This is a genomic window from Micromonospora sp. NPDC049102, from assembly GCF_043197485.1.
GTDB lineage: Bacteria > Actinomycetota > Actinomycetes > Mycobacteriales > Micromonosporaceae > Micromonospora.
In genome coordinates this window covers 1-115,343 of sequence record NZ_JBICTE010000004.1, presented here as the reverse complement: position 1 = coordinate 115,343, position 115,343 = coordinate 1, and the positions used below count along the sequence as shown (strand labels likewise).

96 protein-coding genes, 5 pseudogenes and 2 riboswitches are annotated in these 115,343 nt (G+C 70.7%); of the genes and pseudogenes, 42 read left to right on the top strand and 59 right to left on the bottom strand.

Translation table 11 applies throughout. The annotated features are described in order from the left end of the window. Positions 1-58 precede the first annotated feature (58 nt). Together ACGFH9_RS06535 and ACGFH9_RS06530 are read left to right on the top strand one after the other, a co-directional pair. On the top strand, positions 59-1,453 hold the full coding sequence (locus ACGFH9_RS06535; RefSeq protein ID WP_393216254.1) for an enolase C-terminal domain-like protein: 1,395 nt from the start codon (positions 59-61) through the stop codon (positions 1,451-1,453). Positions 1,454-1,461: 8 nt separating this feature from the next. Further along, the gene (locus tag ACGFH9_RS06530) at positions 1,462-2,157 is read left to right on the top strand and encodes a FadR/GntR family transcriptional regulator (protein WP_266241432.1); all 696 of its coding nucleotides are present in this window, start codon (positions 1,462-1,464) and stop codon (positions 2,155-2,157) included. Positions 2,158-2,249: 92 nt separating this feature from the next. Here ACGFH9_RS06530 and ACGFH9_RS06525 read toward each other — a convergent pair whose 3' ends face one another. From ACGFH9_RS06525 to ACGFH9_RS06515, 3 genes are read right to left on the bottom strand one after another with little or no spacing between them, the layout of a single operon-like run. Then, a complete protein-coding gene (locus ACGFH9_RS06525; RefSeq protein WP_393216251.1) occupies positions 2,250-3,068 on the bottom strand; it encodes an ATP-binding cassette domain-containing protein in 819 nt (272 codons plus the stop codon). Beyond that, positions 3,068-4,120: an ABC transporter substrate-binding protein gene (locus ACGFH9_RS06520; protein ID WP_393216249.1), complete on the bottom strand. Its 1,053-nt coding sequence runs from the start codon at positions 4,118-4,120 to the stop codon at positions 3,068-3,070. Before ACGFH9_RS06520 ends, ACGFH9_RS06525 begins: the two co-directional genes overlap by 1 nt. 40 nt (positions 4,121-4,160) lie before the next feature. Further along, on the bottom strand, positions 4,161-5,168 hold the full coding sequence (locus ACGFH9_RS06515) for an ABC transporter permease (protein WP_393216246.1): 1,008 nt from the start codon (positions 5,166-5,168) through the stop codon (positions 4,161-4,163). 715 nt (positions 5,169-5,883) lie between these two features. On the opposite strand from ACGFH9_RS06515, the gene ACGFH9_RS06510 reads away from it, so the two are divergent. Together ACGFH9_RS06510 and ACGFH9_RS06505 are read left to right on the top strand one after the other, a co-directional pair. Next, on the top strand, positions 5,884-7,311 hold the full coding sequence (locus ACGFH9_RS06510) for an endo-1,4-beta-xylanase (RefSeq protein ID WP_393216243.1): 1,428 nt from the start codon (positions 5,884-5,886) through the stop codon (positions 7,309-7,311). A 321-nt stretch (positions 7,312-7,632) separates the two neighbouring features. Beyond that, entirely contained in the window at positions 7,633-8,133 is a 501-nt protein-coding gene (locus ACGFH9_RS06505; protein WP_393216240.1) for a hypothetical protein, read from the top strand. A 119-nt stretch (positions 8,134-8,252) separates the two neighbouring features. On the opposite strand, the gene ACGFH9_RS06500 is transcribed toward ACGFH9_RS06505, so the two are convergent. Continuing rightward, positions 8,253-9,932: a glycoside hydrolase family 27 protein gene (locus ACGFH9_RS06500; protein WP_393216237.1), complete on the bottom strand. Its 1,680-nt coding sequence runs from the start codon at positions 9,930-9,932 to the stop codon at positions 8,253-8,255. Between the two features lie 176 nt (positions 9,933-10,108). Between ACGFH9_RS06500 and ACGFH9_RS06495 the strand changes: the two genes are divergently transcribed. Continuing rightward, positions 10,109-10,258, top strand: coding sequence for a hypothetical protein (locus tag ACGFH9_RS06495; RefSeq protein WP_393216234.1), 150 nt, complete (start codon positions 10,109-10,111; stop codon positions 10,256-10,258). 124 nt (positions 10,259-10,382) lie between these two features. Here ACGFH9_RS06495 and ACGFH9_RS06490 read toward each other — a convergent pair whose 3' ends face one another. The 6 genes from ACGFH9_RS06490 to ACGFH9_RS06465 all read right to left on the bottom strand — a co-directional run bounded on the left by ACGFH9_RS06490 (position 10,383) and on the right by ACGFH9_RS06465 (position 18,508). After that, positions 10,383-12,779 carry a ricin-type beta-trefoil lectin domain protein gene (locus ACGFH9_RS06490; RefSeq protein WP_393216232.1) on the bottom strand — a complete coding sequence of 799 codons (2,397 nt, stop codon included), beginning with the start codon at positions 12,777-12,779 and terminating at the stop codon, positions 10,383-10,385. Positions 12,780-12,862: 83 nt separating this feature from the next. Next, positions 12,863-13,714, bottom strand: a complete 852-nt coding sequence (locus ACGFH9_RS06485) for a sugar phosphate isomerase/epimerase family protein (protein WP_393216230.1) — start codon at positions 13,712-13,714, stop codon at positions 12,863-12,865. Between the two features lie 6 nt (positions 13,715-13,720). After that, positions 13,721-14,911, bottom strand: coding sequence for a substrate-binding domain-containing protein (locus ACGFH9_RS06480; protein WP_393216228.1), 1,191 nt, complete (start codon positions 14,909-14,911; stop codon positions 13,721-13,723). Between the two features lie 10 nt (positions 14,912-14,921). Continuing rightward, entirely contained in the window at positions 14,922-15,899 is a 978-nt protein-coding gene (locus ACGFH9_RS06475) for an ABC transporter permease (RefSeq protein WP_393216225.1), read from the bottom strand. A gap of 2 nt (positions 15,900-15,901) precedes the next feature. Next, positions 15,902-16,876 carry an ABC transporter permease gene (locus ACGFH9_RS06470; RefSeq protein WP_393216222.1) on the bottom strand — a complete coding sequence of 325 codons (975 nt, stop codon included), beginning with the start codon at positions 16,874-16,876 and terminating at the stop codon, positions 15,902-15,904. Positions 16,877-16,996: 120 nt separating this feature from the next. Next, entirely contained in the window at positions 16,997-18,508 is a 1,512-nt protein-coding gene (locus tag ACGFH9_RS06465) for a sugar ABC transporter ATP-binding protein (protein WP_393216219.1), read from the bottom strand. A gap of 523 nt (positions 18,509-19,031) precedes the next feature. On the opposite strand from ACGFH9_RS06465, the gene ACGFH9_RS06460 reads away from it, so the two are divergent. Next, positions 19,032-22,580 carry a ThuA domain-containing protein gene (locus ACGFH9_RS06460; RefSeq protein ID WP_393216216.1) on the top strand — a complete coding sequence of 1,183 codons (3,549 nt, stop codon included), beginning with the start codon at positions 19,032-19,034 and terminating at the stop codon, positions 22,578-22,580. A gap of 86 nt (positions 22,581-22,666) precedes the next feature. Here ACGFH9_RS06460 and ACGFH9_RS06455 read toward each other — a convergent pair whose 3' ends face one another. The 8 genes from ACGFH9_RS06455 to ACGFH9_RS06420 form a co-directional block, all read right to left on the bottom strand. Then, positions 22,667-23,638 carry an aldo/keto reductase gene (locus ACGFH9_RS06455; protein WP_393216213.1) on the bottom strand — a complete coding sequence of 324 codons (972 nt, stop codon included), beginning with the start codon at positions 23,636-23,638 and terminating at the stop codon, positions 22,667-22,669. Beyond that, entirely contained in the window at positions 23,635-24,513 is an 879-nt protein-coding gene (locus tag ACGFH9_RS06450) for an amidohydrolase family protein (RefSeq protein ID WP_393216210.1), read from the bottom strand. The genes ACGFH9_RS06455 and ACGFH9_RS06450 overlap by 4 nt, the downstream gene beginning before the upstream one ends. Then, entirely contained in the window at positions 24,510-25,271 is a 762-nt protein-coding gene (locus ACGFH9_RS06445) for an SDR family NAD(P)-dependent oxidoreductase (RefSeq protein WP_393216207.1), read from the bottom strand. The genes ACGFH9_RS06450 and ACGFH9_RS06445 overlap by 4 nt, the downstream gene beginning before the upstream one ends. After that, the gene (locus ACGFH9_RS06440; RefSeq protein ID WP_355241050.1) at positions 25,268-26,296 is read right to left on the bottom strand and encodes an alcohol dehydrogenase catalytic domain-containing protein; all 1,029 of its coding nucleotides are present in this window, start codon (positions 26,294-26,296) and stop codon (positions 25,268-25,270) included. The genes ACGFH9_RS06445 and ACGFH9_RS06440 overlap by 4 nt, the downstream gene beginning before the upstream one ends. 137 nt (positions 26,297-26,433) lie before the next feature. After that, the gene (locus ACGFH9_RS06435; protein ID WP_393216204.1) at positions 26,434-27,669 is read right to left on the bottom strand and encodes a mandelate racemase/muconate lactonizing enzyme family protein; all 1,236 of its coding nucleotides are present in this window, start codon (positions 27,667-27,669) and stop codon (positions 26,434-26,436) included. A 1-nt stretch (position 27,670) separates the two neighbouring features. Continuing rightward, entirely contained in the window at positions 27,671-28,498 is an 828-nt protein-coding gene (locus ACGFH9_RS06430) for a carbohydrate ABC transporter permease (protein ID WP_393216201.1), read from the bottom strand. Beyond that, positions 28,498-29,478, bottom strand: a complete 981-nt coding sequence (locus tag ACGFH9_RS06425) for a carbohydrate ABC transporter permease (protein ID WP_393216198.1) — start codon at positions 29,476-29,478, stop codon at positions 28,498-28,500. The genes ACGFH9_RS06430 and ACGFH9_RS06425 overlap by 1 nt, the downstream gene beginning before the upstream one ends. Before the next feature lie 4 nt (positions 29,479-29,482). Then, positions 29,483-30,751 (bottom strand): ABC transporter substrate-binding protein, encoded by a 1,269-nt coding sequence (locus ACGFH9_RS06420; protein WP_393216195.1) that lies wholly within the window; start codon positions 30,749-30,751, stop codon positions 29,483-29,485. A gap of 150 nt (positions 30,752-30,901) precedes the next feature. Between ACGFH9_RS06420 and ACGFH9_RS06415 the strand changes: the two genes are divergently transcribed. Together ACGFH9_RS06415 and ACGFH9_RS06410 are read left to right on the top strand one after the other, a co-directional pair. Beyond that, positions 30,902-31,672, top strand: a complete 771-nt coding sequence (locus ACGFH9_RS06415) for a FadR/GntR family transcriptional regulator (RefSeq protein WP_393216192.1) — start codon at positions 30,902-30,904, stop codon at positions 31,670-31,672. Between the two features lie 404 nt (positions 31,673-32,076). Further along, positions 32,077-33,867, top strand: coding sequence for a family 43 glycosylhydrolase (locus ACGFH9_RS06410; RefSeq protein WP_393216189.1), 1,791 nt, complete (start codon positions 32,077-32,079; stop codon positions 33,865-33,867). 147 nt (positions 33,868-34,014) lie between these two features. On the opposite strand, the gene ACGFH9_RS06405 is transcribed toward ACGFH9_RS06410, so the two are convergent. Both ACGFH9_RS06405 and ACGFH9_RS06400 read right to left on the bottom strand, forming a co-directional pair. Next, entirely contained in the window at positions 34,015-35,010 is a 996-nt protein-coding gene (locus ACGFH9_RS06405) for a ribonucleotide-diphosphate reductase subunit beta (RefSeq protein WP_393216612.1), read from the bottom strand. Between the two features lie 50 nt (positions 35,011-35,060). Next, positions 35,061-37,379: a ribonucleoside-diphosphate reductase subunit alpha gene (locus ACGFH9_RS06400; protein WP_393216610.1), complete on the bottom strand. Its 2,319-nt coding sequence runs from the start codon at positions 37,377-37,379 to the stop codon at positions 35,061-35,063. A gap of 191 nt (positions 37,380-37,570) precedes the next feature. After that, positions 37,571-37,789: riboswitch (cobalamin riboswitch) on the bottom strand. 154 nt (positions 37,790-37,943) lie between these two features. Next, a riboswitch (cobalamin riboswitch) is annotated at positions 37,944-38,083 on the top strand. Positions 38,084-38,117: 34 nt separating this feature from the next. Here ACGFH9_RS06400 and ACGFH9_RS06395 point away from each other — a divergent pair. Genes ACGFH9_RS06395 through ACGFH9_RS06385 form a run of 3 tightly spaced genes read left to right on the top strand, consistent with a single transcriptional unit; the run spans position 38,118 to position 39,714 of the window. Continuing rightward, positions 38,118-38,321, top strand: a complete 204-nt coding sequence (locus ACGFH9_RS06395; protein WP_355241032.1) for a CbtB domain-containing protein — start codon at positions 38,118-38,120, stop codon at positions 38,319-38,321. Further along, positions 38,312-39,088, top strand: coding sequence for a CbtA family protein (locus ACGFH9_RS06390; RefSeq protein ID WP_393216186.1), 777 nt, complete (start codon positions 38,312-38,314; stop codon positions 39,086-39,088). Before ACGFH9_RS06395 ends, ACGFH9_RS06390 begins: the two co-directional genes overlap by 10 nt. Beyond that, entirely contained in the window at positions 39,085-39,714 is a 630-nt protein-coding gene (locus tag ACGFH9_RS06385) for a histidine phosphatase family protein (RefSeq protein WP_393216183.1), read from the top strand. Before ACGFH9_RS06390 ends, ACGFH9_RS06385 begins: the two co-directional genes overlap by 4 nt. 125 nt (positions 39,715-39,839) lie before the next feature. On the opposite strand, the gene ACGFH9_RS06380 is transcribed toward ACGFH9_RS06385, so the two are convergent. The 3 genes from ACGFH9_RS06380 to ACGFH9_RS06370 form a co-directional block, all read right to left on the bottom strand. Continuing rightward, positions 39,840-41,300: a hypothetical protein gene (locus ACGFH9_RS06380; RefSeq protein ID WP_393216180.1), complete on the bottom strand. Its 1,461-nt coding sequence runs from the start codon at positions 41,298-41,300 to the stop codon at positions 39,840-39,842. Next, positions 41,297-43,150, bottom strand: a complete 1,854-nt coding sequence (locus ACGFH9_RS06375; protein WP_393216177.1) for a dynamin family protein — start codon at positions 43,148-43,150, stop codon at positions 41,297-41,299. The genes ACGFH9_RS06380 and ACGFH9_RS06375 overlap by 4 nt, the downstream gene beginning before the upstream one ends. A 115-nt stretch (positions 43,151-43,265) precedes the next feature. After that, positions 43,266-44,168, bottom strand: a complete 903-nt coding sequence (locus ACGFH9_RS06370) for an IniB N-terminal domain-containing protein (protein ID WP_393216174.1) — start codon at positions 44,166-44,168, stop codon at positions 43,266-43,268. 297 nt (positions 44,169-44,465) lie between these two features. On the opposite strand from ACGFH9_RS06370, the gene ACGFH9_RS06365 reads away from it, so the two are divergent. The 7 genes from ACGFH9_RS06365 to ACGFH9_RS06335 all read left to right on the top strand — a co-directional run bounded on the left by ACGFH9_RS06365 (position 44,466) and on the right by ACGFH9_RS06335 (position 52,493). Then, positions 44,466-45,761 (top strand): Hsp70 family protein, encoded by a 1,296-nt coding sequence (locus ACGFH9_RS06365; protein WP_393216171.1) that lies wholly within the window; start codon positions 44,466-44,468, stop codon positions 45,759-45,761. A gap of 5 nt (positions 45,762-45,766) precedes the next feature. Then, positions 45,767-48,343, top strand: coding sequence for a LuxR C-terminal-related transcriptional regulator (locus tag ACGFH9_RS06360; protein WP_393216168.1), 2,577 nt, complete (start codon positions 45,767-45,769; stop codon positions 48,341-48,343). Between the two features lie 25 nt (positions 48,344-48,368). Next, complete coding sequence (locus ACGFH9_RS06355; protein ID WP_393216165.1) at positions 48,369-50,369, top strand: nitrate- and nitrite sensing domain-containing protein; 2,001 nt, start codon at positions 48,369-48,371, stop codon at positions 50,367-50,369. Then, a complete protein-coding gene (locus ACGFH9_RS06350) occupies positions 50,366-50,815 on the top strand; it encodes a roadblock/LC7 domain-containing protein (RefSeq protein WP_393216162.1) in 450 nt (149 codons plus the stop codon). The genes ACGFH9_RS06355 and ACGFH9_RS06350 overlap by 4 nt, the downstream gene beginning before the upstream one ends. Next, positions 50,793-51,173, top strand: a complete 381-nt coding sequence (locus ACGFH9_RS06345; protein WP_393216160.1) for a DUF742 domain-containing protein — start codon at positions 50,793-50,795, stop codon at positions 51,171-51,173. Before ACGFH9_RS06350 ends, ACGFH9_RS06345 begins: the two co-directional genes overlap by 23 nt. Before the next feature lie 104 nt (positions 51,174-51,277). Further along, positions 51,278-51,979, top strand: coding sequence for a cellulose binding domain-containing protein (locus ACGFH9_RS06340; RefSeq protein WP_393216157.1), 702 nt, complete (start codon positions 51,278-51,280; stop codon positions 51,977-51,979). A 124-nt stretch (positions 51,980-52,103) separates the two neighbouring features. Next, positions 52,104-52,493: a YccF domain-containing protein gene (locus ACGFH9_RS06335; protein WP_393216608.1), complete on the top strand. Its 390-nt coding sequence runs from the start codon at positions 52,104-52,106 to the stop codon at positions 52,491-52,493. 224 nt (positions 52,494-52,717) lie between these two features. On the opposite strand, the gene ACGFH9_RS06330 is transcribed toward ACGFH9_RS06335, so the two are convergent. Both ACGFH9_RS06330 and ACGFH9_RS06325 read right to left on the bottom strand, forming a co-directional pair. Then, positions 52,718-53,284: a GNAT family N-acetyltransferase gene (locus ACGFH9_RS06330; protein ID WP_393216154.1), complete on the bottom strand. Its 567-nt coding sequence runs from the start codon at positions 53,282-53,284 to the stop codon at positions 52,718-52,720. A gap of 162 nt (positions 53,285-53,446) precedes the next feature. Then, positions 53,447-54,280, bottom strand: coding sequence for a DUF2637 domain-containing protein (locus ACGFH9_RS06325; RefSeq protein ID WP_393216151.1), 834 nt, complete (start codon positions 54,278-54,280; stop codon positions 53,447-53,449). A gap of 246 nt (positions 54,281-54,526) precedes the next feature. Here ACGFH9_RS06325 and ACGFH9_RS06320 point away from each other — a divergent pair, with 246 nt between their 5' ends. Further along, on the top strand, positions 54,527-54,994 hold the full coding sequence (locus ACGFH9_RS06320) for an SAM-dependent methyltransferase (protein WP_393216148.1): 468 nt from the start codon (positions 54,527-54,529) through the stop codon (positions 54,992-54,994). Between the two features lie 31 nt (positions 54,995-55,025). Here ACGFH9_RS06320 and ACGFH9_RS06315 read toward each other — a convergent pair whose 3' ends face one another. Continuing rightward, entirely contained in the window at positions 55,026-55,760 is a 735-nt protein-coding gene (locus ACGFH9_RS06315; protein ID WP_393216145.1) for a cellulose binding domain-containing protein, read from the bottom strand. Positions 55,761-56,108: 348 nt separating this feature from the next. On the opposite strand from ACGFH9_RS06315, the gene ACGFH9_RS06310 reads away from it, so the two are divergent. The 3 genes from ACGFH9_RS06310 to ACGFH9_RS06300 all read left to right on the top strand — a co-directional run bounded on the left by ACGFH9_RS06310 (position 56,109) and on the right by ACGFH9_RS06300 (position 58,064). Then, complete coding sequence (locus ACGFH9_RS06310) at positions 56,109-56,909, top strand: hypothetical protein (protein WP_393216142.1); 801 nt, start codon at positions 56,109-56,111, stop codon at positions 56,907-56,909. Continuing rightward, positions 56,899-57,042, top strand: a complete 144-nt coding sequence (locus ACGFH9_RS06305; RefSeq protein ID WP_393216139.1) for a hypothetical protein — start codon at positions 56,899-56,901, stop codon at positions 57,040-57,042. Before ACGFH9_RS06310 ends, ACGFH9_RS06305 begins: the two co-directional genes overlap by 11 nt. Before the next feature lie 95 nt (positions 57,043-57,137). After that, on the top strand, positions 57,138-58,064 hold the full coding sequence (locus ACGFH9_RS06300; RefSeq protein ID WP_393216136.1) for an acetamidase/formamidase family protein: 927 nt from the start codon (positions 57,138-57,140) through the stop codon (positions 58,062-58,064). A 25-nt stretch (positions 58,065-58,089) separates the two neighbouring features. Here ACGFH9_RS06300 and pdxY read toward each other — a convergent pair whose 3' ends face one another. The 3 genes from pdxY to ACGFH9_RS06285 all read right to left on the bottom strand — a co-directional run bounded on the left by pdxY (position 58,090) and on the right by ACGFH9_RS06285 (position 60,144). Next, a complete protein-coding gene (pdxY, locus tag ACGFH9_RS06295; protein WP_355240985.1) occupies positions 58,090-58,941 on the bottom strand; it encodes a pyridoxal kinase PdxY in 852 nt (283 codons plus the stop codon). A 148-nt stretch (positions 58,942-59,089) separates the two neighbouring features. Beyond that, positions 59,090-59,875 (bottom strand): serine protease, encoded by a 786-nt coding sequence (locus ACGFH9_RS06290; RefSeq protein ID WP_355240982.1) that lies wholly within the window; start codon positions 59,873-59,875, stop codon positions 59,090-59,092. Between the two features lie 56 nt (positions 59,876-59,931). After that, entirely contained in the window at positions 59,932-60,144 is a 213-nt protein-coding gene (locus ACGFH9_RS06285) for a hypothetical protein (RefSeq protein WP_393216133.1), read from the bottom strand. Positions 60,145-60,374: 230 nt separating this feature from the next. Here ACGFH9_RS06285 and ACGFH9_RS06280 point away from each other — a divergent pair, with 230 nt between their 5' ends. Beyond that, positions 60,375-61,355, top strand: a complete 981-nt coding sequence (locus tag ACGFH9_RS06280) for an ATP-binding cassette domain-containing protein (protein ID WP_393216130.1) — start codon at positions 60,375-60,377, stop codon at positions 61,353-61,355. Then, positions 61,352-62,179 (top strand): ABC transporter permease, encoded by an 828-nt coding sequence (locus tag ACGFH9_RS06275; RefSeq protein ID WP_393216127.1) that lies wholly within the window; start codon positions 61,352-61,354, stop codon positions 62,177-62,179. Before ACGFH9_RS06280 ends, ACGFH9_RS06275 begins: the two co-directional genes overlap by 4 nt. Before the next feature lie 6 nt (positions 62,180-62,185). Here the strand turns inward: ACGFH9_RS06275 and ACGFH9_RS06270 are convergent, their stop codons facing one another. Further along, a complete protein-coding gene (locus tag ACGFH9_RS06270; protein ID WP_393216124.1) occupies positions 62,186-65,365 on the bottom strand; it encodes a BTAD domain-containing putative transcriptional regulator in 3,180 nt (1,059 codons plus the stop codon). Positions 65,366-65,516: 151 nt separating this feature from the next. On the opposite strand from ACGFH9_RS06270, the gene ACGFH9_RS06265 reads away from it, so the two are divergent. Continuing rightward, on the top strand, positions 65,517-66,962 hold the full coding sequence (locus ACGFH9_RS06265) for an SDR family NAD(P)-dependent oxidoreductase (protein WP_393216121.1): 1,446 nt from the start codon (positions 65,517-65,519) through the stop codon (positions 66,960-66,962). An 18-nt stretch (positions 66,963-66,980) separates the two neighbouring features. Continuing rightward, a complete protein-coding gene (locus ACGFH9_RS06260) occupies positions 66,981-67,457 on the top strand; it encodes a heme-degrading domain-containing protein (protein WP_393216118.1) in 477 nt (158 codons plus the stop codon). Between the two features lie 51 nt (positions 67,458-67,508). On the opposite strand, the gene ACGFH9_RS06255 is transcribed toward ACGFH9_RS06260, so the two are convergent. Continuing rightward, positions 67,509-68,885, bottom strand: a complete 1,377-nt coding sequence (locus tag ACGFH9_RS06255) for an FAD-dependent oxidoreductase (protein WP_393216115.1) — start codon at positions 68,883-68,885, stop codon at positions 67,509-67,511. 227 nt (positions 68,886-69,112) lie between these two features. Here ACGFH9_RS06255 and ACGFH9_RS06250 point away from each other — a divergent pair, with 227 nt between their 5' ends. Next, the gene (locus ACGFH9_RS06250) at positions 69,113-70,498 is read left to right on the top strand and encodes a serine hydrolase domain-containing protein (RefSeq protein WP_393216112.1); all 1,386 of its coding nucleotides are present in this window, start codon (positions 69,113-69,115) and stop codon (positions 70,496-70,498) included. Positions 70,499-70,514: 16 nt separating this feature from the next. Here the strand turns inward: ACGFH9_RS06250 and ACGFH9_RS06245 are convergent, their stop codons facing one another. Next, complete coding sequence (locus ACGFH9_RS06245) at positions 70,515-71,735, bottom strand: MFS transporter (protein ID WP_393216109.1); 1,221 nt, start codon at positions 71,733-71,735, stop codon at positions 70,515-70,517. A gap of 41 nt (positions 71,736-71,776) precedes the next feature. On the opposite strand from ACGFH9_RS06245, the gene ACGFH9_RS06240 reads away from it, so the two are divergent. Continuing rightward, entirely contained in the window at positions 71,777-72,934 is a 1,158-nt protein-coding gene (locus ACGFH9_RS06240; RefSeq protein WP_393216106.1) for an ROK family protein, read from the top strand. Here the strand turns inward: ACGFH9_RS06240 and ACGFH9_RS06235 are convergent. The 4 genes from ACGFH9_RS06235 to glsA form a co-directional block, all read right to left on the bottom strand. Next, positions 72,910-73,287 (bottom strand): MerR family transcriptional regulator, encoded by a 378-nt coding sequence (locus ACGFH9_RS06235; RefSeq protein ID WP_393216103.1) that lies wholly within the window; start codon positions 73,285-73,287, stop codon positions 72,910-72,912. The genes ACGFH9_RS06240 and ACGFH9_RS06235 overlap by 25 nt on opposite strands. Positions 73,288-73,474: 187 nt before the next feature. Further along, positions 73,475-74,794, bottom strand: coding sequence for an ammonium transporter (locus ACGFH9_RS06230; RefSeq protein ID WP_393216100.1), 1,320 nt, complete (start codon positions 74,792-74,794; stop codon positions 73,475-73,477). A gap of 80 nt (positions 74,795-74,874) precedes the next feature. Continuing rightward, on the bottom strand, positions 74,875-75,894 hold the full coding sequence (gene glnII / locus ACGFH9_RS06225; RefSeq protein WP_355240943.1) for a glutamine synthetase: 1,020 nt from the start codon (positions 75,892-75,894) through the stop codon (positions 74,875-74,877). A 62-nt stretch (positions 75,895-75,956) separates the two neighbouring features. Beyond that, on the bottom strand, positions 75,957-77,543 hold the full coding sequence (gene glsA, locus ACGFH9_RS06220) for a glutaminase A (RefSeq protein WP_393216096.1): 1,587 nt from the start codon (positions 77,541-77,543) through the stop codon (positions 75,957-75,959). 371 nt (positions 77,544-77,914) lie between these two features. On the opposite strand from glsA, the gene ACGFH9_RS06215 reads away from it, so the two are divergent. Continuing rightward, positions 77,915-78,595, top strand: a complete 681-nt coding sequence (locus ACGFH9_RS06215; protein WP_393216093.1) for an SDR family NAD(P)-dependent oxidoreductase — start codon at positions 77,915-77,917, stop codon at positions 78,593-78,595. An 80-nt stretch (positions 78,596-78,675) separates the two neighbouring features. On the opposite strand, the gene ACGFH9_RS06210 is transcribed toward ACGFH9_RS06215, so the two are convergent. From ACGFH9_RS06210 to ACGFH9_RS06180, 7 genes are all read right to left on the bottom strand, one after another. Further along, positions 78,676-79,653: a hypothetical protein gene (locus tag ACGFH9_RS06210; RefSeq protein WP_393216090.1), complete on the bottom strand. Its 978-nt coding sequence runs from the start codon at positions 79,651-79,653 to the stop codon at positions 78,676-78,678. A gap of 32 nt (positions 79,654-79,685) precedes the next feature. Further along, positions 79,686-81,215: an OmpL47-type beta-barrel domain-containing protein gene (locus ACGFH9_RS06205; RefSeq protein ID WP_393216087.1), complete on the bottom strand. Its 1,530-nt coding sequence runs from the start codon at positions 81,213-81,215 to the stop codon at positions 79,686-79,688. Positions 81,216-81,223: 8 nt separating this feature from the next. After that, the gene (locus tag ACGFH9_RS06200; RefSeq protein WP_393216084.1) at positions 81,224-85,174 is read right to left on the bottom strand and encodes a ThuA domain-containing protein; all 3,951 of its coding nucleotides are present in this window, start codon (positions 85,172-85,174) and stop codon (positions 81,224-81,226) included. Positions 85,175-85,192: 18 nt separating this feature from the next. After that, positions 85,193-86,197: a multicopper oxidase domain-containing protein gene (locus ACGFH9_RS06195; RefSeq protein WP_393216081.1), complete on the bottom strand. Its 1,005-nt coding sequence runs from the start codon at positions 86,195-86,197 to the stop codon at positions 85,193-85,195. A gap of 232 nt (positions 86,198-86,429) precedes the next feature. Continuing rightward, positions 86,430-87,269 carry an amino acid ABC transporter ATP-binding protein gene (locus ACGFH9_RS06190; protein WP_393216078.1) on the bottom strand — a complete coding sequence of 280 codons (840 nt, stop codon included), beginning with the start codon at positions 87,267-87,269 and terminating at the stop codon, positions 86,430-86,432. Between the two features lie 5 nt (positions 87,270-87,274). Next, positions 87,275-88,069 (bottom strand): amino acid ABC transporter permease, encoded by a 795-nt coding sequence (locus tag ACGFH9_RS06185; protein ID WP_393216075.1) that lies wholly within the window; start codon positions 88,067-88,069, stop codon positions 87,275-87,277. 76 nt (positions 88,070-88,145) lie between these two features. Continuing rightward, complete coding sequence (locus ACGFH9_RS06180; protein ID WP_393216072.1) at positions 88,146-88,964, bottom strand: basic amino acid ABC transporter substrate-binding protein; 819 nt, start codon at positions 88,962-88,964, stop codon at positions 88,146-88,148. Positions 88,965-89,314: 350 nt separating this feature from the next. On the opposite strand from ACGFH9_RS06180, the pseudogene ACGFH9_RS06175 reads away from it, so the two are divergent. Continuing rightward, positions 89,315-89,707 (top strand): annotated as a pseudogene (locus tag ACGFH9_RS06175) (multiprotein-bridging factor 1 family protein); the annotation flags it as partial. Between the two features lie 162 nt (positions 89,708-89,869). Here ACGFH9_RS06175 and ACGFH9_RS06170 read toward each other — a convergent pair. Both ACGFH9_RS06170 and ACGFH9_RS06165 read right to left on the bottom strand, forming a co-directional pair. Next, positions 89,870-90,778, bottom strand: a complete 909-nt coding sequence (locus ACGFH9_RS06170; RefSeq protein ID WP_393216069.1) for a hypothetical protein — start codon at positions 90,776-90,778, stop codon at positions 89,870-89,872. A gap of 51 nt (positions 90,779-90,829) precedes the next feature. After that, positions 90,830-90,955: pseudogene (locus ACGFH9_RS06165) on the bottom strand (DNA-binding response regulator); the annotation flags it as partial. 383 nt (positions 90,956-91,338) lie between these two features. On the opposite strand from ACGFH9_RS06165, the gene ACGFH9_RS06160 reads away from it, so the two are divergent. After that, the gene (locus ACGFH9_RS06160) at positions 91,339-92,727 is read left to right on the top strand and encodes a PLP-dependent aminotransferase family protein (protein ID WP_393216066.1); all 1,389 of its coding nucleotides are present in this window, start codon (positions 91,339-91,341) and stop codon (positions 92,725-92,727) included. Here ACGFH9_RS06160 and ACGFH9_RS06155 read toward each other — a convergent pair. Beyond that, positions 92,687-92,812 carry a hypothetical protein gene (locus ACGFH9_RS06155; protein ID WP_393216063.1) on the bottom strand — a complete coding sequence of 42 codons (126 nt, stop codon included), beginning with the start codon at positions 92,810-92,812 and terminating at the stop codon, positions 92,687-92,689. The two genes, ACGFH9_RS06160 and ACGFH9_RS06155, sit on opposite strands and share 41 nt — an antisense overlap. A gap of 14 nt (positions 92,813-92,826) precedes the next feature. Continuing rightward, positions 92,827-93,534: an alpha/beta fold hydrolase gene (locus tag ACGFH9_RS06150; protein ID WP_393216060.1), complete on the bottom strand. Its 708-nt coding sequence runs from the start codon at positions 93,532-93,534 to the stop codon at positions 92,827-92,829. A gap of 364 nt (positions 93,535-93,898) precedes the next feature. Between ACGFH9_RS06150 and ACGFH9_RS06145 the strand changes: the two genes are divergently transcribed. The 7 genes from ACGFH9_RS06145 (at position 93,899) to ACGFH9_RS06115 (ending at position 100,697) form a co-directional block, all read left to right on the top strand. Beyond that, positions 93,899-95,407 (top strand): family 43 glycosylhydrolase, encoded by a 1,509-nt coding sequence (locus tag ACGFH9_RS06145; RefSeq protein ID WP_393216057.1) that lies wholly within the window; start codon positions 93,899-93,901, stop codon positions 95,405-95,407. A gap of 91 nt (positions 95,408-95,498) precedes the next feature. After that, the gene (locus ACGFH9_RS06140; RefSeq protein WP_393216054.1) at positions 95,499-96,554 is read left to right on the top strand and encodes an SMP-30/gluconolactonase/LRE family protein; all 1,056 of its coding nucleotides are present in this window, start codon (positions 95,499-95,501) and stop codon (positions 96,552-96,554) included. Positions 96,555-96,866: 312 nt separating this feature from the next. Next, a complete protein-coding gene (locus ACGFH9_RS06135; RefSeq protein ID WP_355240846.1) occupies positions 96,867-97,382 on the top strand; it encodes a hypothetical protein in 516 nt (171 codons plus the stop codon). Positions 97,383-97,475: 93 nt separating this feature from the next. Beyond that, complete coding sequence (locus tag ACGFH9_RS06130) at positions 97,476-97,964, top strand: hypothetical protein (protein ID WP_393216606.1); 489 nt, start codon at positions 97,476-97,478, stop codon at positions 97,962-97,964. 7 nt (positions 97,965-97,971) lie between these two features. Continuing rightward, entirely contained in the window at positions 97,972-99,189 is a 1,218-nt protein-coding gene (locus ACGFH9_RS06125; RefSeq protein ID WP_393216051.1) for an MAB_1171c family putative transporter, read from the top strand. After that, on the top strand, positions 99,186-100,052 hold the full coding sequence (locus ACGFH9_RS06120) for an oxygenase MpaB family protein (RefSeq protein WP_393216048.1): 867 nt from the start codon (positions 99,186-99,188) through the stop codon (positions 100,050-100,052). Before ACGFH9_RS06125 ends, ACGFH9_RS06120 begins: the two co-directional genes overlap by 4 nt. A gap of 87 nt (positions 100,053-100,139) precedes the next feature. After that, positions 100,140-100,697, top strand: coding sequence for a hypothetical protein (locus ACGFH9_RS06115; protein WP_393216045.1), 558 nt, complete (start codon positions 100,140-100,142; stop codon positions 100,695-100,697). Between the two features lie 332 nt (positions 100,698-101,029). Here the strand turns inward: ACGFH9_RS06115 and ACGFH9_RS06110 are convergent. Further along, positions 101,030-101,287: pseudogene (locus tag ACGFH9_RS06110) on the bottom strand (low temperature requirement protein A); the annotation flags it as partial. A 191-nt stretch (positions 101,288-101,478) separates the two neighbouring features. Between ACGFH9_RS06110 and ACGFH9_RS06105 the strand changes: the two are divergent. Then, on the top strand, positions 101,479-103,326 hold the full coding sequence (locus tag ACGFH9_RS06105; RefSeq protein WP_393216042.1) for a glycoside hydrolase family 15 protein: 1,848 nt from the start codon (positions 101,479-101,481) through the stop codon (positions 103,324-103,326). Between the two features lie 427 nt (positions 103,327-103,753). Here ACGFH9_RS06105 and ACGFH9_RS06100 read toward each other — a convergent pair. The 5 genes and pseudogenes from ACGFH9_RS06100 to ACGFH9_RS06080 all read right to left on the bottom strand — a co-directional run. After that, positions 103,754-104,287 (bottom strand): annotated as a pseudogene (locus ACGFH9_RS06100) (transposase); the annotation flags it as partial. A 463-nt stretch (positions 104,288-104,750) separates the two neighbouring features. Continuing rightward, on the bottom strand, positions 104,751-105,938 hold the full coding sequence (locus ACGFH9_RS06095; protein WP_393216039.1) for an ice-binding family protein: 1,188 nt from the start codon (positions 105,936-105,938) through the stop codon (positions 104,751-104,753). Between the two features lie 315 nt (positions 105,939-106,253). Then, positions 106,254-106,763, bottom strand: a pseudogene (locus ACGFH9_RS06090) (LysR substrate-binding domain-containing protein); the annotation flags it as partial. A 102-nt stretch (positions 106,764-106,865) separates the two neighbouring features. Then, positions 106,866-107,684, bottom strand: a complete 819-nt coding sequence (locus ACGFH9_RS06085; RefSeq protein WP_393216036.1) for a class I SAM-dependent methyltransferase — start codon at positions 107,682-107,684, stop codon at positions 106,866-106,868. A 26-nt stretch (positions 107,685-107,710) separates the two neighbouring features. After that, on the bottom strand, positions 107,711-107,863 hold the full coding sequence (locus tag ACGFH9_RS06080; protein ID WP_393216033.1) for a VOC family protein: 153 nt from the start codon (positions 107,861-107,863) through the stop codon (positions 107,711-107,713). 99 nt (positions 107,864-107,962) lie between these two features. Here ACGFH9_RS06080 and ACGFH9_RS06075 point away from each other — a divergent pair, with 99 nt between their 5' ends. Continuing rightward, positions 107,963-109,450, top strand: coding sequence for a sulfatase (locus ACGFH9_RS06075; protein WP_393216030.1), 1,488 nt, complete (start codon positions 107,963-107,965; stop codon positions 109,448-109,450). Between the two features lie 79 nt (positions 109,451-109,529). Here the strand turns inward: ACGFH9_RS06075 and ACGFH9_RS06070 are convergent, their stop codons facing one another. Next, positions 109,530-111,173 (bottom strand): lectin, encoded by a 1,644-nt coding sequence (locus tag ACGFH9_RS06070; protein ID WP_393216027.1) that lies wholly within the window; start codon positions 111,171-111,173, stop codon positions 109,530-109,532. 285 nt (positions 111,174-111,458) lie between these two features. Here ACGFH9_RS06070 and ACGFH9_RS06065 point away from each other — a divergent pair, with 285 nt between their 5' ends. Continuing rightward, positions 111,459-111,917: a GNAT family N-acetyltransferase gene (locus tag ACGFH9_RS06065; RefSeq protein WP_393216024.1), complete on the top strand. Its 459-nt coding sequence runs from the start codon at positions 111,459-111,461 to the stop codon at positions 111,915-111,917. Between the two features lie 137 nt (positions 111,918-112,054). On the opposite strand, the gene ACGFH9_RS06060 is transcribed toward ACGFH9_RS06065, so the two are convergent. Beyond that, complete coding sequence (locus ACGFH9_RS06060; RefSeq protein WP_393216021.1) at positions 112,055-112,975, bottom strand: trypsin-like serine peptidase; 921 nt, start codon at positions 112,973-112,975, stop codon at positions 112,055-112,057. Between the two features lie 423 nt (positions 112,976-113,398). Here ACGFH9_RS06060 and ACGFH9_RS06055 point away from each other — a divergent pair, with 423 nt between their 5' ends. Next, a complete protein-coding gene (locus ACGFH9_RS06055; protein ID WP_393216018.1) occupies positions 113,399-114,133 on the top strand; it encodes a hypothetical protein in 735 nt (244 codons plus the stop codon). A gap of 60 nt (positions 114,134-114,193) precedes the next feature. Here ACGFH9_RS06055 and ACGFH9_RS06050 read toward each other — a convergent pair whose 3' ends face one another. The 4 genes from ACGFH9_RS06050 to ACGFH9_RS06035 are packed head-to-tail and all read right to left on the bottom strand — an operon-like array spanning position 114,194 to position 115,276. Further along, positions 114,194-114,469: a DUF2690 domain-containing protein gene (locus tag ACGFH9_RS06050; protein WP_393216604.1), complete on the bottom strand. Its 276-nt coding sequence runs from the start codon at positions 114,467-114,469 to the stop codon at positions 114,194-114,196. Further along, positions 114,360-114,632, bottom strand: a complete 273-nt coding sequence (locus ACGFH9_RS06045) for a hypothetical protein (protein ID WP_393216631.1) — start codon at positions 114,630-114,632, stop codon at positions 114,360-114,362. The genes ACGFH9_RS06050 and ACGFH9_RS06045 overlap by 110 nt, the downstream gene beginning before the upstream one ends. A 14-nt stretch (positions 114,633-114,646) precedes the next feature. Beyond that, positions 114,647-115,078, bottom strand: a complete 432-nt coding sequence (locus tag ACGFH9_RS06040) for a DUF2690 domain-containing protein (protein ID WP_393216015.1) — start codon at positions 115,076-115,078, stop codon at positions 114,647-114,649. A gap of 18 nt (positions 115,079-115,096) precedes the next feature. Then, positions 115,097-115,276 (bottom strand): hypothetical protein, encoded by a 180-nt coding sequence (locus ACGFH9_RS06035; RefSeq protein WP_393216012.1) that lies wholly within the window; start codon positions 115,274-115,276, stop codon positions 115,097-115,099. Positions 115,277-115,343 lie beyond the last annotated feature (67 nt).

Sequence of the window (115,343 nt, the reverse complement as noted above, 5' to 3'; positions counted from 1 at the left end):
CGCTCTCCGTATACTCCAAATGATCATCTGATCTTTAGCCGAGCCGGGCGAGGAGCGCATGCCGCAGATCACTGGCGTCACCGTCGAGGACGTCCGCTTTCCCACCTCGCTGACCGCTGACGGGTCCGACGCCATGAACAAGGACGGCGACTACTCAGCGGCCTACGTCATCCTGCACACCGACGGTGTCGACAGCGCCGGCGTGCCGCTGGCGGGTCACGGCCTCACCTTCACCATCGGTCGGGGCAACGACATCGTCGTGGCGGCGGCCGCCCACCAGGCCCACCGCCTGGTGGGCCTGGACATCGCCACGATGGCCGCCGACATGGGCGCGGTCTACCGCCTGCTCACCTCCGACACCCAGCTGCGCTGGCTCGGCCCGGAGAAGGGCGTCGTCCACCTGTCTCTCGCGGCCGTGCTGAACGCGGCCTGGGATCTGGTCGCGCGCCTGGCCGACAAGCCGCTGTGGCGGCTGCTCACCGACATGACCCCCGAACAACTGGTCGACATCGCGGACCTGCGCTACCTGTCCGACGCGCTGACCCGGGACGAGGCGCTGACGATCCTACGGGCCCAGCAGAGCACGAAGGCCGACCGCCTGGCCGAGCTGGCCCGCACCGGTTACCCGGCCTACACCACCTCGGCGGGCTGGCTCGGGTACGGCGACGACAAGTTGCGCCGACTGTGTCAGGAGGCCGTCGACTCCGGCTACGGCTACGTCAAGCTCAAGGTGGGCGCCGACCTCGACGACGACATCCGCCGCTGCACCATCGCCCGGGAGATCCTCGGCCCGGACCGCAACCTGATGCTCGACGCCAACCAGGTGTGGGACGTCGACCAGGCCATCGAGTGGGTCAACGCGCTGGCCCGGTTCACACCACTGTGGATCGAGGAGCCGACCAGTCCGGACGACATCCTGGGCCACGCGGCCGTGCGCCGCGCCGTCGCTCCCGTCGGCGTCGCCACCGGCGAGCACTGCCACAACCGGGTGATGTTCAAGCAGTTGTTCCAGGCCGAGGCCATCGACTTCTGCCAGTTGGACACCGGCCGGCTGGCCAGCGTCAACGAGATCGTCGCCGTGCTCCTGCTCGCCGCGAAGTTCGGCGTTCCGGTGTGCCCGCACGCCGGCGGCGTCGGGCTCTGCGAGATGGTCCAGCACGTGTCGGTGCTCGACTACGTCGCGGTCTCGGGGGATCTCACCGGCCGCGTCACCGAGTTCGTCGACCACCTGCACGAGCACTTCACCGATCCGTGTGACATCCGGGACACCGGTTGGGGCAGCGGGTACGTCCTGCCCGACGCGCCCGGCTACTCCACCCGCATGCATCCCGAGTCGATCGAACGGTACCGGTTCCCGGACGGCCGTTACTGGGCCTCGACCGAGACGGCTACCGTGTCATCTCCGGAGCCGTACGTGATCGCGGGTGGAGCCCCCACCCCCGCCGGCCGCTAGGAGGTGTCATGTCCCGCACCGACGAAGTGGTGAACGGCATCAAACGGATGATCCTGGAAGGGACGTTCAAGCCCGGGGATCGGCTGCCCATCGAGAAGGACCTCGCCGAGTCCCTCGGCGTCTCGCGGGGTTCGCTGCGCGAGGGGATGTCGGCGCTGTCGATCCTCGGCATCGTCAACATCCGCCAGGGTGACGGCACGTACGTCACGAACCTCGACGCCCCGCAACTGCTGGCCCCGATGGGTTTCGTGGTCGACTTTCAGGGCCAGGGCGACGGTCGGCACATCCACACCGTTCGCCGCCTGCTGGAGTGCGAGGCAGCCCGGTTGGCCGCCACCAGGATCACCGACGAAGCCCTCGCCCAGGCCGGGGAACTGCTCGACGAGGCGGCCCGGATCGCCGGCCGGTCGCCGCAGGACCACGAGCGGATCATGGAAATCGACATCGCCTTCCATCGGATCATCGCCGCACACGCCGACAACCCGGTGCTCATCGGCCTGATCGAGGCGTTCGCCGGGCGTACCCTGCGCGGGCGGCTCTGGCGGAGCCTGCACGAGGAGGGCGCGGACCGTCGTACCCACGACGAGCACGTGGCGATCCTGAAGGCCCTCCGGGCACGCGATCCGGAGCGGGCCCGCACCCGGATGGCCAACCACCTGATCGGTGTGGAGGAGTCGCTCCAGGGGCTGCCCGACGAGGGATGAGACGGCTGGGGGCGGTTGCTCACCCGCCCGCGCCGCGCGTCGGTGGGACCGTTGCCGGTCCACCGCGGGCGGTCACGGGCGGGCGAGCACCGTCACCGCTCGTCCCGCTCCGCGCTCTTGCTGCCGGTCATCGCCGCGACCAGGTCGTCGGTGGTGACCTCGTCGGCACGCAGCCGAGCCGCCCGCCGGCCGAGACGCAGCACCTCCACCCGGTCGGCGATGTCCAGCACCTGCGGCATGTTGTGACTCACCAACACCACCGACATGCCGGCCGCACGAGCCCGCCGGACGACGTCGAGCACCCGTTCGGTCTGCACGACGCCCAGCGCCGCGGTGGGCTCGTCGAGGATGACCACGTTCGTCGCCCAGATGATCGCCCGGGCCACCGCGACGCACTGCCGCTGCCCGCCGGACAGCATGGCGATCGGCGTGGTGACCCGCGGAATCCGTACGCCCAGCTCGTCGAGGGCCGCGGCGGCGCCCTGCCGCATCGCACGCTTGTCGAGCAGCCCCAGCCGACCGAGCGGCCCGGAGCGCAGGATCTCCCGCCCGAGGTAGAGGTTGGCGGCGACGCTGAGATCGTCGGCGACCGCGAGATCCTGGTAGACGGTCTCCACCCCCGCGCGTCGGGCGTCCACCGGGGTCCCGAAGTGGACCTTTCGACCACCGACCCGGATCTCGCCCTCGTCGGGCGCGTGCACACCGGAGAGCGTCTTGACCAGCGTGCTCTTGCCGGCGCCGTTGTCACCGATGAGGGCGACGACCTCGCCCCGGTGGACCGTGAAGTCGGCGCCGCGCAGCGCCTCGACATGGCCGAACCGCTTGACGATGCCACGGGCTTCGAGCACCGGCGGCTCCTCGGGAGACCGCCGCCTGTCGCTGTCGGTCGTCGGCGCGGAGGTCGTCGCCATCACTGCACCGGAGGGTTGGCGCAGCTGGGCTCGAGCACCGCCTTGATCTCCGGCGAGTCGATGTTCTTCTTGGTGACGAAGGTGACCCCGGTGTCCGCCGATGCCAGCGGCGCCTTGTCGCGGAGGTGCTTGACCATCTTGTCGACGCCGAAGTAGCCCATCTTGAAGGGGTTCTGCACGACCAGCGCCGAGATCTGGCCGTTGCGCAGTCCGGCGATCTCGTCCGGGGCGGCGTCCCAACCGATGATGACCACCTTGCCGGACTTGCCCGCCGCCTGAATGGCCTGCGCGGCACCGAGCACGCTCGGCTCGTTGGCGGCGAAGATGCCGGCGAGGTTGGGGTTCGCGGTGAGGATGTTCTCGGTGACCCGCCGCGCCTCGTTGACGTCACTGCGGCTGGGCTGCTGGCCGACCAGCTTGAGGTTGGGGAACTGCGCGAGGCCGGCCTTGAAGCCGTCGACCCGCTCGGTGTTGGTCTGTGAACCGGGTTGGAACTCCACCAGCGCCACGTCGTGGTTGCCGGGGCCCAGCTCGGTGGCGAGCAACTTGGCCGCCTCGACGGCCGACGCCTTGTTGTCGGTCGCGAAGAGCGGCACGCCCGACGGCTGCGGGCTGGTGCCCGAGTCGATCATCGCGACCGGGATGTTCGCACCGAGCGCCTGGTCGGTGGCCGGGGCCAGCGCACGGGAGTCGGTGGCCGCGTAGACGATCCCGTCGACCTTCTTGGTGACGAAGTTCTGGATCAGGTTGACCTGCCCTTCGACGTCGGTCTCGGTGGTCACCCCGTCCCACTGGACCGTGACGTCGCCGGCGCGTTGGGCGGCGCACTCGGCGCCCGCCTTCACCGTGTTCCAGTAGTCGGCCCCGACCGCCTTGGGCACGACGGCGAGCTTCAGCGGCCCGGAGGCCTGCTTGGTCGCGCCGTCGTCTCCGTCGCGGACCTCGACCCCGCCGCAGGCACTCAGGAGAGCGACCGCCGCGGCGGCGCCGAGGATGGCCTGCGCGCGCAGGAGGTGACCTCGTGGACGTCGGCTGGTGGTGGTGTGTGCCATGGTGTGCGTCCTTCCTCTGTCGAGCTGCGGGTACGGCATGTCAGCCCCGTGACTCCAGCCGCCGGCGGCGGTACTGGTCGAAGTAGACGGCAGCCCAGATGATCAGGCCGACGATCACCTGCTGGTAGTGGATGCTGATGTCGAGCAGGACGGCGCCGTTGCGGACCAGGGCGATGAGGAAGGCGCCGATGATGGTCCCGACGATCCGACCCTGCCCGCCGAACAGGCTGGCGCCGCCGATGACCGCGGCGGCGATGACGTCGAGTTCCAGCGAGATGCCGTAGTTCGGCTGGCCGGAGTTGACGCGGGAAGCGGCGATCATGCCGCCCAGACCGACCAGGACGCCCGCCAGGACGTACACGTAGGTCAGGTGACGACCCACCGCGACGCCCGAGCGGCGGGCCGCTTCCAGGTTGGAGCCCATCGCGTAGGTGTACTGCCCGAAGCGGGTCTGCGAGAGCAGGAAGGCAACCCCGACGGCGACCACCGCGGTGATCACGACGGCGAACGGAATGCCGATGATCTCGCCGTTGCCGAGCAGCTGGAACGACTTGGGCAGCCCGTAGACGCCGACCGCGCCGGTGATGATGAAGACCAGGCCCCGCCCGACCGACATCGTCCCCAGCGTCGCGATGAACGGGGGTATCCGGGCGACGGTGACCAGCAGCCCGTTCAGCAGTCCCGCCAGGGCACCGACACCGATCGCGACCGCCGTCGCCGCGAGGAGCGGAAAGCCCAGATCCCGTACGACCATCGCACCCGCCACGCCCGCGAGCGCGGCGACCGAGCCCACCGACAGGTCGATGCCCCTGGTGATGATGACCATCGTCTGCGCGGCGGCGATGATGGCGATGACCGCGGTCTGCGCGCCGATGTTGAACAGGTTGTCCGCCGTGAGGAAGTACGGACTGGCGAAGCTCAGCGCGATGAACAGGACGATGAGCGCGGTCGCGGCGGTGAACTCGGACAACGCGTGGGAGATGCGCTCGCGTAACCAGTCGTTGAGCGCGCCGCCCTGGCTCTGGTCGGTCGCCTCGGCGGCACTCATCGTCCGGCCCGGCTCTCGTCCACTGTGTCCCCGGCTCGGCACGCGCCCCCGCCGGTGATTGACGCTCTCCCTCGCAACCGGACCTCCCCAGGAAGTCACACACGGGGCCACGCCCCGCAGCGCCTGCACGATAGATCGGATGTTTCCTGCGATCAGGCGTTACCTTGCCATGGTCACGCTCATGTTGCCAAGGTCTTACCGCCATGTTGTGGCATCGTTATGCGTGTCTCGGGAACGATACGTCGGACCAAAAAATCGTTGCCTGTGACCGGATGGCGGCGAGCGCCGCGTCCGGACACGCTGTTAGCGGTAACCTCCGACCAGGGCGACGCGGACGTGCTCATCGAAGGGGTTCGCTGCCCGCGCACCACTCGCCTTGAGCATGTTATCGATAACATGCTATGTTCCGCCAAGGAGTCGAGGGCACGTCCCTCCCGTTCGGAATCATCGGCACCTCGAAGGGCATCGGGTCCCCTGACCCGGTCGACGGCCGGTGACCTGTCCGAGCCACACCTGTCCGGCGTGCGCCGTGTTTCCGCGTCCCCGCACGCGGCCGCTTGATCGTGACGTGCGCCCTCAGGCATCGCCGCTGTCGATCCATCGGACCGTCCCGGGCATCGCCGTATCCCGCCCTGAACGGAAGCCACGGTCTGCCCGCCACCGGTGCGGCAGCCCGATCTCGACTCCGCCGCCACCATTGTCGAAAGGCAGGACCATGGACAAGATCCCCGACGAACGCGCACCGCGACCCCGGTTCCGGGGCCGTCGGGTGCTGGTGCCGCTCGCGGCCACCCTCGCGGCGGTCGCCGCGACGGTGGCGGTGACCTCCACCGCCAACGCCGGCACCACCCTGGGCGCCTCGGCGGCCGAGAAGGGCCGCTACTACGGCGCGGCGGTACCCGCCTTCAAGCTGTCCGACAGCCAGTTCGCTGGCATCGTCAACCGGGAGTTCAACCAGCTCACTCCCGAGAACGAGATGAAGTGGGACGCCACCGAGCCCCAGCAGGGCCGGTTCAGCTACAGCGGCGGGGACCAGATCGTCGCCCACGCCCAGTCGCACGGCATGATCGTCCGCGGCCACACGCTGCTGTGGTACCAGCAGCAGCCGGGTTGGGCCCAGAGCATGTCCGGGACCGCGCTGCGGAACGCCGCCATCAACCACGTCACCCAGGTCGCCACCCACTACCGGGGCAAGATCTACGCCTGGGACGTGGTGAACGAGGCGTTCGCCGACGGTGGCAGCGGTGGGCGGCGCGACTCCAACCTGCAGCGCACCGGCAACGACTGGATCGAGGCGGCGTTCCGCGCCGCCCGCGCCGCCGACCCGGGCGCCAAGCTCTGCTACAACGACTACAACACCGACGGCATCAACGCGAAGTCCACCGGCATCTACAACATGGTCCGCGACTTCAAGTCCCGCGGCGTACCGATCGACTGCGTCGGCTTCCAGTCCCACCTGGGCACCTCGGTGCCGGGCGACTACCAGGCCAACCTGCAACGCTTCGCCGACCTGGGCGTCGACGTGCAGATCACCGAGCTGGACATCACCCAGGGCTCCAACCAGGCCAACGCGTACGCCCAGGTGACCCGGGCTTGTATGGCCATCCCCCGCTGCACCGGCATCACGGTGTGGGGCGTACGGGACAGCGACTCGTGGCGCGGTAACGACAACCCGCTGCTGTTCGACCGTTCGGGCAACAAGAAGGCGGCGTACACCTCGGTCCTGAACGCCCTCAACGCGGGCACCGGCACCCCGACCACGCCGCCGCCCACGACGCCGCCGCCGACCACGCCGCCGCCCACGACCCCGCCGCCCACGACGCCGCCGCCGACCACCCCGCCGCCCACCGGTAGCGGTTGCAGCGCCTCGGTGTCGCTGAACTCCTGGAACGGTGGCTTCGTCGCCACTGTCAAGGTCAACGCGGGCTCAACGGCGGTACAGGGTTGGACGGTCCGGATCACCCTGCCCTCGGGCACCGCCGTCACCAACAGCTGGAGCACGCAGGCCAGCGGCACGTCCGGCACCGTGGACTTCCGCAACGTCGACTACAACGGCCAGATCGGCGCGGGCGGTAGCACCGAGTTCGGTTTCCAGGGCACCGGCAACGGTCCGTCCGGCACCCCCACCTGCACCGCGAGCTGACCCGTCCCCTCTCAGCTCACCCCCTGGGCACCCCCGGGGCGTCGCGGACACCGCGCGCTCCGGGGGTGCCCGCCGTTCGGGTCGCCGTCCGATGAGGGCCTACGTCAGCCGTCGAGGCAGGCGCGGACGGCGGCGGTGAGACGGTTGGCGCGCTCGTCGCCCGCGCCGTACATCTGGTTGACGACGTAACCGAACCCCACCTCGTGGTACGCGTCGGCGAAGGCCAGGTTGCCGCCGGCGCCGTCGTGGCCGAAGCTGCGCTCCCCCAGCAGCGGCCGGGCCGGCTCGGAGTGCAGCAGGAAGCCGGTGATCTAGGCGGCGATGGCCACCCGGCGGCTGATGGTGCCGCCGGCCATCCTCGGCGGCCCCGTGGTGCTGCTCAACGCCACCAGCTCCGACGGCCTGCCCTGCGTACTTCCCGACGACGACCGGGCCGGTCGCGCCGTCGCCACCGCCCTGTTGGAGCACGGTCACCGCGACGCCATCGCCCTCATCGGGCGCAACCGCCTCAAGGAGGGCGAGCCGGAGATCTCCCTCGCCGCCCGGGCCCGCCTGCGCGGCATCCAGCAGGCGCTGGGCGACGCGGGCGTCACGCTCCTCACGGAGTCCTTCTGCACCGAGTGGCTGCCCGAGCACGGCTATGCCGCCACCCGGGCGCTCCTGAACAGGCCGCAGCGCCCGAGTCTGGCGACCACGGCGCTGCCGCACGAGCTGATGGGCCGGCGCGCGGTCGAGCTGCTCCTCGACGGTGGCGCCGCCGAACCGTCGTTCGTCGCCATGCCGCTGCGCCGCCGCCGGTCCCTGGCGCCTCCCGCCCGCTGACCCCGCCTCGCCCCCGGCCGTGACGGACGAACGACAGGCCCGGCCCGGGACGGTGTCGCCCCGGACCGGACCTGTCGGTACTGCTGTCAACGCCTACATCAGAGCCCTGACCAGACCGGCTAGCGCTGCGTCCAGCGTTGGTTGGCGGCGCCGGTGCAGGTCCACAGGAGCACCGTCGTGCCGTTGGCGGTTCCGTTGTTGTTCACATCGAGACACAGGCCGGACTGCGCCCCGCTGATCGTGCCGTTCGAGTTGAACGTCCACCGCTGGTTGGCGCCGCCGTTGCAGTCCCAGATCTGGGCCTTGCTGCCGGCTGCGGCGTTGGTGGGAGCGTCCAGGCACTTGCCGAGCGACTGGAGGTTCTGCCCGCTGGACGTCCAGCGCTGGTTGGCCGCCCCGTTGCAGTCCCAGATCACCGGCTGGGTGCCGTTGGTGGTGTTGCTCTGCGGAACGTCCAGGCAGCGTCCGGAGGCCGCGCTGGCCAGCGCGAAGGAGGTCGTCGACGGCGGCGGCGTGGTCGGCGGGGCCGTGGTCGGCGGCGGGGTGCTGGTGTCGCCGCCGCTGACCCGGTACACCACCGTGCCGTGCGCCGGGACGCTGGCGGAGATGGAGCCGGTGCTCGTGCTGGTGCTGTTGCTCCAGGCGTCCACCAGGGTGAAGGAGCTGCCGGACTTGCCGACGGCGGCGGCCGAGGTGGAGATCGTCGTCGTCGAACCGCCCTGGTTGAACAGGGCGACGGCGACGTCGCCGTTGGCCAGCCGCTTGGCCAGCACGCGGCGGGTGCCGTCGAACGACACCTGGCTGGCCTGCAACCCGAGAGCGTCCTGGTTGATGGCGATCAGGTACGGGTTCTTGAGGATCGTCTGTGTCGCGGAGTTCATGTTGCGGACGTCGTTGCCGGCGATCAGCGGCGACGCCATGATCGCCCACATCGCGAAGTGGCTGCGCATCTCGGTGTCGTTCATGCCACCGCGGCCGACCTCCATCATGTCCGGGTCGTTGAACCCACCCGGACGCGCGTACGAGGCCATCGGAACGGTCACGTTGATGATGTTCTGGATGCCCATCGGGTAACCGTTGGTCTGCCCGGTGTCCCACGCGTTGGTGATGTCCTCGGTGGTCCGCCACATGTTCGCCACGTCGCCCCAGTTGCGCTGCGGGCCGGTCTTGGCGTGGATGCTGTTGGAGTTGATGCTGTAGACGATGGGCCGGCCGGTTGCGGCCAGCGCGTCCCGCATCTTCGCGAACGTGGTGACCTGGTCGTTGATGCTGCCGTTCGGCGAGCACCAGTCGTACTTGAGGAAGTCGACACCCCAGGCGGCGAACTGCCGGGCGTCCTGCGCCTCGTGGCCCTGGCTGCCGGTCGCGCCGGGATAGCTGTTGAAGTACTGGGCGCAGGTCTTGTCGACCGGCACCTGGTAGAGGCCGAACTTCAGCCCCCGGGCGTGCAGGTAGTCGCCGAGCGCCTTCATCCCGCTGGGGAAGCGGGTGGGATCGCCCTGGAGGTTGCCGGAGCTGTCACGGTTCGGGTTGAACCAACAGTCGTCGACCACGACGTACTGGTAGCCGAGATCGCGCATTCCGTTGCTGACCATCGCGTCGGCGGTCTGCCGGATCAGCCCCTCGTTGATGTTGCAGCCGAACGAGTTCCAGCTGTTCCACCCCATCGGGGGTGTCCGGGCGACGCCGTTCTCCAGCGCCTGCGCCCCGGGCGCACGTAGACCGACGAGGGCGGCGGCCACGAGCAGCCCGGCCGCCGCTGCCCGCCCCCAGTAGCGGGCTCGGACGTTTCGCTTCATACGGGAGCGTCCTTTCGATAGTGCCGTCCACGGAGGACGGCCGCCCAGATGAGGCGGGCACCGTCTTGCCACTGTTAGCGTTAACAGCAGACGCCGGTCATATTACGGAGCCGTTTCGTCGAATTCAACTACTTCCATGTCTTGACGCACCGCCGCCCGAGGTTTCGCTCTGCGCGGTGCACCCGTTGGTCCGCACGAAGGCGTCCCGCGACGACCGACCCGAGGAGGTGGTGAGCACCGAGGCGCCGATACCGTGCAGGCCGACCTACGCGGCGGGCTGGCTGCCGCCGCTGCACCCGCTGAGCTGGGCGCCGCTGAAGACGTGACTTCTACGGGTTAGCGTTAACACATCCACCGGTGAATGGCCGGCATCGATGGTGGGCCGCGTTCTCGCGGTTGCCGCCACCGGGGAGCCCCGGCCGGGGTGCGGCCGGCCGGGGCGAGCCCATGTCAGCTGCGCAACTGCCACTGCTGGTTGGTGCCGCCGTTGCACGACCACAGGATGAGCTTCGTGCCGTTCGCCGTGCCGGCGCCGTTCGCGTCCAGGCAGAGGCCTGACTGCACGCCGGTGATCGTGCCGTTGGCGTTGACGTTCCACTGCTGGTTGGCCTGGCCGTTGCAGTCCCAGATCACCACGGCGGTGCCGTTGGCGCTGCCCTGGCCGGAGGCGTCCAAACACTTGTTGCCGTACACCATGAGCTGCCTGCTCGCGGTGGCGGTCCACCGCTGGTTGGCGGCCCCGCTGATGCAGTCCCAGAGCTGGGCCTGCGTACCGTTGGTGGTGCTGGAGTTGCCGATCTCGGCGCAGCGACCCGACTGGACGCCGACGAGCTGCACGTTCTGCGGGTTGGTGCTGCCCCCGCTCTGGACACCGGCCGTGGCGATCACGGACTGTGCGCCCGACGGCCAGTTCCCGTTGGAGACCGTGACGTTGCTGTTGACGACGTTGCCGCGGTCCCCGTTGGTCACGTTGGTGCTGCCGTTGGTCGACCAGTTGTTGGTGACCGTGAAGTTGCCCATGTTCTCCGCGTAGTAGTAGTTCGCGGTGGCCCAGGTGCCGGTGGAGGAGAACACGTTGTTGCGCGCGGTGTGGTAGCGCGAGCCCTCGTCGAAGTAGAGCCCGAACCAGCCGTTGGTACGCAGGCAGTAGTTCTGGTTGATGGTCCCGCCCGGGTTCGCCGAGAGCGTGTAGATGCACCCGCCGTCGGTCATCTGCTGCATCACGTCGTGCACGTAGTTGCCGACGACCTGGTTGTTGGCAGCGGTGGTGGCCGTCGAGTAGCGGGGCTGGTAGTTGTAGAGGCCCCGGTTGGCGTAGTGCTGGCTGCCGCCGGCGTCGTTGGCACCCCAGCCGTAACCCACCGACAGGCCGGTGTACGGCATGTTGTAGACCTCGTTGTGCGAGACCAGCGAGGTGTTGACGTAGGTGGTCAGGATCGACACCACGCCCCGGTACTCCACACCCAGGTCGTGCACCCGGTTGTTGCTGATGGTGACGTTCCGGTTGACCATCCGCTGGTCGCCGGGATGGTGGGCGTCGGCGCGCACGCCGCCGACCACGATGCCGCCGGCGGAGTTACGGGCGATCTCGGAGCGGGTGACCGTGATGTTGCTGGTGCCCAGTCCGACACCGCTCGCGTGGGCGTTGGCGTCGTTGCCGATGCCGATGGCCGTCTGACCGAGGTTGACGAACTGGGAGTCAGAGAAGGAAATGGTGTTGGCGGCGGAGACCTGCACGGCGGCCGGCATCTGTGCCCAGCTCGGGCGGGTGGCCTCGAACAGGGGGCAGCCCTCCTGGCAGGAGGTCAACGCGTCGGACGGACGGGCCCAGGTGCCGACGATGTGCGCGCCGGTCTGCTGGTCGGCGAAACCGTTGCTGCTGCTCGGGCCGAGCCAGCTGGTGCCGGTGAAGGTGATGCCGCTGAACGAGATGTGGTGCGCGGGCGCGTCGTACGTGCCACCCACGCTGACCAGCGACTGCACCTGGGGCAGCTCCACGCTCACGCTGCTCATGTTCTGCCCGGAGAGCGGGATGTAGTTGAGCTGGCCGCTGCCGGGGTTGAGGTACCACTCCCCCGGCGAGTCGAGGAACTCGTACGCGTTCTCCAGGTAGAACGGGCCGGCCCGGTGCGGACGGGACAGGGTGTCGAAACCGAACGTGTTGTTGTTCCAGGCCGGCTGCTGCATCGTCAGGAAGTTCCCGCTGATGCTCTGCACGGGCGAGTACCGGTCGGTGAACGAGCCGACGCTCTCCACCTCCACCCGGCTCTGGTTACCGACGTTGTTCAGGTAGCTCAGCGCGCTGTTGCTGAACCGCATGCCGCTCGTGGTGAAGGTGAAGTCGGCGCGGTTGACGGCGGTACGCGCCCGGGTGGCGATGGCGCCGTTGACGTAGAGCTGCCGGCTGTCCAGCCCGGTGGGGACGCTGGCCCGCCAGATGTTCTTCCCGGAGTCGACGAGCGACCACCCGGTGACCGCCCGCGCGCCGCTGATCGTCGGGCGGGCCGAGGCTGCCGCCCGCCAGATCACCTGGTAGCCGTTGGTGCCGGAGTCGGCGGCGGTCAGGCGCAGCGGCGACGTGAGCCGGTAGACGCCGTCGGCCAGCTCCACGACGATGTCGCCCGACATGGAGCTGTTGAGCGTACGTACCGCAGCCTGCGCGCCGCTCAGCGAGCACGGCTGGCTCGATGAGCAGGTGCTACCGCCGCCGGCCGGGGACGCGTAGAGGGTGGTGGTCGCCGCGGCGGCCGGTGTGGCCGAGGCGGTCACGGCGACCAGAGCGGTCAGTGCCGCCGTGGCGGCGCCGGCGAGGAGCCTGCGCGACACGGGGATGGATGAGACGGACACGGGACGGTCTCCTGTGGTGGTAGGGGTGGGGGGACGCGGATCGGTGGGGTTAGCGCTAACACGGTGGGCGTGCCGACGCCGGGTCAGGCGACGACCTTCCGGAGGTGGTGCAGGCCGTCGACGGCGAGGCGGTCCTGGGAGGGGGCCAGGGGCCGCCAGATCGACGCCGCGGTGGCGATTGTCGCGTTGTCGGCAGTGAACGACTCGATGCAGACCGCACCCCGATAGCCGGTGCCCCGCAGGACGGAGAAGAAGCGGGGCCAGTCGAAGTGGTCCGCCCCGGGAGCGCCCCGGTCGGTGCCGCTGACCTGGACGTGCTTGATGTGCGGGCCGGCCAGCGCGAGGGCCGCGTAGGGGTCGGCCTCCTCGATGTTCATGTGATACGTGTCGATCATGATGCCGACGCTCGGGGGCAGGCCGTCGATCAGCTCGATCGTCTGCTCGACGGTGTTGACCACGCTCGTCTCGTAGCGGTTCAGCGCCTCGACGCCGATGCTCACGCCGCACTCACCGGCCCGGTCGGCGACCGGCGCGAGAGCCCGCCGGAAGTCGGCGTAGCAGGCCACCCGGTCCGCCGCCGACATCCGCCAGGTCCGGCCGACCGCCGCGTACACCGGGCCGCCGACGCAGGGCGCGCCGACCGCCGCCGCGCTCGCCACACACCCCATGAGGTACGCGACTGTCGACTCGACGACGGCCGGCGTGGCATCCACCAGGTCCCGCCCGGGCGGGGTGACCGCGCAGACCCCGGCCGCGACGAGGCCGTGCGCGGCCAGCAGGTCCCGCGTGCGGGCCGGGTCCCAGTCGCCGGGCTGCTCGATCGGCAGTTCGACCGCGTCGAACCCGAAGGAGGCGATCCGCGGGATCAGCCGGGCGAGGGCCTCGTCGTCGACCGGCGAGGCCCACACCCAGGGGTTGACGCCGATGGCGTACACCGCAACCTACTTCCAGCGCTGCGGATAGCCGGGCAGGTCGCGGCAGCCGCACATCGCGTAGTGCAACGGCGGCATGCTCGCGTCCAGGTACTGGTCCAGGTTGTCCTGGGTGACCGTGGGCTGCGGCAGCTTCCACGGGTTGGAGACCTGGGTCCCGTCGAGAATGTTCAGCGCGGCGATGATCGGCGTCCGCCACTGGTACGTCGGGTAGGTGGGCGCGATGGCGGTGAGCTTCTTGTCCTTCCACAGCTTCAGGAAGTCGAGCTGGTCCTCACCGTTCATCGGCGGTACCGGCTTACCGGCGTCCTGGAAGGCCTCGACCGCCGCCACGGCGACCGCTCCGGCGTCCATCCAGACACCGTCGATCGTGCCGTACCGCTGGATGTAGTCGTTCACGATCTTCTTGGTCTTGGCGGGGTCGCCGTCGGTGAACTCCACGCCCACGACGTCGACCTTCGCCTTGTCCAGTGCGATCTTCGCGGCGGACCAGCGGGTCTCCAGCACGTCGACGCCGGGCAGGATACGCAGGGCCAGCAGCTTGCCGCCGGGCTTCATCTTCTGGCTGACGAACTCCGCGCCCACGTGGCCGAAGCCGTAACCGCCGACCGGGTTGATGAACGTCACCGGGCAGGTGGTGTTGACGCCGCGGTCGAAGACGACCACCGGCAGGCCGGCCTTGCAGGCGGCCTCGACGGCCGGGGTGAGCGTGGCGGTGGTGTTCGGCGACACGATGAGCGCGTCGCACTTCTTGCCGAGCAGATCGTTGATGTCGGCGATCTGCTTCTGGTCCTTGCCCTCGGCGTCGACGTGCACGAACCCGCTGATGCGGGAACGCTGCGCCTCGACCTCGGCCTGCATGGTCTTGAACCCGACCTGCCGCCACGGGTTGTTCAGCGCCGCGTTGGAGAAGCAGATCTTGTGCGGACCGGCCTTCTTGAACTTCGCGGTGTCCACCATCTTCGGGTTGAGCACCTGCTCCCACGGCTTGCCGGCCGGGCCCGTCGGTGCGGCGTCGAGCAGCGCCAGCTCGTTGTCGTAGTCGGCCTGCACGAAGAACTTGGACTGCTCCCCGGTGCCGGACCCGGCGGCGGCGGACGCGCTGCCGGACGGGGAGGCGGTCGGCTCGTCGGTGGCACACCCGGCCGTGGCCAGCGCCAGCACACCCACCGCGGCCAGGGCGGTCATGGATCGTCTCATCGAATCACCTTTATCTTGAGGAGGAGGAACGCGAAGCCGAGACCGCCACGGCGAGCAGGATGATCACGCCCTGGACGGTCGATCTGAGGGCACCGGAGACGCCGGTGAAGTTCATCAGCGCGAAGAGCGTCTCGAGGGTCAGCGCACCGAGCATCGCCCCGACGACCGAGCCGCGACCGCCGCCGAGGGCGACCCCACCGAGCACGACGGCGGTGATCGCCCCGAACTCCAGGCCGACGCCGGCCTGGAACGACACCCCGCTGTACCCGCCGAGCAGGATCGCCGCGATCGCCGCCGCGACGCCGCTGAGCACGAACGCGATCGTCTTGGTGAGTCCGACGCGTACGCCGCTCAGCTCGGCGGTGCGCGGATTGTCCCCGACCGCGACGAGCGTGCGGCCGAAGTCCGAGCGCGTCAGCACCACGGCGATCACGGCGACCACCACCAGGACGATCAGCGCGTACGGAATCCGGCCCAGCAGTGGCACGTCCTCGATGGCCCGTCGGCCGAACCGGCGGAACTCCTCCGAGAGGCCGCCCTTCGGCGCGCCGTCGGACCACAGGTACACGGCGCCCACGAGGATCAGGAACATGCCAAGGGTGGTGATGAAGGACGGCACCCGCAGCACCGTGGTGACCACGCCGTTGACCAACCCGACGAACGCGCCGCCGACGAGCAGCAGCGCGACCACCGGCCAGGTGCGCGACGGATCACTGTCGATGAGGCGGGCGGCGACGACGACCTGCGCCGTGACCAGGGAACCCACCGAGAGGTCGAACTCCCCGCTGACGATCACGAAGTACTGACCGGCGGCGAGCAGGATGATCGGCGCGGAACGGCCCAGGAACGACATCAGCGACCCGGGGGCGAGGAAGTCGGGTTGGACGAACGCGATGAGGATCAGCAGCACCGCCAGGAGCGCGGCGATCGGCGCGATCCCGTCGGGACGGATCCGCAGGGTGAGCGGACGACGCTCGGCGACCCGCATGGTCAGGACCCCGCCTTTCGCATGACCCGTCGGGCGTAGACGGCGACCGCGGCAATGATGATCACTCCGCGGATCACCTGCTTGAAGAACGCGTCGACCTCGAGCTGGTTGAAGACCGCGTCGATGCTGGCGAGCAGCAGCACGCCGCCGATCGTGCCGAGGACTCCGCCGCGACCGCCCGCGAGGGCGGTGCCGCCGAGGACCACCGCGGCGATCGACTCCAGGTCGTAGAGCCCTTCGGTGCCCACGCGTGGAGCGCCGGAGCCGAGTCGGCTGGCCAGATAGACCCCGGCCAGGCCGGCGCAGAGGGAGCACAGCATGTGGGCCGTGACGAGGACCCGGTCATTGCGGACGCCGGAGAGCCGGGCGACCTCCGGATCGCCGCCGACGGCGACCAGGTGGTGACCGAACCGGGTGCGCGAGAGTGCGAACCAGGCCGCCGCGGTCACCGCGAGCAGCAGCAGGAAGGACACCGGCACCGGACCGATCCGCTGGTATCCCAGGGTCCGCACGAGCGCGGGGGCGCTCTCGCCGGCCGGGCCGTCGTATCCGTCGTCGAGGTAGCCCTTGAGCAGCAGCCCGACGCCGAGGGTCGCGATGAACGCGTTGATCCGCAGCTTGGTGACGAGCAGCCCGTTGAGCAACCCGACGCCGGCGCTGACCGCGAGGGCGAGCCCGATCGCCGGCAGCAGCGCGCCGTCGCTGCCGTTCATCGCCTCGGCCGCCACCAGCGTGCTGAGACTGATCACGAACGCCACGGAGAGGTCGAGAGAACCACCGAGGATGACCAGGGTCTGCCCGACCGCGACGAGCCCGAGGCCGGCGGCGACGTGCAGCAGACTCACCGTCGTCGACTGGTTGAAGAGCTGACCGCCGTCGAGCATGACGATCAGCCAGCCGACGACGAGGGTGAGGGCCAGAGCCACGTACACACCCGGCACCGCGCGGCGGGCCGGACGCAGCGACAGGGCGGTCATGCTGAGCCACCTTTCGTTCGCGACTCCGGGGCTCGCAAAACCGGCTCACTCCTCGCGCTCACGCTGAGCCACCTTTCGTTCGCGACTCCGGGGCTCGCAAAACCGGCTCACTCCTCGCGCTCACAAGACGACCTCTCGGACGGTGCCGACCGCCAGGGCGACAACGTCCTCCTCGGTCGCGCCGGCGGGCAGCTCGCCCGCGATCCGGCCGTCGCGCAGGACGACGATCCGGTCGCTCATGCCGAGCAGCTCCGGCAGTTCGGACGAGATCATCAGGACGGCCGCGCCGTCGCTGGCGAGGCGGCGGACCAGATCGTGGATGGCGGACTTCGCGCCCACGTCGATGCCCCGGGTCGGCTCGTCGAAAATCAGGATCCGTGGCTTCAGCGCGAGCCACCGGGCCAGGACGACCTTCTGCTGGTTGCCCCCGGAGAGGAAGCGGATCTCCTGGTCGTCGCCGGCGGCGCGGACCTCCACGGCGGCGAGCAGCTCGCGTACCCGTGCGGTGCGGGCGGCACGGCCGGACCGTGCCGCGAAGACGGCCCGGCTGGCGAGCAGCGCGTTGTCGAGCACCGACTGCCGCGCCACGATGCCCTCACCCTTGCGGTCCTCGGTGACGTACGCGATGCCGGCCCGCATCGCGGCGCGCGGTGAGCGCAGCCGTACCGGCCTACCGTCGAGCTCGACGTCGCCGGTCGTGAACGGCGCCACGCCGAAGAGCGCACGGGCCAACGCGGACCGTCCAGAGCCCTGCAGGCCGCCCACGCCGAGGACCTCGCCGGCGCGCAGTTCGAGGTTCACGTCGCGCAGCTTGCGGTTGCCGCCGCCGCGCACGGTCAGCCGTACCGGCCCGCGGTCGTCGGGGCCGGCCCGGTCGGGGTAGTAGCTGGACAGCTCACGGCCGACCATGTGCCGCACCAACTCGTCGGCGTTGGTCTGCACGGTGTACACGGTGGTCACGCGACGACCATCCTTGAGCACCGTGATCCGGCTGGACAGGTCGAAGACCTCGGTGAGCCGGTGCGAGACGTAGAGCAGAGCGATGCCGCGCTCCTGGAGCCGGCGTACCAGCCCGTAGAGCAGTTCCACCTCTTGATCCGCCAGTGCCGCGGTCGGCTCGTCCATGATGAGCAGTCGTGCATCCAGGGCGAGCGCCTTGGCGATCTCGACGACCTGTTGCTGGGCGACGCCCAGCCGCCCGACCCGGGCGTCGGCCGGCAACGCGGTCTCGCCGATCGAGGCGAGGAGTTCGCGGGTGCGGTCGAGCATCGCGCGACGGTCGACCAGGCCGCGCCGGACCGGCTCGTGACCCAGGTAGACGTTCTCCGCGACGGTGCGCTCGGGCAGGAGGTTGAACTCCTGGTGGATGATGCCGACGCCGGCCCGCTGTGCGTCGCGGGGGCCGTGGAACGAGCGCGGTTGGCCGGCGAACTCGATGGCACCCTCGTCCGGGGCGTACCCACCGGAGACGATCTTCATGAGCGTCGACTTCCCGGCGCCGTTCTCGCCGACGACGGCGTGCACCTCACCCGGTGCGACGTCGAGGTCGACAGCATCGAGGACGCGGACACCGAGGAAGGACTTGCCGATGCCCCGTAGGGCCAGCAGCGGTGCCGGTGGTGGGTCTGACATCCCGATAGCCCTTACAGATAGTAGTCATCGACGGGAACAGCACAGCGGCCGGTAGGCCGTTCGACGCGCTGATCGACGCACTTTCGCAGGCTGCTGCGGAACTTGCGTTTTTATGGTGCAAACATTTCCTTGACATCGAGGAAACATCACACGTATGAAGATAGATGTTTGGATGCGGGTCCGCAATCCTCCATCTGCGGCGACTGCCAGGCCCGGCACTCGATCGGCGCGAGTGTCGACACGGACGAGTCAGGCCCGAGCACCCCTACCGAGGGGTAACATCCGACGCTCGACGTTTCATTGACACTTGTTGATGAATGGCTCATCCTGACCTCGCAGACCATGGACGAGATCACAGCCCACATCACGCTGTGTGACATCCAGCGGGGCTGACTGCCGTTTCGGCGGACGGCACGACGACCGCGACCAGCACACTCGTGGCTCCCGCGCGCCCAGGCACGACCTGACGCGCTGGCGGCCCGTGCTCGCAATCGGAGTTGCCCGCCCAGACCTAGGAGACGGCATGCGTCGCCCCACAATGATCATCGGACTGATCGTCGGCCTGTTGGTGGCCCTCGGCCTGGCCCCGCCGGCGTCGGCCGCCCCGGCCTTCCGCGCCCTGTTGTTCACGAAGACCGCCGGCTACCGGCACGACTCGATCCCCGCCGGGATCTCGATGATCCAGCAGCAGGCTACCGCCAACAACTTCGAGGTGGTGCAGACCGAGGACGCGAGCGTCTTCACGGCCTCCAACCTCGCCACCTTCGACGTCGTCATCATGCTCCAGACCTCCGGCATGGTCTGGACCTCGGCCTCGCAGCGGCAGGCCATCGAGGGCTACCTCGCCAGCGGCAAGGGCATCGTCGGTGTGCACAACGCCACCGACATGGGCATCGAGTCTGAGTACCCGTGGTGGGACCAGATGATGAACGGCGGAGCCCACATGCCCGAGCACTCCCCCGGAGTGCTCGCCGGCACCGCCATCGTCGCCGACAAGCAGCACCCGTCGACGGTCGGCCTGCCGGACCGCTGGAGCCGCAGCGAGGAGTGGTACAACTTCGACTCCAACCCGCGCGGCAACGTACACGTCCTGGTGACCGCCGACGAGCGCACGTACAACCCGGGTTCGCGGGCGATGGGCCCGGACCACCCGATCTCGTGGTGCCGCAACACCGGCGGAGGACGCGTGTGGGCCACCGCGATGGGCCACGCCAGCGAGTCGTACAGCGAGACCTACTTCCGCAACCACGTCCTGGGAGGCATCAAGTGGGCCGCCGGCAACGTGCCCGGTGACTGCGGCGGCACCGTCTGGGGCAACTTCGAGAAGCGCACGCTGGACGACAACACCGCCGACCCGATGGCGATGGCCGTGCTGCCCGACCGCCGCGTGCTGTACGTCCAGCGCGGCGGCCAGGTCAAGATCTTCAAGCCGAGCACCAACAGCACCGTCACCGCCGCCACGCTGAGCGTCTACACCGGCGGTGAGGACGGCCTGACCGGCGTCGCGATAGACCCGGCGTTCGCCAGCAACGGGTACGTCTACCTGTACCACTCCCCGTCGAGCAGCTCGACCGACGTCAACCGGGTCTCCCGCTACACGCTCTCCGGTGACACGCTCAACCTGTCCACCGAGGCGCGGATCATCGACATCCCGGCGTACCGGGACCGGACCTTCGCGGAGCCCGGCCACACCGGCGGCTACATCGAGTTCGGGCCGGATGGCAACCTCTACATCGGCACCGGCGACGACACGCCACCCAACCTCGACCCCAACTGGCAGGGCTACGCCCCGCTGGACTGGCGGTCCGGCAAGGCCAACCTGGACGCCGCCCGGTCCGCCGGCAACACCAACGACCTGCGCGGCAAGCTGCTGCGCATCACGCCCTCGGCCAGCGGCGGGTACACCATCCCGTCCGGCAACCTCTACCCCCAGGGCACGGCGCAGACCAAGCCCGAGGTGTACGCCATGGGCTTCCGCAACCCCTTCCGCTTCTCGATCGACCCGGCAACGGGCTGGGTCTACCTGGCCGACTACGGCCCCGACCGCAACCCGCCGACGACCAACCGCGGCCCGGAGGGTCTCGTCGAGCTGAACGTGATCAAGGCAGCCGGTAACTACGGCTGGCCGTTCTGCCACGGCAACAACCAGCCGTACGCGCCGTTCAACCCGGACACGGGTGTCGTCGGGTCGAAGTTCAACTGCAACGCGCCGGTCAACAACTCGCCCAACAACACCGGCCTGGTCAACCTCAAGCCGATCGTCTCGCCGAACATCTGGTACGGCTACCCGGCCTCGACGACCTTCCCCGAGCTGGGCTCCGGCGGGTCGGCGCCGATGGGCGGTCCGGTGTACCGGTACGACGCGAACAACCCGTCGGCGACGAAGTTCCCGCCGTACTACGACGGCGTGCACTTCTTCTACGAGTGGGCGCGCAACTATGTCAAGGAGGTCCACTTCGACTCTTCGACGGCGGTCACCCGGACCAACCCGTTCCTGCCCGGCGGCAACTTCAACAAGCCGATGGACATGGAGTTCGGCCCCGACGGCTCGCTGTACCTGCTCGAATGGGGATCGAACTTCGGCGGTGGCAACAACGACTCCGGTCTCTACCGCATCGACTACATCCAGGGCGGCCGGTCACCGATCGCGAAGGCCGTCGGTACGCCGACCAGCGGCAGCGCCCCGCTGACCGTCCAGTTCAGCAGCGCCGGCACGACCGACCCGGACCCTGGCAACACCCTCAGCTACCAGTGGACCTTCGGTGACGGTGGTACGTCCACGGCAGCCAACCCGGCACACACCTACACGGCCAACGGCGACTACACCGCACAGCTGAAGGTCACCGACAACACCGGCAAGACCGGCTTCGCCAACGTACAGATCACCGTCGGCAACACCGCCCCGGTGGTCACCATCAACGTGCCGCCCAACGGCGGCATGCTGAACTTCGGCGACAAGGTCTCGTACACGGTCAGTGTCTCCGACCCCGGCGGCGCGGCCATCGACTGCACGAAGGTGTTGGTCAACCCGGCCCTCGGCCACGACGACCACGCCCACGAGACCACCGAGTACCCGGGCTGTTCGGGGACCATCTCCACCGACCTGCTCGGTGGTCACCCCGAAGGCGCCAACCTGTACTACGTGCTCAACGCCCGCTACACCGACAACGGCGGCTCGGGTGGCGGCTCGCCGCTGACCGGCTACGCGCAGGCGATCCTGCAACCGAAGCACAAGCAGGCCGAGTACTTCAGCAGCCAGTCTGGGGTCCGGGTCGTCGACCAGAGCGCCGCCGAGAGCGGTAAGCGCGTCGGCGACATCTCCAACAACGACTGGGTGGCGTTCAACCCGATGAGCCTGTCGGGCATCAGCACCGTCAGCTACCGGCTGTCGTCGCCCAGCGGCGGCGGTTCCATCGAGCTGCGGGCCGACTCGCCGACCGGCACCCTGCTGGCCACTACGACCGTGCCGAGCACCGGCGGCTGGGACAACTACCAGTCCACGGCGGCGGTGAGTGTCGCGGCCCTGTCCGGAACGCACACGCTCTACATGGTGTTCAAGGGCAGCACGTCCAACTGGTTCGACCTGGACGCGTTCACCTTCGGCGGCGACGGCGTGGGCGTTCCCGGCACCGGCACCGGCGTGGCCGGGAAGACCTGGACCCTGACGGCCCAGCACAGCGGCAAGCTGATGGACGTCAGCGGCGTCTCCACCGCCGACGGCGCACAGGTCGTGCAGTGGGCGGCCACCGGAGGCAACAACCAGAAGTGGCAGGCGGTGGACGCCGGCAACGGCGCCGTCTACCTCAAGGCGGTGCACAGCGGTAAGTGCCTCGACGTCGTCGGAGGCTCGACCGCGCAGGGCGCCTTCCTGCAACACACCACCTGCAACAACTCCAACCAACAGAAGTTCACCGTGACGTCGACCGGCACGACCGGGATCTACACGGTCAAGAGCGCGCTGAGCGGGCTCTGCCTGGACGTCAACGGCGCCTCGACCGCCGACGGGGCCCGACTGCTGCAGTGGGGCTGCCACAGCGCCGCCAACCAGCAGTGGCGGTTCACCCAGGTCTGACCACCGGACCGAAGCGCGGACGAAGCGCCGGCCACCCGCTCCTGACGACGGGTGGCCGGCGCTCCGGCTTGTTCAGCGGCGTGCCGTCACCGGAGCAGTCCGGCGTCGCGCAGCGCCACCCAGAGCTGCTCCGGGACGTCCGCGTCGAAGCGGCGCAGGGTCTCGGTCACCTGGGCCTCGTCGCGCAGGCCGACCACCGTCGAGACCACGACCGGGTGCCGGCGGACGAACGCCAACGCCGCCTGGGGCAGCGTGACGCCGTACTCCTGGCAGACCGTCGCGATCCGCCGGGCCCGCTCGATCACCTCGGGCGGCGCCTGCTGGTAGTTGTAGGTCGCGTCGGCGGGTGGCTGGTCGCGGGCCAGCAGCCCGGAGTTGTAGACGCCGGCGATCACCACGCCCACCCCCGCGGCCTGCGCCGCCGGCAGCAGGTCGTCGGCCGCGCCCTGTTCGAGGAGGGTGTACCGGCCGGCGCACATCACCACGTCGATGTCGGTCTCCTGCACGAACCGGGCCAGCATCGCCGACTGGTTCATGCCGGCCCCGATCGCGCCGACGACCCCCTGGTCGCGCAGCTCGACCAGTGCGGGCACCGCCTCGGTCGCCGCCTGCTCCCAGTGGTCGTCCGGGTCGTGCAGGTACACCACGTCCACACGGTCCAGACCGGTGCGCTCCAGGCTGGCCTCCAACGACCGGAGCACGCCGTCGCGGCTGAAGTCCCAGACGCGCCGGTGGTCGGCCGGCACGTCGAACCCCTCCGGATCGCGCTCCCCCGCGCTCTCCGGCGACGGTACGAGCAACCGCCCGACCTTCGTCGACACCACGTACTCGGCGCGGGGCCGGGACCGCAGCGCGGCTCCCAGCCGCCGCTCGGACCGGCCGAGACCGTAGTGCGGAGCGGTGTCGAAGTAGCGGATACCGGCGTCCCAGGCGGTGTCGACGGCGGCGGCGAACTCGTCGTCCGACGTCGCCCGGTACAGGTTGCCGCCCTGCGCGGCGCCGAAGCCCAGCGTGGTGAGCCGCACCGCCGGACGCCGGGGCAACGCCCGGCCCGTCACGGCTCCCCCAACCCGTACGCGCGGACGGCGGTTTCCCGCCAGATCGCCGCCTGTTCCCCGTCGCCGAGCGGTTCCAGCAGCTCGGCGAGCACGCCGACCCACCGGCTGTACGAGCTGGCGAGCAGACACACCGGCCAGTCGGAGCCGAACATGAGCCGGTGCGGGCCGAACGCGTCGAGCGCGTGGTCGACGGCCGGGCGCAGGTCGGACACCGACCAGGTTGGACCGTCCACTTCGGTCACCAGGCCGGAGAGCTTCGCGGTGACGTTCTCCCCGGCGGCGAGCGCCCGCAGGTTGGCGGGCCAGTCGCCGAGGTCACCCGTGCCGAGCGACGGCTTGGCGAGGTGGTCCAGGACGAACGACACCTCGGGCAGGTCCCGGACGAGGCGGGTGGCCGCCGGGAGCTGGTGGTCGCGGACCAGCAGGTCGTAGGCGAGGCCGGCGGCGCCGACGGCCGCGATGCCCCGCCGGACGTCACGCCGGTCGAGGTACGCCGGGTCGGGCTCGGACTGGACGAGGTGGCGGATGGCGACCAACCGCTCCCCTCCCCGTGCGGCGCGGAGCCGGTCGAGGCGCTCGTCGATGTCGTCGGCGGTGAGGTTGACCCAGCCGACGACTCCGCCGATGAGGGGGTCGTCGGCGGCGATGCCCAGCAGGTGTTCGGTCTCCGCCACGGAGGCGATCGACTGCACGACGACGGTCTCCGTGACGCCGGCGGCCCGCGCCACCGGGGCGAGATCCGCCGGGGTGAAGTCGTTGTCGATCGCCGCCATCGTGTCCGGGTCGATCCAGGGCTGGGGGTGTCGTGCACGGACCCAGAGGTGGTGGTGCGCGTCGACGATGCCGGGACGCCCGTCCGGCGTGGCCCCCGTCATCGGCCCAACCAACCGCCGTCGACGGGCAGGACGGTGCCGTGCACGTAGTCCGAGGCGGCGGCGGCCAGGAACACGGTGGCGCCGGCCAGGTCGTCGGCGCGTCCCCACCGACCGGCGGGGATGCGACCCACGATGGCGTCGTTACGCGCGGGGTCGTCGCGGAGCGCCTGGGTGTTGTCGGTGGCGATGTACCCGGGCGCGATCGCGTTGACGTTCACCCCGCGTGCGGCCCACTCGTTGGACAGGGCGCGGGTCAGCCCGGCGAGGCCCGACTTCGCGGCCGTGTAGCTCGCGACGTTGATGCCGCCCTGGAAGCTCAGCAGCGAGGCGGTGAAAATGATCTTGCCGCGTCCGCGGTCGACCATCCGCCGACCGATCTCCCGGCTCAGCACGAACTGGCTGGACAGATTCACCTGCACCACCCGGTCCCACATCTCGTCGGGATGCTCCACGGCCGGCGCACGAGCGATCGTGCCGCCGTTGTTCACCAGGATGTCCACCGGCGCCACCGACTCGGCCTCCTCGGCCAACCGGTACACCGCAGCCCGGTCGCCCAGGTCCGTCCGGATGCCGGTGAACCGGCGACCGGCCGCCTGGACACGTCGCTGGACCTCACTGCCCTCCGGCTCCAACTGCGCCGAGACCCCGATGACGTCCGCGCCGGCCAACGCCAGGGCCTCGGCCATCGCCAGACCGATCCCCCGCCGGGCGCCGGTCACCAGGGCCGTACGGCCACTCAGGTCGAACAGGGCGCTCATCGCGCCTCCTCCCGCCAGTCGAGCAGCACCTTCATGACACCGCCGCCGGACTCCAGGGCCGTGAACGCATCCGTGACGCCCTCCACCGGCAGCACCCGGGAGATCAGCTCCTGGGCCGGGATGACGCCGGCCGCCACGAGCCGGATCGCCTCGACGACGTCCTCGCGCTGGTACAGCCGGGCGCCCAGCAACTGCAGCTCACGCCAGAAGAAGCGGTGCAGGTTCACCGGACGCGGCTGCGGGTGGATCGCCACCATCACCAGCCGGCCCCGGGTGGTCAGCACGTCCACGGCCGTGCCGACGCCGGCAGCGGAGCCGGACACCTCGAACGCGACGTCCGCGCCCGCGCCGTCGGTCCGCTCGTTGACCAGCGCCACCACATCGGTCGGCCCCGGGTCCACCGCCTCGATCCCGATGCCCGACGCGACCCCGCGCCGGAAGCCGTCCGGCTCGACGAGCAGGACCTGTGCCCCGCGCTCCCGGGCGACGGCCGCGATGAGGACACCCACCGGACCACCGCCGACGACGACCACGTGCTCACCGGATGCCACGTCGGCCCGGCCGACGTCGTGCACGGCCACCGCGACCGGCTCGACGAGCGCGGCCTGGTCCAACGGCAGGTCGTCGGGGAGCGGAAGCACCAGGTCGGCCGGCACCGTCCAGGACGACTGCATGGCGCCGGGCGAGTCGATGCCGAGGAAGTCCATGGCGTGACAGACGTGCGAGTGGCCACGACGGCACGCCGGGCACCGCCCGCAGGCGCGGGTCGGCATCACCGTGACGGCCTGTCCGACACGCAGGTCGGTCACTCCGTCGCCGACAGCGGCGACGTGTCCCGACATCTCGTGCCCGAGGACCGCCGACGCGCCCACGCGGGCGTCCATGTCGCCGTGGAAGATGTGCAGGTCCGTACCGCAGATCCCGGTGTACGCCACCGCGATCCGCACCTGGCCGGGGCCCGGCGGTTCCGCGGCGCGATCCTCGACCCGCAGGTCACGTGCTCCCTGGTAGACAATCGCCTTCACTGCTGCTCCGTCTCGACGTGGGTGGTACGTACGGTGCGTGTGACAGGGGGCCGGAGCCGCGTGCGCGGTGTCGGCGCCACGGACACGGTAATCATCCGACCAATCGTGGTCCAGTGGTGGAGTCGGCCCGTACCGGCTCAGTGCCGCACAGGCGCCACGTCGTTCGGGGCCCGGACCGCGTCGACGAGCAGGGCCTCGACCCCGACCGGTGCGGCGGTGACGGTCGGCTCGGCAACGGCCAGGAGGCGTTTGCCCGCCCGCTCCGGACGGACGTTCGGGCTGTCGGCGGAGGGCCCGTCCGGGCGGTGCCCGACCGCCGCGATCGCCACCTCGTCCACCCGTACACCCAGGCCCGGGCTGTCCCCGAGGACGAACGCGCCGTCCTCGACGTGCAGGTCGAGGCCAATGCCCACCGGAGGTCGCAGATCCTGCAACTCGCTGACCAGGTGGTTCGGTACGGAGGTCGCGGCGTGCAGGAGACCGAGTGGAATGTTGCCGATGGGGCTGACCGGCAGATCGTGGGCGTGGGCCAGTGCCGCCACCCGCAGGAAGTGGGTGACCCCCCAGACGGCGGCCGCCTGGACGATGTCGACCGCGCCCGCCGCGATCAGCGGCCGGTACTGCTCCAGCCCGGTGAGGTTCTCACCGGTGGCGATCGACGCCCGTACGCCCCGACCGACGGCCGCCAGGCCCTCGGCGTCCCAACGGCGGACCGGCTCCTCGATCCAGATGAGATCGAGGGTGCGTTCCAGCTCGGCCACGTGGCGGACGGCCTGCTTGCGTGACCACGCCTCGTTGACGTCGAGCATCAGACCGGGCCGTCGACCGTGACCGGCCTCGGTCAGGACCTCCCGGACCAGGCCGAGCCGGTGCCGGTCCCGCTCGATGTCGAGACCGCCCTTGAGTTTGGCGGCCCGCAGGCCGTACCCGGCGTAGATCTCGTACTCCGCGACCAGCTCGTCGTCGGTCAGTCCGATGTCCAGCCCGGAGGCGTACGCGGGAACGCGGCGGTCCCGCCCGCCGAGCAGCCGCCACAGCGGCTCGCCGGCCAACTGGGCCTTGATGTCCCACAGGGCGGTGTCCAGCGCACCGATCGTCCCGAACACCAGGCCCGCGTGGCCGGCCTTGAACGTCTGTCGCAGCATCCGGTCGTACAGGGTGGACACCGCGCGGGGATCTTCCCCCTCGATGGCCGGAAAGATCTTGTCGATCTCCACGTGCGGCCCCAGGCCGATGCCGTTGATCCCCTCGTCGGTCTCGACGACGGTGATCGGCACCGTGGTGACGCCGTCGGGGAACACGCCGTTGGCGTCGCCGACGGGTCGGCCCCACTCCTGGACCGTCGTCAGGGTTCGATACCCGGTGATGCGCATGTCAGCCTTTCGTGGAACCAGCGGCGACGCCGTCGGCGATCTGGCGCTGAAGGAACAGGTAGACCGCCAGGACGGGGATCGCGGCGATGAGCACCCCGGAGGCGAAGGTGGGAATGTCCTCGGAGTACTGCCCCCGCAGCGAGGTCACCCCGACCATGAGGGTCCGGTGCTCGGCCGACGGCATCAGCAGCAGCGAGATGAGCACGTCGTTCCAGCAGAACAGCGTGTTGAGGATGCCGACCGACAGCAGCGCCGGAGCACCCAGCGGCAGCATGATCCGCCGGTAGACGCCGTACACGCTGTTGCCGTCGATCCGGGCCGCGTCGACGATCTCGACCGGGATGGTCCGGTAGTAGCTGGTCATCAGAAAGACCGTGAAGGGCAGGAACTGCGCGACGTACGCGAGGATCAGCCCCGGGTACGTGTCGACCAGGCCACTGTCCGCCATGACCCGGGCCAGCGGCACCATGATCACCTGGAAGGGGATGAAGAGCGCCGCGAGGCAGCCGATGAACAGCGCCGTCGAGCCCCGGAAGCGCAGTTGGCTCAGCGCGAAGCCGGCCATCGACCCGAACAGCAGCAGCAGGAACACCGCGCAGCCCACCACGAGGATCGAGTTGGCGGCGTACCGGCCCATGCCGACGCTCGTCCACGCCGTGGTGATGTTCTCGATGCGCAGGGAGTCCGCCAGTGAGAAGCGGTCGAGGATGTACTCCCGGCGGGTCTTCATGGCGACGTTCGCCGTGAACAGGAGGGGGTAGATCGTCGCGGCCGCGAGGAGCCCCATCGGGATCACGAGCAGCAATCTGCCCAGTCGGACGCGGGACATCAGTCCTCCCTTCCCGCGCGTCGGAGCAGCTTGAGCTGCAGGAGCCCGACGACGAGCATGATGATGAACAGGACGGTGGACGCGGCCGATGCGAGCGCGGGGCGGTTCATCCGCCCCTGCTGGATCCAGATGTAGTACTCCGGCAGGTAGGTCGAGCCCTCCGGGCCGCCACTGGTCATGACGTAGAGCAGGCCGAACATGGACGTCAGCATCCCGATCATCGTGGTCACGAAGACGAACTGGATGGTGCGGGTCAGGCTCGGGATGATGACGTGCCAGATCACCTGTGCCAGCGACGCTCCGTCCACCCGCGCGGCGTCCAGCAGGGCGGCGTCCAGGGTCGCGAAACCCGCGAGGAAGACGACCAGGGCCATCCCGAAGGTCGCCCACATGTGTACACCGACGACCGCGAACATGGCGACGTCCGGATCACCGAGCCAGTCCACCGGTCCGATGCCCACCGTGGACAGGACAACGTTGACAGGACCGTCAAACGAGAGCAGCAGGTTGAAGATCGCGCCGACGATGACCGGGGACAGCACGGCGGGGAAGAAGTAGACGCTGCGGTAGAACCGGTGCCCCGGTACCCGCAGGTAGATGAATGTGGCGAGCAGGCCCGGGATGGCCACCGCCACCGGCAGGAGCAGCACCAGCAGTCCCACGTTGCGCAGCGCCTGCTGGAACAGCGGATCGCTGAACAGGTCGACGTAGTTGGCGATGCCGACCATCGCCCCGTCGCGGTCGCCGTCGCCGGTGAACGAGAAGTTGACGCCGAGTGCCAGCGGCCACAGCCGCAGCAGCACGAGGATCAGGACGGCCGGGGCGACCAGCACGAAGGGCGCCAGTTGCTCGGCGCGACGGCCGCCGGCGGCGCGCCGGGAGACGGCGCGGTTGCGAGGCGGCGGCACGGAGGGCGGAACCCCGCCGGCCCGCCCGGCCGAAGCCGAGCGGACCGGCGGGAGCGAGTTGCCGATCGTCACGAGATCAGCCCGCCGTGTCCGAGGCGGCCATCTGCTTCACGACCTCGTCCACGCTGATCGAGCCGCTGAGCAACTGCTGCGAGAGGCGGCCCATCAGGTCGAGCGACTTCGAGGAGAGCGCCACGTGCGGCGCCGGCTTGCCGGTCTTGAGCGCGGAGACGATCGTGGTGACGGCCGGCCCGCTCGCCGACACGTCGATGGTCGTGTCCGCGGTGATCGCGCCCGCGTTGGCGTAGAACGCCTTCAGCGCCTCGGTGGAGCTCAGCGAGCGCACCAGGTCGGCGGCCACCTTCGGGTCCTTGGTCCACTTGGCGACCGCGTAACCGATGCCACCGTCGTACGGCAGGCTCGGGGTCGCGCCGCTGGTCACCGCCGGGGCCATCATCACGCCGAGCTTGTCCGGCGTGATGAACTCGTTGAAGTCCTTCCAGTGCCCGATGTCCGACATGAGCCCGATGATGTGCGCGGCCTTGCCGGACTGGAAGACAGCGAACGCGTCGTTGAACATGGCGGTGGAGTTCGCCCCGTCGTTGTTCAGCTTCGCGGTGCCGGTCTCCTTCCACAGCTCGAAGATCCGCTTCACGTTGGGCGAGTTCCAGTCACGCTTGCCGGCGATCCAGTTGTCGTACTCCTGCGGGGTCAGGACACCCGACGCCATCGCCGACAGGAAGAACTGGATGCCGTAGCCCTCCTTGTTGCCGAGGGCGAAACACTTGGCGCCGCTGGCCTTGGTGATGGCAGCGCAGTTGGCGACGAACTCCTGCCACGTCGTGGCGGGCTTCGCCGGGTCGAGACCGGCCTTGTCGTAGAGCGTCTTGTTGTAGTAGATCGGGTGACCCTGGAGCGTCACGGGAGAGGCGTAGGTCTTGCCGCCCTTGGCGAACGCCTCCCAGCCGGCCAGCCGCTGCCGGTCCTCGCCGACGTACTCGTCCAGTGGCTGGAGTGAGTCGACCCGGTCGCGGATCTGGCCGCCACCGTTGAACAGGATGACGTCAGGTCCCTTGCCCGACTGGATGGCCGCGCCGAGCAGCGTGTAGTACTCCTCGAACGGCTGGGCGACGAACTCGACCTCGACGTCCTTGTGCTTCTTGGCGAAGTCGGCCTTCGCCTTCTCCACGTACTGGGCAGAGCTGGCCTCGCCGGACTTCCAGTCCCAGACGACCAGCTTCTTGTCCGAGCCTCCGGACGATGAACCCGAACCTGTCGCACTTCCACAGCCTGCCAGGGCCAGCCCTGCAACGAGGACCGCGGACCACACTGCTCGTTGCTTCATCGTTGCTCACCTTCATATGGGGAGTGGCCTGGGAACGGCCGTCGATGCAAGATTGACGAGAACGTAACTCGTATGACGTCTGACGTCAACGGTTGCCCGTACACTGGGGCGGACTCGTGGGCCCGCTCCCGCGGCTACGCGGAGGTGAACGTGACGACATCGAACCGGCCGGCCGTCAACGGCGCGACGGCGCAGACCTGGACGCGTCGCCCGGCGAATCTGGCGCGGGCGATCACCGCCGAGCTGGTGACCCGAATCGTGCAGGGAGCGCATCCCTCGGGCACTCCGCTACCCCCCGAGCCGGTGCTCTGCGAGACCTTCTCGGTGAGCCGGACCGTCATCCGGGAAGCGGTGAAGATCCTGCAGGAGAAGGGGCTCGTGCAGGTCCGCCAGGGCAGCGGAACGCTTGTCACCCCACCCTCGGCGTGGGACATGCTCGACGAACTCGTCCTCGCGGCGACCATCGCCGAGGACGACTCCCTGGCGATACTGGACGACCTGGTGGTCACCCGGCGGGTGCTGGAGTCCGACATGGCCAACGTGGCCGCCCGACTCGCCGACCCGGTCACGGTCGACCGGCTGCGCGCCCTGGTGGACCGCATGGACGAGCTGGTGGACGACCACGTCACCTACCAGGAGCACGACCGCGCCTTTCACGACACGGTCATGCAGGCGTCCGGGAACCGCATCGCCAGGGGCGTCGTCCGGTCCCTGGAGAGCCAGGTCGTCAACACCGCGCGGTACATGGGCCAGCCCGAGCGCGCCATGTACGTGGCGTCGAACCAGGGCCACCGACGCATCTACGAACGCATCGCCGCCCACGACCCCGAGGGCGCGGCCCAGGCGATGTTCACGCACATCACGGAGGCGTGGCTCGTGCGTCGCAGCGGACCGGGAAGCCCGACCCGCCTGCAACGCTGACCGCCCTGTCGACCACTGCGTACGCCCCTGGGCCGACCCGTCCGTGAGGCCGCGCGAAATCCAGGTCCATCCATCGCTTGAGAATGTTAGCGATAACAGACTACCCTCGGGCCGCAGAGGCGAAGGGCACGCTTCACCGCTCCAACCGATCCGCCGAGATCGATGGGGCAGTGCACGACCAACGCCCGCTGGTGGGTGTCCGGGCCTCCCTCAGGGACGTTGACCACCGCCGTCGACAGCGGCGGGCCGCCGCACGCGGGAGCCACGGCAGACGACCGACTCCCTCCTGCCGTGCCCGCGGCACCGCCGCGGCCGCCCCGATCGACACGCGACGACACACGCGACACGCCACCAGCGCACGCGGCGAGCCGCCCCGCCCGTCGTGACCCACCCTGGAGGTACCGATGCACCCCACACCGCCACCACGGACCAGGACCCGGCTCCGGCGCGGCCTCGCCTGGCTCACGAGCCTGCTGCTCGTCTCGACGCTGATGCCGGCCACGGCCGCCCGCGCGGACAACCCCATCGTCCAGCACATCTACACCGCCGACCCGGCACCCCTGGTCCACAACGGACGGGTCTACCTCTACACCGGCCACGACGAGGACGGCTCCTCGTACTTCACGATGAAGGACTGGCGGGTCTGGTCGTCGGCCGACATGGTCAACTGGACCGACCACGGCTCGCCGCTGAGCCTCGCCACCTTCAGCTGGGCGAGCGCCAACGCCTGGGCCGGCCAGGTCGTCGCCCGCAACGGCAAGTTCTACTGGTACGTGCCGGTCACCGCCCGGGCGACCAACTCGATGGCCATCGGCGTCGCCGTCGCCGACAGTCCCACCGGACCGTTCCGGGACGCCATCGGCCGTCCCCTGGTGGGCAACGGCGAGATCGACCCCACGGTCTTCGTCGACGACGACGGCCAGGCGTACCTGTACTGGGGCAACCCGAACCTGTGGTACGTCCGGCTGAACTCGGACATGATCTCGTACAGCGGCAGCGCCACGAAGATCCCGCTCACCACCGCCGGGTTCGGCACCCGGACGGGCAACGCGAGCCGGCCCACCCTCTACGAGGAGGGTCCCTGGGTCTACAAGCGCAACGGCATCTACTACAACGTGTTCGCGGCGGAGTGCTGCTCCGAGTTCATCGGTTACTCGACCGCGACGGGCCCGACCGGCCCGTGGACCTATCGCGGGACGGTCATGCCCCGCCAGGGCGCGAGCTTCACCAACCACCCCGGGGTCATCGACTTCAACGGCGGATCGTACTTCTTCTATCACAACGGCGCGCTGCCCGGCGGCAGCGGTTACACCCGCTCGGTGGCCGTGGAGAAGTTCACCTACAACACCAACGGCACGATCCCGACGATCAACATGACCACGACGGGCGCGCCCCAGGTCGGCACGCTGAACCCGTACGTGCGGCAGGAGGCCGAGACCATCGCCTGGGGCTCCGGCATCGAGACCGAGCCGGCCAGCGAGGGCGGCATGAACGTCGGGTGGATCGAGAACGGGGACTCCATCAAGGTCAAGGGCGTCGGCTTCGGTACGGGCGCGACGTCGTTCTCCGCGCGGGTCGCCTCGGCCACGTCCGGCGGCACCGTCGAACTGCGCCTCGGTAGCCCCACCGGCACCCGGGTGGGCAGCTGCGCGGTGCCCGGCACCGGCGGTTGGCAGGCGTGGCAGACCGTCTCCTGCCCGATCTCGGGCGCCACCGGCACCCAGGACCTGTACCTGCGGTTCACCGGCGGCAGCGGCACCCTGTTCAACCTCGACTGGTGGCAGTTCCAGGCCAACGGCACCACGCCCACGCCAACCCCCACCCCGACGTCCACCCCGACGCCCACTCCGACCCCGACGCCGACACCGACGCCGACCGGCCCGGGTGGGCCGTCCTGCGGGGTCACCAACACCGTGGTCAACACCTGGCAGGGCGGGTTCGAGGGACGGCTGTCGGTCACCAACTCCGGATCGTCCACGCTCAACGGCTGGCGGGTCACCTGGACGCTGGCCAGTGGACAGACGGTGTCGCAGGTGTGGAACGGCACACTCGCCCAGTCGGGCAGCCAGGTGAGCGTCGCGAACGCCAGTTACAACGGCCAACTCGCGCCGGGCGCGTCGACCACCGCCGGCTACCTCAGCTCCATCACCTCAACCAGTCCCCCGGTCAGCACCCCGACCTGCACCCCCGCCTGACCCACCGTCCCACCCCCAAGAACACCCCCACCCCACCCCCACACCCCGTCCGCCGCCGACGTCGATCATGAAGCTGAGGCCCCCGAACGCCGATAGGGAGCAACAACGTCATGCTCGACGGGGCGGGACGGGGGTGGGGTGGGGGTCCTAGAAGTCGTCGTCGAAGGCGACCGCGCCGCTCACACCGACCTGGTACGCCGACACCCGCCGCTCGAAGAAGTTGGACAGCTCCTGCACGTCCTGCAACTCCATGAAGGCGAACGGATTGGCCGAGCCGTAGTGCGGTGCGATCCCGAGCTGGGCCAGACGGCGGTCGGCGACGTGCTGGAGGTACTCCCGCATGTCCACGAGGGTGAGACCGGGCACCCCCTGACCCACCAGGTCCTCGGCGAACTGCACCTCACACTCGACGGCCTCGACGAGCATCTGCCGCACCTGGTCGGCGAGGTCGTCGTCGAACAGGTCCGGTTCCTCGGCGCGTACGGTGTCGACGACGTCGAACGCGAACGCCATGTGCATGGACTCGTCGCGGAACACCCAGTTGGTCCCGGACGCCAGACCGTGCAGCAGGCCACGCGAGCGCAGGAAGTAGACGTACGCGAACGCGCCGTAGAAGAACAGGCCCTCGATGCAGGCGGCGAAGCAGATCAGGTTGAGCAGGAACGCCCGCCGGTCCTCGCGGGTACGCAGCTCCCGCATCTCCTGCAACGAATCGATCCACCGGAAGCAGAACTCCGCCTTGCGACGGATCGACGGGATGTTCTCGATGGCCGCGAACGCCGCGAACCGCTCGGTCTCGTCCGGCACGTACGTGTCGAGCAGGTTGAGGTAGAACTGGACGTGTACGGCCTCCTCGAACAGTTGTCGCGACAGGTAGAGCCGGCCCTCGGGGCTGTTGACGTGCTGGTACAGGTTGAGCACGAGGTTGTTGGCGACGATCGTGTCGCCGGTGGCGAAGAACGCCACGAGGCGGCTGACCAGGTGCCGCTCGGCCGGCGACAACCGGTCCAGGTCGGCGAGGTCGGCGTGCAGGTCGACCTCCTCCACCGTCCACGTGTTGCGGATGGCGTCCCGGAACCGGTCGAAGAAGTGCGGGTAACGCATCGGGCGGAGAGTCAGGTCCATCCCGGGGTCGAGCAGCATGTGCGTGGTCCTCGCGTCGGCGGTGTTGTCGGTGGTGGGGTCGGCGACGGTCACTGACACGCCTCGCACGACTCGGGGTTCTCCAGCGAGCAGGCCAACGCCTCGGCGTCGCCCGTCGACGGCGTGACCACCGCGACGGTCGCCTGCTGGATACGCGTGGCGGGGCGCGAGCGCAGGTAGTAGGTGGTCTTCAGGCCGGACTTCCAGGCGTACAGGTACATCGAGGAGAGCTTGCCGATGGTGGGCGAGGCCAGGAACAGGTTCAGCGACTGGGACTGGTCGATGAACGGCGCGCGGGCGGCGGCCAGGTCGATCAGCGCCCGCTGCGGCAGCTCCCACGCGGTGCGGAACAGCTCCCGCACGTCGGCCGGCAGCTCCGCGACGGACTGCACCGAGCCATCGGCCCGCTTGATCGCCGACCGGATCTGCTCGGTCCACAGACCACGGACCTTCAACTCGCGCACCAGAGCGGTGTTGACCTGGAGGAACTCCCCCGACAGGGTCTCGCGCTTGAAGAGGTTGGACACCTGCGGCTCGACGCACTCGTAGCAGCCGGCGATCGAGGCGATCGTCGCGGTCGGCGCGACCGCCACCAGCAGCGAGTTGCGCAGCCCGTACTCCTGGACCTCCTGGCGCAGCGCGGCCCAGCGCGAGGTCTGCGTACCCTCGACACCCCACAAATCCGGTTGCAGGCGCCCCCGCGCGGCCCGGGTCTGCGCGAACGCCGGGTGTGCCCCGAACCGGCGGGCCAGGTCGGCGGAGGTCTCCAGCGCGGTGAGGTACAGCTCCTCGCTGATCCGCGTGGACAGCTCCCGCGCGGCCGGCGAGTCGAACGGCAGCCGCAGCGCGAAGAACACGTCCTGCAACCCCATCAACCCGAGCCCGACCGGACGCCAGCGGGGGTTGCTCGCCGCCGCCTGCGGGGTCGGGTAGTAGTTGATGTCGATGACCCGGTCGAGGAACGTCACGGCGGTACGGACCGTGGCGCGCAGCCGTTCCCAGTCGATGCCGTCGTCGCTCAGGTGGGCGGCGACGTTCACCGAGCCGAGGTTGCACACGGCGGTCTCGGCGTCGCTGGACACCTCGATGATCTCGGTGCAGAGGTTGGAGAGGTGCACGACGTTGCCCGGCTCGGCCGTCTGGTTGCACAGCCGGTTGGCCGCGTCCTTGAAGGTCATCCAGCCGTTGCCGGTCTGGGCCAGGGTCCGCATCATCTTCCCGTACAGCTCACGTGCCGGCAGCTGCCGCACGTAGCGGCCCTGCGCCTCGGCCGCCCGGTACGCGGCGTCGAACCGCTTCCCCCACAGGTCCGGCAGTTCCGGCACCTCGTCGGGGTCGAACAGCGACCACATCTCGTCCGCCTCGACCCGGCGCATGAACTCGTCCGGGATCCAGTTGGCCAGGTTGAGGTTGTGGGTACGGCGGGCGTCCTCGCCGGTGTTGTCGCGTAGTTGGAGGAACTCCTCGATGTCCGGGTGCCACGGCTCGAGGTAGACGCAGGCCGCGCCCTTGCGTCGGCCGCCCTGGTTGACCGCCGCGACGCTCGCGTCCAGTGTGCGCAGCCACGGCACGATTCCGTTGGACTGCCCGTTGGTGCCCCGGATCAGCGCGCCGCGGGACCTGACCCGGGAGTACGCGATGCCGATGCCACCGGCGAACTTGGACAGGTTGGCGACCTGGGCGTAGCGCGCGTAGATCGAGTCCAGCTCGTCGCGCGGCGAGTCGACCAGGTAGCACGAGGACATCTGCGTGTGCCGGGTGCCGGAGTTGAACAACGTCGGTGAGCTGGGCAGATAGGCGAGGCTGGACATGAGCCGGTAGAAGTCGACCGCTTCGTCGGGCGTACGCGACAGGCCGCAGGCCACCCGCAGCAGCCAGTACTGCGGGGTCTCCAGCACCAGCCTTGACGTGGGGTGACGCAGCAGGTACCGGTCGTAGACCGTGCGCAGGCCGAAGTACTCGAACCGGCGGTCACCGTCGGCGTCGACGGCGTTGTCGAAGTTCTCGGCGTGCGCGTTGACGAACGCGGCGGTCTCGTCGCCGATCAGGCCCTCGGCGTGGCCGGCCCGGATCGCCGCGCTGAACGAGGCGATGCCCTGCCGACGGACCTCCTTGTCGACATAACCGGCCAACAGGCGCGCGGCCAGGCGCGAGTACTGCGGTTCCGCACCGATCATCTCGGCTGCCGTCTGGATGGACAGCCGGTCCAGCTCCGCCGTCGTCGCGCCGTCGTAGAGGCCGCTGATCGTACGGGTGGCGACCCGCATCGGGTCGACGTCGGTCAGGTCGTCGGCCCACCGCTCGACCGCCCGGACGATCCTGTTGACGTCGACGGCCTCGGTGCCGCCGTCGCGTTTGCGGACCTGCATCGGTGTCCGCCGCAGGGCTTCGCCGCTGACCGGTACCACCTCGGTGACTGTCACCACTCACTCCTCGGGAGTTCGAGACCTCACGGCCCTCGGACGCGAGGAGACGGACACCGTCGGACGCCACGCCGGCGCGGCGTGGGTCAGGTGGCGTCAGCCGTCCCACGCGGCCTCGGACCGCCGCACACCCGGGGTCGGGTACGCGGCGCGCTGGCAGGTCTTCGGACTCGCGGGCACGACCGGTACTAGCCGGTCTCCTACTGGCCGTCGCTTCCCAGGCCGATTGGTGGCCCAGTGCTGATGGCGGCGGTCGTTCCCACTCACCGCTGCGGGACAGTCCCGGATTCCCACCGGGTTCCCTCTTGCCTCGACCACTCGGGATGAGCGGCCGAACCAGCTGCGCTCGACACCATATATAGGGGCGGCTGCGTTTGTCACACCCCACATGTCGGGTCCGGGCGTGTCGCGGTCAACGGTGATGGTCACCGTCGATAGCTTCGAGTCGACCGGTGAGCGCACGTCGGGCGGCAGCGCGTCCGGCCGTCGCCGCCGGCTTGACTGAGCCGAACCGGCACCGATACGGTCGATCCACTATCTGCGGCGACGCGAGGGAAGCCGGTGAGAATCCGGCGCGGTCGCGCCACTGTGAGCGGTCCCCACTCGGGGGTCGCGAGCCAGGACGCTCGGTCGTCCGCAGCCTTGCGATGGGGACGCGTCATCCCCGAGGAGGTTCGTGCACGCATGTCCAGCTCCACGTCCAGCCAGCCGCTGGTGCACCCCGCTGTCCCGACCCGTCTGCTGTGGGCGGTCCTGGCCACGGTCGCCGCGCTCGCCCTGCTGACCTACCTCGTCGCCTTCGACCAGGGAGCCGTCTCGCGCAGCGGCATGTACCTGCACGAGTTGATGCACGACGGTCGGCACCTGCTCGGTGTCCCGTGCCACTGACCGGCACCGGCACCGCACCCTCGTTCGTCACGGTCCTGCTGCGCGGCCTGCTCGCCGGCCTGGTGGCAGGTTTGCTCGCCGGAACGTTCGCATACGTCGTCGGCGAACCGCACGTCGAGGCGGCCATCGCCATCGAGGAGGCGGCGGCTGCCACGCACGCCGAATCCTCCGCCGACGGGCACCAGCACGACGAGGACGCCCTGGTCGGCCGGAACGGCCAGCGCGGCGGCCTGTTCCTGGCCACCGGCCTGTTCGGCGCCGCGATGGGCGGCCTGCTGGCCACCGCGTACGTCCTGCTGAGCCGGCGACGCAGGACCGTCGACGATGGGCGGGGCGGTCTGCTACTGGCCGGCGGCGCGCTGCTCGGCGTGGTGATCGTGCCGTTCCTCAAGTACCCACCGAACCCTCCGGCGGTCGGCGACCCGTCCACCATCGACCAGCGCACGGTCACCTACCTGTTGATGGTGGTACTCGGCCTGGTCGCGGTCTGGTCGGGTTCGCTCGGCTACCGCTCGGTCGGCGCGCACTCGCCGGTGTGGCTCCGCGCCAGCGCGGCCGTCGGCGGTTTCCTGCTGGTCACCGTCGTCTCCTACGTGGTGCTGCCGTCGTTCCAGGAGGTCCCCGGCGACTTCCCCGCGACGCTGCTGTGGAGTTTCCGGCTCGCGTCCCTCGGCACCCAGGTGCTGCTGTGGACCGGGATCGGCCTGCTCTTCGCCGCTCTGATGCACCGTCAACGCGCGGTCGCCGAGGCACGACTGGCCGGGTGAGCGCCACCAGCCTGCGGTTGGTCGCCCACGGGCACACCGTCGCTCTTCGGCAGGCCCGTTTCGGCGGGAACGACAGCCTGGACGAGGGCGGCCGGCGCGCCGCCCTCGCCCTGTCCCCCGTCGACCCGTGCCGGCGGACCGGCGACGGCCTTGCCTGCCTGTCCAGTCCCGCGACGGCGGCCGTGCAGACCGCGTACGCCCTCGGCCTGACGCCCGCGGTCGAGTCGGCGCTTGCCGACTGCGACTACGGGGAGTGGGCCGGTCGATCCCTTCAGGACATCGCCGCGACGCGACCCGAGGCGCTGCATGAGTGGCTGACCAGCCCGGACGCGGCACCGCACGGTGGCGAGTCGGTCGCGGCGCTGCGCCAGCGCGTCGGTCGGTGGCTGGACGCCCAGCGTGGCGTCGGTCGAGGGGTCACGGCCGTCACCCACCCGCTCGTGATCCGCGTCGCGCTGGTGCACGCCCTGGATCTGCCACTGGCGACGTACCGGCAGTTCGACGTCGCGCCGCTGGCGATCGTCCGGCTCACCGACCACGGCCGACGATGGCAGCTCCGGCTGAGCGCGCCCCCGTCACCCTCGGCAGTCGACAGAGCCGGTGAGCGACATACCACAGAGGTATGAATATGACTCTGACGTATGTGCCGCACAACCGACATGCCTCGCCGGCGGCGGGAGACCACGGTCGTGTCAATGGGTTGATCGCGGGGAAACGCGCGCCGCAGCGTCCCGGTTGGACTCGTGACCGCTCAGCGACCGCCGGCGGCCAACTCGGCCAGCATGCCCTCGCAGCTGCGCACGACGACCTCCGCCCCGCGCCGCTGGGTCAGCGGTAGCAGCGGATCCTCGGCCCGGTCCCGCCACCGCCACTGGGCGTCGGCCGCGACCTCCCAGAGCCGCTGCGCGGTCGCCCCGTGCTCGACACCGAGCCGGGCCGCCAGGGAGACCCCGTCGCCGCCGACCAGACGCTGTGCCTCGGCGGCCAACTCGGCGTCGAAACCGAGACGCGCATTTCGCAACGCCACCAGCAGGCGTAACTCACGGAACTCGTGCGCGCCCGCCAGGATCTGCTCGATCGCACCGACCAACTCGTCGCTGCCCCGGACCGGCTCGTCACGCACCAGGGACTCCACCGCCGCCAGCGCCGAGCGCGCCTTGAGCGCGTCGCGGCGATCGACGAAACAGCGGGTCATCGACTCGCGCAGCTCGGTGAGCCCACTGCGCCGGATCAGCTCGGCCGACATCGTCACCCGGGTGTCGAACCCGCCGCGTACCAGGGTCGTCGCGAGCCGGATACCGAAGAGGCCGAACCGTTCCAGCAGGCCCGCGCGCACCTCGGGGTCGAGGCGTACCGGAAGCTCGCCACGGACGAAGCGGTCCGCGGAGAGCAGGTGGGCCTCCATCTCGGCGCGGGGCACCCCGGCCAGCGTCGCGAGGGCGACGAAGTCGGACTCGCTGAGCAACCGGCCCGCGAGGCCGATAGCCCCGCTGCACGCCACCACGTTGACGGCCAGCGCGCCCACCCGGGGATCACGGTGGTGCCGGCGGGCCAACTGACGGGCGGTGAGCAACCCGTCGACCCGGCCACCGCCGACCTCGTCCGCCCGGGACAGCACCATGATCACATTCACCGGGGCGGCCTGCGCGACGGCGCTGTCCCGACCGGACTCCACCACCCGCAGATCGCTGTCACGGCCGTCACGGGTCAGGAACAACACCGCGTCCGCGTCGGCCAGGACGCGATCCAGCACCGGCGTGTGCCCCTGGTCGTCGACCGCCGTGAGCGCCGGGGTGTCGATCAGCGTCACCTGCCGCAACGCCCGTGTCGGCCACCGCACCACGATGTCGCGTACCTCCCCGGCCCGCCAACCGAGGTCCACCCGCATACCGGTCGCCGACTTGACCACCGTCAACTCCTGCGGAGGCTGCCCCACCAGGTAGGCGGTGGCCCCCGGCGACGCGCCGTCCTCGTACCAGGTGAACGCGCCGTCGGCGCCCTCGACCGGTGCGACCTCCTCCCCCATCAGCGCGTTGAGCACCGTCGACTTGCCCGCCCGCCACGGGCCGGCGACCGCGATCCGCAGCGGCTGCTCCAACCGCGCGATCTGGTGTCGCAACCGTCCGACGGCCCGCGCGTCGCGCTGGTAGACGTCCAACGCCTGGTGCAACAACCCCCAGGCCGCCTCGTCCAACCGCACCCCGACCGTCATGCCCCGGGCTCCAGCAGCACTGGCGTCGACCGGGTGGCGGTCAGTTGCTGGGACTGCTCGTACAGCGCGGCGAGGCGGGTCATCTTCGACCGGATCTCCCGCTGTCGCTGCTCGCGCAGGGCGACGTCGGTGTCGGCCTCCTGCTTCGCGCTGCGGAACGACTGCACGATCGCCTCCTGCAACTCCTCGGTCAGGGCCGTGAAGTGATCGCGCAGCATCCGTTGCACCTGTCGGGTGGTGTCCCGGCACTCCCGGACCATCCGGACGAAGAACTCGTCGACATGCCGCTGGATGGCGGTCTTCACGGTCGCCTGCCGGCGGCGCAGCATCTGCTTGCTCTCGTCGCGGATGCTCTTGCCACCGAACAGGGCGCCGATGCCGACCGAGACCGGGTTGATCATCGGCATCCCGGCCAGTGTGGTCGCGAGGCCGAACATCAGCATGCCGCCGTACGAGCCCTTCATGCCGGTGAACAGCTTCTGGCCGGTCGTGAACCGGTCGACCCTCGGCCGTTCCAGATCCGGCAGCCGGTCACCGAGATCCTCCGGCATCGTCATCGACCAGGGCGGCAGCACGTCGTAGCCGTACCTGTCGAAGTGCGAGGCCACCCGGCGGGCGATCCAGTCGCAGCGCTGGACCAGCCAATCGTGGTTGGCTTCCGCGGCCTCGACCAGACTGCGCGCCAACCACTCGTCGAAGGTGTCCCAGGCGACGAGCGGGTCGGCCGTGTCGAACGCCTCGTCCACCGTACGCAGAATCTGGCGGGTCCGGTCCCGCAGGTCGTACTCGATGTCGGAGAGCAGGTCGGCGATCTCGTCGGTGAGGGTGTTCTGCCAGCGGGTGGAGCAGCGACGCAGCTCGTCGACCTCGCGCTGGGCCGCGTGCAGCCGCGAGATCGGCCCGGACTGCTCCTCGGCCTCCTGCGTCGCCAACTCGGCGCGCAGCGGCGCGGCCAGTTGCTCCACCACCGTACGCGCCACCGCCTGCACCGACGCCCGCGCCAGGTGGTCGGCCTTGCCGGCCAGATCCCGTTGCAGGCGGGCGATCAGTACGGGGAAGCCGGACTCGGCGTTGAGGCCACGGTCGTCGGCCGCCGCCGCACGCAGCCGCAGCGTCGCCGACACCGGGACCAGCGGCGCCGCGACGCCGGCGTCGGCGAGGTGTTGCCGGTTGCGCTCGGCCACCGTTCGCCAGTCCGCCACCAGGTCGGTCTTGCTCTGCACCACGACCACGTTCGGTTGCGAGCGCATGACGTGCAGCAGCATGTTCAGCTCGGCCACCGAGAGTTCCCGGGTGGAGTCCGAGACCAGCAGAACGGCGTCCGCGCGGGCCGAGGCGGCGACCTCCGCGGCGGCACCGAGCGCGGCGATCTGGTCGGTGCCGGGAGTGTCCACCAGCACCAGTCCGGCAGCGAGCAGCGCGCGGGGCAGGCCAACCTCGACGTACGCCGGACCGCCGCCCGGCCGACGCCCGACAGCGCCGGACACCCCGGCCGCGACCTCATCGAGCGCCAAGGGGGTGCGCTCGGCGAGCGGTGGCGGCGCCCCGGCGGGTCGTCCGGCCGGCGGTGGCGGCGCCTGGACGATTGTCGCGCTGGCGGCTTCGGCGTGCTGCACCACCGTCGGCAGGATTGTCGTCCGGCCGTCACCGACCGGACAGGCCGGCGCGTTGATGATCGCGTTGATGAGCTGACTCTTGCCCTGGTTCGGCTCACCGACGACCAGGACACGCAGCCTCGGGTCCAGCAGTTGGGCACGCTTCTGCCGAACCGTCTGGAGCAGGTCGCCGCGACCGTGTGTTGTGCACGTCCGGGCGATCTCGTCCAGTACGTCCAGCCAGATCCCCGCCATCACCGCACCAAGTGTGCGGATTTCGGCTCAATTAGCAAGTGGAACCGGAAGGGAAACCCGCAAGGGCCGGGCCGCATGACGCGACCCGACCCCCCGCTCCCGACGGAAACTACCGTCAGAGCAGACCGCCGGTGATGCCCAGCAACCCGTGGTCCGACGAGGCGGGCCCCACGTCGTGCGAGTCGCCGGTCACACCGTCGGTGAGCCCACCGGTCACGTCACCGACCGTGCCGGTGACACCGGGCAGAACACTGTCCACGTGGTGCGTGATATCGCCCACAACGGACGGAACGTCGACCGGCGGGACCACACCCCCCACGGTGCCGTGGCCGAGGCCCAGGCCGCTCAGGGTGTCGTGGACACCGAGCGAGCCGACGATGCCGTCGACCTGACCGTGCACGCCGGAGAGGACCCCACCGGTCACGTCGCCGCCGAGCAGGTCGCCGCCGAGCACCGGGTCGGTGACGCCGAGCACACTGGTCGGGTCGCCGACGGTGCCGGTAACGCCGCCCAGCACCGGGTCGGCGATGCCGTCGACCGGCTGCACCACGTCCGCGTCGAGCGTGTGCGCCACGTCGGCGACCCCGGTCAGGTTCGTGTCGAGGCCACTCGGACCGATGCCCAGGCCGACACCCGGAAGCACGGTCACGCCGGCGGCGACGGTCGACGGGTCGACGGCGATGGCGCCGAGCACACCGGCCTTGACGTCCACACCGGTGGGCGTGCTGGTGATGCTGATCTGCTGCGCCACGCTCTGCAGCTGGCCGACCACGTCGGTGGCGTCGGTGACCAGCGGGTCGAAGCCGAGCTGCCCGACCACCGGGGCGAGCGGCGCGAGGCCCGCGCCCGGCGCGTAGTCGACCACGAGCGGCACGACGTCCTGCACGTCGGCGGCGGTGATGTCGCTGAGCCCCGCGGCGTGCAGCGCGCCCTCCGGGTCGAGGTCGAAGGCCGACCGTGCATCGGGGTTGGTCAGCATTTCGAGCACGAAGTCGTGGAGGGTCTGTTGCGAGTTCATGTGCCGGTTCTCCTCGGATTGGCGTCGGCGACCGTCGTTCGTCGAGAGAAACGCTATTGCGGGGGCCGGTCCCGGACATCGGGGCTCCGCCCGCAATCGATCACGCCCCGTTAGGGGCCTCCGCCCGCTCCCCCGTTAGGGGGACTGGGGGAAACCGTCCCGGTCAGATTAGGGTGCCGACCACGCAGTGATCTCTGGTACGAACGTAGGGGCCCGCGGGTTTCGCCGGGGGTGGGTCGCCGGGCAACGCCGACGCCATCGCCATCAGCCGGCCAGTCGCGGAAAGAGAAGAGACGGATGCCGTACGTCCTGGGGATAGACATCGGAAGCACCAACACCGCCGCCGCCGTCGCACGGCGGGACGGCCGGGCCTGGACGCGTCCGGAGGCGGTCCCGCTGAACGCCGGCTCGCCGCTCGTACCGTCGGTGCTGCACCTGGCCGAGGACGGAGCGCTGCACATCGGCGCTCCCGCCACCGACGACGGCAGCCGTACCACCAGGGATTTCGTCCGCCGCATCGGCGACGACGTGCCCCTGCTGCTGGGCGGTGAGGCGTGCGCGCCGCAGACGCTCACGGCGGAGTTGGCGGCCTGGGTGGTGGAGCAGGTGCACGCGGCGGAGGGCGGCCCGGCCGAGGCGGTCGTGCTGAGTCACCCGGCCGGCTGGCGGCCGTACCGGCGGGAGCTGCTGCGCCGGGCGCTCACCGACCTCGGGTTGCGCGCCGTCACGCTGCTACCCCGAACGGTCACGGTTGCGGAGAGTCACGCGGCGCGCGGGTTCGCGGGCACCACTGCGGCCGTCTACGCGTTGGGCGGCGCCAGTTTCGAGGCGGCCCTCGTGCGGCGCACCGCCCGCGGCACCTACGAGAGCTTCGGCACACCGCAGGGTCTCGACCCGGTCGGCGGCGCCGACTTCGACGAACTGCTGGCCAGCCACGTACGCACCGTGCTGTCGCGGGAGCTGGCCGCCATCGGCCGTCGGGACCACCACGCCGCCCTGCGCGACCTGCCGGTCGAGTGTGACCGGGTCAAGCGGGCGCTGACCGTCGAGCCAGCCGCCGACGTGGTGCTGAACATGCCGACCGGTCCGGCGCGGATACCGGTGACCCGCGCGCAGTTCGAGGCCATGATCCGCCCGACGGTGCAGGCCACCGTGGAGCTGCTGCTGCGTACCGTGCACGGCGCCGGCCTGGCCCCGACGCAGCTCGACGGCGTCCTGCTGGCCGGTGGCTCGACCCGCATCCCGCTGGTCGCCGAGCTGATCGGCACGGCGCTCGGTGTGCCCGTCGAGGTGGAGCCGGACGCGCAACTGACCGCCGCCACCGGCGCCGCGAGCGCCGCCTGCCAGGTGGTGTCGCCCCGACCTCGACCCCAGTCCCAGTCCCAGTCCCAGTCCCAGTCCCCGGCACCGGTCCGCGATCCGGCGCCGGTCGGCGGCGGCGTACGAGCGGCTCTCCCGGCCCTGCGCCGGCCCCGCAACCACGCCACCGATCCGGGCGACCCGCCGCCCCGACCGCCGGTCCGGATACTGCCCCTCGACCTGCCGAAGGCGTCCCGCCTGGCACTGACGCTCAACCGGGGACGCGAAGGATGACCGCAATGATCATGAAAGACCTCGTGGAGTCCCGACTGGTGCTGGGCCGGGCGCCCAGGGCCCTGCTGGACAGGGTCGCCGACGATCCGACCGCGCCGCTCACCGTCGGTCTGGCCGGTCCCGCAGGGCACGGTAAGACCGCTCTGCTCGCCGAGCTGACGCGCGTCCAGCAACGGGCCGGCAGCACCGTGCGCACGGGCGCACCGGGACCGGACGACGTCGTCGACCCGGACGACCTGTTGCTGGTCGACGACGCGCACCTGCTCGACGACGAGCGGATCGGTGTGCTGCTGCGCCTGGTCGCCACCCGCCGGCACCGGCTGGTCGTCGCCCACCGCCCCTGGCCCCGGTCGGCGGCACTCACCGAACTGGTCGACACACTGCGCCGCGACGGGCAGGCCGTGCTGCTCGGGCCGTTCAGCCGGGAGCAGACCGCGGCCTGGATCGCGGGCGTACCCGAGCTGACCCAGCGCGGCGAGCTGGTCGACTTCGTGCACACGCAGACCGGTGGCGTACCCCGCGATGTCGAGCGGCTGACCCGCGGCCTGCGCGCGGCTCCGAGCCTGACCACCGTCCCGACCGAGCCGCCCCGGTCGGTCGTCCTCGAGTTCGCGCCGGAGTTGGAGATCCAGCCCGCCCCCGTACGACGGCTGCTGCTCGCGGTCGCGGCCGGCGTACCGCTGCCGGTGGCCATGCTCGGCCCGCTCCTGGACCAGGAGCCGGAGGCGGTCGACGAGCTGATCGCCACGACCCGGGCGGCCGGCCTGATCGGCGCCGACGGGCGGCTCACACCGCTGGTCCGACGGGCCGTCACCACGCTCAGCCCGGCTACCGAGCGCAGCGCCGTCTGGCGTCGCCTCACCGAGTTGCAGCTCGCCCGGGGCGGCCCGGTGCTGCCGCTGGTCCGCTCGCTGCTCGCGGTGGGCGTCCTCGGCGACTGTCCCGCGCCGACGTTGGCCGCGGCGGCGCAGGAGGCGCTGGCCGGTGAGCCGGCCTTCGCCGCCGACCTGTTCGCCGCCGCCACCGCGGCCGGCCATCCGACGGGCGCCCGGCAGGCTCTCGCCGCCGCGCTCGCCGGCAATCTCGACGACGCGCTGCGCCTGGCGGACCGGCTGCTGACCGCCGCCGAACCGGCGGACCGCGCCGAGGCGGCCGTGGTGGCCGCGACGGCTCTGGCGCATCGCGGCCACACCGGCCGCAGCGTCGAGCTGTACCGGTGGTCGGGCACCGCCTCGTCGGTGGCGTTCGCCACCGTGGGCGGGCTCGCCACGGGCGAGCTGAGCGCCGCCGTGCCGCCCGTGGGCGAACCGGCCGGCGCGCCGCCCACGCTGCACGCCAGCGCTGCCCGGCTGATGGCCGAGGGGGTACGCGAGAGCGTCACCGGTACGCCGAGCGCTGCGCTGTCCGCGCTCGTGCAGTCCGCCGCCCTGCTCGAGCCCGACGGTCGGGCGGTGCTCCTGCCGGACAGCCCTGCCGCGCTCGCCGCCCTGACCGCCGTGCACTGTGGCGAGCTGGACATCGCCGAGCGGGTCCTGCACCGGGCGCAGGCCGCCGGTGTCGGCGGCCCGCTGATGGCCCGCCGGCACCGGCTGTTGCAGGCCTGGATCCTCATGGTGCGGGGCCAGACGCTCGCGGCGGCCGAACGCCTCGCCACGGTCACCGCCGACGAGCGTCCGCTGGAGTCCCGCGACCTGCTCTTCGCCGCCGCGCTGCGGATGGGGATCGCCCGGCGCACCAGCGACCTCGGCGCGCTAAAGAGGGAGTGGGGGCCGTCGCTGGAGGCGGTGGTACGCCATCGGGTCGACCTGTTCACGCTGCTGCCGCTGGGCGAACTCGCCATCGCGGGCGCACGGCTCGGTGACGTGGCCCGGTTGGCGCCGTACCTGCGGGAGGGCCGCGCGCTGCTCGACCGGCTCGGCGCGCCGACCCTGTGGAGCGTCCCGCTGCACTGGAGCGGGTTGCACGCCGCCATCCTGACCGGTGAGCCGGCGGCCGCCGACAACCACGTCGCCGCCCTGCTGGCCGCCGCCGAGCACAGCCGCTACGCCGGCGTGGTCGCCGCGGCCGCAGAGAGTTGGGTCGAGGTGCTGCGAGGTGTGGTCGACCCGGTGCGGGTCGAGGCCGCCGCCCGTGGCCTGCACGACACCGGATTGTGTTGGGACGGCGCCCGCCTGGCCGGGCAGGCCGCGATCCGTACCTCGGACCGACGGGCGATGACCACCCTGCTCGAGTGCGCCCGGGTGCTGCAGGGCCGGTCGACCGGCGGGAAGACCGGCGGGCAGCGCCCGAGCGACGGCGGGACCGCGACGCCCGCCGCCGACGCCATCGCCGCCCCCACCCAGCACGGGCTGAGTGACCGCGAGTACGAGGTGGCCGAGTTGGTGCTGGCCGGCCTGACCTACCGGGAGATCGGTGATCGGCTCTTCATCTCGGCCAAGACGGTGGAGCACCACGTGGCCCGTATGCGCAACCGGTTGAACTGCGCCAGCCGGGCGGAACTGCTGGCGCTGCTGCGGACGATGGTCGCCGACCGGGCCAGCGACGCCACCGGGCAGCCGTGGCCGCAACGGTCGGCCCGATGAGCCGGCGCAGCGGACGGAGGGCGACGTGACGCGCGGACGACGGGCACGCGTCCGGTTCGTCGCAGCAGCGGCGGTACTGCTCACGCTCTGGTCGTACGCAGCCTATCTGACCTGCCAGGACGCGGTCGACCTGCTGCGGGTGCGGGCCCTGGCCGACACCCTGGGCAAGCCCATCGACCGGCTGGTGCTCAGCCTGCAGATCGAGCGCCGGGCGACCGCCGAGACGCTGGCCGGCGCCGTGCCGGCACGGCCCACGCTGGCCGGGGCGCGGGAGGCGACCGACCGGGCCGCGGCGGGCGTCCGGGCGTTCCCCTCCAGCCGCGACCTGCGCCTGCTCAGCGCGGACGCGGTCCGCGACCGGGCCGACGGGCTGATCCGACGGCTGAACGGGCTGGGGGCGATCCGGTCCCGCGTGGACGACGGGCAGGTCGATCGCGCCGGGGCGGTCGACGGGTACGACCAGCTCGTCGACGCGGCCTTCGACGTGTACGGACCGGAGTGGGGCGCGTACGAGAGCAGGCTGGCCATCGACACCCGCGCGGTGATCGCGCTGGCCCGTGCCCGCGAGCTGCTGGCCCGGGAGGACACCCTGGTCACCGCGGCCGTCGCGAGTGGCCGGATGAGCGCCGAGGAACGGCGACGGCTGGTCGAGCTGGTGTCCGTCCAGCGGTACGCCCGCGCCGAGGCGACGGCCGGCCTGGCGGCCGGCGGCCGGAGCGAACACCAGCGGCTCGTGGCGGGCCCCGAGTTCGCGGGTGTGCTCGCCGTGGAGGACACCCTGCTGCGCACGGACCGGGCCGACGCGCTGCGCGGGGTCAACCCGCAGGACTGGCGCTCGGCGGCGGATGCCGCGCTCGGTGCGCTGCACGAGCTGGTCACGACCACCGCCCGCGCGAGCGTCGAGCGGGCCACGCCGGGCGCCGCGGTGCTCGTCGGGCGGACCGGCGTCGTGGTCGGGCTCGGGCTGATCGCCGTCCTGGCGGTACTGCTCGGCTGGGCCGCCACCCTGCGCCGCCGGCCCGACGGCGAGGGTGCTCCGGCGGGCGGCGGCCAGCGCCGGCACGAACCGCCGGCCCCACCCGTCGACCCTCAGCCACTCGCCGACGAGCCTCGCGGCCAGACCGCCGCCGACCAGCCCGACGCCGCGCAGCGCGGCGGTCCGGTGGGCGACCGCCGCACCGGGGAGTTCTTCCTGCGGATCAGCCGGCGCAACCAGGTCCTGCTGCGCGACCAGCTCGACCTGCTGGACGCGATGCAGCGGCGCGAGCGCAGCGCCTCGGAGGCCGACGAGCTGTTCCAGCTCGACCATCTCACCACCCGCGTCCGCCGGAACGTCGAAAAGGTGATCACGCTGGCCGGCGCGCGGCCCGCGCGCCGCTGGCGACGACCGGTACCCCTGCTCGACGTCGCGCGTGGCGCGGTCGCCGAGGTGCCGGAATACCACCGGGTCCTGGTGGCGCCGCACTGGCCGTGGTCGCTCGCCGGCCCCGCCGTCACGGACGTCGTGCACCTGCTGGCCGAACTGATCGAGAACGCCCTGACGTTCTCGGCCACGGACACCACCGTCCGGGTGGCGGGCGAGCACCGGCCGCAGGGCTGCGTGATCGTGGTGGTCGACGACGGCCCCGGCCTCGACGCCACCACGCTCGACGAGGTGAACGACCTGCTCGCCAGGCCGCCGAGCGACCCGCCGAGCAGGGCCGGAGGGCTGTACGCGGTAGCCCTGCTGGCCGCCCGGTGCGGTGCCCGGGTCACGATGCGGCCCAGCCAGCGCGGCGGGACGGCGGCGATCGTGCACCTGCCGGCGGAGCTGGTCACCGTGACCGGCAGCGGCCCGGCGACCGCAGGCCCCGCGTACCGGCCGACGCCCGACGGGCCGCACACGCCCGGCGGGGCCGACCAGGGCAACGCCGGCGGGCTACCCATGCGGGTCCGCCAATCCGGGCCGGCCGGACCCGGCCCGGGCAGCGCCGGCCCCGAGACCGTCGAGCTGCCGGTCATGAGAACAACGAGGAGACATCGATGACGCACGCAGTGGTCACCGCGGACAGCCTGACCGGTGCCCTGGACCGCCTGGTCGACCGGGTGAGCGGGGCGGAGTTCGCCGTGGTGCTCTCCCCCGACGGGCTCCCGCTCGGCGGTTCCCGGGGGGTGGAGGCGAAGCTGGCGGAGCAGATCTCCGGCGTGGTCGCCGGTCTACTGGCGCTGGGGCTGGCCGCCACCCGGACCTGCGACGCGGGCGGGCTACGCCAGATCGTGGTGCAGATGTCGCGAGCGTTCCTGTTCGTCGCCACCATCGGGAACGGGACCATCCTCACCGTCCGGATCTCGGGCGACGAGGTCGAGGTGGGTGACATGGCGTACGAGGTGGCGCTCTTCGTCGGGCAGGCCGAACGGCACCTGCCGATCCGCCTGGAGGCCGCCTCCACGGCGAGGAGCGGAGACTCTGGTGCACAGCGCCGGCTCGGCTGACGAGGCGTGGTACGACGACGACGCCGGCCCGGTCGCCCGTCCGTACACGATGACCGGTGGGCGTACGACGTCCGACCGGGGCCGGTTCGACCTCATCTCGCTGGTCGTCGCGCGGCGGTCGGCGACATCGCCCACGTCACTCTTCCCCGAACAGGCGCGGATCGTCGAGCTGTGTCACCATCCAGTGTCGGTGGCTGAGGTCAGCGCCGAGCTGGATCTGCCCCTGGGCACCGTCCGGGTCCTCCTCGGTGACCTGTTCGGGGCGGGGTTGGTCGAGACGCACGAACCACCGACGCTGTCGGAGCTGCCGTCGCAGGAGCTGCTCGAGTCGATACTTGTCGGGCTGCGCGCCCTGTGAGCGCTCGGGTGCCACCGCGACCCAGCGGTCGCGGGCAGGCGTCCGGTGACGAAGTGAAGGGGAGAGAGGCAGTGCCGGCAATACCGCCGCAGCCACGGCGTACTGTGGCGATCATTCTGCTGGACCGGATCGTGGCCGCTGCCGCAGCCGTACGGAGGGTGGTCACCGGCCAGGCCGACGTGTCGCGGGCCGCCTGGGTCGCTGTGCTCGCCGCGTTCGGGGTGGTGGTGGCGACGGTGGTCTCGATCATCAGTGTGGTGCGCACCCCGGAGCAGCTCGCGCCGGTGACCCTCGACGCGCCGCCGTCGGTGGATCAGTTGGGCACCCCCACGCCCGGTACGCCCCGAGGGCAGGCGCATCCGGCCGCCACCAGCCAGACCACTGCCGCGTCGCCGTCGGTCAGCGCGGCCCCGCCGCCCGTCGAATCACCGACGAGCGCTCCGGCCGCCGCCCCCTCGTCGGCCTCGCCGACCCCCGCCACCCTCGCCGCCGACTTCGCGATCGAGGACAAGGCGCTGCTCAGCTACGGTGCCGCCGTGACGATCAACAATCCCGGCCCGGTGCCGGTGGCGCAGTGGATGCTGGCGATCACGTTGCCCCGGGAGTCGCTGCGGATCAGCACAGTCCAGGGCGCGCGGGCCACGCAGGACGGCGCCGTTTGGACGTTCGTACCGGACGGCAGCGCGGGCCAGGTGCCGGGCAGCGCATCGGCGCGGGTGACCTTCCGGGTCAACGGCGCGGCGGTCGGCGCGACTCCCACGGCGTGCACGATCGACGGCGTCACCTGCGGCGGCCTGTCGAACTGACGCCCGGCCGGCGGGCCGATCCGGCCGCGGAACCGACCGTGGCTGGCGGCGGCCCGGACCGGCTGTCCACTCGACCCCGGCCGGCGGTCCGGACCCGGTGGCGGGCATCGCTCATGCTGAAGGGGTGATTCGCTTCGTCCTGAACGTCCTGTGGCTCGTCTTCGGTGGCGGCCTCGTGCTGGCGATCGGCTACGGCTTCGCCGCGCTGATCTGCTTCCTGCTGGTCGTCACCATCCCGTTCGGCGTCGCCGCGCTGCGCCTCGCCGTCTACTCGCTGTGGCCCTTCGGTCGGACCCTGGTGCCCAAGCCCGGCGCGGGTCGACCAGCCACGACGCGACTCATCAGTAGAAGATCACGACGCACGGAACGAAGCGAGGGGCCGTCCGCCCCGGCGGACGACCCCCAACCAGGTACCGGTACCGATTGGACAAATCAGTCGTCTGTCCCACGTGCGAGTGACAGCACCTCTTCATGGAGCCGGACCACGATCGGGACTTCCGGCCCTTCCGCTTGAGCCCGCAAGATCGGCTCAATTCCCGCTACCGCCGGTGCCGTCCTCAGGTCACCCGGTCGCACTCCTTCGCGCTCAGGAGAGAGGGTCAGGAATGCCGCCGTGCACTTATGGTTCATCTCACCCCCGCCCAAGCGCCTCGACCAACGCATCACGACGCTCAGGGACAAACTCAAGCCATGGCAGCGTTCCAAGCCCGTCAAGGAACTCGACCAGGTGATTACCAGCTACCGGGGCAAGTTCTGGACCGGCAACGGAAATACAAACCTCACATACTCCGGATAGTAAGAGCCCGGACGACCCGGCACCGTCCCCACCTTCGTCCAACCCCAGCCCTCATACATGGCATGCGTCGCCGTGGCAGCCGGATTCGATGCGAGCGTCGCGCGTTCCTCCGCCCGACCACCGAGGAACGCGTCGTGCAGCCCACGACCGACGCCCCTGCCCTGCCATGTCCGGCGAACCTCAATCTCCGCCAGTACGACCGTGCGATCCCCAGTCTCCAGCGTGAACCCGTCCGGCGGCTCCGGCTTCAAGCCCCTCCACCACTCACGCTCAGGCCGCAGGCTGTAGCCGAAGACAAAGCCCACGATCTCTCCACCCGCACGCGCAACAACCAACTCGTAGTTGCGAACCTCCAGCGCCGCCGTGGCCCTGTCCCTGAACGCCGACGACTTCACGCCGCCGTCCTCGCCCGGCACCTCTCCGTATGCGTCCGCGTAGGCGTCACACAGAGCATCGAGTAATGTCGAAACCTCGTCAGCCGTATGGCGCGTGAAGGCTACGTTATCCACGCCATGCAGCATAGGAGCTTTCCCCCGCCCGCCACCATGCCGGGATTCCGTCCGCGCAGATGAACCGCAGGCGGAGGCGCCCTCCAGGGAACGGCCGTGACAGCCCTGCCTTACGGAGCGCCCCGAGCCGGTGCCGCCGGGACGGCGGCACCGGCTCGTTGGCTATGCGGCGACGTCCGGCCGTCTGCCGCCGGTCGCACCAGCACCGAACGAGGCTGTGTCTTCCTCCTCTCTGAGAATCTTCAAGAGCAGCGATGCGCGGGCGTTGGACACTCCGTACCCGTCGTCGCGCATCGCGTCGGCCAGTCCATCACGCGACAGCGACCGGCCTTCCCGCGCCAGCGCGGCATGGGCCGCCCGTGCTGCCGGGATGAGGTGAGCGACCGCGCGGATGTCGGCCAGCGCGGGCAGGTTGCCAGGCTCGGCCGATTGGGCCGGGGTTGAGCCGGTGGTACCGATCGCGGACGGGCCGTCCGTGACCGTCCGCCCGTCCGGTGTCGGCCCGGACGACGGTCCGCCGTCCGGGACTGTCCCCCGGACCGTCCCAGGGACGGACGGACGATCAGCGGACGGCCGTTGATCGTCCCGGACCGTCCGCTGATCACCTTCGCCGTGGTCGATCATGCTGAACAGCAATTTGACCGACACGAGCATGGACAACGCCGGCCACCCCGCCAGGGCCTTACCGATCGGGTCGTCACCGCCCACCGCGACGTTCGCCGCGAGGCTTGCCACGGTGCCGACCACGAGCGCCACCCACGGAACCCAGCCCGTTGGGCGACCGGCGCGGCGCTGCGCCACCAGGTACAGGCTGGCGACGATCTCCAGACCGTCCACGCTGATGGGGAACGCGTACGCCTTCCATCCGGTCTGACCGTGCTCGGTGGCGAGTTCGGTCATGTGTGAGAACGAGATCGCCCCCGCGACGAGGGCCAGCCCGGCGACCGTCAGCCCCGTCAACACGCGCAACGTCTTGTCCGTACGGTGGTTGCTCATAGCGTCGCCTCCTCGCGCGAGGGGACGAGCGCGGAGGGTGCCGCCGGCACCGGGCGGGCATAGGGCCATGAGCACCCCTGGTTAGCCCGGCTGGGACCATAGGGCAGACCCCATACCGGGCAGACCAGGGCGATAGGGCTAGAAAAATGTGTGTCGCATTCCGTGATTGGGCGTGCCGGCCGTAGGCAGGCATAGCGACCGGACGGCGATCGTTCGTGTGTGCACAACGCGGCTTGATATGACCCGATGGTCCTCGTGCACGCCCGCGCGCTGCTGGCCAGCACGACCGTCCAGGGCGTCACGACGTACGTGCCGGCCGACTACCACGACCCCGAGACCATCCTCGCCGAGGCGGCGCGGACGCTCGACTTCGGCCAGCCGATCGCCGTCATGTTCATGGGCGTGCTCGGGTACGAGCCGGACCTCGAGGTGGTGCGTTCGATCGTCGGGCGGACGATGGACGCGACCGCGTCCGGTAGCCACCTGGTGCTCTGGGACGGCACCAACACCAGCCCGGAGGTGGTGTCGGGCGCGCAGCGGCTGGCCGAGAACGGTGGCGTCCCGTACATCCTGCGCAGTCTGGAGGACCTCGCCGGTTGCTTCGCCGGGCTGGCGATGGTGGAGCCCGGTCTCGTGCCGATCCCACTGTGGCGCCCGGACGAGGCGGACGCCCGGGGGATCGACGCCTACGGCGCGGTGGCCCGCAAGCCCTGACCGACGCCGAACCCCCGGAGCGTCCCGCCGGTCAGCGCGCGCAGTTCAGCGTGAGCCCGGCCGGCGGCGCGCTGGTCGTCACCAGCAGCCCGAACGTCGTCGTCCCGTCCGGTGCCACCGTCCCGTTGTACGGGGCGTTGCGCACCACCACGTCGGTGCCGGTCGGGTCGACGACCCCACCCCACACCGCCTGGATCCGCTCGTCCCCGGCCCAACGCCAGGAAACCCACCACTGGTCCAACGGCTGCGCGCCGACGTTGCGGACCGTCACGGTGGCGACGAAGCCGGTGCCCCAGCGGGAGTCGATGGTGGCGGTCGCGCGGCAGGACGCCAGCGCGGCGGTCCGACCGGTCCCACCGTAGTAGGGCTCCCACCGGCCGTCGGAGTCGCGGAACCCGAACCAGTATTCGGTGTCGGGCGTCAGCCGCTCGAAGGTGACGCTGCCGTCGCGCTCGGGGCCGGAGACCGTCTCCGCGACCGGGTTCTGCCACGCGAAGGCGTCCTCGCGGCTGGTGAAGAGACGAACGGTGATCGGCTGCCGGTAGCCGCACGGCGGGCTGACCGCGATGAAGTAGTCGATGGTCAGGCTGGTCGTGGTGGCCGCGGACACCCGACCGCCGATAGGCGTCACCGGCGGGCAGACCGGTGTGGGAGTCGGCGCGGCAGTGACCGACGGCGTGGGCGTCGGCGCCGCCTGGGCGACGCCTGTCGTGGCGGCCCAGCCGGTCATGGTGATGGTCGTGAGGGCCAGGAAGATGCGACGCATCGGTACCTCCGAAAAACCGTCGCCGTCGCGGCCCAGGGTGAGGGACCGGCCGTACGGGTCCGGATGAGCGCGGCGGCCGCCCGACGGCGATCGGCATGCGGCCGCTGACGAGGACTGCCCGGCGCGGGTGGCGGGCCACCTCGCGCGTCCCCGACTCCGGAACAGACGTCGACCGCGCCGGCTCCCGAGCACGGCCGAACCACAGCATTACATTCGATGAATGTCGATACAAGCGAGACGACTGCCCTTGGGACATCCGCCGCCTCCTCGTCGCCGCGAGGACACGCGCCGGGCCCCCGGAGCGACGATCATCCATAGTGGTCTGTCAATTCGACGCGGGAGGACATCATGCGCGACAGAAGCAGCACGAACCGGCGGATGGCGAGGGCACTGACGGCGGCGGCCACGGTGGCGGCGCTGACGCTGACCCCCCTCACGACGCCGTCACCCGCCACCGCCGCGGTCAGCCAGGCCGAACTGGCCCTACGCTGGGCGCCTATCCACTACCAGGACGTCGACGCCACCGGCACCCACGCACTGGGCGGTCGGAGTGACTACATCACCGCGGTGGACTTCGACGGTGACCTGAACGGGCGCAACAACTGGGACCGCACCGGGGCGTCCGGCACGTCGCTCGCCGCGCACGCGTACTACTCCGTCGTGGAGACCAGCACGCACTGGTACATCACCTACCTGTTCTTCCACCCTCGGGACTGGACCGACCACCCGTTCTTCGAGACCGAGCACGAGAACGACGGCGAGGGCGTCCTCTTCGCGATCGAGCGGGACGGCTCCGCGTACGGCGTCCTGCGCGGGGCGGTCACCGTCGCGCACAGCGACTTCTACTCGTACACCCCGACTGGCAGCACCTGGAGCGGTGGCCGGGAGAGCGTCGACGGCACCCTGCAGTTCCAGTCCTCGCCGCACGACTCCTTCACGCACCCGGTCACCGCGCAGGAGGCGCAGGGCCACGGCCTCAAGGCGTACCCGCAGTACGCCATCAACGGCGACGGCGTCGTCTACTACCCGTCCACGGTGGCCGAGACGCCGGAGAGCGGCGACGACCGGGACGTCCGCTACCAGCTCGTCGACCTCTTCGCGGCCGGCGGAGTATGGGCGCAGCGGACCAACGGGCGAGTTGGCGAGTGACCCGGCGAAGCTGTCGGTCGAGTACTTCACCGTCCCGGCCGGGTTGGCGCGCACCTACAGCTACAACCCTTACGCCACCGCCGCCGCCGCGCTGGCCGAGGCGGCCCGGACGGCACCGCCGACCGTCGACTGACCCGATCCGCGAAGGTGCGCGGCCGATCCGTTCGGCCGCGCACCCACATCCCGCCGGCGGTCGCGTCACGCCGGATCGACACGTAGCCTGCGCAGATGCGACACACCCTCGCACCGGACGACAAGACCCTGCACGGTCACTTCTCCCCCGACCTCCCGCCGGTGCTCGCGATCGATCCCGGCGACAGCGTCACCTACCGCACCCTGGACTGCTGGTGGTCGGCCGGCCCGTACCCGGGCGGCGCGAACCGGGACCGCCCCCGGGTCCCGCAGCGCCGGCCGGAGGACGGGCACGCGCTCATCGGGCCGGTCGCGGTCCGCGGCGCTCGCGCCGGCCAGACCCTCGCGGTACGCGTCGACGCGATCGTCCCGGGCACCTGGGGTACGACGGTGGCTGGCGGGTGGCCGAGCGCCTTCAACAAGCGGTACGACGTCGAGTCGACGCAGGTGGTGCACGCCTGGGAGTTGGACCCGGTGACGATGACGGGCCGCAACCAGCACGGTCACACGGTGACGCTGCGCCCCTTCATGGGGGTGCTCGGCATGCCGCCGGCGGAGCCGGGACGGCACTCCACCACCCCGCCTCGCGAGTGTGGTGGCAACCTCGACTGCAAGGACCTGACGGCCGGTAGCACGCTGCTGCTGCCGATCCCGGTCGACGGAGCGCTGTTCTCGGTCGGGGACGGGCACGCCGCGCAGGGCGACGGCGAGGTCGGCGGCACGGCGATCGAGTGCCCGATGGACGAGGTGACGCTGACCTTCGACGTGCGCGACGACTTCCCGGTCACCGGCCCGGTGGCCCGTACCGCCGACGCCTGGCTGACGCTGGGCCTGGGGGCATCCCTCGACGAGGCGACGTTCCGGGCCCTGGAGGAGATGCTGACCCTGCTGCAACGGCTGCACGGCCTCAGCCGATCGGACGCGGCGGCGCTGGCCAGCGTCCTCGTCGACGTGCGGGTGACCCAGATCGTCAACGAGACCGTCGGCGCGCACGCGGTGCTACGCGACGACGCGCTGCGCTGAGACGGCCCGTCGGCCCGGAGCGTCGTCAGCGCAGCCGGCGGGCGGTGAACCGGGCCGGCGGCTCGGCGATGGCGTCCTGCGCCGCGATCAGTTGGATCTCCCGGGTGCCCGCCGCGACTGTCGCTTCGAGGACGGTGAAGACGGAGGCGACGGTACGCTCCAGCGCGGTGGCCGGTGAGCCGGTTGTCGACAGGTGCGCCAGGTACAGCGCGGCGGTGACGTCGCCCCCGCCATTCGGGTTGATGGGCAGCAGCGGGGTGGTCACCGCCCAGGCGCCCTCGTCGGAGACCGCCACCACCTCCAGCGAGCCCGCCGGCGCGTCGTCGTGCAGCACGCTGGTCACCAGGACGTGCCGCGGCCCGGTGGCCCGGACGACGTCGACCGCGTCCAGCACCTGCGCGAGGGTCGTCGTGGTGCGGCCGGCGAGGAAGTCCAGCTCGAAGTGGTTCGGCGTGATGATGTCGGCGCGCGGCACGACGGTGTCGCGCAGGTATTCCGGGATACCGGGCCGGACGAACATCCCCCGGCCGACGTCGCCCATCACCGGGTCGCAGCAGTAGACGGCGGCCGGGTTGGCGGCCTTGACCTGGGCCACGGCGTCCAGGATCACGGCACCCATCGCCGGGTCGCCCTGGTAGCCGGACAGCACCGCGTCGGCGCTGCCGAGGACGCCCCGGTCGGCGATGCCCGCGATCACCTCGGCCACGTCGGCGGCCGCCAGCATCGGGCCGCGCCACGCGCCGTACCCGGTGTGGTTGGAGAAGTGGACGGTCAACACCGGCCACACCTCGTGCCCGAGGCGCTGGAGGGGGAAGACGGCGGCCGAGTTGCCGACGTGGCCGTAGGCGACCGACGACTGGATGGACAGGATCTGCACGGACCCATCATGGTCACCCCGTTCGCCCCGGGACGCGCGGCCCGCCGATTCTGTCGGTTAGCCCACTGCCGCCGCGGCTCGCGGGTACGCCCGAGACGAGCGGGCGGCCCGGACCGCCGTCGTCCGGGCCGCCCGAGATGGCGTACGGTCAGCCGCCGAGGCTCGCCGCAGCCGAGGCGATCGACGAGGCGAAGTAGCTCACCTGCGTGTAGACGCCCGGGTAGTTGGGTCGGGCGCAGCCGTTGCCCCAGCTGACGATGCCGACCTGGACCCAGGCGTTGGCGGCGTCACGGCGGAACATCGGGCCGCCCGAGTCGCCCTGGCAGGTGTCCGTGCCGCCACTGGCGTAGCCGGCGCAGATCTCCTCGGCGGGGATGAGATCGCCACCGTAGTTGGAGTTGCAGGTGGAGTCGCTGACGAACGGCACGGTGGCCTTGAGCAGGTACCGCTGCTGCGCGCCACCCTCACGGGCCGCGCCCCAGCCGGCGACCGTGAAGGTGCCGCTGTCGTACGCGGTCGTGGTGGCGATCTTCAACGTGCTCAGCCCGGTGACGGGGGTGGCCAGCCGGATGAGCGCCCAGTCCTTGCCGGACCCGTTGTAGCCGGGCGCGCGGTAGACGTAGTTGGACCGGACGGTGATCCGGCTGGACGACTGGAGGTCGACGACGCCGAGCGTCGCGGTGATGCTGGTGTTGGTGCCGGTCGCGCCCACGCAGTGTGCGGCGGTGAGCACCAGCCGGGAGCTGTAGAGGGCTCCGCCGCAGCCCATCGAGAGCCGCACCATGAACGGGAACTCGCCCTGGGTGGCGCGGGTGCCGCCGACCACGTTCGGCGTGACGGGGTTGTCGGCCGCCGCGGCGGGCGCCGCGAGGGTGAGGCTGGCCGCGGCCAGCGCGGCGGCCACCAGGCCGGTGAGGGTACGCCAGCGAACCATGCATTCCTCCGCTTCGGTACGGCACGCCTCGTGAGCGCACCTGATCGAGATAGCGGTCATCGTATTGATTTACATGGATGTTGCGCGTCATCCCCGCTGGGTCGTACCCCGGAGTTATGGAACCGCTGGACGTCGCGGTCCCGCCGGCCGCGACGCCCGCGAGCGGTGGCGACCGCCAGGAGGCTGACCACGGCGGCGGCCAGTTGCAGCACCGCGCCGAGCAGATCGACCAGGCTGGAGAGGGCGGTAGCGTCGGGGACAAGGTCCATCGCGGCCTCCGGGTTTCGACCCCCACCGTCCGCGCCTTGCGGAGGGCTTCCCCCGGGCCCAACCGACATCGACGGGCGCCACCGTCAGTATGGCAGCGGCCGGCGAGGCCACCAACCCCCGGACGTACGCGCCCCCTCTCGCTACGGCCCGGCGCGGTGTCAGCCCGCGTCGGCGCGGCTGTCAGCGGCGTGTCGGAGGCGTGTCAGGCGCGCGGCGCACGCTGGTCGGCATGACAAGCGATCTGGTGATCGAGGCCGAGGGCCTCGTCAAGACGTTCGGGAAGACGAGGGCCCTGCAGGGCGTGGACCTCGCCGTACCCCGGGGAACGGTGCTCGGGGTGCTCGGCCCCAACGGCGCCGGCAAGACCACAGCCGTCCGCATCCTCTCCACCCTGCTGACCCCGGACGCCGGCAGCGCCCGCATCGCCGGCTTCGACGTCGTCCGCGACGCCGGGCGGGTCCGGCAGCGTATCGGCCTCACCGGTCAGTACGCCTCGGTCGACGAGGACCTGACCGGTCGGCAGAACCTGGAGCTGTTCGGCACGCTGCTGGACCTCGGTCGCGCCGGCGCCCGGCGGCGGGCCACCGAACTGCTCGAATGGTTCGACCTGACCGAGGCCGCCAACCGGCCCGCCAAGACGTACTCCGGAGGTATGCGCCGACGGCTCGACCTGGCCGCCAGCCTCGTGGGCTCGCCGGAGGTGATCTTCCTGGACGAGCCCACGACCGGACTGGACCCGGCCAAGCGCGAGGACATGTGGGACGTGGTCCGGTCGCTGGTGACCAACGGCTCGACCGTGCTGCTCACCACGCAGTACCTGGAGGAGGCCGACGCGCTGGCCGACGCGATCACGGTGATCGACCACGGCCGGGTCATCGCCCACGACACGCCCGACGGGCTCAAGCGGATCGTCGGCGGGCAGACCCTCGAAGTCCGGCCGTCCGACCCGGCGCAGCTCTCCCGGACCGCGGCGATCCTGACCGAGGTCGGCTCGGGCGGGCAGGCCGACGAGATCCGCCGGGGCGTCCTCGCGGTGCCGGTCGCCGACGACACGGCGCTGACCGAGAGCGTCGCGCGTTTCGCCACCGCCGGCATCGCGGTCACCGAACTGTCCCTGCACCTGCCGAGCCTGGACGAGGTGTTCTTCACCCTCACCGGGCGTACGGCATCCGAGGACGACACCACTTCGCGTACGGAGGTAGCGGCATGAGCACCCTGGTCGGCGCACCACCCACACCGAACTCCACGCCGTCGACGGCGGCGGTGAACCCACGATCGTTCCGGCTCGTGCGGCACTCGCTGGCACTCGCCAAACGCAGCCTCATCAAGACCTGGCGTACGCCCGAGGCGCTTATCGACGTCACGCTGCAACCGGTGCTGTTCCTGGTCATCTTCGTCTACATCTTCGGCGGCGCGGTCGCCGGCTCCACCCACGACTACCTGCAGTTCCTGCTACCCGGAATCCTGGCGCAGACGATCGCCACCGGTGCCATCGCGATCGGCGTCAACCTCAACACCGACATCGCCAAGGGCATCTTCGACCGGTTCCGGTCACTGCCGGTCCCCCGCTCCGCACCGCTGGTCGGCGCGGTCCTCGGCGACGTCGTCCGGTACGTGATCGTCACGGTCTCGACCCTCGCGATCGGCTACCTGATGGGTTTCCGGATCGACACCGACCCGTTCCGGGCCATCGCGGGCTGCGTGCTCGCGGTGCTGTTCGCGCTGTGCCTGAGCTGGCTGCCGGTCTGGGTGTCGATGAAGGTGCGCACCCCCGGTGCCGTGCAGGGACTGATGTTCGCCCTGATCATGCCGCTGAGCTTCGGATCGAACGTGTTCGTCGGCACCGACACCCTGCCCGGCTGGATGCAGGCCTTCGTGAAGGTCAACCCGATGACCCATCTGGTGGCATCGGTACGCGGCCTGTTCCTCGGCACCCCGCTCGACGCGCACGTGTGGTGGACCCTCGCCTGGTGCGCCGGCTTCGTGGCGGTGTTCATGCCGATGGCGCTGCGCGCCTACCGCAAGAAGGTCTGAACCCGGCTAGGCGAGCAGGTCCTCCATCAGCTCACGGACCCGGGTGACGGCCGCGGCCACCGGCCGGGCACGCCAGACGGCCAGCAACGACTCACGCTGCTCCTCGTTCCCGAGGGCGGCGTCGAGTCGTTCGCTGCGTTCGCTCGGGAAGAACAGCTCCATGTGCGTCCCGAGCCGCTTCGCGAGCGCGGACAGCTCGCGGGTGGTGGCGATGTCGTCCCGGTACGCGGCGAGGTCCGCGCCGCCCGACGCCCACGCCCCGATCACCGGCAGGTCCTTCGAGTTGAGCGCGTCGTCGCGGGCGAGCGCCAACAACGTGGCCGCCTGGGCGGCGGCGTCGGCGCCCGACACCCCCCGCGCCTCGGCCACCCGCAGGTACAGGACCGCCACCGAGGCCCGCAGCATCACCCGCGGCTGCGGTGGCGGGCCGGTCCAGCCGGCGAGAGTGCGGTTCACCTCGTCGGCGTGGGCCAGCGCCTCGTCATAGCGCTCGCGCTGCCAGGCGAGGTGCGCCAGGCCGAGAAGCGCCTGCGCGACGTCCATCTGCTCGGCCTGGCCCCGCGTCGCCGTCTCACCCAGCCGGCGTTCCGCGTCCGCGTCGCCGGTCAGGGCGAGCTGCACGTCCAGCCGCACCCGGATCGACCGGGCGTCCTGCTGCGCGCCGATCATCTCCATGTGCCGGACGCTGCGCGCCAGCCACTCGGCCGACCGCCCCTCCCTGCCAGGGAGCAGGAACTGCCCGACGGCGCCCGCGGCCATCGCCATGCCCCAAAGGTCGCCCGCGACCTCGAAGCGGTGGTACGCCTGCTCGGCGTCCTCGATCGACGCCTCCGGCAGGCCACTGTTCTCCCGTACCGCCGCGCGCGCGATCAGGCCGAGCGCCTGGACGTACGGGTCCGGGTTCGCGATCAACTCGGTCGCGGCCTTCAGGCTCTTCTCCGGGTCGGACTCGTCGAAGCCGGGTAACGCCACCGCGAACGCGGTCAGTCGCGGCGACACCTCGGCGGGTCGCTCCGCGAGCAGCGTGCGCAGGGCGCGTCGCGCGAGCACGGCGGGCCGCAGGTCGGCGCTGATGCCGCCGTTCGCGCTGATCAACAGGCACGTCCAGGCGAGTCGGTCCCCGTGCGGCAGGGGCCGGCCGCTGGCCCGGCCCCGCAGGATCGCCGAGCGTCGACGCCGGTGCGGATCGTCGATGTGCAGCATCCCGCGTGCCCAGGCGAGGACTTCCAGGTGCAGGCCGCGCACCGTCCAGAGGTGCAGCAACGCGGTGGCGACGTCGACGGCTGCCGGCTCGTCGTCCTGACCCAGCGCCCACCGCAGGCCCGCGACCAGGTTGTCCTGCTCGGCGGCACAACGGTCGAGCGCCTCCACCTGGTCGGGGCCGACGAAACGCTCGCTGAGCGCGACGGCCTCGTCTCGGCACCACCCCGCCAGGCCGGCCATCGCCGCGTCCCGGTCACCGGACGCACCGAGCCGGGCCTCGCCGTACTCGCGGACGGTCTCCAGCATCCGGTAGCGGGGCGGCCCGTCCCCCTCGACCAGGGTCAGCAGGGACTGTTCGACGAGCCTCGCCAGACCTCGTCGTACGTCGGGGGTCCGCGCGACCGCGGCGGCGAGGTCGGCGGTGAACGGCGCGGGGATGACCGCGACCCGCTCCAGCAACGCACGGTCGTCGGGCGCGAGCAGTTCCCGGCTCCAGTCGACCATCGCCCACAGGCTCGCGTGGCGTTCCGGCAGACCCCGCAGCGCGTCGTCGAGCAGGGCGAACCGGTCGGTCAGCCCGGCGAGCACGTCGTCGATCGGCATGTGCCGCAGCCGCGCGGCGGCCAGTTCGAGGGCCAACGGCAGGTTGTCGAGCCGGTTGCACAGCGCGAGAGCCCGGGCGGTGTCCCAGGTTGGGACCGCGCCACCGGCCCGTGCCCGGGACTCGACCAGCCCGAGCGCGTCGGCGTCCGGCAGGGCGGTCAGTCGGTGGACCCGCTCGCCGGCCAGGCCCAGCGGGGCCCGACTGGTGGCGAGCACCGCGACCTGCGGTGAGGTCACCGCGAGCAGGTCCGCGACGACGGTGGCCACCGCGTCGAGGACGTGCTCGCAGTTGTCCACCACGATCAGGCCGTCGAGGTCCGGCGCCACGGCACGCATCCGCTCCTCGGGGCTGAGCACCCGGCGTTCGAGGCCCAGGTTGCCGCCGGTGGACGAGGTGTCCGCGCCGCCGAGCGCCGCGAGCACGGTGGGCAGCACCTCGTCGGGCGAGCGCAGACCGGCCAGCTCGACCACCCGTACCCCCTGCCCGGCCGCCGCCGCGCGTCGGGTGACCTCGGCGGCGAGGCGGGTCTTGCCCGCGCCGCCGGTCGCCACGATCGTCACGAGCGCCGACTCGTCGAGCGCCGCGTCCAGGGCCTCGACGTCCCGCTCGCGGCCCAGCAGGGCGGTCATCGGCCGGCGCCACGCGGCGGGCAGGACGACGCGTGCCGGCGGACGGGGTGGTGCGACGACGGCCGGCGTGGTGAGTTCGCCGCGCAGGAGGGCCAGGTGGACCTGTGTGATCACTGGTGACGGGTCGGTACCGTAGCGGTCGGCCAGCTCGTCGCGGAGACGCTCGACCACCTCCAGCGCCTCCGCCTCCCGCCCCTGGACGGCGAGCACCCGCACGAGCAGGGCGGCCGACGGCTCGTCCGGGGGCGTCCGCGCGGCCAGCCGGCGCAGGTCGGCCTCGTCGTACGGCCCCGCGCCGGCGAGGGCCGCCTCGGCGCGCAGCGCGGCGACGTCGGCGAACAGGCGCGTGTCGTCCACGCTGACGATCTCCGGCACCTCGGGGAACAGGCCCCGGGCCCGGTCGGCCGAGTCGCGGGCCGCGCGTGCGTCGCCGGTCCGCAGGGCGGCCCGACCGTGGTCGACGAGCGCCCGTGCCTCGACGGCGTCGACGGTGACCTGCTCAGGGGGCAGGCGGTATCCCCCTGGCACGGCCACCACGGGCAGCCCGAGCCGGCGCACACGGGACACGAGCGCCTGCACGGCGCCGGTCGCGTCGTCCGGCGGGGCACCATCCCAGACCGCGTCCACGAGCAGGCTGGTGGAGACCGCCCGACCGCGCGCGTCCACGAGCGCGCGGAGCACCGCGGCCAACCGCTCGCCCCGGACCGGCCGGCCGTCGACGGCGAGGGGACCGAGGATGGTGATCTGCACGGGACCAGCATCCCTCACGCGCACCACAGAGCCGTGCAGGGTGCCCGACGGCGCGGGGTGCGGCCGGGACGCCGCGGTGCGTACAGTTTCGGGTCGGACTTGGGGTGGGCCGGCGAAATCCGGCACAGGAAACGGGACGAGACAACGACGCATGACGGTGGACAACATTCCCGACAACGCTCAGGGCGGCATCGACCGGAACCGGCTGGAGACCTGCCTGAGCGTCTTCGAGGCGTTGGAGGCCCTTCCTCCCGACCACCCCGACGTGGTGCGGGTGCAGCGGGCCACCGCACGGCTCTACAAGGTGATCAAGCAGCGGCGTCGTGAGGAGCGGCGCGACGCCATCCTCGCGGCCGACCGGGCGGTGACGGAGGCCACGGCCACCGGCGCTCCGGGCCGGATCGACGACGAGACACAGGGCATCCCCCTCGCCTCCCCCACCACCGGCACGACGGCGGGGCTCCTGCACAACCCGCGCGGCTGCTACATCTGCAAGCAGCGCTACCGCGAGGTGGACGCCTTCTACCACCAGCTCTGCCCCTCCTGCGCCGCGCTGAACCGGGAGCGCCGGGACGCCCGTACCGACCTGACCGGCCGGCGCGCCCTGCTCACCGGCGGGCGCGCGAAGATCGGCATGTACATCGCGCTGCGGCTGCTGCGCGACGGCGCGCACACGACGGTGACGACCCGGTTCCCGCACGACGCGGTCCGCCGGTTCGCCGCGATGCCCGACAGCGCGGACTGGCTGCACCGCCTGCGGGTCGTCGGTATCGACCTGCGGGACCCGGCACAGGTGATCGCCCTCGCCGACTCGGTCAGCAGCCAGGGTCCCCTCGACATCCTGATCAACAACGCGGCGCAGACGGTCCGCCGGTCGCCCGGGGCGTACGCCCAGCTCGCCGCCGCCGAGGCCGCAGCCCTGCCGGACGGTCCCCTGCCGGAGCTGATCACGTTCACCAAGCCGAGCGGCCCAGGCGGCAGCCGCACGGCCGGGTCGTCCGCGCTCACCCCGCACGCGCTCACCGCACTGGCGTTGACCAGTCGTTCCGCCTCGCCGGAGCGGATCGCGGCCTCCACCGCCATCGACGCCGGTGGGCTCGTGCCGGACCTCGACCCGGTCAACAGCTGGGTGCAGCGGGTGCAGGAGGTCGACCCGGTCGAGCTGCTGGAAGTGCAGTTGTGCAACGTCACCGCGCCGTTCGTGCTGGTCAGCCGGCTACGTTCGGCGATGGCCGCCGCGCCGGCCCGCCGTAAGTACGTGGTGAACGTCTCCGCGATGGAGGGTCAGTTCGGGCGCGGTTACAAGGGTCCGGGGCACCCGCACACCAACATGGCCAAGGCCGCGTTGAACATGCTGACCCGCACCAGCGCCCAGGAGATGCTGACCGACGGCATCCTGATGACCAGCGTCGACACGGGTTGGATCACCGACGAGCGGCCGCACCCGACGAAGATGCGGCTGGCCGACGAGGGGTTCCACGCACCGTTGGACCTGGTCGACGGCGCGGCGCGGGTGTACGACCCGATCGTGCGTGGCGAGCAGGGCGAGGACCTGTACGGCTGCTTCCTGAAGGACTACGCGCCGTGCGCCTGGTGAGACGACGAGGAGACACCCATGCCAACTGACAACGAGTCCTGGCCGACGCTGGACGAGCTGCTGCGCGAGGAGGAGGAGCTGGAGCGTATTGGCCTGTCCGAGACCGACGCGTACGAGCTGGGGATGCGCGCCGTGGCCGCCGCGAGCGAGCGGGGACTGCCGGTCGCGGTGGGCGTGTGGCGGGCGGGGCGTCAGTTGTTCCACTGTGGCCTGCCCGGCTCGACGCAGGACAACGACGCCTGGCTGCGCCGCAAGGGTCGGGTGGTGATGCGGTTCGAGCACTCCTCGCTCTACATGGCCCGACTCTGCCGGGACAGGAACGTGACGCTGACCGAGCGCTACGGCCTGCCGGCCGCCCGGTACGCGGCGGCCGGAGGCGCGCTGCCGCTGCGCGTACGCGGCACCGGTGTGGTGGGCTGGATGGGCGTGTCGGGGCTTCCGCAGGTGGAGGATCACCGCTTCGTCGTCGACGTCCTGCGCAAAGCCGCGCAGTAGCCGGCGAACCCGCCGCCCACCAGGCTCCTGGCGGGCGGCGGGGCGCATCGGTCAGCCCGCGCGTCGGTTGGCGCGCACGGCGCCCAGGATCACGCCGGGGGTGGCCAGCGACAGCGGGTGCGCGCGCATGGAGACGACCTCGTTGAACCGGCGCGCGATCGCCACGTCCGTGACGGTCGCCGTGAGGATCTGCCGGCTCGCCCAGCTGGAGACCCGGTAGCCGCGCGGGTAGGGCCCGTTGACGTGCGGCAGCGCCAGGTCGGCGGAGGTGGACGTCGACCACGCGGCGTCGACCACGACCTTCTGCAGGTCGAGGAAGTGCCGGGCGGGGACGCTCAGGTCGGGCCCGGAGCGCAGGTACGCCGACAGGCAGGCCGCGTGCAGGGCCGCCGCCGTCATGCCCTGCCCGTAGACCGGGTTGAACGACGCCACGGCGTCGCCGACGCTGACGAGCCGCGCCGGGAAGCGCGCCAGCGCGTGGAAGTCCCGTCGCCGGCTGTCGGCGTGGTGGTAGGTCTGCACGTCGCCGAGCAGCTCCTGATCGGCGACCTCGCCGAACTCGGGTGGGAACTGCTCGCGCAGCCGCCGGACGAAGTCCTGCGCGGTACGTCCGGGCCGGTCGTCGCCGTAGCCGGCCATCATGGCCATCCACCGGCCGTCCTCGATGGCGAAGAAGGCGGCGCCGGCGACGTCCGTCATCGTGCGCGGGGTGTGCAGGGCCATGACGACACGCATCCGCGGGCTCTGCTCCGGGCGCCGGAACAACGCGGTCGCGTAGTTGAGGTGCACGGGCATCCGGCGGGTGGCGGGTCGCTCCCAGCCGGTCTGCTCCAGCCAGTCCGAGAGCCGGCTGGACCGGCCCATGGCGTCGACCACCAGGTCGCCGCCCTCGACGCCGGCCACCCCGTTGACCTCACAGCGCACGCCGGTTACCGCGTCGCCGTCGACGGCGAGCCCGGTGGCGCGGGCCGTGACCGTCTTGACGTTCGGCAGTCGGAGCACCTGCTGACGGATCAGCCCCTCCAGCAGCGGCCGGCTGCCCGCCAGGCTGTCGTCGTCGTCGGGTACGACCACCTTGCGGCGACCGTCGAGGTAGGTGCGTCGGGTGTCGGGTGGCGCCTCGACCGCGCCGTGGGCCAACGCCTGCTGACGGAACTCGGGAAACAACTGCTCCAACTGCAGGAGACCGCCGGGCAGCAGGGCGTGCAGTTGGGTGCCCTGGGGCACGCCGGGCCGCGCGCCGCTGACCTGCGGGTCGTCGCGGTCGAGGAGGACCACGCTCTCGGCGTGATCGGACAGGACCCGGGCGGCGAGCAGGCCGGCGACGCTGCCGCCGACCACCACCGCCTTGCCCAGGATCGGGTTCGGCTGCTCGGGGGGCCGCACGGCGTTCAATGCGGCGAAGACCCGAACGGGGGAGAGGGACATGGTGCTCTCCAAAGGAGTACGAGGCGGGGCACCCTCCCCCGGGTCTGCCGCACGGACAGACCGGCGGCGCCGGCCAGTCGACAGGATGCCCGACGATCGTTGCACAGGCGGTGACGGTCGCCCGTACGGCCCGCTCGGATGTCGGAAACCGGCCAGAACGCTGGACGCCACCAGCGTACGGCTGATTGAGGTTGGCGTACCAGTTCGGGTCTGTCAGCATCACCGGCATGCCTGTCGCTCGTCGTACCCTGCTCGGGGTTGGCCTGGCCGCCGTGGCCTCCGCCCTCACCGGCTGCGGCGACGGCGGCGGTGAGTCGCCGGGCGGGGCCGACCCCGGCGGTACGGTGACCGCCACCGACGCGGCGGGGAACAGGGTGGGGTTCGGCGCGGCCGGGAGACCGGCGGCCTCTTCGTCGGGTACGCCGAGCACCTCCCCCAGGGCCGGCGCGGGCGCGCCGGGCAACCAGGCCCGGTACGCCGCGGACGTGACCGCGCTGCTGAGGCGGCACCTGCCCGCCTCACCGCAGACCGTCACGCACCACGGCTTTCCCGGCGCGGTCGCCGTCGTGCTGGTCAACGGGAAGGTGACAGTGCACACGGCCGTCGGGGAGGCCCTGCGCTACGCGGCCGGCCCGAAACTGCTCGCGGCGAAGAGCCGGGTCGCGATGCGCCCGGACTCGATCTTCGATCTCGCCTCGGTCACCAAGGTCTACACCGCCATCCTGCTGCTCCAGCAGGTCGACAAGGGCCGCGTCGACCTGGACGCCCCGGTGCGCGACTATCTGCCGGCGTTCACCGGCACAGGCAAGGACCGCGTCACCGTGGAGATGCTGCTCACCCACACCAGCGGCCTCCCCGTCGGAGCCAAGGTCACCGGCCTGTCCGACAACGCCGCCCGCTGGAACGCGGTCCTCGCCACCCCGCTGGTCTCGGGCGCGGTGCCCGGCGACGCGTTCCGCTACTCGAGCGTCGGCGTCATGACCGCCGGCAAGATCGTCGAGAAGGTCACTGGCAGCCGCCTCGACCAGGCGCTCAAGGCGAATCTCGCCGGTCCCCTCGGCCTGCGCGACACTGGTTTCAACCCCACGACCTGGCTGTCGGCCACCGACCGGTCGGCCCGGATGGTCGCCACCGACGCCCGCTCGTCCCGCGGCCTGCTCCGCGGCACCGTGCACGACGACGTCGCCAACAACCTCGGGGGCATCGCCGGTCACGCGGGTGTGTTCGCCAGTGCCGGCGATCTCGCGGCCGTCGGCCAGATGCTCCTCGACGGTGGCACCTACCAGGGCCGACGGGTCCTCGCCGCCGGTACGGTGCGCCGGATGCTGACCAACCACAACGCGGGCAAGCCGGCCGTCGACCCCGAGCGCCCGCGGCGCACGGCCGCCCACGGTCTCGGCGTCGTCCTCGACCAGCCGTGGTTCATGGGCCGGCTCGCGTCGGCCCGAACCTTCGGCCACACCGGCTTCGCCGGTCCCTCGCTGGTGGTCGACCCGGGCCGCAAGCTGGTCCTGGCCCTGCTCACCAACCGGGCCCACCCCAACTGGTCCTGGGCGAACCCCGATCCGGTCCGGGCTGCCGTCGGCGACCTCCTCGCCCCGTCGGTCAGCTGAGCCGGGCCGCCAGGGGTCAGCCCGCCACGGCGGCCGGTTCCCGGTCCCGACGACGCCCCGCGTAGCTGACGATTCCCAGGCCCAGCCCGACGACCGCAAGGACCAGTCCCACCCGGGCCGGCGCGAGGTAACCGAGCCCGGCGGCGATGGCCACGCTGCCCAGGGCCGCGCCCAGGCTGTTCGCGATGTTCATGGCGGACTGGTTGAGGGCGGCACCCATCAACTGGGCGCCGGGAGCGACCGTGATGAGGCGTGCCTGCAGGACCGGACCGAGGTAGAGACTCGTCGCGCCGACCAGGAACGCGCCCACGAACAGACCCACCGGATGCGACGCGACGAGACTGAACACGCCGATGCTGGCGATCATCGCGACGAAGCCGATCAGCTGGCTGCGACGCAGGTCCCGGTCGGCGAGCCAGCCGCCCAGGGCGTTGCCGACCGTCATGCCGAGGCCGACCGCGACCAGCACCCAGGGCACTGTCGCGGCGGAGAGGCCGGCGACGTCGGTGGTGACCGGCGCGATGTAGGAGTCGACCGCGAAGAAGCCAGCGAAGCCGATCGCGCCGGTGGCCGCGACCAGCCAGACCTGCGAGGTCCGCAGCGCGCGCAGCTCGGCGGCCGGCGAGCCGTCCGCCGCCGCGGCAACCTCCGGAACGACCGCCAGGACCGCCAGCAGCGTGAGCAGGAAGACCCCGGCGATGACCAGGTACGCCGTCCGCCAGCCGGCTGCCTGCCCGAGCCGGGTGATCAGTGGTACGCCCACCACGTTGCTCACGGTCAGGCCACCGAGCACTGTGGCGAAGCCCCGCGCCTCGTTGCCGGGGCCCATCAGGGTCGCCGCGAGCAGGCCGGCAGCGCCGAAGTACGCGCCGTGCGGCAGCGCGGCGACGAACCGCGCGACGAGCACCAGCTCGAAGTTCGGGGCGGTCGCGGAGGCGACCGTGCCGGCGGCGAAGAGGACGAGCAGTCCGAGCACGAGCCTGCGGCGGGGCAGGCGCGCGCTGAGCGCGGCGATCAGTGGCGCGCCCACGACGACGCCCAGCGCGTACGCCGTGATCATCCAGCCTGCCTCGGCGACGGCGTCCGACGAGGATCGGGCGTAGTCCTGGGCGAGCAGGTCGCGTGCCATCTCGGGCAGCAGGCCCATCGCCACGAACTCCGTCAGGCCGACCGCCACGCCGCCCAGTGCCAGGGCCGCCAGCGCCGCGAGGCGCTGACCTCTGCTCAGTCCGTTCACCGAGCGAATTTAGCAACAGCGTTGCGTAATAGGCTGGCGAGATGACGCGCACCACAGCCGACGTGACGTTCCTGCGCGGATACAACCAGGCGCTCGTCATGGCCGTGGGGCGCACCGCGCGGACGTTCGAGCGGTCGACGGTCGTCGCCGCCACCGGCCTGACGCCGCAGGCGGTCTCCAAGGTCATCGCCCGCCTGACCGCCGACGGGCTGATCCGCCCCGCCGGTGTCCGGCGTCCCGGCATCGGCAAACCCGCGGTCGTCTACGAACTGGTCCCCGACAGCCGGTACGCGATCGGCGCGCACGTCGCCCGGCGCACGCTGCGCCTGGTCCTGGTCGACCTGGCCGGCGTCGTGCGCCACTCGACGGTCAGCCCGCTGCCGGAGGACTTCACCCCGGAGCAACTCCTCGACGCCCTGAGCGCCGGCATCGACGCGATCACCGCCGACACCGCGCCGCGCAGCCGCCTGACCGGGGTGGGTCTCGGCATGATCGGGCCACTCGACCACGCGAACGGGCTGGTCCGCGACGCACACGGCCTGCGGCACTGGCACGACGTACCGCTGCGCGCGCTGGCCGAGGCGCGGCTGGGGCTGCCGGTGCACCTGGACAAGGACGTGACCGCCGGGATCACGGCCGAGGCGTGGCGGCAGGGTGCGGCGTTCGGTGACGCGGCGCTCATCATGGTCGAATCCGGCATCGGCGGTGGCTTCTGGTTGGGCGGCGCCGCCCACCGGGGCGCGCACACCAACGCCGGTGAGTTCGGGCACACGGTCGTCGCCCTGGACGGGCCGGGCTGCGTCTGCGGACGGCACGGCTGCCTGGAGGTCGTCCACCTGCGCGCCACCGAGGCGGGGGACACTGCTCGTGCGGCCCGTGTCCTGGCGATCGGCGTCGTCAACCTGCTCCAGACCCTCGACCTCGCCCACGTGGTGCTGGCCGGTGCGGATCTGCTGCGCCACGCGGAGGTCTACCGCGCGGCGGTCGAGCAGGCCGTCCGCACGGACGTGCGGCGCACGGACTGGCTGGCCCCGACGGTGACCCTGTCCAGCCTGGGCGCGGACGTGATCGCCGCCGGTGCCGCGATGCAGGTCCTGGACCAGTTCTACGGCATCCCCGACCTCACCCTCGGCGCACCGCCCACGACCGTACGACAGCACCGCCCCACGGGCGACTACCGCGGTGCGGCGTCCGTGTAGACGCAGCCGTTGCCCGGGGCCTCGCTGGCGCTGATCACCGCGTCGAGCCGGTCCCTGACCTGGGCGAGTTGGCCGATCTGCCGGGTGATGCGGTCACGTTCGGCGTTCAGCAGGGCACGGGACTGCGGAGTGTTGACCTTCGCGTCGACACAGGGCAGCAGACCCAGGATCGTCCTGCTGGACAGACCCGCGGCGTACAGCGTCTGGATGAGCTGGACGCGGTCGACCGCCTCCTGGTCGTAGTGGCGCTGGCCGCCTCCGCTGCGCCCGGGGATCAGCAGCGACTGCTCCTCGTAGTAGCGCAGGGCACGCACCGACACACCCGTGCTGGCGGCGAGTTCTCCGATCCGCACGACCCCTCCCCCCACCTGGCGACGCCGACGATACTACCTCTCACGTCAGCGTCAGATTCCAGCGTGGTTCAGGGGCTGCCGGCGCGGAGCGGTTCCCGCCGACGCACGCACCCGTACGCCCGCGGACCGGGAGGGTTGGCGTACCCCTCCCGGTCCAGACCACCACGGCGACGTCCGTCGCAGTCGGTCAGCGGGTGTACGGGCCGTTGACGACGCCCACGGTCGGGTGCTGAGCGGTCCTGTCCTGCGCCCAGCCGCCTGTCGAATCGGCAGGGGCGGCGTGCCCCCTGCTCGCGTCGAAGTCGTAGGCGCTCTCCGCGTGCAGAACCTGGTCGATGCCGGTGACCTCGTCCGATCGCCGCACCCGGAAGCCGATCGTCATATCAATGATCTTGACGAGCAGCCAGGTCAGCGCCACCGAATACGCGGCGACGGCGAGGGCGCCGACCGCCTGCTTCCCCAGTTGCCCGGCACCGGCACCGGCGACGAGGCCGTCGGTCGTGTCGAACACTCCGATGAGCAGCGTGCCGACGAAACCGCCGACCGCGTGAACCGCCACGACGTCCAGCGTGTCGTCGTAGCCGAAGCGGTCCTTGAGGCCGACGGCCAAGGCGCAGACGACACCGGCGATGACACCGATGGCGATCGCACCCCAGGTGTTCACGACCGCACAGGCGGGGGTGATGGCCACCAGGCCGGCGACCGCGCCCGACGCGGCGCCCAGGGAGGTGAAACCACCCTTGCGTACGCGCTCCCAGAGGAGCCATCCGATCATGCCGGCACCGGCCGCCACCTGGGTGTTCATGAAGGCGACGCTGGCGGTGCCGTTGGCGGCGAGAGCCGAGCCGGCGTTGAACCCGAACCACCCGAACCACAGCAGGCCCGAGCCGAGCATCACGAGCGGCAGGCTGTGCGCCCGCATCGACTCACGCCTGAAGCCGACCCGGTTGCCGAGGACGAGAAGCGCGCCGAGGGCGGCCATGCCGGCGTTGATGTGGACCGCCGTGCCTCCGGCGAAGTCCTTCACGCCGAGCTTGAAGATCCAACCGTCCGCCTGCCACACCCAGTGGGCCACCGGGAAATACACCACGGTCACCCAGAGCGCGACGAACAGCATCCACGCGCCGAACTTGGCACGGTCAGCGATCGCCCCGCTGATCAGCGCGGGCGTGATGACGGCGAACATCATCTGGAAGACCGCGAAGGCGAGCACCGGAATGCTGCCCGTCAACGTGGTGTCCGAGATCCCGCTCATGCCCACGTTGCCCAGGTCACCGATGAGTCCGCGTCCACCGACGTCATCGCCGAAGGCGAGCGAGTATCCGTAGGTCACCCAGAGCACGCTGACGATGCCCAGGCTGATGAAGCTCATCAGCAGCATGTTGAGAACGCTCTTCACGCGAACCATGCCGCCGTAGAAGAACGCCAGGCCCGGGGTCATCAGCATGACCAACGCGGCGCTGATCAGAACGAATGCGGTATCCCCCGCGTCGAAGCCGTCTGGCATCGAGATGCACTCCATGTCGTAATAGCTGCCGCAGCACTGCGGCGTGGTGAATGTCGTCCGCGGACCGTGGGCCGCGTGCCTCACACGAGGTCGGCGGCCTCCAGGGCGCTGCAGCAGGTGTCGACGATGAGGCGGGTGACGGTGTACGGGTCGACGTTGGCGTTGGGCCGACGGTCCTCGATGTAGCCCTTCTTGTCGATCTCCACCTGCCACGGGATGCGGACGGAGGCACCGCGGTCCGAGACGCCGTAGCTGTACTCGTTCCAGGGCGCCGTCTCGTGCGCGCCGGTCAGGCGGGCCTCGACGCCGGCGCCGTAGTTGCGGATGTGCTCCGCGGGCTTGTCACCCCGGCCGAGGGCCTCGCAGGCCTCGATGATCGCCGGGTAGTTCTCGCGCATCGCGCGCGTCGAGAAGTTGGTGTGGGCGCCAGCGCCGTTCCAGTCACCCCGCGCGGGCTTCGGCTCCAGGGTCGCGGAGATACCGAAGTCCTCGGCCGTGCGGTGCAGGAGCCAGCGGGCGATCCACAGCTGGTCGGAGACCTCCAGCGGGGACAGCGGACCGACCTGGAACTCCCACTGGCCGGGCATGACCTCGGCGTTGATGCCGGAGAGGGACAGGCCCGCGGCGAGGCAGTTGTCCAGGTGCTTCTCGACCACCGCGCGGCCGTAGATCTCGTCCGCGCCGACGCCGCAGTAGTAGCCGCCCTGCGGAGCCGGGTAGCCGCCGTCCGGGAAGCCGAGCGGGCGGGAGCCCTTGAAGAAGGTGTACTCCTGCTCGATGCCGAACAGCGACTCCTGGGCGGCGAACTGCTCCGCCACCGGGCGCAGCAGCGCCCGCGTGTTGGACTCGTGCGGGGTGCCGTCGGTGTTGAACACCTCGCAGAGCACCAGCAGGTGCGCCCCGCCGCGGATGGGGTCGGCGTAGGTGGCGACCGGCTCGAGGACGCGGTCGGAGCTGCTGCCCTCGGCCTGGTTGGTGCTGGAGCCGTCGAAGCCCCACGTGCCCGGTGCGACGCCGTCCTCGATGATCTTCGTCTTCGACCGGAGCTTCGCGGTCGGCGCGGTGCCGTCGATCCAGATGTATTCAGCCTTGTAAGCCATGGGTCTCTTCTCCTGTGCTCGGGCCGGATGGCCCAGGTAGTCGTGATCGGTGGAACCGACGTTCAGACCGCCGCGAGCGGCGCGTCGGTTCGCACGGGGGTGGCCAACGCCTGGCTCTCGCCCAGCGTCGACCCGAGCAGCGCGACAACGTTGTCGTGTGCTCCGCGTTCGGCGTCGGAGAGCGCAGTGCCTCCCCAGCGGTCCCGCAGAGTTGGATCAGCTCCGCGGTCCAGGAGGTACTGGACCACGTCGAGGTTTCCGTCGGAGGCAGCCAGGTGCAGCGCCGTCCGCCGGTCGTAGTCAGCGGAGTTCGGATCCTTCCCCGCGGCCAGCGCGAGCCGGACGTACTCCAGATCGCCGTGACTGGCGGCCCACAGCAACCGCGTGGTCGACGCCACCTCGTCCTCGTTCCTGCCGCGACGCGGGTCGCGTTTGCCGGAGTCCTCGCCGGCGGCCAACGAGTCGTAGACGTGGAAGTTGAACCGGTTGATGAGTTCCTTGCAGAACGCGACTCCCCGGACGGAGTTGCCGAGCGCGTCGAGGCGGGGCGACCAGACGCAGACGCCCATCACGCCGGGAACCACGATCATCAGTCCGCCGGAGACACCGCTCTTGGCCGGCAGACCGATGGTGAAGGCGAACTCCCCCGAGTAGTCGTACATCCCGCACGACGACATCAGCGACAGGCACTTGCGCGCGGTGTCGGCGGAGAAGATCCGCTCCCGGGTGAGGGGATTGACACCACCGTTGGCGAGCGACGCGGCAACGACCGACAGCGACCGCGCGTCGACCTCGATGGAACAGCACTGGAAGTAGAACTCCAGCGTCTCGGTGAGGTCGGTGCCGTCCGGAAAGGCCCGGTGCTCGCGCATGAAGTACCCGAGAGCGAAGTTCCGATCCGCCGTACGCCGTTCCGAGAGATAGACGGCATTGTTGAAGCCGACCGTCCCGCCGCCAGCCAATCTGCGCCACGTTTCGGCGACGTGGTCGAAACGGTCGGCCATCTCCCAACTCGGGCGCAGCAACGAGCAGCACATGATCGCGCCAGAATTGATCATCGGGTTGTGCGGAAGGCCCTCGTTGTTCAATGTCAGCTCGTTGAACCCTCGACCGCTGGGTTCCCGTCCCACGTGCCGGTGGACCTGTTCGGCACCGTGCTGTTCCAGCGCGAGACAATAGTTGATCGGCTTGCAGACCGACTGGACGCAGAACGGGGTCTCCGCATCCCCCACCGCGAAGCGCTGCCCGTCGGTGGTGCACAGCGAGATCCCGAAATTCTCCGGATCGACGCGGCCGAGCTGCGGGATGTAATCGGCGACCTGCCCCCCGTCGACACCCCTGAGGCCCTCGTAGATCGAGAAGATCTCCGCCTGCAATGCGGCGAAGTCCGGAATGACGAGGTCCCCGCGAAGTGACCTTTCGATGACACCGCCACTCGTCCTGCACCACGCGATGAATCGAGACATATCGATACGTGTCGGACCGACACCGCTGGCGGCGGACCGCACCTCGACCAGACGCGGGTCCGTCTCGGAGATGCCTGCGGCTCGCAGCCGGTCGACGAGTTCCCGCACCGCGATCGTTCCGTCGTCGTCGACCGCGAAGGATCCGAACAACTTCCCGTACTCCGCGGCTGCGAAATCGTCCAAGCCGAACGGCTCGAGGCCGCGGGACCACGCCTGATCGGGGCGACGTGGCGCGGCTCTGGTTTTCCTGGTCGCGGGCATAGCGTGCTTCAACTACTCCGTAATTGTCGGTGACGGCGTGGTGGCGACGCCATGACGCGGCAGTCCCGCTCTGGTGACAGTCGACCCACCCACCGTCGAAAGACTAGGAAGGGCCGGTGTACGACCGCTGGATTTCGACTTACCGGCGGCTGGTGGCGACAACCGCGCCATCGCGGGTGCCGGGACATGTGACTAAATTAGGGCGGCGGTGCACCTCCGGTGGCCGAATTCCTTACCGGTACGGTGATTTCCCGCACACCAGAGAGAGTGAGCAGGTTGTGAGAATCGTTGTGGTGGGCGCCACACAGGGCATTGGCCGCGAATTGGCCGCCGAGTACGCCAGGCGGGGCAACGAGGTGATTATTACCGGACGGGCGGCCGAACGGGCCGGTGTCGAGGCGGAGCGACTCGCCACCGAGACCGGAGGCCGTGTGTCCGGACTGGCGCTCGACCTGTCCCACCCGGAGTCGGTCGCGGAGGCGCTCAGGACTGTGCAGCGAGTGGACCGGGTCGCCGTCGCCGGCATGATCCGGGACCGGAACACCGTCGCGGCCTTCTCGGTGACGGAGGCCGTGGCCCTCGCGACCACCAAGATCGTCGGCTATGCGGCGGTGGCGGCCGCCCTCCGCGACCGCCTCGCACCGGGTGCCGCCGTGCTGCTGTTCGGTGGGATGGCCAAGGACCACCCGTACCCAGGCTCCACCGTGCTGTCCAGCGTCAACGCCGGGGTGGTGGGGCTGGTGCGCACCCTGAGCGTGGAACTCGCCCCGGCACGGGTCAACTCGATCCACCCGGGCGCGGTCACCGACAGTCCCGCGTGGGTGGACAAGCAGGCCGTCCTCGACCCGCTGCGCAAGATCTCCCTGACCGGGGAGCTGCCCACCATGCGGCAGATCGTCGACGGATGCGTCTTCCTGCTGGAGAACGCGGCTGCCAACGGCGTCAACCTCACCCTCGACGCCGGGCGCGCGTAGCCCTCCCGGCCGGGGCCGCCACGACAACGGCCGGTCTCCCCCGGATCTGGGGGTGACCGGCCGCCGCCGTGACCTGACCGTCAGAGCTTCGCGGCGCCCGCCTCGGTGGCCTCCCGCACCGCCGAGGTACGACGAACCTCGGCCCGCTGGTCGCCCGCGTCCTCCCGGTCGGCCGCGGCCATCCGGGCCGCCCGGTTGGCGCTCGGCGCGGCCTGGTCGCCCGTCACACCGCCCCGGATGCGGTTGTTCGCGGCCACCTGCGCGGCCGGGTTGTTGCCCGTCACGGTCAACTGACCGTTGATGATGTTGTCGTCGACGGTGACGCCACCGGTGGTGCTGGTGACGCTGACGTCCGTGCCCCAGTAGCCGCCGGAGGCGCAACTGTCGAGGGCGCCGTTCGGCCCGAGCTGGACGCCGCCGAGGTTGCCGGCGAAGGTGGCCCTGCCCCGGACGGCGCTGCCGCACACGACGCTGCCGGTGGCGCTGTTGAGCACCGACAGGGTGCCGTCGACGAACGAGTCGTGCACGTCGGTGTAATAGGTGCCGGTGCTGCTGAGGTTGCGCGTCACCTGGGTGCCGTCGTCAAGGCGTACCTCGCCGGCGCCGACGGTGACGTTGCCGCCGATCGTCGACGCCTCGGCGAACAGGAAACCGTCGATGGTCGCCGAGCCCTTCGGCCGGACGGTCAGCGCACCGGTCTGCGCGTTCTTCAGGAAGAGGCCGTAGCCCCCGGCGGCCACCACCACCTGGCCGTCGACGGTCGTGTCGGTGGCGTCGAGGTAGCCGTCGGCGGCGACGCGTACCTCGCCGCTGACCCGGCCGCCGGTCACCACCAGGTTGGCGCCGACAGCGACCGTGACGTTCCCGGTGATCGTGGTGCCGGTCAGCGCGCAGGACTCACCGGCCGGGACGAGCAGGTCGTTGGGCACGGTCACCGCACCGCCCGTGCCGATGCAGTGGGTGACCAGGTCGGCGTGGGCGGTGGGTGCCACGGCCAGCACCGAGCCGGCGATGACGGCGCTCACGGTGGCCAGCTTGGCGACGGTACGTCCGGGCATCGTGGTACTCCCTCTCGATGGGATTCGGGTGCTCATGCGCCGACGTCCGATCGGGCCGCGGCCCGGACGATGGCGCCCTGCTGGCGCTTGTTGAGCGTTCCGGCGGTCACCAGCGCGGCGGTGACCGCCTCGACGTGCCGGACGAAGTCGGCGTGGCCGGGGTAGTCGGCGTGCTCGTCGATCAGATCGTTGATGGTGCAGCCGTCGCCGGCGTCGACGTTGGCGACTCCGGTGTCGGCCCCGTCGATGACCACCGTGTCGCGGGTGTCGGACGCGGGGCAGGCATCGGTGCCGTCGGCCACCACGGTGAACGTCGCCGACTGCTCGGCGGAGGTGTTCTGCGCGGTGTCGGTCGCCCGGTAGCGCAGGGTGTGCGCCCCCACGGTGCGGACGGCGACCGGAGCGGTGTACGCAGTCCACGCGCCCGCGTCGAGGGCGTACTCGATCTTCGCCACACCCGAGTCGGCGTCGGTGGCCGTGACGGTCACCGTCGCCGCGCCCACGTACGCGCCGTCGCCGTCGCGGTCACCGGACACTGTGGCCGTGACGGTGGGTGCTGTGGTGTCCTCGGCCGGCGGCGCGACGACCGTGAAGTGGGCCATCTGCTCGGCCGAGGTGTTGCCGGCGACGTCGGTGGCCCGGTAGTGCAGCATGTGCATCCCGGCGGCGGTCACCACGATCGGATTCGCGTACGCCGTGAAGGCGGCGTCGTCGAGGGCGTACTCGATGGTGGCGACCCCCGAGCCGGCGTCGGTGGCGGTCAACGTGGCGGTGGCCGTACCGACGTAGTTGCCGTCGCCGTCGCGGTCGCCGGCCAGCGCGGCCGTGACCACCGGCGCGGTGGTGTCCTCCTCGGTCGGCTCGACGACCCGGAACGACACCGAGCCGACCGCGCTGGTGTTGCCAGCCTGGTCGGTGGCACGGAACTGCACCGAGTGGTCGCCGACCGCGCTCACCTGCACGGGCTGGGTGTACGGCTGGAAACTGGTGTCGTCGACCTGGTATTCGACTGTCCCCACGCCGGAGTCGGCGTCGGTGGCCGTGATGGTCACCGTCGCCGCGCCCACGTAGTTGCCGTCGCCGTCGCGGTCACCGGACACGGCGGCGGTGACGGTCGGTGGCGTGGTGTCGCCGCCTCCCCCGCCGTCGGTGACCACCAGCTCGCCGACCATCTGGCTGTGGCCGGGGATCGAGCAGAAGTAGCGGTACCGACCCGGGGTCAGCGTGACGGTCGCCTGGTGGCGGCCGTCGTTGGCGTCGAACGGGCTGGCCAGGATGTTGAGTGTGACGTCGTGGTTGTAGCCCTCGGTGGACGTGTCGAAGGTCAGCGTGTGCGGCATGCCGGTGGTGTTGCCGGTGGCCGCGCTGTTCTCCCAGATGATCGTCGTCGCGCCGGCCACCGCCGTGGTGGGCGCGGACTTGTAGCGCGTGGTGTTGTCGTCGGCGGTCCAGGTCAGCACCTGGTCCGCGGCGGCGCGCGGCGCGGCGGACGCGGGCGGCGCGGCCAATGGTGCGGCCGTGAGCAGGAACGCCGCCAGCGCTGCCGTGATTCGTCGAATCATCGTCTCTCCTAGAGTTCCCGCACGCGGATGTTGCGGAACTCGGTCAGGTCGTTGTCACCGTGGTTCTGCAGGCCGATGAAGCCGCGCAGGAACTGCCGCAGGTCGGTCGGCGGGTCGCCGGCCCGGGAGGACTGCTTGCCCGGCGTGTTGTCGAACTCGTTGATCACCACACCGTTGCGGATCATCGTGTAGTGCTGCCCGACCACCCGGATCTCGTAGTCGTTCCACACGTTCTTCGGCGTGACGCGGGCCTCGGCGAGCGACGCCGGGTCGAAGTTGTAGACCGAGCCGGTCTTCTGCGGCTCGCCGCTGTCACCGTCGTAGATCTGGATCTCGTGTCCGCAGTAGATCGCCATCCAGGCCGTCGAGGTCCGTGCCGACCCGATGGTGCCGCAACTGCCCGGTGGCCGCTGCTCCAGCGGAACCCGCAGGTCCGGGAACCGGATGAAGACACCGGTGTTGGCCCGGTTGGTGCCCGGTGCGATGTCCTTGAACTGCACCTTCAGCGAGAAGTCGGCCAACTCCTTGGTGTGCCAGAGCATGCCGAGCCCGCCGCTGGAACGCAGTGCCCCGTCGGGCTGGATGCTGAACGACCCCGTCGGCGCCTGCTGCCAACCGCGCAGCGACTCGGCGGTGCCGTCGTAGAGCGGCTCGTACCCGGTGCGACCGTCCCGGCCGATGTCGGACGCGGCGGCCAGGCGGGTGAGCGTGCCCGACTCACGGGCGTTGAGCAGACCGTCGTCCTGCAACGTGCGGGTCACCGCGCTGACGTGCCGGACGAAGGCGTTGTGGTCGGGCCAGGTGCTCTCGTCGTCGATGAGGTCGTTGATCGTGCAGCCCTGCCCGACCGTACGACTGGGCACGCCGGTGTCCGTGTCTCCGAGCCACACCGTGCCCCGGGGGTCGGGCACCGCGCAGCCGACCGTGACCGTGGTCCGCACGGTCGCCGTCTCGCCGTCGGCGTACGTGACGGTGAGCTTCGCGGTGTAGGTGCCGACCTTGGCGTACGTGTGTCGGGGGTCGGCCTCGGTCGACGTGGCGCCGTCGCCGAACTCCCAGCGGTGGCTGACGCCGCCGGACTTCGAGCCGGTGAAGGCGATCGTCAACGGCTTGTTCTGCACGGCCACTGAGGTCGCCGCGGGCGCCGGGGTGGGCGCGCCACCGGTGTAGCTGATCCGGATCAGCTTCTGGTTGGGGTGCAGGCTGAAGAACCCGCCTCCGTAGTCGAGCAGGTAGAGCGCGCCGTCCGGGCCGAACTTGGCGTCCATCCAGCTCTGCAACCGGTTGTCGCCGTTGCCGCTGGGGATGATCGCCCGCAGCGACTCGGCGTACACCGGCGGGGCGGCCTGCGGCACGCCGGCCTCGTCGACGGTGACCGCGACCCGGTTGGCCGCGTTCGACTGGTCGCCGATGAGCCACTTGCCGTCCCAGTGCTCCGGCCACGCGATGCCGCTGCCGGTGTCGACGAGGCTGCGGTGGTAGGTGGGCCCGGACATGATGGCCTGCCCGCCGCCGCGCAGGTACGGCTGGGTGTAGGTGGCGTCGGCGGCGACGTAGGTGGGCAGGCCGCTGCCGTCGGTCCGCTTCGGGAAGACGGGACCGCCGCCGTCGGGTGAGTACCAGATCATGTTGTCCCGGGCGGCGGGGATGTCCACCAGGCCCGTGTTGCGCGGCGAGGTGTTCTTCAGGTTGCCGCAGTCGTACCAGCCGGTCAGCACCGTGGCGTCGGTGGTGCTGCGGTCCCGGTACGGCTGCCGGTTACCCATGCAGTACGGCCAGCCCTGGTTACCGGCCGAGGTGATGATGGTGGCCGTCTCGTACTTCGCCGGGCCGAGGGTCGGGCTGGGCGACGGGGCGTCGGGGCCGACCCAGCCGGCGGTCAGCCACTGGTGCACCGGGTCGATCTGGAGGCGGGCGATGTTGCGGACGCCCATCACGTAGATCTCCGGCCGGGTCTTCTCGGTGCCCGGCGGGAAGAGGTTGCCCTCCGGGATGGTGTACGTGCCGTCCGACTCCGGGTGGATCCGGATAATCTTGCCGGCGAGGTCGTTGGTGTTACCCGACGTGCGGCGGGCGTCCTGGAACGAGGTTCCCTGGTACTCCTGCGTCCAGTTGTTGCCGGAGTATCCCTGCGACCCCTCGGAGGAGTTGTTGTCGCCGGAGCCGACGTAGAGGTTGCCCTTGGCGTCGAACGCCATGCCACCGCCGGCGTGGCAGCAGCTGTGGATCTGCACCGGGAACTGCAAGAGGTCCTTGCGGGTGCCCTCGTCGATGGTCTGCGCCTGACGGTCGTACGTGAGGCGGGAGACGGTGCGCTGCCCGATCCGCTTCACCCGGTCGATCGACTCGTGCGGCATCCAGTAGACGTAGAGCCAGCCGTTCTCGGCGAACTTCGGGTCGGGCACGATGCCGAGCAGCCCCTCCTCGTTCTTCACCAACTCGGAGCCGCTGCCCCGGTTGCCCATCACCTCCAGGGTGGTGAGCAGCTTGGCCTGCTTGGTGCGCGGGTCCCAGGCGTGGATGGTGCCGCAGCCCTTGCCGACGTTCGGGTCGTTCCAGTCCTCGATCGGACCGCTCGGGCAGGCGGCCTTGCCGACGTAGAAGACGGTGCCGTCGGGCGCGATGGTGAGTCCGTGCGGCTCGCCGATCTGGTCGAGCTGCCCGGTCTGGTTCGCGGCGGTGAGTCGCTCCACCTTGTAGTTCGCGGCGATCGTCGCCTGGCAGTCGCCGCGTACGCGGCCGGTGGTCCAGTTCAGCGCCCCGGTCAGGTGCGCGCGGAACGCATCCTCGCCGTAGCTGCCCTCGGTGTGGCCCATGCCGGTGTAGAAGGACCGACCGCCGTCGTAGTCGCGGCACCAGGACACCGGGTGGAACGGGCCGTTGGCACCGGGGCCCGGGTCGTAGTGCCGCTCCTGCACCTGGGCGAGGGTGTGCACCGAGCCGAGCGGGTTCGGGTCCCAGTTGTCCCAGCGGTCCGACCGGGTGAGGGTCAGCGGCAGCGACGCGGTGGCCGGGTGTCTGCGGTCCAGGATGTCGACCACCGCCCGGTTCACGGGGGTCGGCGGCGGCGCGGTGGCCGCGCCGGTGAACAGGCGCAGGTCGGCGAGCTGGATCAGCGGCTCACCGCTGTTGGCGGTGATGTTCAGCCGGTAGCGGGTGAACTCCTGCGGCGTGGCGATGTCGAACCGGCGGGTCTGGAACCGTTCCGCGAAGGTCTGGTTGGTGCGCTGGTCCAGATCGGACCAGTTCTGACCGTCGGTGGAGCCCTGCAGGGTCCAGTCCTTCGGGTCCCGCCCGACGAAGTCGTTGGCGGACGTCAGCGCGTACCCGGTGATCCTCTTCGGCGCGGCCAGCTGGTACGTCACCCACGCGGTCGGGGTCCGGACCAGCCACTTGGTGTTGGCGTCGCCGTCGGTCAGCTTCTCCTTCGTCTCGTTCGGCGGGTTCTCGCCGCTGGCGGTCACCGCGGACACCGGCTCGGCGACCGGGATGGCGCCCGCCGGGCGGGCACCGATCAGGCCGGTGAACCAGGCCGAGTCGACCTGCGCGCGGGCGGCGTCGGCGATGCCGACGAAGCCGCCGCCGGCCTTCATGTAGGCCTGTAGCGCCGACTCCTGGTCGCGGCTGAGCGCGGCGCCCGTCGCGGACAGGAAGACCACGCTCCGGTACGCGGACAGCCCGGCCGCGGTGAACACAGCCGGGTCCGTGGTGGCTGTGACATCGATGTCATGACTGACCGCAAGCTGTCGGATGGTGTCCACGGCGCGGGCCACCGGGTCCTGCTGCTCGGTCACCGGCCCGTGGAACACGAGCACGGCCGTCCTGGTCTGCTGCGCCTGCGCTGGCGCCGCGGTCACCGCTCGCGGCGCGGCTGCCGCCGCCGTGGCCGTGGTCGTGGCTGGGATCAGCGTGGCGAAGGCCGCTACCGCGGCGAGGGCTCGTCGTACGTCTCTGGTCATCCCCGTCCCCACTTTCGGTCAGCTTCCGTGCGTGTGGGTGTGGCCCTGGAACCGGTGGATCGCCTCTTCGGCGCCGGGGGGCATGCTGCCGTCGGCGTTGCGCACCAGGAAGATCCCGGCCATGCCGCCGTCGGAGTGGTTCTGCACGTGGCAGTGGTACATCCACGCGCCGGGTCCGACGCCCTCCCCGGCCAGCACCTGGAACCCGAACGAACTGCCCGGGTTGAGGTCCTTGTTGTCGACGACCAGGCTCGGGTCGGCCGGCCCTTCGAGCATTCCGGTGCGGTTGTCCGCCCAGCGGTGCGCGTGCAGGTGGAAGGTGTGGAAGAGGTTGCCGTGCCCGATGGCGAGCCACTCCACCCGCTGGCCCAGGTTCGCCTCGAAGATGGGCGTGTCCGGGGCCATCCGGTTGTTGATCGTCATGTCGTGGAACACGACGGTGAACTGCTTCTCCGGCAGGATGTCGCCCCGACGTCGGACGATCAGCGCGCCGTACAGGCCCTTCGCAACTCCGGCGGTGCCGTGGTCGGTGCCCATGGCGTGGTCGTGGTAGTGCCAGTAGCCGGCGCTGCCCGGCATGTACCGGCGTCCCGCCGCGGCGACCATCTCGTGTGATCGCCAGACGTACGTCCGCGTCTCGCCCGGGTCGTTGAAGGAGTCGTTGAACGGGCTGCCGTCCGAGTCGGTGCTGTAGTCCACCCCGTGCGGATGGATGGACAGCCGCTGGGTGGTGGTGTTGACCAGCGTGATCTCCAGGGTGTCACCCTCGTAGATCTCCAGCACCGGCCCGGGCACGGTGGCCTGGCCGGGCGCGAGGCCGTACCCGAACAGCCCGCCGGGCAACTGCTCGGCGTAGATGGTGACCTTCCTGGTCACTCCGGCGGCGGCCTGGGCTGGGCTACTTCCGAACGCGCCACCGAGCGTGGGGGCGGACGCGCCCAACGCTCCGGCTGCGAGCGCCCCGGTGGCGATCAGTGATCGACGGGACAGGTGGCGATGGGAGCCAACGGCGTGATCGTCCATGGGTCTCCGTTCCCGACCGGGCGAAGACGCGACGAGCGCAGGGTGCATCGACCGCCGAGCACAAGGCGGCTGCACGACTGGGGTGAGGATCGTCGCGGACTTCGCTCGGAAGACTCAGAACTTTCGATGGATGAACCCAACTTATGTAATCCATCGACGAAAGTACAGGGTCTGATTGCAGGAAGATTACCGTGACATCACGAGGGCCATCTATCGACGAGGCCCGCGAGGGTCAGAGATCGTGGCGGTCGTCGGCCGGCAGGCTGGGGGCTTCGGGCTGTGCGGGCGACTGCTCAGGCTGACCGAGCCGCGCCACGTGGGTCGGGTCGAGGACCCGGGAGAGGAAGGCGCGCGTCCGCTCGTGCTTCGGCGCGCCCAGCACCTCCTGCGGCGGCCCCTGCTCGACGACCACGCCACCGTCCATGAACACGACGCGGTCCGCCACGTCCCGGGCGAACGCCATCTCGTGGGTGACCACCATCATCGTCATGCCGTCCTCGGCCAGCCCGCGCATGACGGTGAGCACGTCACCGACCAGCTCAGGGTCCAACGCCGAGGTCGGCTCGTCGAAGAGCATCAGCTTCGGCTCCATCGACAGCGACCGGGCGATCGCGACCCGCTGCTGCTGCCCACCGGAGAGCTGCGCCGGGAACGCGTCGGCCTTGTCGGTCAGGCCGACCCGCTCCAGGTTGGCCCGCGCGACCCGCTCGGCCTCGGCACGGCCGCGCCGCAGCACCTTGCGCTGCGCGACCGTGAGGTTGTTGAGCACGGTCAGGTGCGGGAACAGGTTGAACGACTGGAACACCATGCCGATGCCCCGACGCACGGCGTCGATCTCGACGTCCGGGTCGGTCATCTCCACGCCGTTGACCCGGATCGTGCCCGCGGTCGGTTCCTCCAACAGGTCCACACAACGCAACAGGGTCGACTTGCCGGACCCGGACGGCCCGATCACGCAGACCACCTCGCCCTGACCGACCTCGAAGTCGATGCCCTTGAGCACCTCGATCGGGCCGAAGGACTTGTACAGGTCACGGATCTCGACGGCGGGGCGGGACGGGCTGGTCGTCATGCGGGTCACCGGGCCTTGGCGTAGCGGAGTTCGAGGCGGCGTACCACCTGGGACAGCGGCAGGGTGATGACCAGGTAGGCGAGGCCGGCCACCAGCAGCGGGGTGGCGTTCACCCGGTCGTTGAGCATGTCCCGGCCGAACTTGGTGACCTCGATGGTCTGTGCCGTCACACCCAGCACGTACGCCAGCGACGAATCCTTGGTGAGCAGGATCAGCTCGTTCGTCAGCGGCGGGATGACGATCCGGAACGCCTGCGGGATGACGATCGTGCGCATGGCGGTGAAGTGCGACATGCCGAGGGTGCGGGCCGCCTCCATCTGCCCCTTCGGCACGGCCTGGATGCCGGCCCGGATGGTCTCGGCCATGTACGCCGCGGCGGTCAGTCCGAGACCGATCGCGATCGCGCCGAACACGCCGCCGGGGATCTCCCGCTCCGGGAAGGCGATGGGGATGCCGTACCCGACGAGGAAGAGAACCAGCAGCGCCGGCAGACCCCGGAACAGCTCGATGTACGCGGTCGCCAGCCAGCGGTACGGCGCCACCCGGGACAGTCGCATGAGCGCGAGGACGGTGCCGAACACGAGACCGAACGCGAACGCGCCAAGCGTGTAGAGGATCGTGTTGCGCAGCGCCACGGTGATGATCGTCGGGAACATCGACTCGATGATGTCGACGCGGAAGAACGCGTCAGCCAGTCGACCCCAGTCCGCGGCGGCGAGCACCGCGACGATGATCGCGGCGAAGACCAGGTACTGGATACCGAGGGACAGTCGTTCCCGCTGGCGGCGGCGCAGCTTCACGTTGGCTCGTTGCCTTCCCGGAGTGTGCTGACGGGAAGGGCGCGCATCCCGCGCGCCCTTCCCTCCTGAGCTTCGATCAGGCGTTCGGCCGCTTGCCGATCCACGTGGAGTAGATCGTGTCGTACGAGCCGTCCTGCTTGGCCTTGGCCAGCGTCTCGTTGATCTTCTTGAGCAGCTCCGGGTTGCCGTCCTTCTTCACCGAGAACCCGTACTGCTCGCCAGTGTCGAACTCGGCGGTCACCGTGAACCCACCCGGGTTCTTGCGGAGGTACTCGGTCCACACCGGCAGGTCGTTGACGGCGGCATCGACCTGACCGTTCGCCACTGCCTGCTGCAGGGCGGCGAGGTCCTCGAACTCGACCAGCTGCAGGCCCTTCTCCTTCTCGAACTTGCGCGCGTAGTCACGACCGGTGGTGGCCGCCTGCACGCCGAGCTTCTTGCCCCGCAGGTCGTCGAGCGACTTGTACGGCTTGCCGGTCTTGACCAGCATCGCCTGCGTCGCGTCGAAGTACGGGTCGGAGAAGTTCATCACCTTCTGCCGTTCGGCGGTGATGGTCATGCCGGCGGCGGCTACGTCGCACTTGCCCGTGTTCAGGTCCTGACCGGACTTGATCCCCTCGAAGGGCGTGTCGATGATCGTCTGCTCGACGCCCAACTCCTTGGCCACGAGGTCCATCACGTCGACGTCGAACCCGGTGACCTTGCCGCTGGCGTCCTTGAACTGGAAGGGCGGGTAGGGCAGGTGGGTGCAGACGGTCAGCTTGCCGCTCTCGACCAGCTTGACGCCGCTGGCCTGGACCTCGCTGTCGTCCTTCTTGGCACATCCGGCGGTCACCGCCAGAGCGGCGATCGCCACGACGAGGCCGGCCTGGCGGACTGCGCTACGGACCCTCACGAGTGTGTCCCTCCGGTTCGGCGGCCCCCTTGTGGCGGGCAACCAGGTTGGTACGAAGACGATGTGACAGGGGACGGTACCTGATTCGTGAAACGGTAACTCAGGTCACGCGGTGTAGCCGACGTGCTGCGGCGACCGTCACAGTCCGTGAACAGGACGGTCGACCCCGAAAGGGACAACGTGCCGCTCCAGCCGCGACGATCGACATTTGAGTATCCGAGCCACCCCGAACGAGTAGGCCACCGCCCCGGCGACCGCTGCGCCGCCACGAAGGCTGATAGACGATCAGTGGTACCGCCGCCACCAGAGGGTGAGCAGATCCGATTCCGGATGGGAGGGCAGGCCTGAGGATGGACACCTACCCCATGACACCCCAGATGGCCTTCGCGCAGTTCGTCCGCCAAGCCGTCGACGACGCCCGCGAGGAGCACGGCTGGACCGTCGGCGACATCGCACACCACACCGGAGTGAGCCGCTCGACGCTGTTCCGCTGGCTCGCCGGCGACTGGCAGCGTTACCCGGAACTGGCGAAGGTCCGCAGCCTCTGCGCCACCCTCGATCTCTCCATCGCCGCCGCCATCCGGCCGCTCGCGATGCCGAACGCGACAGTGACGCCCCGGGTGGTGGCCGAGGCCGAAACGGACATGGGAACCATCCGTCGGCGGTTGCTGGACGACACGGTCTCGGCCGCGGACAAGCGCCACATCCGGGAACTCCTGCGCCGCCTCGCCGGACGGGACCTTCCGGTCGAGGCGTCGTCGTCGTCGAGAAACGGCTCCGGCGCCACCCCGCCCTCTTCGTCGCGGGCAGGCGCGTCGCGCCGGTAGCCCGCTCGGACGTGCGCCGCACAGTCAGCTGGCATCAGCGCGCGGAGCGCGCGACCTCACCGCGCGGCGCAGGCGACCTCAGCGCGTGACGCGACCTGGCCGGCCCGGACCGGTGCCGGAGCGTCGGGAACCGATGCGGGGAGCCCGCACCACCGGTGAGCTGCCGGCTCCGGGGCGGAAGTCCCGGGCCGCGGCGGCCACCATCTCGTCGGGATCGCCTTCGAGCGTCTGCCGGACGTGCGCCGGGACGATCTCGGACGTGGCCATCGCCAGCCGGACCTGCACCGAGCGGTCGTCGACGAGCGTCGCCAGATCCGCCTCGGCCAGCTCCAGCGCGCGGACCAGCGCGGCCCGTACGTCGACCGCCGGGTCCCCGGCCAGGGCGCTGCGCTGCGCGGCGGTGGTCCGCGGGTTGCGGGCGAGCCCCTTGCGGACGCGGACGGTGCGATCGGCCAGCAGGGCGACGATGACGTCGGGGTCCTGGGTATGCGTGGCGAGGCGTTCCCGCACCTCGGGTGAGACGTCGTCGACCAGGCGGGCGGCCAGCTCGGGCTCCAGGTCGCGGGTCTCGGCGAGCAGGCCCCGGAGCTCCTTGTCAGGTGCGGCGACCATCACCCGGCGGACCGACTCGTCGCAGGACGGGTTGCCGGCGACGGCCCAGCGGACCCACCGGTCCGCGTCCTTGACCAGACGCAGGAGATTGCCGACCGAGGTCGCGGGATTGCGCGCCACGGCTTCCCGGACATGACGATCATGGTCGCGGGTCAGCGACCGCAGGGCCTGCGCGGGCGCGTCCGGCCGGGCCGCGACCGCCTTGCGAACCGCGACCGACGCGTCGGACGCCAGGTCGATGAGGGTCATCTGTGGCGTTGTGGGGTCGTGTGCGACGGCGAGCCGCGCGTCCGCCCCGTCACCGGTCGGACGGTCGGTCGGGGTGCCTGACCCGCTGTTCCGGTCGGCCCCGCCGACGTGCTGCTGCTTGCCCATGGGCGCAATCATGGCACGCGCCGAGGCAGACCCCGCGCCGCGCAGCCGGGGTCAGTCGTGCCGTGGGGCCACCAGACCGGACTCGTACGCGACGACCACGAGCTGGGCACGGTCCCGGACGTGCAGCTTGGTCATCGCGCGGTTCACGTGGGTCTTGGCGGTCAACGGACTGAGCAGCTCGGTGGCGACGCGCACCAGCTCGCCGGGGAGCGGATCGAGGCTGGCCAGGGCGTGCCGCAGAGCAGCGGGACTTGGCCGGCGAAGGCGCACCAGCTCCACGTGCCCGGACTCGGCCGGATGGCCCGGCCCGGGGCCGAGCACCACCGCGTCGGGCCGCAGGGCCGCGAGCTCGTCACTGGTCCGCGTCCGGGAGGCGTCCGCATTGGACACGCTCGGAACGTACGCCCTGATTCGCCGGCCACCGGGCGGTTACGTACCCGACCAACACTTTCCACAGGCACGGATCACGCTGTCCATACCACTTCGGCGATCGCGGAGCGGACCACTCGTCCTTGAATCTAGGCCTGTCAATAGATGGTCAATCGCACGGAACACTGTCGGTGCAGCTCCGTAACGCATTTCGGACCCAGATCGAGGAGGGTGTGCTCCGTCCCGGCACCCGCGTCCCGGCGAGCCGGCAGCTCGCCGCCGACCTCGGGGTGTCCCGGAGTGTGGTCGTCGAGGCGTACGAACAGCTCTGCGCCGAGGGCTACCTCGTCTCCCAACACGGCTCGGGCACCTCCGTGGCGGCGACGGCACGGGCCGAGGTCGGCTCGGCGCTCACCCCGGACGACCACGCGCCCGCACCGGCGGTCTGCGGCCTGCGCACCGGCAGCCCGCACGCGTCGACGTTCCCCGCCAGGACTGGATCCGGGCGGTCAGCGCGGTGGTCACCTCGGCGGGCCGTCGCGCTGGCGTACGCCCCGCCGTCCGGCCTTGCCGTTGTCCGGCACACCCTCGCCGGTTACCTCGGCCGCGTACGCGGGGTGCGGACCCGGCCCGACCACCTCATGGTCACCTCCGGCTTCGCGCAGGGCCTCGCGCTGCTCTGCCGGGTGCTGCGGGACCGTGGCCACGACACGCTCGGGGTGGAGGACCCGGGGCACCCGGGCGAGTGGGAGTTCATCGCCGGGGCCGGACTGCGTCCGGTGGGCATCCCGGTGGACCGCGACGGCCTCCGGGTGGACGCACTGGCCGCCAGCGGGGTCCGCGCCGTGCTGGTCACCCCGGCCAGCCAGTTCCCGACCGGAGTCACGCTCAGCGCGGGTCGTCGGACGCAGCTCACCGCCTGGGCGAAGGAGGTGGACGGCTACGTCATCGAGGACGACTTCGACGCCGCCCTCGTCGCGCCGGCACAGCGGATGCCCGCCCTACAGAGCCTCGCACCGGACCGGGTGGTCTACGCCGGCAGCGCCAGCAAGGTCCTCACGCCCGCGCTGCGCCTCGGCTGGCTGGCCACCCCGACCGACCTGACCGCGCCGGTCGAGCGGGTCCGGGCCAGCTGGGACATCGGCTGCTCCGGCCTGGAGCAGCTCGCCCTGGCCCGGCTGATCGACACCGGCGCCTTCGACCGACACCTGCGCCGACTCGGCGCGGACGTACAGAAACGTCGCCAGACGGTCCGGGACTTCGTCGCCGCGCACCTGCCCGACGTCACCTTCTCCGGCGCGACCAGCGGACTCCAGGCCTACCTGCTGCTGCCCGAGCGATGCGCGGAGGAAGCGCTCGGGCACGCGGCCCGGCGGCGCTCGGTGCTGGTGCGCGCGGGCCGGTCCTACGACCGGACGACCGGACGACCGGCCGCCGGCGCTGGTCCTGGGCTACGCCGGGGCACGCGGCCCGGAGCTGGGTCGCGGTCTGGCGGGGATCGCCGCGGCGTACCGGGAGACGACCGGACCGGTCGCTTGATCAGTCGACCGGCGCGGCCCGGGTCGGCTCGCGCACCATGAACACGCCGACCGGGTCCTCAGCCTCGAGGGTGAACCCGTACCGCTCGTACAGCCGCCGGGCCGGGTTGCCGCGCAGCACGTTCAACCGGACGCGGACGCTCAGCCCCGGACCGCTTCGATGATCGTCTCGGCGACCTCGCCCGGCCGGGCCGCCGCCATCGCGTGCGAGCCGCCGACCACCTCGCGCTGCCCGCGCGGCGCGGCCCGCTCGGCCATGAAGCGGTGTACGGCGACCGGGATGTTCTTGTCGGCGTCACCGAACACGAACCAGCTCGGCAGGGAACGCCAGGCGGGGTCACCGGTGAGCCCGTCGCTCAAGGCCTGCTCGGTGATCGGCCGCTGGGTCCGGGCCATCAACGAGGCGAGGTCGTCCGACACGTCCGCGCAGAACTGCGCGTGGTAGGCGTCCTGGCCGATCGCCACCTCGTTGCCGCCCGTGGACACCGGGTACTGCACGAGCGTGTCCGCGAGCGTGCTGCCGGGGAACTTCCCGGACAGGGAGAGCGCCGACTCACCCGTGTCCGGGCACAACGCGTTGACGTAGACGAGGGCGCGCACCGACGTGTCGCCCGCCGCGGCCTGCGTGATCACCATGCCGCCGTACGAGTGGCCGACGAGGACGACCGGGCCGCCGATCCCCCGCATCACGTCCCGCAGGTACGTGGCGTCGCCGGCGACGCCACGCAGCGGATTGGCGGCGGCCACGACGTCGTACCCGGCGCCCAGCCGCTCGATCACGCCGTTCCAGCTCGCCGACTCGGCGAACGCGCCGTGCACCAGGACGACGGTGGGTTGCGGATCGGGCATGACAGGCGCTCCCTCGCTTCGTGACACTGGTTCCACCGGCCGCGCCGGTGCGCCTGAATACCCGTCACACGACGGTGAAACATCCGTTACCGAGCGGCCGGAACACCGGTGCCGGGGCCTCGGTTCAACCGGCCCGACCGCTCGACGCCGAGCTGCTACCGCGGCTCGCGGCGCCGGGCACGCTGCCTACCGGAACATCTTGACACTCGTCGATGTTAGCGCCAACACTTAGGCCGTTACCTGGGCGCAACACACCCGTCACACGCCCCTGCCCACGGGCGTTCCTGCCTTCGACGGGCACCGCAGCGGGTTGGCCGTCGCAGCAGCGTCGACCAGCGCCGTGCACACAGCTCACGGAGGACAGATGTCGCTGCCACCGGACCGAAGCGTCGCCGTCGCCCGCCGAGCGGCCGGCCCGGGGCGTACCGGTCCCGGCGTCCGCCGACGGTCCGTCCTGGCCGCGATGCTGGTGCTTCTCGCCGTGTCGGCCGGGCTGCCCATGGCCGGGCCCGCGCAGGCCGCGCCCGCCGTGAACTACACCAACCCCCTGGTGAACCAGCGGGCCGATCCCCACATCTTCCGCCACACCGACGGCTACTACTACATGACCGCGACCGTGCCGCAGTACGACCGGATCGTCCTGCGCCGTGCGACCACCCTGCCGGGCCTGTCGACGGCTGCGGAGACGACGATCTGGAACCGGCACACCAGCGGAGAGATGGGCGCGCACATCTGGGCCCCGGAGATCCACTTCATCAACGACCGCTGGTACGTCTACTTCGCCGCCGGCCGGACCGACGACGTGTGGCGCATCCGGATGTACGTGCTGGAGAACGCCAACGCGAGCCCGCTCACCGGCTCGTGGACCGAACGCGGCCGGATCACGACACCCTGGGACACCTTCAGCCTGGACGCCTCGACCTTCGTCGCCAACGGGGTGCGCTACCTGACCTGGGCACAGCAGGAGCCGGGCATCTCCAACAACTCGAACGTCTACCTCGCCCGGATGGGCGCCAACCCGTGGCAGATCACGGGCACCGTGACCCGGCTCGTCGTACCGACGTACGCCTGGGAGACCCGCGGCTACCGGGTCGCCGAGGGGCCGGCGGTGATCCAGCGCAACGGTCGTGTCTTCCTGACCTACTCGGCCAGCGCCACGGACGCCAACTACTGCCTCGGGATGCTGAGCGCCTCCGCCACCGCGAACCTGCTCGACGCCACGTCCTGGAGCAAGAGCCCCAATCCCGTCTTCGCCACCAACGCCGCCACCGGCCAGTACGGCCCCGGCCACAACTCGTTCACCGTCGCCGAGGACGGGCAGAGCGACATCCTCGTCTACCACGACCGCAACTACCGCGACATCAGCGGCGACCCCCTGAACGACCCGAACCGGCGCACCAGACTCCAGAAGGTCTACTGGAACGCCGACGGCACCCCCAACTTCGGCATCCCGGTGCCCGACGGGGCCACCCCGGTGCGGCTGCGGTCGCACGACCTGACCACCAGCTACATCCGGCACTACGACTACCGGGCACGGGTCGAGGCGAACGTCACCAACCTCGCCGACTCCCAGTTCCGCATCGTCAACGGCCTGGCCGGCGGCGGCAGCGTGTCGTTGGAGTCGACCAACTACCCGGGCTACTACCTGCGCCACTACGGCTTCGCCCTGTCCATCGCGCCGAACGACGGTTCGTCGATCTTCGCCAACGACGCGAGCTTCCAACGCCGGTCCGGCCTGGCCGACAGCGCCGGACTCTCGCTGGAGTCACAGAACTACCCGGGCCGCTACGTACGCCACCGCGACGGTCTGCTCTACCTGGAGGCGGTCGGTTCGACCGCCGAGCGCAGCTCCGCCACCTTCCACCTCGAATAGCCGAACCGGACGGGCCGCACCGCGCCCGCCTCGCGTTCCCGACACCGTCGGCCGGGTCCCCGTGACCCGTCGACGCCGATTGGAGCATCCGATGAACCGGCGTACCACCATCTCGGTCCTGGCCGGACTCTGCCTCGCGGTCAGCGCGGCACCTGTCCCCGCTGGTGCGACTGCCCGAGTGGCGGGCACCACCCAGGTGAACGCTCACGCCGCGCTCGCCGGCCCGCCCGGCACACCGCCCGGAGCCTGCCTCACGGGTGCCGGGTCCGGCTCGCCGCTGCCGTCCAACTCCCTGACGGCGACGAAGATCCGGAGCGGATTCACCTTCCTCGAAGGTCCCGTCTGGGTCGCCGACGGCGGCTACCTGCTCTTCTCCGACATGGCCGGCGGGACCGGGCCGTACAACGTCCAGCCGTCCACGATCCGCCGGTTCACCCCGCCGTCGACGTTCGACACGTTCATCGCCAACTCCGGCAGCAACGGTGTGGCGCTCAGCGCCGACGGCCAGCAGCTCGTCGCGGCCACCCACGACCAGCGCAGCGTCTCCGCGTACCGGTTGAGCGACCGGAGCCGCAGCACAGTCGCGGCGAACTACCAGGGTCGGGCGTTCAACTCGCCCAACGACGTCGCGGTCCGCTCGGACGGCGTCACCTACTTCACCGACCCCAACTTCCAGCGCGGCAACCGCCCGGACCAGATGTACGGGCGCACCAGCGTCTTCCGCGTCGTCAACGGGCAGGTGTCCCTGGTGGACGACCAACTGCGCCAGCCCAACGGCATCTCGCTCTCACCGGACGGAAGCACCCTCTACGTGGGCGCCTACTCCGAGAACAAGATCTACAAGTACGCCGTCCAGCCCGACGGCAGCACCGGCGCGCGCAGCGTCTTCGTGAACTACATCGGTGGCCCGGACGGCGGCACGATCGACTGCGCCGGCAACGTGTACTGGACCTCCGGCGCGGACTCCCTGATCCACGTCTACTCCCCCACGGGCACCCAGCTCGGCACGATCCGGCCCGGCTTCTCCGGCACGACGAACGTGGCCTTCGGCGGGCCCGACCGGCAGACCCTCTACATCACCTCGGGTCCGTGGGGCGACTCCGGCCTGTACAGCGTGCGGCTCAACATCCCGGGGTACCCGTACTGACGCCGCCCCTGCCCGGACGTCGGCGGGACGCGGCGGACGGCTGCCGCGACGGACCGGACTGGCAGTGGGAGGAATCCCCCGTTGTGCTCCTTGCGGAGCGGATTCCTCCCCGCTCGCCCCCCCAGGTTCGTCTGGACGCGCCCCACAGGACCCGCCGCGCAACAAGCGTTGAGCAAGAACGAGCTCCAACTCAACGCACGTTGCTCCAAACAGGAGCGAGCTTACGCTCACGTTCGGTACGGGTGTCAACGTCTGTTTCGTCGCCGGGGCAATCTGCGACACTGTCGTTCAGGTCGCCGGAGGGTGAGAAGCATGGTGGACGTTCGGCGTGCGGAGCGGGAGTTGCCGCCCCTCGACACGTTGGCAGCACGGCTGGAATACCTGTTCGACAACATCCGTCCGACGCCTGACGAACTCGGCGACTCCGACGAGCCTGGTCGCAGGTACACCAACCGGGAGATCGCCGACAAGATCAACGAAGCGGCGGCCGAGACGGGCGTGACGATCAGCGCGGCCTACATCGGCGAGCTGCGCCGTGGCGTGGCCAGCGATCCCCGCACCTCGCACGTGCGCGCCCTGGCCACCGCCTTCGGTGTCAACTCGGGCTACTTCGTGGACGACGCGGCGGCACGACGCATCCAGGACCAGATCACGCTGCTCAGTGAGCTGCGTCGGATGGACGTCAAGCGGGTGGCGTTGCGGCAGGTGCTCGCCGACAACGGCCTCTCCGCGACCGACACGCGGCTCGTCGAGCAGATGGTGGCCCGGCTGCGGGCCGTGGCCGAGGGCACCGACACGACCACCGCCGCACCCGGCGATGGCCGATAGCCGATGGCCGTGCAGATCCTTCGGTGGGAGCACACCGACGAGTGGGAGAACGCCGACGTGACGTTGCATCGCCTACGCAGACGGTGCGAGCGCATCGTGGCCGAGCTGGAGATGCCGGACCCGTTCGACATCCGCACCCTGTGCGACATCCTCGGCGGGCGGCGTGGCCGACCCATTCACCTGGTGCCGATCAAGCTGCCGGCGCACTCCGTCTGCGGGATGTGCGTGCCGACGAACGACTTCGACGCGATCTTCTACGAGCAGGACACCTCGCCGCTGCACCAACTGCTGATCATCGGTCACGAGTTGGGTCACCTGCTCGCCGGGCACCAGGCGACCGAGGTGCTCGACGCCGACGCCTCCCGGCTACTGCTGCCGGACCTCGACCCGCAGCTCGTGCGGCGCAGTCTCGGCCGCAGCAACTACGCCGCGGCCGAGGAACGCGAAGCCGAGATGATCGGGTCACTGCTCCTGCGGCGCATTCGCGGTGGTCGCGCGGACGCGGACGAGCCGCCGGTCGACGGGCAGGACGCCGAGCTGTACGGCCGGCTGCGGCACTCACTCGAACACCCCCACTGGTAGCGCGGGGATGGACACCGTCCTCTACGCCGTGTGCGCGGCGTCCGGCTGGGTCGCGCTCGCGTACATGGTGCGGCTGCAACGTCGGCATCCCAGCCGGGGCCGCCGCGCGATCTGCGCGGGCCTCGGGGCGTTCGCCGCCGGCATCACCGTCGCCATCCCGCCCGTCGCCGCCGCGATCGACGACGTGTCGGGCCTGCCCAACCTCGCCAAGGTCATGTCGCACGCCGGCGCGCTGACCATCTCGGCCAACGCCGAGATCATGCTGCTGCACTTCGCGCTCCCCCCGGCGACGGCAGCCGTGCGTGCACGCCGCTGGGTCTGGGTCACCGCCTGCGCGTTCCTGGTCATGCTCGGCCTGTTCGCCCACACCCTCACGTACGACGAGCCGGTGCTCCTGACCGTCGAGTACGCGACCGACCCCGTCGTGACCGCGTACCTGCTGATCTTCCTGCTCCTCGGATTCTTCGCCTACTGCTTCGACATCACCCGGCTGTGCTGGGGCTTCGCGAAGATCTGCGGCCGTCCCTGGCTGCGCCGGGGCCTGCGCATCACCGCCGTCGGCGCCGCCTTCGCGCTGCTCTACAGCACCAACAAGATCGTCTACCTGGTCGCCTACTGGGCCGGTTACCAGCTCACCGGCGAGCGTCAGATCGCAGCGGTGCTGGTGACCATCGGCGCGTTGCTCATCACGATCGGCCTCACCATGCCGGCCTGGGGGCCGACCCTCAAGATCGGCCAGCGGTGGGAGGACTTCCACTCCCACCGACGGCTCGAACCTCTCTGGCGGGACCTCGTCGCGGCCCTTCCCGAGCTGGAACTCGATCCCACCCTGCGACGCCAGTTCGCGGCCATTCGCGACACCGACTACGCGCTCACGCGCCGGGTCGCCGAGATCCGCGACGGCCGCCTGGCCCTGCGCCCGTACACCGATATCGGGGTGACCGCGCTGGCCGAGCGGTTGGCCGAAGGGGCCGGTCTGAGCGCGGCGGAGCGGCAGGCGGCGGTCGAGGCCGCACACCTGGCGTGCGCGCTGCGGCGGCACCACGCCGGCATCGTCGCCGCGACCCCGCAGCCCGCCGACGAGCTGCACCGCCCGGACGGTGGCTACGCCGGTGAGGTGGCGTGGCTGACGCTCGTCACCGACGCCTATGCCCGATCGCCGGTGGTGGCCCGGACGCTCGCCGAGGCCATCCCGCACCCGACGGCAGGAGACGCCCGCCGATGAAGGGCCGCTACGACAACCTGAAGCGGGTCCGCACGCTGGACCCGCAGCGCGACTACCTCGACATCTACCAGACCATGCTGCGCCACGAGTTCCCCTGGGACATGAAGCTGGGCCTCAACCTGGCGTTCAACAGGTCCTTCTCCGTCCCGGCCATCGCCGCCGTGCACACCACCACCGGCGAGCTGACCGACCGCACCCAGAAGCGCATCGACGACACCGGCCTGCTGATGTACGAGATGGTCCTCAACGGCTTCGACGAGCCCCGGGGCCGCGACGCGCTACGGCGCGTCAACCAGATCCACCGCCCGTACGACATCGGCAACGACGACTTCCGCTACGTCCTGGGCTGCCTCGTCGTGATCCCGACGCGCTGGCTGCGCGAGTACGGCTGGCGCCCGCCCTGCTGCCACGAGCGGCAGGCCACGTACGTGTTCTACCGGGAACTCGGCCGACGGATGGGCATCACCGACATCCCCGGGTCGTACGACGAGTTCGAGACCTGGTTCGCCGCCCACGACGCCGCCCACCTGCTGCCGAACGACGACGCGGCGGCCATCGAGCGGGCCACCCGCATGCTGATGCTCGCTCGCCTCCCCCGGGCGCTCGCACCGCTGGGTAACGCCCTGGTCAGCGCCATGTACGACGAACCCCTGCGGCGCGCGACGCGCGTCGACGCGCCGGCGTGGCCGGTCCGGGCCGGCCTGCGACTGGCGTTGCGGTCGCGCGCGCGGTGTCAGCGGTGGTTCGGCACACCGCGGACCACACCACTGTTCGCCGACGGCATCAAGGCCAGGACCTACCCCCAGGGGTACGACATCAGCCAGCTCGGCCCGCGTGGATCAGCCGCTGACGAAGCCGGGTAGCACCGGGTCCGGGAATGGCTTGACGCACCGGCTTCCATCGCGGATGGTCAGATATCGGCAGCCTTCTATCTACTACGGGGAGGACCGATGAAGACCGTCGCCACCACCGCCGCGGCCCTACTGCTCCTGGTCGCGGGTGCCGCGTCACCCGCCTCATCCGCACCACCGGCACCGGACGCACCGTGTGCCGGGAAGATCCACCCGAACCCGTCGTTCGAGCGTGGTGCCACCGGCTGGACCGCCGGCCCCCGCGTCGTCGTGCTCGGCGACGAGACCCGGCCCGCACACACCGGCCGCGCGTACGCCACCTTTGCCGGGCTGGACGTGACGCGGACCGACCTGCTGCGCACGACCGTCACCGTGCCGGCCGACTGCAGTCTGACGGTCCGCTTCTGGGTCCGGACCACCACCACGGAGACCACCCGCGGCGACTACCTGAACGTCGGGCTGGCGGTCACCGGCATACCTCCGAAGACGAGGTTCTCGCTGGCCTTCGACGGCGGCGCCCAGTGGCGGCAGTACAGCATGTCGAGCGGAACGGCGGCGGCCGAGCGCACCGCGACGGTCAGCTTCCTGGGCAGCGAGATGGCCGGCAACGGCGTCACGGCCTTCGACGTCGACGACGTCACCTTCGATCTGAGCTGACGAAACACCGGGCGGGCGGTCGACGCGACCGCCCGCCTTCGGGTCGCTCGCTCCCCCGCGGTCCCGCTCACGCCTCGAGGTCGGGACGGCCGGGCAGCTTGCGTCCGATCGGCGGGGCGAGGGCCTCCGGCGCGCGCGGCCCCCAGCCGCGGAAGCGGCCACCCCAGGAACCAGGAAAGGTAGTCGACGCCGAGGGCGACAGCCCACAGCGGCAGGCGCAGCCGCTCCGGGCCGAACGCGCCGACCAGCCAGATCGGCGCGCTCAGCACGGCCCACGCGGAAAGCCGGAACGCGACCAACCGCCTCGGATGGCCCCGCAGCACGGCCTGGATGACCGACCGCTCCGGCTCGTAGCGGCCGGCGATCCAGGTGGTGTGCGACCAGATCAGCCACAGCGCCAGGAACAGCCGCAGGGTACGACCGAGCCCGGTGACGAGCGCCCACCCGGTGTCGCCGTCCAGGTCGACGAAGCGCTGCGAGACCCACGTGAGAGCCACCACGAAGGCCAGGTCGAAGAAGAGCTCCAGGAACGTGGCGCGGCCCGCGCTGTCGGGAGGGCGCAGGAGGTCCGCACCATGTCTCGTCGACATCGCCCGCCTCCGTCCGCCCTCGTCGCACCAACGAGCGGCCCGCCACGGGGATGTGCCGCAGACCGGTCACGGCGTGGGCGCGAGGCGGGATGGAGGGCACGCGGCAGGGTGGTTGAGGCCGAATCCCACCTTATTCGACAATCTCTCCCTTTAAGTTCGGTGCGCAGGACGCGGCCGAACCGGGGAGAGACGTGGACAGCTATCCGGCGATCGAAGATCACGGTCTCATCGGTGACCTGCAGACCGCCGCGCTGGTGACCTGCGACGGCACCGTCGACTGGTTCTGCGCCCCACGCTTCGACTCGCCGAGCATCTTCGCCGGGCTGCTCGACAAGGAGAAGGGCGGCTACTTCCGGATCGCACCGGACGGCGTGCGGTACGTCACCAAACAGCTCTACCTGCCCGGCACACCCATCCTGATCACCCGGTTCATCAGCGTCGACGGGGTGGCCGAGGTGATGGACTTCATGCCGGTCACCGGCGAGCGGGCCACCGACGCGCACCGCCTGGTCCGCATCGTCACGATGGTCCGCGGCAGCATGCGCTTCCGCGTGGAGTGCCGGCCACGGTTCGACTACGCCCGGGAGGAGCATGAGCTGGAGCGCCACCACAACGGCTACGTCTTCCGCAGCCGGTCGGCGACGCTGACGTTCCACCCGGTCGACCCGGTACGGCGACTGATCTCCGAACACGGCGACGTCCGCCTCGAGGGCGGCGACCTCGTCGCGTACGGCACCCTCAACGAGGGCGACACCGGCGGGGTGGTCCTGGAGACGGGCGGCACCGAACCACGGATCTTCCCACCGGAGGAGATCCAGGGCATGTTCGAGTGGACCCGGGACTACTGGCGACGCTGGCTCGAACGCTCCAGCTACACCGGCCGCTGGCGGGAGATGGTGGAACGCTCCGCCATCACACTGAAACTCATGACGTACGCGCCGACCGGCGCGATGATCGCCGCGCCCACCGCCGCCCTGCCCGAGCTGGTCGGTGGGTCCCGCAACTGGGACTACCGCTACACCTGGGTACGCGACACGTCGTTCTCGGTGCACGCGTTGCTCGGTCTCGGCTTCACCGAGGAGGTCAGTCGCTACATGGACTGGCTGGACGAGCGCATCCGCACGGCCAGCGAACACCAGGACCCGCTGAAGATCATGTATCGCGTGGACGGCTCCTCCGACCTGCACGAGGAGGTGCTCGACCACCTGGAGGGGTACCGCGGCTCCCGGCCGGTACGGATCGGCAACGGCGCCGCCGACCAGCTCCAACTGGACATCCACGGCGAGGCGCTCTACGCCATGCACCTCGCCGACGAACAGGGCATCCGCGTCTCGCACCAGGTGTGGAAGAGCACCGTCCGGCTCGTCGACTGGCTCTGCCACAACTGGGACCAGCGCGACGCCGGCATCTGGGAGAGCCGCCACCACCCCCGCAACTACACGTTCGGTCGGGTCATGTCGTGGGTGGCGCTGGACCGGGCCATCCGCCTGGCCAACCGCACCGGCCGTCCCGGCGACCTGACCTGTTGGACCGAACAGCGAAATCGGATCTATAACCAGGTCATGGCCCGCGGGTACCACCACGACCGTGGCAGTTTCGTGCAGGCGTACGACGAGAACGTCCTCGACGCCGCGCTGCTGGCGATGCCGGCGGTCGGCTTCGTCACCCCGAGCGACCCGCTGTGGCAGTCCACCCTGAACGCGATCGAACGCGAACTGGTCTCCGACAGCCTCGTCCACCGGTACGACCCGGTCCACTCCCCCGACGGCCTCCCGGGCCACGAGGGCACCTTCAACATGTGCACCTTCTGGTACGTCGAGGCGCTGGCCCGCTCCGGTCGCCTCGACGACGCCCGTCTCACGTTCGAGAAGATGTTCACCTTCAGCAACCACCTCGGCCTCTACGCCGAGGAGATCGCCGCGAGCGGGGAACAGATCGGCAACTACCCCCAGGCCTTCAGCCACCTGTCTCTGATCAATACCGCGCTGACCCTCAACAGCCTGCTCGACGCCGAGGCCGACGGCCACCGCCGCCGCTAGGCCGTGTGTCAAGGTCCTCGGTCGAGCCGAGGGGCGGACGGCGGACACCACGATGAGAGTGATGCCTGTGAGTCATCTTGATGACCCACAGGCATCACGCTCAATGGAGGGGGCGGCGCCGATCCGGCCGGACCACGGGCCCGCGAGCGACGGTTCACCAGCGGCCGAAACGGCCGGTCCTCTCGGCCTCCGCAGGCCGGCCAGGGGCGTTGACACACGGCCTAGTAGTGCTTTGTTAGGTTCTGTGGCGTTTGTTGCGGTGTAAGGGTTTCAGGGGTTGGTGGCAGGTGGTGCAGGCGCCGGTCCAGGTCGCGAGGAGTCGTTGCAGCTCGCGGATGACCGCATAAAGGGTCAGGCCGGCGCAGCCGCTTTTGGGTCCAGGCGCAGTTCGGTGATGAACAGATGCGCGGCGGTAACCAGCGTGACGTGGCGGTACCACGTGCTCGGCCAGCTCATCGAGCATCTCCACGACCATCGACCACTTCGGCCGGTGATGCTCATCGGTAGGTATCGCGCACCGGGCCCGGCGAGCGGCCACCTCAGGGCGGTCAGCCTCGTCAACAGCCTGGTCGTCCCACGACGTCGGCAAGAACAGCCGCCAATCCAGGGGACACGACACGGCGTCGGTGACCGCGTGGACACTCACCCCGATCTGGCAGTTCGCGACCTTACCCAACGTGCCCGAGTACTGCCTGGCCACACCCGGCGAACTCCTGCCATCCTTCGGAAAACCGGTGTCGTCGACCACCCACGCCACCGGCTCGACCACCTCCACCGCCCGGCGGGCCAACCGCATCCGCACCGCCGTCGCGTCCCACGTCGAGGTCGTCACGAACTGCTGCAGCCCCTGATGATCCACCCCAAGCCGATCCGCCATCGGCTGCATCGACTTGCGCCGCCCGCCCAGCAACAGCCCTCGCAGATACGTCTCGCCCTTGACCCGCTGATCCCAGCGCACCATCAAACTACCCAGACCGCCCCGATGACCCCACGACACACCGACCTAACAAAGCACTACTAGACCGCGTCCTCACAGGTTCACAACCATTGGAGTAGCGCGGCGATTGCGACGGCGGCCTGGAACGAGGTCGCAGTCTCTCGTAGCGGCGGGCCGCCGGCGGATGCGGACTTGGCAGACCGATCCGTCCGCGCCGCCCGTGGTGTTGCCGCACTTCCCGGCGGAGCTGGACGTCTGGCTGAGCGGGCTGCCTCGTCGGTGAGGACCAGATCGCCGCCGTCCTGCGCGGCTACGCGCGGGCCGTCGAGGCCGGCGGCAACGGCGCCGCTGCCGCGACCTACAGCCGAGACGTACATCGGGGGTGACCCGGACAGGGCGGCGGCCGGGTCATCGGCCCGCCCCCCGGCGGGGAGCGGGCCGACGACGTGAGGTGACCCGGCTGGGTTCACACCAGCCGGGCCACCGGTCAGGACTCCAGGCGTCGACGCCGGGCGAGGAAGAACGCGACCGCGCCGAGGATGACCATCACACCTCCGACGCCGGTCATGGCCGGGACCACACCGCTGCCGGTGACCGGCAGGATGGGTTGCCTGCCGCCACCACCAGGGCTACCGGGCGCGCCAGGGCTACCGGGTGCGCCAGGGCTACCGGGTGCGCCAGGGCTACCGGGTGCGCCAGGGCTACCGGGTGCACCGGGCGCTCCGGGGGGTCCGGACGGACCAGGTGCTCCGGGCGCTCCGGGCGCTCCGGGTGCACCGGGCGCTCCGGACGGACCAGGTGCCCCCGGGCTACCAGGCGCCCCCGGACTACCAGGCGCTCCCGGACTACCAGGCGCTCCCGGGCTGCCGGGCGGGCCGGACGGGCCGGGTGGACCGGTGGGCCCGGGTGGGCCGGTCGGTCCGGGCGGGCCCGTCGGTCCGGCGCAGATCGGTGCGGTGATGACGTTGGTGTCGAGGGTGACGGCGGCGGTGCGCGCCAGTGCGCGGCCCTGGAGGGTCGCACCCGTTGCCATCGTGATCGCGGCCTGAGCCATGATGGTGCCCACGAAGGTGGTGCCGGTGCCGATCGTCGCCGAGCTGCCGATCTTCCAGAACACGTTGCAGGCCGAAGCTCCGTTGATCAGCACGACGCTGCTGTTCGATGCCGTCGTCAGCGAGGAGTCGACCTGGAAGATGAACACGGCCGACGGATCGCCCTGGCCGTTGAGCGTCAATGCCCCGGTCAGTTGGGCCGCCCCGATCCGGTAGACCCCTTCGTTGAGGGTGTTGCCGCCCAGCTCGGCCGGGAGGTTGGTGAACGGGGTCCGGCCGGCGGCGTCGTTGAAGGCGATGGTCAGGTCGCTCTGAGCCTGTAGAGCAACCGCGTCGCCGAGGTGCACCTCGCCGCCGATGGTTGCTGTTCCGAATCCGGACGCGGTGTTTCCGGGGAACCGCCCGAGGCTCTGGGCCAGGAAGCTGGGGCCGGTGTTGGTGGGCTCCGCCCCGGCGAGGACGGAGAAGTCGGCCACCGTCCCCAGGTTGACCGGTGCTTCCTGCGCGTTTGCGGCGGTCGAGCTGAAGAGCAGCAGGCTGGCTGCCACCGTGGCGGCTGCGCCAGCCACGAGCGACGGCAGGGCCACCCGCCGCCGTAGCCAATTCTTGGGTTTAGCTGTCACAGAACACCCTCCGTGGGTACTACTCGCAGGAGGCGTCCAACACGCGGCGCCCTGCGTGATATGGCCTGATTAGCGCCGATGAAGCGCGCTGACTACCACATCACGCCAGGTGTCCCAATGAAGGCGAATCGGGATAATAGCCCCATTCTGTCTATCTGGATCAGAGCGGTCGAACCAGCCAAGCCAGACCACGTCGCAACCCGCTGCGACAAGACCGCGACCTCGTATCAGGCCACCGTCACCATCGCCGCGCTACTTCAATGGTTGTGAATCTTTGAAGACACGGCCCAGGGACGACGGCGCTGCCGAGCGTCGTCAGGCGGTCTCCGCGGCGTCCGCCGACAGGCTGTTCCGGCGGCCTGTGGAGACCGCCGTGGCGACCCGGACGAACGCGGCGACCGCGAGCGAGTGCGAGTTCTGCGGCCACGCCACCGCGAAGGCCGCCTCCGGCGCGTCGTCGACCGGACGCCACGCCAGCTGCGGCCGGGCGTTGCGCTCGGCGAGCGACACGGGCAGCAGCGCGAGCATCCGCCCGAGCTCGATCTGACGCAGCATCTGCACCATGTCCCCGAACGGCGGTGGCTGCTCCCCGTGTCGCACGTAGACGTACGCGCCGGAAACGGCCCGGCGGTGCGCGGCCTCGATGTCGGCCATCCGCAGCCGGGGCCGTCCGACGAGCGGGTGCCCGGCCGGTAGCGCCAGCACCTGCTGCTCGGACAGCAGCGGCTCGACATCCAGGCCATCGGCGTCGAACGGCTCGATGACGATCGCCACGTCGGCCTCGCCCGCGCGGAGCAGGGCCGGCTGCTCGCGCCAGCCGCTGAACCTGACCTCGACGGCCGGCGTCTACCCGCCCGTCCGCGAAGAGGCGGGGGGACGACCTTCCGCCGGTGGTGCGAGGCGGTGCTCGCGCCTGCGGTGAACCCGTCAATGCTTCGTTGACGGGACGGTCCCGGTCGCCGGGACGCCGCGGACCGCCCAGGCCCGGGCCGTCAACCGGATCGAGCCGTCGGGCTCGGTGGGCAGACGGGTGGCGAGCAGATCGCGCAGGGCGGTCCGCTGCGACCCGGTGAGCGAAGCCAGATAGCCGGGGGCGGAGCCCTGCCCGCCGAGGAACGGCGTCCAGTAGTCGGTGAAGTCGGTGAAGACCGTGGGCACGGCGAGCGCCTGCACCGAGACATCCGTCAGCCCGGCGTCGGTCCACAGCGTTCGCAGAGGCTCGGGACGGCACAGCGCGAAGCGCTGCCAGTCGTCGCGGGCAGCCGCGGCGGGATCGAGCGCGGCGGCAGCGTCCCAGAAGTGCCGCATCATCGCCATCCCCTCGGCGTAGTCCCACACGTACGCGGCCACCGTCCCCCCGGGGGCGACCACACGGGCGAACTCCGCGGCCGCCAGCGCCGGCTCGGGGACGAAGTTCAGCACCAACCCGCTGACGACCACGTCGACGGCCCTACCCGGCAGGGGCAGCACCCGGGCGTCACCGACCGCGAACCCCGCGCGCGGATCGGTGACCTCGGCGCGGGCCTGCCGCACGAAACCGACGGACGGGTCCACGCCGGTGACCTGACGCGGCTGCGCTGTCCTGAGCACGGTCGAGGTCAGCACCCCGGTACCACTGCCCACGTCAAACCACCGCAGCCCGGGCGGCAGGTCGAGCCAGCGCAGGAACTCCACCGCGACGAGCCGGCTCCACCGGCCCACGTACGCCTCGTACGCCGCACCGTCCCGCCAGACCGCAGATGTCATTCCGGCACCATACGGCGAACCCGGGTCTACAGGACGTCGAACTCGTTGCCCTCGGGGTCGGCCATCGTCACGTGGTCGGGCGTACCGTCCGTCTCGTCCACCCGAAGCAGGATGCCGCCCGCCGCCACCAGTCTGTCGACCATCGCCTGGACCCGCGGCCAGCGCGCCTCGAACGGCACGTGCCGGCCACCGCCCACGTGCAGGGGAACGGCATGGTGTTGATCGGATCATCACCACCTGTTGAACAGACGCTGACAAGTGTTCGTGAGGCTTGACGGATGGCCATCACCCAGCGACGTCTCGTCGCCACCGCCCTCGTGGCCGGGCTCGCCCTGCTCGCCGCATGGACACCGGCACGCGGCGCGGAACCGACGCCCACCGCCACCGCACCCAACATCATCTTCGTACTCGTCGACGACCTCGCGTGGAACCTCGTGCCGTACCTGCCGCAGGTACGACAACTACAGAACGAGGGTGCCACCTTCACCAACTACACGGTGACCGACTCGCTGTGCTGCCCGTCCCGCTCGTCGATCCTGACCGGCCAGTTCCCGCACGACACCGGCGTCTTCACGAACGGTGGAGACGCCGGTGGGTTCGCGGTCTTCAAGGGCCGGGGCAACGAGAACCGGACCTTCGCGACCGCGTTGCAGGGCAGGGGCTACCGGACCGGGTTCATGGGCAAGTACCTCAACGGCTACCTGCCGGCGGACACGCAGGGCGGGTCGCTGCCGTACGTCCCGCCCGGCTGGTCGGAGTGGTACGTGGCGGGCAACGGGTACCCCGAGTACAACTACGACCTCAACGAGAACCACACAGTCGTCCACTACGGCAGTCAACCCGCCGACTACCTGACCAACGTGCTGTCCCGCAAGGGCAGGGACTTCATCCAGCGCTCGGCGGCCGCCAACACGCCGTTCCTGCTGGAGGTCTCCACCTTCGCCCCGCACAGCCCGTTCACCCCGGCCAACCAGGACCTGGACGACTTCCCGGGGCTGACCGCCCCGCGCGCCGCGGCGTACGACCGACTGCCCACCAACCCGCCGTCCTGGCTGGCCGGCAACGGGCCGTTGACCGCGCAGGAGAGGAGCACCCTGGACACGAACTTCCGCAAGCGCGCCCAGTCCGTCCAGGCGGTCGACCGGCTGATCGGCAACCTGCGCGCCCAGCTCAGCACCAGTGGCATCGCCGACAACACCTACGTGGTGTTCAGCTCCGACAACGGCTTCCACATGGGCGAGTACCGGTTGACCGGTGGCAAGCAGACCGCGTTCGACACCGATGTGCGGGTCCCCCTCGTCGTCGCCGGACCCGGTGTCGTCCCCGGCTCGCAGCGTGCCGAGATCGTGCAGAACATCGACCTGGCGCCGACCTTCCAACGCATCGGCACCGCCGATGTCGGCACGCACGTCGACGGGCGCAACCTGTTACCCCTCGCGCAGGGCGACCCGGCGCCGAACTGGCGTACCGGGGCGCTGATCGAGCACCACGGCCCCAACCAGGCAGCCGACGACCCCGACGCGCAGGACCGCCGCAACGGTAGTCCGGTCACCTACGAGGCGCTGCGGACAGCGACCTACACCTACGTCGAGTACTCGAACGGCGAACGGGAGTACTACAACCGGGTCGCCGACCCCGACCAGCTCAACAACATCGCCTCCGGGCTCTCGGTCACCCGCCTGGCCGCGCTGCACGACGCGCTTGCCGCGTACGTCGCCTGCCACAGTCACTCGGCATGCTGGACGGCCGGGCACGTGCCGGCCTGACGCCCGACCGATGCGACGGCCCTGGCCTGCGGCAGAGCACTGCGCAGGCCAGGACCGACCGCTCCGGTGGAACCGACTCCTAGACGAGGTCGAAGGACTCCCACGGGCCGACCGCCGTGCGATTCGCGATCAGCGCACCGGCACCGGCGTCCTCGGCGCAGACGTACCTGCCGTTCGCGCCACTGCGGAAGCTGACACTGCCGTCCGGGTTCGTCACCCTCGTGAACGTCTCCCAGCCGCCGATCGTGTCGCGGTCGGCCACCAGCGCGGCCGCGCCGGCGTCCTCGGCGCAGACGTACTTTCCGGTCCTGCTGGATCGAAGGGCGACGAGCCCGCCACCGGCGTCGACGATGGTGAACTTCTCCGACGCGGACGTCAGCGAGGCGACCAGCGGTGAGCCTCCGACGAAGCGGCCGTTGGACCGGGACCGGACGCCGACGGCGGCGGGCGGCGTCGGCGTGGAGCCGAGCACCGGCGCGGTCGGCCGGGTGGCGGTCAGCGCGATCGCGCCCTTGAGCATCCGGCCGCCGTCACCGCTGAGCCGCAGGTAGTAGTCGGCCGAACACTTCGTGCCGTCCTCGTCCAACGGCAGGAACTTCGAGCCGACCGGGACGAACGCGGCGGTCTCGGCCGTCTTGGCGATCTGGTTGCCCTCGTTGTACTCGTCGAACATCGAGATGTAGATCGCCGGCGCGCCGGCCCGGATCACGTTGTAGAACTGTCGCCACATGAAGTCGCCGTGCGCGCGCTGGCGCTCCTGCAGATCACCGGGCAGCACACACGGCTGGTAGTCGATGCCGTGCGCCACGCAGTCCTGCACGTCGGGAAGGGTCACGTTGGTGTAGAACCAGTCCGACCCAGCCGCGTCGCCGATCCGGCCCACCATCCACGGCGAGATCATGTCGTACGCGTGGTAGACGTCGGAGAAGCCGGACCGCGAGTCGCCGTTGCTGTCGCCGTTGCGCCAGTGGGTCGGCGTACCGCCCATGACGTACACGCCCTGCGCCTTGAACCAGTTGATCACTTCGAGGCAGACCGCGGCGCTCCACGGGTGGTTGCTGTCGTTGAAGCCGAACCCCCAGATGCCGACGACGGGCTTGCCGTTCTGTTTCGCGTACGCCGGGGAGGCCGTGTACGCCTTCATCTTGTTGGTCCAGTCGTCCTTGATCTGCTGCTGCATGTCCGTCCAGCCGCTGACGTCGTACATGATGTAGAACTTGCGGCCGAACTCCTCGGCCGCGTTGCGGACCTTGATCGTGACGGCGTCGCGGATCGGGCCCTCCCCGCCGACCGGGTTGAAGCGCTGAAGCGCGGCGGTGTCCAGCCCGTTCTCCTGCATCCAGCGAAAGTGGGTGTCCACGGTCTGCTGGTCGTAGGACGAGAACAGCGACGCGGGCTGGCCGTTGCCCAGGTTCTGGTAACCGGTCTTGTACACCCGGTCGTAGTCGCGCACGTCCGGCCACGACTTGAGTGCCTCGTTGACCGGCGAGGGGGTCTTCTGCCAGTCCTGGCCGTAGTGCCACCAGCCCGACAACGGGCTCCCGTCGCCGGCCCCGGTGAACCAACCCTGGTAGCCGACGGTGATCTTTCCGACCACGTCGCCGGGCGGGCTCACCGCAGCGGCGGCGGGACTGGCCGCGAGGGCGTCGAGCGAGACGCCGGCGGCGGTGGCCGCGGCGCCGGCCATCGCGGAGCCGAGCAGGGTACGGCGGGTCAGCCTCATGACGGTGGCAACTTTCCTCAGGGGATGTTTCGCCCGGATCGTGGAGCTGGGGATGATCCGGACGAGATGAGGTTAGTGAGCCGCTTTGCCGACCATCAAGCTGCGCGGAAGAACTTCAAAGAAGCTTAAGAGTACGAGGATTCCGAACGCGGAACGCCACCGGCGCTCACTCCCGTCGTCGTGAGCTGATGCCGGGCGTGATCCTCGTCATCCCGTCTGATCCGAACTTCTCGTCCGCCAGGACCGTCTCGGTAGGTGATGAACGAGTGCTCTGAAGCAGCGCGGGTGGCGGCCGAGGTGACCACCTCGGCAGGACAACGGCTGCACATACGTCACGCCACACCGGGCGATCTCCACCTCGTCAATCAGTTCCACGCGCAGGACTGTTCCCCCGCGAGCCGGGCCGCGCGGTACCACACGGGGCGGAGCCGGATCCGGGCCAGTGAGTGGCGGAACCTGACCCATCCCGACCAGGGCTACACGATTCTGGTTTCGGCACCGGGCCAGGACCGTCTGGTAGGCCTCGCCCACCTCTTCTGGCAGAAGTCCGCGCCGCCGGAGGTGGCGATACTGGTCGCCGACGACTGGCAGGAGATCGGCGTGGGCAGGGCGGTCGCCGGGTGGCTGGTCGGACTCGCCGCCGCGCACGGGCACCGTGTCCAGCAGGCATACATCGGGCCGCAGAACGTACGCGCCCTCCGGCTGGCCCAGCACTTCGGCGCAGTCGTCGATCACGTGGGCTGAGCGGACGGCAGTGGGCGTGCCGGATCGCCATCCGTGGCGACCGGCTCTGCAATCCCGGACCGCAGCCGGGCAGGTCGATCCGCTTCCACGGTCGACCTGCCCGGAGTCAGCCAGCGCGCCTGCTGATGAAGCAGACCCTAGGCGCGCTGGGCGCGGTCATAGAGCGGCCTGGTGATCGCCGAGGTGAACTGGGGGCCGATGAGGTGACGGGTGCAGGCCTCGTCGCCGCGCTCACACACCGTGCCGGTGCTGTCGAAGAAATCGGACCAGGTGTTGACGCCCACCACGGTTCCCAGGCCGGACCGGACATCGAATCCGGCCATGCGCGGGCCGCCACTGGAGCCGCCACCCATCACGCAGGCGGCGCCCCACTGGCCCTTCGGAGTGGGCCAGTCGGTGCTGCCGGGATCCTCGCTGGCCTGGCCCGTGCAGTAGGCGAGCCGTCGCCCCGTGAACTCCGGAAGACCGTCCCGGGCAGGGTCCGAGGCGGCGCGGGGGTAGCCGAACTGGAAGACGAGCTGCGCCCCGGGAAGGTCGAAGCCGACGCTCTGCGCGGCCCCGACGGCATCCTGCACCCTTTGGCCACGCTCATTCTTGTGGAGCACCACGAAGGCCTGGTCGTACGAGTCGAACGTCGGGTCCTGGCCGTCGTTCCGCAACCAGGTCGAATCGGCGACTCCGATGCGTCCGACGAACGTGCCGTAGGGTGCCCGACCCTCACGGTAGCCAGGTACGAACATCACATTCGTCGCCCACTCGCCGTTCTCACCGAGAAGATCGGTGCTGTGCACGCAGTGCCCGGCCGTCACCACGGTGCTTCGATTGGCGCTGTCGACAACGGTCGCCGTGCAACTGGAGTCTTCGCCCTGGCTGGTGAAGAAGAGTCGGCCCACCGTCGACGCCACGGCGTTGGACCGGGTCCAGGGAGCACCGTCGGGTCCACTCGTCGCAGGGTTGCCGGAGAGGGGCTCGTTCAGCGCCGCGAGCCGCTCCGATGTCCAGTAGTCGAGGACCGCCTGCCGCTCGGCGGCGTTGACCGCCTGCGCATGCGTTGCCACGTTCGCTGCCCTGCCGACAGTCGACGAGGCAGCCGCGGCGGCCGCGCTCGGTAGGGAGATGGCGGTTCCGAGGACAAGCGTTGCCGACGTCAGCATGATCGAGGCGCGTGTGCCCTCGCCCCACCATCGGCGTTCTGGTGTCGTCATGCGCGACAACCTACGGACCGGGTGTCAGGAACCTGTCAGCACTGGACCAACTCGAGGCCAAGTCTGGTTCGACGACCGAGCCGCCGACGGTGGCCTCAGCTCCGAGGCCGACTTTGCCGACTGGTACCAGGACTGGCTACACAGTCGCACGTAGCTCCACTTGCGGCAGTTCGGCCCACGCCACGGTTACCCAGGTATGACAAAGGGACCGTCGGTTGGACGCGCCTGCCGCACGAACCGTTGCGTGGCGAGATCACCTGCTGCACCATGATCACGATGACTCAGCACCTGGACTGGCTGAACCGCTACGTCGCCGGGCAAGAAGATCATGTATGGCATGAGATGCGGCAGCTTGGTGCCCGCGTCCGCGAGCCAGACTTCGCCCCGGAGGCGCAGGCGGTGTGCGACGAGATGGCTCGCCGGGCCCGGAGCAACATCGAAACCCTGGTCGCGCGCCTACGCGAGCAGGGTTACCGACTCCACCAGAACGACGACGACCAAACTCCGACAGAGCCGTACACGCCACCCGGCGCGGAGGCGGAAGAGCTCCTTCACTGGCTGGAACAGCGTCTCGGCGCACTTCCGATGACGCTGTCGTCGTGGATCCGCATCGTGGGCGACGTGTGGTTGGTGGGAACGCACCCCCAGTGGCCCAACTCGGCTGCGGCCGACCCGCTCGTGCTGGAGCTGGCGGGTTCCCGCTACCCGGACAGCGACATCCGCGAGTACTTCGCGGACGAGATCGAGGCGTGGCAGGACGACCCGGATGAACCATTCCTCCTGCCCGTCGCGCCCGACCACTTCCACAAGGACAACGTCAGCGGCGGCGGTCCGTACGGCATCATCCTTCCCGACGCATCCGCCGAAGCGCACTTCGTGGGCGAGGCTCGCATGCCGCTGGTGGGCTACCTGAACTGGATTTTTCGGCACGGCGACTTTCCCCGACCCACCGCCGACGAAGCACAGTGGCACGTCATCCACCAGCTGACAGAGGGCCTCCACCGCCTCTGACGAAACCAGCCGGGCAGCGCCCTCCGGCGACCCCTCAGGGCCGCCGGAGGGCGCTGTCGATCACACGCAGGCCGTAGCGCCTCTGCCCGGGCGGCCATTCCAGATCGCCCGCACCGACTTGTACGCCGAGTAGATCATCCGACTCCACGACCACGTCGAGTTCGAGGCCGAGACGCCAACCTGCTGGTAGCCGGTCGGGCACTGGTAGGCCACAAGGGCCTGCGGCTCATTCGTGCCAGATACAGCGGGAAGCCGCGCCCAGTTTGCCCTGCATGTCGGCGACCAGCGCAACTCCACGTAGGAGCCGGAGGTACCCCACATCGGCCCGGAAGCCACGGTCACCGCGTCCGCGCCACAGCCGGTTTCCTCCGGGTCGCGGCCCGAGCAGTAGTCGCCCCAGCAGCCAACCGCCCGGGCCGGTGCGGGGGGCGACGACGACCCCGGACAGTGCGACCAGTGCCACACCGAACAACGCCATGGTCCGAGTACGTGTGCGCATGCTGGCGGTCCCGCTCACGCGCACGCGGTGCTGGTGTAGCCCGGGGCGCCGGTCCACCGGGCGCTGACACCGAGCTTGGGTGAGTAGATCATCCGGCTCCAGGAGTAGGAGGCGTTCGACGCTGAGACACCGGACTGGTTGTAGCCGGTGGCGCACTGGTATGCCTGCACCTGCGACGGGTACGAGGTTCCCCACGAGGCGGGCACGCGGGCCCAGTTCGTCTTGCAGGTCGGCGACCAGCGCAACTCGATGTAGGAGTAGGTGCCCCAGATCCGGGCCGACGCCGTGGTCGTGGCGTCCGCGCTGCAGCCCGAGGCCTCCGGGTCCTGGCCCGAGCAGTAGTCGCCGTAGCAGCTCACCGCAAGGGCCGGCGAGCCGACCGCGATGGTGCCAGACAGGCCGAGTGCGACGGCGCCCAGCAGACTGATGAATCGAGAGTGGTTCATGGCAGTTCCTCGCTTCCGTTACATGCCCATGGCGGGCACGGTCTGGTTCATGGCCTGGGCGTAGAGGGTCGTGCCCTCGTTCTTCGGGTGGAACGACTGCTGCGACGCGCTCATCCCAGGGCTGTCACCGGGCGTCTTGGCCATCACCACGCCGTGGATCGACTCGGGTGTGTTCCGCCCCGGGTTAGATGGAGACATCGAAACCTGGGAGGAACACCAGCGATGCCGGCACCGAAGAAGTACAACGATGAGTTGCGTGAGCGTG

Coding starts and splice junctions, on each gene's coding strand:
- ACGFH9_RS06535 (WP_393216254.1), top strand. CDS start 59: ATGCCGCAGATCACTGGCGTCACCGTCGAGGACGTCCGCTTTCCCACC.
- ACGFH9_RS06530 (WP_266241432.1), top strand. CDS start 1,462: ATGTCCCGCACCGACGAAGTGGTGAACGGCATCAAACGGATGATCCTG.
- ACGFH9_RS06525 (WP_393216251.1), bottom strand. CDS start 3,068: ATGGCGACGACCTCCGCGCCGACGACCGACAGCGACAGGCGGCGGTCT.
- ACGFH9_RS06520 (WP_393216249.1), bottom strand. CDS start 4,120: ATGGCACACACCACCACCAGCCGACGTCCACGAGGTCACCTCCTGCGC.
- ACGFH9_RS06515 (WP_393216246.1), bottom strand. CDS start 5,168: ATGAGTGCCGCCGAGGCGACCGACCAGAGCCAGGGCGGCGCGCTCAAC.
- ACGFH9_RS06510 (WP_393216243.1), top strand. CDS start 5,884: ATGGACAAGATCCCCGACGAACGCGCACCGCGACCCCGGTTCCGGGGC.
- ACGFH9_RS06505 (WP_393216240.1), top strand. CDS start 7,633: ATGGCCACCCGGCGGCTGATGGTGCCGCCGGCCATCCTCGGCGGCCCC.
- ACGFH9_RS06500 (WP_393216237.1), bottom strand. CDS start 9,932: ATGAAGCGAAACGTCCGAGCCCGCTACTGGGGGCGGGCAGCGGCGGCC.
- ACGFH9_RS06480 (WP_393216228.1), bottom strand. CDS start 14,911: ATGAGACGATCCATGACCGCCCTGGCCGCGGTGGGTGTGCTGGCGCTG.
- ACGFH9_RS06475 (WP_393216225.1), bottom strand. CDS start 15,899: ATGCGGGTCGCCGAGCGTCGTCCGCTCACCCTGCGGATCCGTCCCGAC.
- ACGFH9_RS06470 (WP_393216222.1), bottom strand. CDS start 16,876: ATGACCGCCCTGTCGCTGCGTCCGGCCCGCCGCGCGGTGCCGGGTGTG.
- ACGFH9_RS06465 (WP_393216219.1), bottom strand. CDS start 18,508: ATGTCAGACCCACCACCGGCACCGCTGCTGGCCCTACGGGGCATCGGC.
- ACGFH9_RS06460 (WP_393216216.1), top strand. CDS start 19,032: ATGCGTCGCCCCACAATGATCATCGGACTGATCGTCGGCCTGTTGGTG.
- ACGFH9_RS06450 (WP_393216210.1), bottom strand. CDS start 24,513: ATGACGGGGGCCACGCCGGACGGGCGTCCCGGCATCGTCGACGCGCAC.
- ACGFH9_RS06445 (WP_393216207.1), bottom strand. CDS start 25,271: ATGAGCGCCCTGTTCGACCTGAGTGGCCGTACGGCCCTGGTGACCGGC.
- ACGFH9_RS06435 (WP_393216204.1), bottom strand. CDS start 27,669: ATGCGCATCACCGGGTATCGAACCCTGACGACGGTCCAGGAGTGGGGC.
- ACGFH9_RS06430 (WP_393216201.1), bottom strand. CDS start 28,498: ATGTCCCGCGTCCGACTGGGCAGATTGCTGCTCGTGATCCCGATGGGG.
- ACGFH9_RS06420 (WP_393216195.1), bottom strand. CDS start 30,751: ATGAAGCAACGAGCAGTGTGGTCCGCGGTCCTCGTTGCAGGGCTGGCC.
- ACGFH9_RS06410 (WP_393216189.1), top strand. CDS start 32,077: ATGCACCCCACACCGCCACCACGGACCAGGACCCGGCTCCGGCGCGGC.
- ACGFH9_RS06405 (WP_393216612.1), bottom strand. CDS start 35,010: ATGCTGCTCGACCCCGGGATGGACCTGACTCTCCGCCCGATGCGTTAC.
- ACGFH9_RS06400 (WP_393216610.1), bottom strand. CDS start 37,379: ATGCAGGTCCGCAAACGCGACGGCGGCACCGAGGCCGTCGACGTCAAC.
- ACGFH9_RS06395 (WP_355241032.1), top strand. CDS start 38,118: ATGTCCAGCTCCACGTCCAGCCAGCCGCTGGTGCACCCCGCTGTCCCG.
- ACGFH9_RS06380 (WP_393216180.1), bottom strand. CDS start 41,300: ATGACGGTCGGGGTGCGGTTGGACGAGGCGGCCTGGGGGTTGTTGCAC.
- ACGFH9_RS06375 (WP_393216177.1), bottom strand. CDS start 43,150: ATGGCGGGGATCTGGCTGGACGTACTGGACGAGATCGCCCGGACGTGC.
- ACGFH9_RS06370 (WP_393216174.1), bottom strand. CDS start 44,168: ATGAACTCGCAACAGACCCTCCACGACTTCGTGCTCGAAATGCTGACC.
- ACGFH9_RS06365 (WP_393216171.1), top strand. CDS start 44,466: ATGCCGTACGTCCTGGGGATAGACATCGGAAGCACCAACACCGCCGCC.
- ACGFH9_RS06360 (WP_393216168.1), top strand. CDS start 45,767: ATGATCATGAAAGACCTCGTGGAGTCCCGACTGGTGCTGGGCCGGGCG.
- ACGFH9_RS06350 (WP_393216162.1), top strand. CDS start 50,366: ATGACGCACGCAGTGGTCACCGCGGACAGCCTGACCGGTGCCCTGGAC.
- ACGFH9_RS06325 (WP_393216151.1), bottom strand. CDS start 54,280: ATGAGCAACCACCGTACGGACAAGACGTTGCGCGTGTTGACGGGGCTG.
- ACGFH9_RS06320 (WP_393216148.1), top strand. CDS start 54,527: ATGGTCCTCGTGCACGCCCGCGCGCTGCTGGCCAGCACGACCGTCCAG.
- ACGFH9_RS06315 (WP_393216145.1), bottom strand. CDS start 55,760: ATGCGTCGCATCTTCCTGGCCCTCACGACCATCACCATGACCGGCTGG.
- ACGFH9_RS06310 (WP_393216142.1), top strand. CDS start 56,109: ATGCGCGACAGAAGCAGCACGAACCGGCGGATGGCGAGGGCACTGACG.
- ACGFH9_RS06300 (WP_393216136.1), top strand. CDS start 57,138: ATGCGACACACCCTCGCACCGGACGACAAGACCCTGCACGGTCACTTC.
- ACGFH9_RS06290 (WP_355240982.1), bottom strand. CDS start 59,875: ATGGTTCGCTGGCGTACCCTCACCGGCCTGGTGGCCGCCGCGCTGGCC.
- ACGFH9_RS06285 (WP_393216133.1), bottom strand. CDS start 60,144: ATGGACCTTGTCCCCGACGCTACCGCCCTCTCCAGCCTGGTCGATCTG.
- ACGFH9_RS06280 (WP_393216130.1), top strand. CDS start 60,375: ATGACAAGCGATCTGGTGATCGAGGCCGAGGGCCTCGTCAAGACGTTC.
- ACGFH9_RS06275 (WP_393216127.1), top strand. CDS start 61,352: ATGAGCACCCTGGTCGGCGCACCACCCACACCGAACTCCACGCCGTCG.
- ACGFH9_RS06265 (WP_393216121.1), top strand. CDS start 65,517: ATGACGGTGGACAACATTCCCGACAACGCTCAGGGCGGCATCGACCGG.
- ACGFH9_RS06260 (WP_393216118.1), top strand. CDS start 66,981: ATGCCAACTGACAACGAGTCCTGGCCGACGCTGGACGAGCTGCTGCGC.
- ACGFH9_RS06255 (WP_393216115.1), bottom strand. CDS start 68,885: ATGTCCCTCTCCCCCGTTCGGGTCTTCGCCGCATTGAACGCCGTGCGG.
- ACGFH9_RS06250 (WP_393216112.1), top strand. CDS start 69,113: ATGCCTGTCGCTCGTCGTACCCTGCTCGGGGTTGGCCTGGCCGCCGTG.
- ACGFH9_RS06240 (WP_393216106.1), top strand. CDS start 71,777: ATGACGCGCACCACAGCCGACGTGACGTTCCTGCGCGGATACAACCAG.
- ACGFH9_RS06230 (WP_393216100.1), bottom strand. CDS start 74,794: ATGCCAGACGGCTTCGACGCGGGGGATACCGCATTCGTTCTGATCAGC.
- glnII (WP_355240943.1), bottom strand. CDS start 75,894: ATGGCTTACAAGGCTGAATACATCTGGATCGACGGCACCGCGCCGACC.
- ACGFH9_RS06210 (WP_393216090.1), bottom strand. CDS start 79,653: ATGCCCGGACGTACCGTCGCCAAGCTGGCCACCGTGAGCGCCGTCATC.
- ACGFH9_RS06205 (WP_393216087.1), bottom strand. CDS start 81,215: ATGATTCGACGAATCACGGCAGCGCTGGCGGCGTTCCTGCTCACGGCC.
- ACGFH9_RS06200 (WP_393216084.1), bottom strand. CDS start 85,174: ATGACCAGAGACGTACGACGAGCCCTCGCCGCGGTAGCGGCCTTCGCC.
- ACGFH9_RS06195 (WP_393216081.1), bottom strand. CDS start 86,197: ATGGACGATCACGCCGTTGGCTCCCATCGCCACCTGTCCCGTCGATCA.
- ACGFH9_RS06190 (WP_393216078.1), bottom strand. CDS start 87,269: ATGACGACCAGCCCGTCCCGCCCCGCCGTCGAGATCCGTGACCTGTAC.
- ACGFH9_RS06170 (WP_393216069.1), bottom strand. CDS start 90,778: ATGGGCAAGCAGCAGCACGTCGGCGGGGCCGACCGGAACAGCGGGTCA.
- ACGFH9_RS06150 (WP_393216060.1), bottom strand. CDS start 93,534: ATGCCCGATCCGCAACCCACCGTCGTCCTGGTGCACGGCGCGTTCGCC.
- ACGFH9_RS06145 (WP_393216057.1), top strand. CDS start 93,899: ATGTCGCTGCCACCGGACCGAAGCGTCGCCGTCGCCCGCCGAGCGGCC.
- ACGFH9_RS06140 (WP_393216054.1), top strand. CDS start 95,499: ATGAACCGGCGTACCACCATCTCGGTCCTGGCCGGACTCTGCCTCGCG.
- ACGFH9_RS06135 (WP_355240846.1), top strand. CDS start 96,867: ATGGTGGACGTTCGGCGTGCGGAGCGGGAGTTGCCGCCCCTCGACACG.
- ACGFH9_RS06125 (WP_393216051.1), top strand. CDS start 97,972: ATGGACACCGTCCTCTACGCCGTGTGCGCGGCGTCCGGCTGGGTCGCG.
- ACGFH9_RS06120 (WP_393216048.1), top strand. CDS start 99,186: ATGAAGGGCCGCTACGACAACCTGAAGCGGGTCCGCACGCTGGACCCG.
- ACGFH9_RS06115 (WP_393216045.1), top strand. CDS start 100,140: ATGAAGACCGTCGCCACCACCGCCGCGGCCCTACTGCTCCTGGTCGCG.
- ACGFH9_RS06085 (WP_393216036.1), bottom strand. CDS start 107,684: ATGACATCTGCGGTCTGGCGGGACGGTGCGGCGTACGAGGCGTACGTG.
- ACGFH9_RS06075 (WP_393216030.1), top strand. CDS start 107,963: ATGGCCATCACCCAGCGACGTCTCGTCGCCACCGCCCTCGTGGCCGGG.
- ACGFH9_RS06070 (WP_393216027.1), bottom strand. CDS start 111,173: ATGAGGCTGACCCGCCGTACCCTGCTCGGCTCCGCGATGGCCGGCGCC.
- ACGFH9_RS06055 (WP_393216018.1), top strand. CDS start 113,399: ATGACTCAGCACCTGGACTGGCTGAACCGCTACGTCGCCGGGCAAGAA.
- ACGFH9_RS06045 (WP_393216631.1), bottom strand. CDS start 114,632: ATGCGCACACGTACTCGGACCATGGCGTTGTTCGGTGTGGCACTGGTC.
- ACGFH9_RS06040 (WP_393216015.1), bottom strand. CDS start 115,078: ATGAACCACTCTCGATTCATCAGTCTGCTGGGCGCCGTCGCACTCGGC.
- ACGFH9_RS06035 (WP_393216012.1), bottom strand. CDS start 115,276: ATGTCTCCATCTAACCCGGGGCGGAACACACCCGAGTCGATCCACGGC.